115 protein-coding genes, 1 other RNA gene and 1 riboswitch (1 of these 117 running past the window's edge) are annotated in these 111,852 nt (G+C 58.1%); of the genes, 51 read left to right on the top strand and 65 right to left on the bottom strand.

Annotation, left to right across the window (positions count from 1 at the left end):
* On the bottom strand, window positions 1-841 hold the 5' portion of the coding sequence (ccoN, locus tag DK510_RS02265) for a cytochrome-c oxidase, cbb3-type subunit I (protein WP_108861216.1). It extends 767 nt beyond the left edge of the window; only the first 841 of its 1,608 coding nucleotides appear in the window; the start codon lies at window positions 839-841; its stop codon lies beyond the left edge, outside the window.
* A 195-nt stretch (window positions 842-1,036) separates the two neighbouring features.
* Between ccoN and DK510_RS02260 the strand changes: the two genes are divergently transcribed.
* Entirely contained in the window at window positions 1,037-1,876 is an 840-nt protein-coding gene (locus tag DK510_RS02260; RefSeq protein WP_109310722.1) for a universal stress protein, read from the top strand.
* A 46-nt stretch (window positions 1,877-1,922) separates the two neighbouring features.
* Here the strand turns inward: DK510_RS02260 and DK510_RS02255 are convergent, their stop codons facing one another.
* Complete coding sequence (locus DK510_RS02255; protein ID WP_058272498.1) at window positions 1,923-2,177, bottom strand: GlsB/YeaQ/YmgE family stress response membrane protein; 255 nt, start codon at window positions 2,175-2,177, stop codon at window positions 1,923-1,925.
* Window positions 2,178-2,241: 64 nt separating this feature from the next.
* A complete protein-coding gene (fnrL, locus tag DK510_RS02250) occupies window positions 2,242-2,982 on the bottom strand; it encodes a transcriptional regulator FnrL (RefSeq protein WP_109310721.1) in 741 nt (246 codons plus the stop codon).
* A gap of 64 nt (window positions 2,983-3,046) precedes the next feature.
* Between fnrL and hemN the strand changes: the two genes are divergently transcribed.
* Both hemN and DK510_RS02240 read left to right on the top strand, forming a co-directional pair.
* On the top strand, window positions 3,047-4,402 hold the full coding sequence (gene hemN / locus DK510_RS02245) for an oxygen-independent coproporphyrinogen III oxidase (RefSeq protein WP_109310720.1): 1,356 nt from the start codon (window positions 3,047-3,049) through the stop codon (window positions 4,400-4,402).
* Between the two features lie 177 nt (window positions 4,403-4,579).
* On the top strand, window positions 4,580-6,508 hold the full coding sequence (locus tag DK510_RS02240; protein ID WP_109310719.1) for an elongation factor G: 1,929 nt from the start codon (window positions 4,580-4,582) through the stop codon (window positions 6,506-6,508).
* 20 nt (window positions 6,509-6,528) lie between these two features.
* Here the strand turns inward: DK510_RS02240 and DK510_RS02235 are convergent, their stop codons facing one another.
* The 5 genes from DK510_RS02235 to DK510_RS02215 all read right to left on the bottom strand — a co-directional run bounded on the left by DK510_RS02235 (window position 6,529) and on the right by DK510_RS02215 (window position 12,890).
* Window positions 6,529-8,106, bottom strand: coding sequence for an ABC transporter ATP-binding protein (locus DK510_RS02235; RefSeq protein ID WP_109310718.1), 1,578 nt, complete (start codon window positions 8,104-8,106; stop codon window positions 6,529-6,531).
* Window positions 8,103-9,209, bottom strand: coding sequence for an ABC transporter permease (locus DK510_RS02230; protein ID WP_108861177.1), 1,107 nt, complete (start codon window positions 9,207-9,209; stop codon window positions 8,103-8,105). The genes DK510_RS02235 and DK510_RS02230 overlap by 4 nt, the downstream gene beginning before the upstream one ends.
* Window positions 9,210-10,295 (bottom strand): microcin C ABC transporter permease YejB, encoded by a 1,086-nt coding sequence (locus DK510_RS02225; RefSeq protein WP_109310717.1) that lies wholly within the window; start codon window positions 10,293-10,295, stop codon window positions 9,210-9,212.
* A gap of 9 nt (window positions 10,296-10,304) precedes the next feature.
* A complete protein-coding gene (locus DK510_RS02220; RefSeq protein ID WP_109310752.1) occupies window positions 10,305-12,209 on the bottom strand; it encodes an extracellular solute-binding protein in 1,905 nt (634 codons plus the stop codon).
* A gap of 174 nt (window positions 12,210-12,383) precedes the next feature.
* Entirely contained in the window at window positions 12,384-12,890 is a 507-nt protein-coding gene (locus DK510_RS02215; protein WP_058272647.1) for a cytochrome c family protein, read from the bottom strand.
* 119 nt (window positions 12,891-13,009) lie between these two features.
* Here DK510_RS02215 and DK510_RS02210 point away from each other — a divergent pair, with 119 nt between their 5' ends.
* Window positions 13,010-13,843, top strand: a complete 834-nt coding sequence (locus DK510_RS02210) for a prephenate dehydratase (RefSeq protein ID WP_109310716.1) — start codon at window positions 13,010-13,012, stop codon at window positions 13,841-13,843.
* A 12-nt stretch (window positions 13,844-13,855) separates the two neighbouring features.
* On the opposite strand, the gene DK510_RS02205 is transcribed toward DK510_RS02210, so the two are convergent.
* Genes DK510_RS02205 through nudC form a run of 3 tightly spaced genes read right to left on the bottom strand, consistent with a single transcriptional unit; the run spans window position 13,856 to window position 15,838 of the window.
* Complete coding sequence (locus tag DK510_RS02205) at window positions 13,856-14,323, bottom strand: GNAT family N-acetyltransferase (RefSeq protein WP_109310715.1); 468 nt, start codon at window positions 14,321-14,323, stop codon at window positions 13,856-13,858.
* Between the two features lie 26 nt (window positions 14,324-14,349).
* A complete protein-coding gene (locus DK510_RS02200) occupies window positions 14,350-14,817 on the bottom strand; it encodes an SRPBCC family protein (protein WP_058272507.1) in 468 nt (155 codons plus the stop codon).
* Window positions 14,818-14,857: 40 nt separating this feature from the next.
* Window positions 14,858-15,838 (bottom strand): NAD(+) diphosphatase, encoded by a 981-nt coding sequence (nudC, locus tag DK510_RS02195; RefSeq protein WP_109310714.1) that lies wholly within the window; start codon window positions 15,836-15,838, stop codon window positions 14,858-14,860.
* Window positions 15,839-16,045: 207 nt separating this feature from the next.
* Here nudC and DK510_RS02190 point away from each other — a divergent pair, with 207 nt between their 5' ends.
* The 3 genes from DK510_RS02190 (at window position 16,046) to rsgA (ending at window position 19,200) form a co-directional block, all read left to right on the top strand.
* A complete protein-coding gene (locus tag DK510_RS02190) occupies window positions 16,046-17,875 on the top strand; it encodes a bifunctional 2',3'-cyclic-nucleotide 2'-phosphodiesterase/3'-nucleotidase (protein WP_255414846.1) in 1,830 nt (609 codons plus the stop codon).
* A gap of 39 nt (window positions 17,876-17,914) precedes the next feature.
* Window positions 17,915-18,013, top strand: an RNA gene (ffs, locus tag DK510_RS02185) — signal recognition particle sRNA small type.
* A gap of 158 nt (window positions 18,014-18,171) precedes the next feature.
* Window positions 18,172-19,200, top strand: coding sequence for a ribosome small subunit-dependent GTPase A (gene rsgA / locus DK510_RS02180; RefSeq protein ID WP_109310750.1), 1,029 nt, complete (start codon window positions 18,172-18,174; stop codon window positions 19,198-19,200).
* 8 nt (window positions 19,201-19,208) lie between these two features.
* Here rsgA and DK510_RS02175 read toward each other — a convergent pair whose 3' ends face one another.
* The gene (locus DK510_RS02175; protein WP_109310713.1) at window positions 19,209-20,066 is read right to left on the bottom strand and encodes a serine aminopeptidase domain-containing protein; all 858 of its coding nucleotides are present in this window, start codon (window positions 20,064-20,066) and stop codon (window positions 19,209-19,211) included.
* A 144-nt stretch (window positions 20,067-20,210) separates the two neighbouring features.
* Window positions 20,211-20,431, top strand: a riboswitch (cobalamin riboswitch).
* An 83-nt stretch (window positions 20,432-20,514) separates the two neighbouring features.
* On the opposite strand from DK510_RS02175, the gene DK510_RS02170 reads away from it, so the two are divergent.
* The gene (locus DK510_RS02170; protein WP_058272511.1) at window positions 20,515-20,922 is read left to right on the top strand and encodes a hypothetical protein; all 408 of its coding nucleotides are present in this window, start codon (window positions 20,515-20,517) and stop codon (window positions 20,920-20,922) included.
* Between the two features lie 7 nt (window positions 20,923-20,929).
* Here the strand turns inward: DK510_RS02170 and DK510_RS02165 are convergent, their stop codons facing one another.
* On the bottom strand, window positions 20,930-21,427 hold the full coding sequence (locus tag DK510_RS02165; protein WP_109310712.1) for a dual specificity protein phosphatase family protein: 498 nt from the start codon (window positions 21,425-21,427) through the stop codon (window positions 20,930-20,932).
* Between the two features lie 157 nt (window positions 21,428-21,584).
* Here DK510_RS02165 and DK510_RS02160 point away from each other — a divergent pair, with 157 nt between their 5' ends.
* The 3 genes from DK510_RS02160 to recR all read left to right on the top strand — a co-directional run bounded on the left by DK510_RS02160 (window position 21,585) and on the right by recR (window position 24,496).
* Window positions 21,585-23,336: a DNA polymerase III subunit gamma/tau gene (locus DK510_RS02160; protein ID WP_109310711.1), complete on the top strand. Its 1,752-nt coding sequence runs from the start codon at window positions 21,585-21,587 to the stop codon at window positions 23,334-23,336.
* A gap of 157 nt (window positions 23,337-23,493) precedes the next feature.
* A complete protein-coding gene (locus DK510_RS02155) occupies window positions 23,494-23,838 on the top strand; it encodes a YbaB/EbfC family nucleoid-associated protein (RefSeq protein WP_108861168.1) in 345 nt (114 codons plus the stop codon).
* Window positions 23,839-23,902: 64 nt separating this feature from the next.
* Window positions 23,903-24,496, top strand: coding sequence for a recombination mediator RecR (recR, locus tag DK510_RS02150; RefSeq protein ID WP_109310710.1), 594 nt, complete (start codon window positions 23,903-23,905; stop codon window positions 24,494-24,496).
* 53 nt (window positions 24,497-24,549) lie between these two features.
* Here recR and DK510_RS02145 read toward each other — a convergent pair whose 3' ends face one another.
* Complete coding sequence (locus DK510_RS02145; RefSeq protein WP_109310709.1) at window positions 24,550-25,395, bottom strand: FkbM family methyltransferase; 846 nt, start codon at window positions 25,393-25,395, stop codon at window positions 24,550-24,552.
* Between the two features lie 180 nt (window positions 25,396-25,575).
* Between DK510_RS02145 and DK510_RS02140 the strand changes: the two genes are divergently transcribed.
* On the top strand, window positions 25,576-26,064 hold the full coding sequence (locus tag DK510_RS02140; protein ID WP_109310708.1) for a hypothetical protein: 489 nt from the start codon (window positions 25,576-25,578) through the stop codon (window positions 26,062-26,064).
* On the opposite strand, the gene DK510_RS02135 is transcribed toward DK510_RS02140, so the two are convergent.
* Window positions 26,061-26,702, bottom strand: a complete 642-nt coding sequence (locus DK510_RS02135) for a ribonuclease T2 (protein WP_109310707.1) — start codon at window positions 26,700-26,702, stop codon at window positions 26,061-26,063. The two genes, DK510_RS02140 and DK510_RS02135, sit on opposite strands and share 4 nt — an antisense overlap.
* 128 nt (window positions 26,703-26,830) lie before the next feature.
* On the opposite strand from DK510_RS02135, the gene DK510_RS02130 reads away from it, so the two are divergent.
* Entirely contained in the window at window positions 26,831-27,592 is a 762-nt protein-coding gene (locus DK510_RS02130; protein ID WP_109310706.1) for a DUF1013 domain-containing protein, read from the top strand.
* Window positions 27,593-27,643: 51 nt separating this feature from the next.
* Window positions 27,644-28,033 (top strand): hypothetical protein, encoded by a 390-nt coding sequence (locus tag DK510_RS02125; RefSeq protein WP_109310705.1) that lies wholly within the window; start codon window positions 27,644-27,646, stop codon window positions 28,031-28,033.
* A 39-nt stretch (window positions 28,034-28,072) separates the two neighbouring features.
* On the opposite strand, the gene DK510_RS02120 is transcribed toward DK510_RS02125, so the two are convergent.
* Both DK510_RS02120 and DK510_RS02115 read right to left on the bottom strand, forming a co-directional pair.
* Window positions 28,073-29,101 carry a permease gene (locus tag DK510_RS02120; RefSeq protein ID WP_109310704.1) on the bottom strand — a complete coding sequence of 343 codons (1,029 nt, stop codon included), beginning with the start codon at window positions 29,099-29,101 and terminating at the stop codon, window positions 28,073-28,075.
* Entirely contained in the window at window positions 29,094-29,402 is a 309-nt protein-coding gene (locus DK510_RS02115) for a helix-turn-helix transcriptional regulator (RefSeq protein WP_058272522.1), read from the bottom strand. The genes DK510_RS02120 and DK510_RS02115 overlap by 8 nt, the downstream gene beginning before the upstream one ends.
* A 134-nt stretch (window positions 29,403-29,536) precedes the next feature.
* Here DK510_RS02115 and DK510_RS02110 point away from each other — a divergent pair, with 134 nt between their 5' ends.
* The 6 genes from DK510_RS02110 to DK510_RS02085 all read left to right on the top strand — a co-directional run bounded on the left by DK510_RS02110 (window position 29,537) and on the right by DK510_RS02085 (window position 38,529).
* Entirely contained in the window at window positions 29,537-30,997 is a 1,461-nt protein-coding gene (locus DK510_RS02110) for a PLP-dependent aminotransferase family protein (RefSeq protein ID WP_108861159.1), read from the top strand.
* Window positions 30,998-31,121: 124 nt separating this feature from the next.
* On the top strand, window positions 31,122-32,897 hold the full coding sequence (gene xsc / locus DK510_RS02105) for a sulfoacetaldehyde acetyltransferase (RefSeq protein WP_058272524.1): 1,776 nt from the start codon (window positions 31,122-31,124) through the stop codon (window positions 32,895-32,897).
* A gap of 4 nt (window positions 32,898-32,901) precedes the next feature.
* Window positions 32,902-33,924, top strand: a complete 1,023-nt coding sequence (pta, locus tag DK510_RS02100) for a phosphate acetyltransferase (RefSeq protein WP_109310703.1) — start codon at window positions 32,902-32,904, stop codon at window positions 33,922-33,924.
* Window positions 33,925-34,002: 78 nt separating this feature from the next.
* A complete protein-coding gene (locus DK510_RS02095; RefSeq protein ID WP_109310702.1) occupies window positions 34,003-36,816 on the top strand; it encodes a molybdopterin oxidoreductase family protein in 2,814 nt (937 codons plus the stop codon).
* Window positions 36,817-36,907: 91 nt separating this feature from the next.
* A complete protein-coding gene (locus tag DK510_RS02090; protein WP_109310701.1) occupies window positions 36,908-37,657 on the top strand; it encodes a 4Fe-4S dicluster domain-containing protein in 750 nt (249 codons plus the stop codon).
* Window positions 37,657-38,529, top strand: a complete 873-nt coding sequence (locus DK510_RS02085; RefSeq protein ID WP_109310700.1) for a DmsC/YnfH family molybdoenzyme membrane anchor subunit — start codon at window positions 37,657-37,659, stop codon at window positions 38,527-38,529. The genes DK510_RS02090 and DK510_RS02085 overlap by 1 nt, the downstream gene beginning before the upstream one ends.
* Before the next feature lie 130 nt (window positions 38,530-38,659).
* On the opposite strand, the gene dapA is transcribed toward DK510_RS02085, so the two are convergent.
* Window positions 38,660-39,532, bottom strand: a complete 873-nt coding sequence (gene dapA / locus DK510_RS02080) for a 4-hydroxy-tetrahydrodipicolinate synthase (RefSeq protein ID WP_109310699.1) — start codon at window positions 39,530-39,532, stop codon at window positions 38,660-38,662.
* A 133-nt stretch (window positions 39,533-39,665) separates the two neighbouring features.
* Between dapA and DK510_RS02075 the strand changes: the two genes are divergently transcribed.
* Window positions 39,666-41,630 (top strand): lytic transglycosylase domain-containing protein, encoded by a 1,965-nt coding sequence (locus tag DK510_RS02075; RefSeq protein ID WP_109310749.1) that lies wholly within the window; start codon window positions 39,666-39,668, stop codon window positions 41,628-41,630.
* Here the strand turns inward: DK510_RS02075 and DK510_RS02070 are convergent.
* Complete coding sequence (locus DK510_RS02070) at window positions 41,604-42,473, bottom strand: DMT family transporter (RefSeq protein ID WP_109310698.1); 870 nt, start codon at window positions 42,471-42,473, stop codon at window positions 41,604-41,606. The genes DK510_RS02075 and DK510_RS02070 overlap by 27 nt on opposite strands.
* A complete protein-coding gene (mnmD, locus tag DK510_RS02065; protein WP_109310697.1) occupies window positions 42,470-43,135 on the bottom strand; it encodes a tRNA (5-methylaminomethyl-2-thiouridine)(34)-methyltransferase MnmD in 666 nt (221 codons plus the stop codon). Before mnmD ends, DK510_RS02070 begins: the two co-directional genes overlap by 4 nt.
* A gap of 49 nt (window positions 43,136-43,184) precedes the next feature.
* Between mnmD and DK510_RS02060 the strand changes: the two genes are divergently transcribed.
* A complete protein-coding gene (locus tag DK510_RS02060) occupies window positions 43,185-44,225 on the top strand; it encodes an FAD-binding oxidoreductase (protein ID WP_200833190.1) in 1,041 nt (346 codons plus the stop codon).
* Here the strand turns inward: DK510_RS02060 and DK510_RS02055 are convergent.
* From DK510_RS02055 to DK510_RS02040, 4 genes are all read right to left on the bottom strand, one after another.
* Complete coding sequence (locus DK510_RS02055) at window positions 44,217-45,017, bottom strand: MaoC family dehydratase N-terminal domain-containing protein (protein WP_109310696.1); 801 nt, start codon at window positions 45,015-45,017, stop codon at window positions 44,217-44,219. The genes DK510_RS02060 and DK510_RS02055 overlap by 9 nt on opposite strands.
* A gap of 49 nt (window positions 45,018-45,066) precedes the next feature.
* Window positions 45,067-45,609, bottom strand: coding sequence for an NADPH-dependent FMN reductase (locus tag DK510_RS02050; protein ID WP_108861149.1), 543 nt, complete (start codon window positions 45,607-45,609; stop codon window positions 45,067-45,069).
* A 115-nt stretch (window positions 45,610-45,724) separates the two neighbouring features.
* Window positions 45,725-46,396, bottom strand: coding sequence for an OmpA family protein (locus tag DK510_RS02045; protein ID WP_058272535.1), 672 nt, complete (start codon window positions 46,394-46,396; stop codon window positions 45,725-45,727).
* 108 nt (window positions 46,397-46,504) lie between these two features.
* A complete protein-coding gene (locus DK510_RS02040; protein ID WP_109310695.1) occupies window positions 46,505-47,194 on the bottom strand; it encodes a YafY family protein in 690 nt (229 codons plus the stop codon).
* 103 nt (window positions 47,195-47,297) lie between these two features.
* Between DK510_RS02040 and DK510_RS02035 the strand changes: the two genes are divergently transcribed.
* Window positions 47,298-47,483, top strand: coding sequence for a hypothetical protein (locus DK510_RS02035; protein WP_109310694.1), 186 nt, complete (start codon window positions 47,298-47,300; stop codon window positions 47,481-47,483).
* Window positions 47,484-47,485: 2 nt separating this feature from the next.
* Here the strand turns inward: DK510_RS02035 and DK510_RS02030 are convergent, their stop codons facing one another.
* Window positions 47,486-48,133, bottom strand: a complete 648-nt coding sequence (locus DK510_RS02030) for an RluA family pseudouridine synthase (protein ID WP_109310693.1) — start codon at window positions 48,131-48,133, stop codon at window positions 47,486-47,488.
* A 97-nt stretch (window positions 48,134-48,230) separates the two neighbouring features.
* On the opposite strand from DK510_RS02030, the gene DK510_RS02025 reads away from it, so the two are divergent.
* Both DK510_RS02025 and DK510_RS02020 read left to right on the top strand, forming a co-directional pair.
* A complete protein-coding gene (locus tag DK510_RS02025) occupies window positions 48,231-48,641 on the top strand; it encodes a nuclear transport factor 2 family protein (RefSeq protein WP_108861144.1) in 411 nt (136 codons plus the stop codon).
* Window positions 48,642-48,643: 2 nt separating this feature from the next.
* A complete protein-coding gene (locus DK510_RS02020) occupies window positions 48,644-49,354 on the top strand; it encodes an SGNH/GDSL hydrolase family protein (protein ID WP_109310692.1) in 711 nt (236 codons plus the stop codon).
* On the opposite strand, the gene rarD is transcribed toward DK510_RS02020, so the two are convergent.
* The 10 genes from rarD to DK510_RS01970 all read right to left on the bottom strand — a co-directional run bounded on the left by rarD (window position 49,345) and on the right by DK510_RS01970 (window position 60,423).
* Window positions 49,345-50,250 (bottom strand): EamA family transporter RarD, encoded by a 906-nt coding sequence (gene rarD / locus DK510_RS02015; protein WP_109310691.1) that lies wholly within the window; start codon window positions 50,248-50,250, stop codon window positions 49,345-49,347. The genes DK510_RS02020 and rarD overlap by 10 nt on opposite strands.
* Before the next feature lie 145 nt (window positions 50,251-50,395).
* Window positions 50,396-52,849: an FAD-dependent oxidoreductase gene (locus DK510_RS02010; RefSeq protein ID WP_109310690.1), complete on the bottom strand. Its 2,454-nt coding sequence runs from the start codon at window positions 52,847-52,849 to the stop codon at window positions 50,396-50,398.
* Between the two features lie 89 nt (window positions 52,850-52,938).
* Complete coding sequence (locus tag DK510_RS02005) at window positions 52,939-53,913, bottom strand: GlxA family transcriptional regulator (RefSeq protein ID WP_109310689.1); 975 nt, start codon at window positions 53,911-53,913, stop codon at window positions 52,939-52,941.
* Window positions 53,914-53,923: 10 nt separating this feature from the next.
* The gene (locus DK510_RS02000) at window positions 53,924-54,817 is read right to left on the bottom strand and encodes a homocysteine S-methyltransferase family protein (protein WP_109310688.1); all 894 of its coding nucleotides are present in this window, start codon (window positions 54,815-54,817) and stop codon (window positions 53,924-53,926) included.
* Window positions 54,818-54,829: 12 nt separating this feature from the next.
* Entirely contained in the window at window positions 54,830-55,882 is a 1,053-nt protein-coding gene (locus DK510_RS01995; protein WP_109310687.1) for a zinc-binding dehydrogenase, read from the bottom strand.
* 2 nt (window positions 55,883-55,884) lie between these two features.
* Window positions 55,885-56,361 (bottom strand): cupin domain-containing protein, encoded by a 477-nt coding sequence (locus DK510_RS01990; RefSeq protein WP_109310686.1) that lies wholly within the window; start codon window positions 56,359-56,361, stop codon window positions 55,885-55,887.
* A gap of 18 nt (window positions 56,362-56,379) precedes the next feature.
* The gene (locus DK510_RS01985) at window positions 56,380-58,830 is read right to left on the bottom strand and encodes an FAD-dependent oxidoreductase (RefSeq protein WP_109310685.1); all 2,451 of its coding nucleotides are present in this window, start codon (window positions 58,828-58,830) and stop codon (window positions 56,380-56,382) included.
* Window positions 58,831-58,845: 15 nt separating this feature from the next.
* The gene (locus DK510_RS01980) at window positions 58,846-59,226 is read right to left on the bottom strand and encodes a GFA family protein (protein ID WP_109310684.1); all 381 of its coding nucleotides are present in this window, start codon (window positions 59,224-59,226) and stop codon (window positions 58,846-58,848) included.
* 4 nt (window positions 59,227-59,230) lie between these two features.
* On the bottom strand, window positions 59,231-59,854 hold the full coding sequence (locus DK510_RS01975) for a LysE family translocator (protein WP_109310683.1): 624 nt from the start codon (window positions 59,852-59,854) through the stop codon (window positions 59,231-59,233).
* A complete protein-coding gene (locus tag DK510_RS01970) occupies window positions 59,854-60,423 on the bottom strand; it encodes a helix-turn-helix domain-containing protein (protein WP_109310682.1) in 570 nt (189 codons plus the stop codon). Before DK510_RS01970 ends, DK510_RS01975 begins: the two co-directional genes overlap by 1 nt.
* A 117-nt stretch (window positions 60,424-60,540) precedes the next feature.
* Here DK510_RS01970 and DK510_RS01965 point away from each other — a divergent pair, with 117 nt between their 5' ends.
* Together DK510_RS01965 and DK510_RS01960 are read left to right on the top strand one after the other, a co-directional pair.
* Window positions 60,541-60,822 (top strand): DUF1294 domain-containing protein, encoded by a 282-nt coding sequence (locus tag DK510_RS01965; protein ID WP_109310681.1) that lies wholly within the window; start codon window positions 60,541-60,543, stop codon window positions 60,820-60,822.
* A gap of 112 nt (window positions 60,823-60,934) precedes the next feature.
* Window positions 60,935-61,324 carry an SHOCT domain-containing protein gene (locus DK510_RS01960; protein WP_058279764.1) on the top strand — a complete coding sequence of 130 codons (390 nt, stop codon included), beginning with the start codon at window positions 60,935-60,937 and terminating at the stop codon, window positions 61,322-61,324.
* A gap of 17 nt (window positions 61,325-61,341) precedes the next feature.
* Here the strand turns inward: DK510_RS01960 and DK510_RS01955 are convergent, their stop codons facing one another.
* On the bottom strand, window positions 61,342-61,827 hold the full coding sequence (locus DK510_RS01955) for a GAF domain-containing protein (RefSeq protein ID WP_109310680.1): 486 nt from the start codon (window positions 61,825-61,827) through the stop codon (window positions 61,342-61,344).
* A gap of 53 nt (window positions 61,828-61,880) precedes the next feature.
* The gene (locus tag DK510_RS01950; protein ID WP_109310679.1) at window positions 61,881-63,053 is read right to left on the bottom strand and encodes an acetyl-CoA C-acyltransferase; all 1,173 of its coding nucleotides are present in this window, start codon (window positions 63,051-63,053) and stop codon (window positions 61,881-61,883) included.
* A gap of 102 nt (window positions 63,054-63,155) precedes the next feature.
* On the opposite strand from DK510_RS01950, the gene DK510_RS01945 reads away from it, so the two are divergent.
* From DK510_RS01945 to DK510_RS01930, 3 genes are all read left to right on the top strand, one after another.
* On the top strand, window positions 63,156-63,494 hold the full coding sequence (locus DK510_RS01945; RefSeq protein ID WP_109310678.1) for an STAS domain-containing protein: 339 nt from the start codon (window positions 63,156-63,158) through the stop codon (window positions 63,492-63,494).
* A 28-nt stretch (window positions 63,495-63,522) separates the two neighbouring features.
* The gene (locus tag DK510_RS01940) at window positions 63,523-63,966 is read left to right on the top strand and encodes an ATP-binding protein (RefSeq protein WP_234998855.1); all 444 of its coding nucleotides are present in this window, start codon (window positions 63,523-63,525) and stop codon (window positions 63,964-63,966) included.
* A gap of 210 nt (window positions 63,967-64,176) precedes the next feature.
* A complete protein-coding gene (locus tag DK510_RS01930; protein ID WP_109310675.1) occupies window positions 64,177-65,754 on the top strand; it encodes a gamma-glutamyltransferase family protein in 1,578 nt (525 codons plus the stop codon).
* Window positions 65,755-65,787: 33 nt separating this feature from the next.
* On the opposite strand, the gene hspQ is transcribed toward DK510_RS01930, so the two are convergent.
* Window positions 65,788-66,114, bottom strand: coding sequence for a heat shock protein HspQ (gene hspQ, locus DK510_RS01925; protein WP_108861127.1), 327 nt, complete (start codon window positions 66,112-66,114; stop codon window positions 65,788-65,790).
* Between the two features lie 80 nt (window positions 66,115-66,194).
* Here hspQ and DK510_RS01920 point away from each other — a divergent pair, with 80 nt between their 5' ends.
* The gene (locus tag DK510_RS01920) at window positions 66,195-67,076 is read left to right on the top strand and encodes an AEC family transporter (protein WP_109310674.1); all 882 of its coding nucleotides are present in this window, start codon (window positions 66,195-66,197) and stop codon (window positions 67,074-67,076) included.
* Between the two features lie 60 nt (window positions 67,077-67,136).
* Complete coding sequence (locus DK510_RS01915) at window positions 67,137-67,718, top strand: hypothetical protein (RefSeq protein WP_058272557.1); 582 nt, start codon at window positions 67,137-67,139, stop codon at window positions 67,716-67,718.
* 12 nt (window positions 67,719-67,730) lie between these two features.
* On the opposite strand, the gene DK510_RS01910 is transcribed toward DK510_RS01915, so the two are convergent.
* From DK510_RS01910 to DK510_RS01895, 4 genes are all read right to left on the bottom strand, one after another.
* On the bottom strand, window positions 67,731-68,327 hold the full coding sequence (locus DK510_RS01910) for an outer membrane lipoprotein carrier protein LolA (RefSeq protein WP_109310673.1): 597 nt from the start codon (window positions 68,325-68,327) through the stop codon (window positions 67,731-67,733).
* Window positions 68,328-68,367: 40 nt separating this feature from the next.
* Window positions 68,368-71,259, bottom strand: coding sequence for a DNA translocase FtsK (locus DK510_RS01905; RefSeq protein WP_109310672.1), 2,892 nt, complete (start codon window positions 71,257-71,259; stop codon window positions 68,368-68,370).
* 14 nt (window positions 71,260-71,273) lie between these two features.
* Window positions 71,274-72,455, bottom strand: coding sequence for an aminotransferase class I/II-fold pyridoxal phosphate-dependent enzyme (locus DK510_RS01900; RefSeq protein WP_109310671.1), 1,182 nt, complete (start codon window positions 72,453-72,455; stop codon window positions 71,274-71,276).
* A gap of 108 nt (window positions 72,456-72,563) precedes the next feature.
* On the bottom strand, window positions 72,564-73,892 hold the full coding sequence (locus DK510_RS01895) for an amidase (protein ID WP_109310670.1): 1,329 nt from the start codon (window positions 73,890-73,892) through the stop codon (window positions 72,564-72,566).
* A gap of 54 nt (window positions 73,893-73,946) precedes the next feature.
* On the opposite strand from DK510_RS01895, the gene DK510_RS01890 reads away from it, so the two are divergent.
* Window positions 73,947-75,209 (top strand): FAD-dependent monooxygenase, encoded by a 1,263-nt coding sequence (locus DK510_RS01890; protein WP_234998854.1) that lies wholly within the window; start codon window positions 73,947-73,949, stop codon window positions 75,207-75,209.
* Here DK510_RS01890 and DK510_RS01885 read toward each other — a convergent pair.
* The 4 genes from DK510_RS01885 to DK510_RS01870 all read right to left on the bottom strand — a co-directional run bounded on the left by DK510_RS01885 (window position 75,206) and on the right by DK510_RS01870 (window position 77,839).
* Complete coding sequence (locus DK510_RS01885; RefSeq protein WP_109310669.1) at window positions 75,206-75,391, bottom strand: Trm112 family protein; 186 nt, start codon at window positions 75,389-75,391, stop codon at window positions 75,206-75,208. The two genes, DK510_RS01890 and DK510_RS01885, sit on opposite strands and share 4 nt — an antisense overlap.
* On the bottom strand, window positions 75,388-76,029 hold the full coding sequence (locus DK510_RS01880; RefSeq protein WP_109310668.1) for an LON peptidase substrate-binding domain-containing protein: 642 nt from the start codon (window positions 76,027-76,029) through the stop codon (window positions 75,388-75,390). Before DK510_RS01880 ends, DK510_RS01885 begins: the two co-directional genes overlap by 4 nt.
* Window positions 76,030-76,056: 27 nt before the next feature.
* Window positions 76,057-76,974, bottom strand: a complete 918-nt coding sequence (trxA, locus tag DK510_RS01875; protein ID WP_109310667.1) for a thioredoxin — start codon at window positions 76,972-76,974, stop codon at window positions 76,057-76,059.
* Between the two features lie 76 nt (window positions 76,975-77,050).
* Window positions 77,051-77,839, bottom strand: coding sequence for an exodeoxyribonuclease III (locus tag DK510_RS01870; RefSeq protein WP_109310666.1), 789 nt, complete (start codon window positions 77,837-77,839; stop codon window positions 77,051-77,053).
* 437 nt (window positions 77,840-78,276) lie between these two features.
* Between DK510_RS01870 and DK510_RS23105 the strand changes: the two genes are divergently transcribed.
* Window positions 78,277-78,414, top strand: a complete 138-nt coding sequence (locus DK510_RS23105) for a hypothetical protein (protein ID WP_234998853.1) — start codon at window positions 78,277-78,279, stop codon at window positions 78,412-78,414.
* A 282-nt stretch (window positions 78,415-78,696) separates the two neighbouring features.
* Here DK510_RS23105 and DK510_RS01860 read toward each other — a convergent pair whose 3' ends face one another.
* Window positions 78,697-79,383, bottom strand: a complete 687-nt coding sequence (locus tag DK510_RS01860; RefSeq protein WP_058272567.1) for a response regulator transcription factor — start codon at window positions 79,381-79,383, stop codon at window positions 78,697-78,699.
* A 161-nt stretch (window positions 79,384-79,544) separates the two neighbouring features.
* Between DK510_RS01860 and ribA the strand changes: the two genes are divergently transcribed.
* Together ribA and DK510_RS01850 are read left to right on the top strand one after the other, a co-directional pair.
* Window positions 79,545-80,639, top strand: a complete 1,095-nt coding sequence (ribA, locus tag DK510_RS01855; RefSeq protein ID WP_058272568.1) for a GTP cyclohydrolase II — start codon at window positions 79,545-79,547, stop codon at window positions 80,637-80,639.
* A complete protein-coding gene (locus tag DK510_RS01850; RefSeq protein ID WP_109310664.1) occupies window positions 80,636-81,136 on the top strand; it encodes a L,D-transpeptidase in 501 nt (166 codons plus the stop codon). The genes ribA and DK510_RS01850 overlap by 4 nt, the downstream gene beginning before the upstream one ends.
* Here the strand turns inward: DK510_RS01850 and DK510_RS01845 are convergent.
* Both DK510_RS01845 and DK510_RS01840 read right to left on the bottom strand, forming a co-directional pair.
* The gene (locus tag DK510_RS01845; RefSeq protein ID WP_109310663.1) at window positions 81,120-81,779 is read right to left on the bottom strand and encodes a YggS family pyridoxal phosphate-dependent enzyme; all 660 of its coding nucleotides are present in this window, start codon (window positions 81,777-81,779) and stop codon (window positions 81,120-81,122) included. The genes DK510_RS01850 and DK510_RS01845 overlap by 17 nt on opposite strands.
* A 101-nt stretch (window positions 81,780-81,880) precedes the next feature.
* Window positions 81,881-82,909, bottom strand: coding sequence for a porin (locus DK510_RS01840; protein ID WP_109310662.1), 1,029 nt, complete (start codon window positions 82,907-82,909; stop codon window positions 81,881-81,883).
* A gap of 283 nt (window positions 82,910-83,192) precedes the next feature.
* On the opposite strand from DK510_RS01840, the gene DK510_RS01835 reads away from it, so the two are divergent.
* From DK510_RS01835 to holA, 4 genes are all read left to right on the top strand, one after another.
* Entirely contained in the window at window positions 83,193-83,681 is a 489-nt protein-coding gene (locus tag DK510_RS01835) for a DUF3576 domain-containing protein (protein WP_108861114.1), read from the top strand.
* Window positions 83,682-83,753: 72 nt separating this feature from the next.
* Entirely contained in the window at window positions 83,754-86,306 is a 2,553-nt protein-coding gene (gene leuS, locus DK510_RS01830; protein ID WP_109310661.1) for a leucine--tRNA ligase, read from the top strand.
* A complete protein-coding gene (gene lptE / locus DK510_RS01825) occupies window positions 86,293-86,784 on the top strand; it encodes an LPS assembly lipoprotein LptE (protein ID WP_109310660.1) in 492 nt (163 codons plus the stop codon). Before leuS ends, lptE begins: the two co-directional genes overlap by 14 nt.
* Entirely contained in the window at window positions 86,781-87,809 is a 1,029-nt protein-coding gene (gene holA / locus DK510_RS01820) for a DNA polymerase III subunit delta (protein WP_109310659.1), read from the top strand. The genes lptE and holA overlap by 4 nt, the downstream gene beginning before the upstream one ends.
* Here the strand turns inward: holA and DK510_RS01815 are convergent.
* Window positions 87,806-88,990 (bottom strand): TIGR03862 family flavoprotein, encoded by a 1,185-nt coding sequence (locus tag DK510_RS01815; protein ID WP_109310658.1) that lies wholly within the window; start codon window positions 88,988-88,990, stop codon window positions 87,806-87,808. The two genes, holA and DK510_RS01815, sit on opposite strands and share 4 nt — an antisense overlap.
* A 48-nt stretch (window positions 88,991-89,038) precedes the next feature.
* Here DK510_RS01815 and DK510_RS01810 point away from each other — a divergent pair, with 48 nt between their 5' ends.
* Window positions 89,039-89,335: a hypothetical protein gene (locus tag DK510_RS01810; protein WP_058272576.1), complete on the top strand. Its 297-nt coding sequence runs from the start codon at window positions 89,039-89,041 to the stop codon at window positions 89,333-89,335.
* Here the strand turns inward: DK510_RS01810 and DK510_RS01805 are convergent, their stop codons facing one another.
* Genes DK510_RS01805 through DK510_RS01795 form a run of 3 tightly spaced genes read right to left on the bottom strand, consistent with a single transcriptional unit; the run spans window position 89,336 to window position 91,418 of the window.
* Window positions 89,336-90,073 (bottom strand): VOC family protein, encoded by a 738-nt coding sequence (locus DK510_RS01805; RefSeq protein WP_109310657.1) that lies wholly within the window; start codon window positions 90,071-90,073, stop codon window positions 89,336-89,338.
* Window positions 90,070-90,678: an enoyl-CoA hydratase/isomerase family protein gene (locus tag DK510_RS01800; protein ID WP_109310656.1), complete on the bottom strand. Its 609-nt coding sequence runs from the start codon at window positions 90,676-90,678 to the stop codon at window positions 90,070-90,072. The genes DK510_RS01805 and DK510_RS01800 overlap by 4 nt, the downstream gene beginning before the upstream one ends.
* Window positions 90,675-91,418: an SDR family oxidoreductase gene (locus DK510_RS01795; protein ID WP_109310655.1), complete on the bottom strand. Its 744-nt coding sequence runs from the start codon at window positions 91,416-91,418 to the stop codon at window positions 90,675-90,677. Before DK510_RS01795 ends, DK510_RS01800 begins: the two co-directional genes overlap by 4 nt.
* Before the next feature lie 138 nt (window positions 91,419-91,556).
* Between DK510_RS01795 and DK510_RS01790 the strand changes: the two genes are divergently transcribed.
* The 5 genes from DK510_RS01790 to lpxK all read left to right on the top strand — a co-directional run bounded on the left by DK510_RS01790 (window position 91,557) and on the right by lpxK (window position 97,606).
* A complete protein-coding gene (locus DK510_RS01790) occupies window positions 91,557-93,080 on the top strand; it encodes a DUF2125 domain-containing protein (protein ID WP_109310654.1) in 1,524 nt (507 codons plus the stop codon).
* A gap of 175 nt (window positions 93,081-93,255) precedes the next feature.
* Window positions 93,256-94,602 (top strand): TldD/PmbA family protein, encoded by a 1,347-nt coding sequence (locus DK510_RS01785; RefSeq protein WP_109310653.1) that lies wholly within the window; start codon window positions 93,256-93,258, stop codon window positions 94,600-94,602.
* Entirely contained in the window at window positions 94,589-95,389 is an 801-nt protein-coding gene (locus tag DK510_RS01780) for a 3'(2'),5'-bisphosphate nucleotidase CysQ (protein ID WP_109310652.1), read from the top strand. The genes DK510_RS01785 and DK510_RS01780 overlap by 14 nt, the downstream gene beginning before the upstream one ends.
* Window positions 95,386-96,621, top strand: a complete 1,236-nt coding sequence (locus tag DK510_RS01775; protein ID WP_109310651.1) for a 3-deoxy-D-manno-octulosonic acid transferase — start codon at window positions 95,386-95,388, stop codon at window positions 96,619-96,621. The genes DK510_RS01780 and DK510_RS01775 overlap by 4 nt, the downstream gene beginning before the upstream one ends.
* A complete protein-coding gene (gene lpxK, locus DK510_RS01770; protein WP_109310650.1) occupies window positions 96,608-97,606 on the top strand; it encodes a tetraacyldisaccharide 4'-kinase in 999 nt (332 codons plus the stop codon). Before DK510_RS01775 ends, lpxK begins: the two co-directional genes overlap by 14 nt.
* Window positions 97,607-97,644: 38 nt before the next feature.
* Here the strand turns inward: lpxK and DK510_RS01765 are convergent, their stop codons facing one another.
* Entirely contained in the window at window positions 97,645-98,307 is a 663-nt protein-coding gene (locus tag DK510_RS01765; RefSeq protein WP_108861100.1) for a DsbA family protein, read from the bottom strand.
* A gap of 14 nt (window positions 98,308-98,321) precedes the next feature.
* The gene (locus DK510_RS01760) at window positions 98,322-98,828 is read right to left on the bottom strand and encodes a DUF721 domain-containing protein (RefSeq protein ID WP_108861099.1); all 507 of its coding nucleotides are present in this window, start codon (window positions 98,826-98,828) and stop codon (window positions 98,322-98,324) included.
* Between the two features lie 81 nt (window positions 98,829-98,909).
* Here DK510_RS01760 and mutY point away from each other — a divergent pair, with 81 nt between their 5' ends.
* Window positions 98,910-99,965 (top strand): A/G-specific adenine glycosylase, encoded by a 1,056-nt coding sequence (gene mutY / locus DK510_RS01755; RefSeq protein WP_109310649.1) that lies wholly within the window; start codon window positions 98,910-98,912, stop codon window positions 99,963-99,965.
* A gap of 59 nt (window positions 99,966-100,024) precedes the next feature.
* Complete coding sequence (locus DK510_RS01750) at window positions 100,025-101,161, top strand: alkane 1-monooxygenase (RefSeq protein WP_109310648.1); 1,137 nt, start codon at window positions 100,025-100,027, stop codon at window positions 101,159-101,161.
* Window positions 101,162-101,245: 84 nt separating this feature from the next.
* On the opposite strand, the gene DK510_RS01745 is transcribed toward DK510_RS01750, so the two are convergent.
* The 4 genes from DK510_RS01745 to DK510_RS01730 form a co-directional block, all read right to left on the bottom strand.
* Window positions 101,246-102,628, bottom strand: a complete 1,383-nt coding sequence (locus tag DK510_RS01745) for an adenylate/guanylate cyclase domain-containing protein (RefSeq protein WP_109310746.1) — start codon at window positions 102,626-102,628, stop codon at window positions 101,246-101,248.
* Window positions 102,629-102,772: 144 nt separating this feature from the next.
* Window positions 102,773-103,876: a site-specific DNA-methyltransferase gene (locus DK510_RS01740; RefSeq protein ID WP_058272589.1), complete on the bottom strand. Its 1,104-nt coding sequence runs from the start codon at window positions 103,874-103,876 to the stop codon at window positions 102,773-102,775.
* Window positions 103,877-103,983: 107 nt separating this feature from the next.
* Window positions 103,984-104,601 (bottom strand): ribonuclease HII, encoded by a 618-nt coding sequence (locus DK510_RS01735; RefSeq protein WP_109310745.1) that lies wholly within the window; start codon window positions 104,599-104,601, stop codon window positions 103,984-103,986.
* A 110-nt stretch (window positions 104,602-104,711) separates the two neighbouring features.
* Window positions 104,712-105,179 (bottom strand): hypothetical protein, encoded by a 468-nt coding sequence (locus DK510_RS01730; RefSeq protein WP_058279727.1) that lies wholly within the window; start codon window positions 105,177-105,179, stop codon window positions 104,712-104,714.
* A gap of 177 nt (window positions 105,180-105,356) precedes the next feature.
* Here DK510_RS01730 and DK510_RS01725 point away from each other — a divergent pair, with 177 nt between their 5' ends.
* The 3 genes from DK510_RS01725 (at window position 105,357) to DK510_RS01715 (ending at window position 107,992) form a co-directional block, all read left to right on the top strand.
* Complete coding sequence (locus DK510_RS01725; protein ID WP_109310647.1) at window positions 105,357-105,641, top strand: hypothetical protein; 285 nt, start codon at window positions 105,357-105,359, stop codon at window positions 105,639-105,641.
* Window positions 105,613-106,314, top strand: a complete 702-nt coding sequence (locus tag DK510_RS01720; RefSeq protein ID WP_109310646.1) for a helix-turn-helix domain-containing protein — start codon at window positions 105,613-105,615, stop codon at window positions 106,312-106,314. The genes DK510_RS01725 and DK510_RS01720 overlap by 29 nt, the downstream gene beginning before the upstream one ends.
* A gap of 106 nt (window positions 106,315-106,420) precedes the next feature.
* Complete coding sequence (locus DK510_RS01715) at window positions 106,421-107,992, top strand: DUF427 domain-containing protein (protein WP_109310645.1); 1,572 nt, start codon at window positions 106,421-106,423, stop codon at window positions 107,990-107,992.
* 87 nt (window positions 107,993-108,079) lie between these two features.
* On the opposite strand, the gene DK510_RS01710 is transcribed toward DK510_RS01715, so the two are convergent.
* The 6 genes from DK510_RS01710 to DK510_RS01685 all read right to left on the bottom strand — a co-directional run bounded on the left by DK510_RS01710 (window position 108,080) and on the right by DK510_RS01685 (window position 111,768).
* A complete protein-coding gene (locus DK510_RS01710; protein WP_109310644.1) occupies window positions 108,080-108,871 on the bottom strand; it encodes a DUF1217 domain-containing protein in 792 nt (263 codons plus the stop codon).
* Window positions 108,871-109,269 carry a flagellar biosynthesis repressor FlbT gene (gene flbT / locus DK510_RS01705; RefSeq protein ID WP_109310643.1) on the bottom strand — a complete coding sequence of 133 codons (399 nt, stop codon included), beginning with the start codon at window positions 109,267-109,269 and terminating at the stop codon, window positions 108,871-108,873. The genes DK510_RS01710 and flbT overlap by 1 nt, the downstream gene beginning before the upstream one ends.
* Window positions 109,269-109,643: a flagellar biosynthesis regulator FlaF gene (flaF, locus tag DK510_RS01700; protein ID WP_109310642.1), complete on the bottom strand. Its 375-nt coding sequence runs from the start codon at window positions 109,641-109,643 to the stop codon at window positions 109,269-109,271. Before flaF ends, flbT begins: the two co-directional genes overlap by 1 nt.
* 77 nt (window positions 109,644-109,720) lie before the next feature.
* Complete coding sequence (locus tag DK510_RS01695) at window positions 109,721-110,932, bottom strand: flagellin (RefSeq protein WP_109310744.1); 1,212 nt, start codon at window positions 110,930-110,932, stop codon at window positions 109,721-109,723.
* A gap of 211 nt (window positions 110,933-111,143) precedes the next feature.
* Window positions 111,144-111,503: a flagellar biosynthesis protein FlgN gene (locus DK510_RS01690; protein WP_109310641.1), complete on the bottom strand. Its 360-nt coding sequence runs from the start codon at window positions 111,501-111,503 to the stop codon at window positions 111,144-111,146.
* Entirely contained in the window at window positions 111,487-111,768 is a 282-nt protein-coding gene (locus DK510_RS01685; protein ID WP_109310640.1) for a rod-binding protein, read from the bottom strand. The genes DK510_RS01690 and DK510_RS01685 overlap by 17 nt, the downstream gene beginning before the upstream one ends.
* Window positions 111,769-111,852 lie beyond the last annotated feature (84 nt).

The following is a 111,852-nucleotide window of genomic DNA, read 5'->3' as shown; positions in this document are numbered from 1 at the left end:
TCATGCCCAGGAAGCCTGCAGTCAGGAAGAAGCCCACGGCGTTGTGGCCGTACCACCACTGGATCATGGCGTCTTGTACACCCGACCAGACGATGACCGATTTAGAACCCCAGATGCTGACGGGGACGGTCATGTTATTAACCAGGTGCAGCATGGCGACTGTGACGATAAAAGCCAGATAGAACCAGTTTGCCACGTAGATGTGGGGTTCTTTCCGTTTGACGATCGTCCCCAGATAGACGGCCAGATAGGCCACCCAAACGATGGTCAGCCACAGGTCAACATACCATTCGGGTTCAGCGTATTCCTTGGACTGGGTCCCGCCCAGAACGTAGCCGGTTGCGGCGAGCACGATGAACAGCTGATAGCCCCAAAATACAAACCATGCCAGATTTCCGCCCCACAGGCGCGCGGCGCTGGTACGCTGCACGACGTAGAACGATGTCGCGATCAGCGCGTTGCCGCCAAAGGCAAAAATCACCGCCGAAGTGTGCAGCGGGCGCAAACGGCCAAAGTTCAGATAACCTTGGGCCCACTCAAAGTTCAGCACCGGAAAGGCGAGCTGAAAGGCGATAAAGGTCCCCGCAAGGAACCCGACCACCCCCCAGAAGGCAGTTGCGATCACGCCATAGCGGATCACGTCATCCATGTACTCGGCCGAACGGTCGACGAGGATATCTGGCTCATCCGTATTTCTCAGCGTCCAGATGAACAAACCACCGGCGATCAGCATCACCAGAATTGCGTGCACCTGATACGCCAAATCGCGTGCATAATTGGTTCCGATCGCCGCGAATATCGCGATCAGACCAAGCACGATCAGCTTGATGTAATTTGACATATTGCGTCCCTTTGCCATGCCCCGCGCGATTCTTATTTGTCGCGGAACCCTTTTGACTGGCCGTTGTTTTGTCCGACAGCGGCCAATCTTGCTTTGATCTGTATCAAAACATTAACCTGAAATCTGTGACAATCCTAAGCCTTAGACTGAGCTGCGTAGCCGCAGGTGTCTCAGCCCCGAAGACAAGAGGTCAAAATGGCGTACAAATCTCTTCTCACAGTCGTAACCGACTCGGAACAATCACAATCAGCCTTGGCGCAAATGGTTGCGCTGGCAAATGCACAGGATGCGCATGCCGAAGCGCTATGCCTTGGCGTAGATCGCAGCCAAGCGGGCTATTATTACGCAGGTGCAAATGCTCTGGTCCTGCAAGAAACGCTGAGCCGGGCCAACGCAGACGCCGACGAACTGCTGACGCAAACTCAGGATTACATGGGTAAATCCGGTATTCGCTGGTCTGCTGAAAGCGGGGTCGCTCAGATCGCTGATATTGGTCGCCACGTGGCGCATCGTGCCCGGTTCTCGGATCTGGTTGTCCTGCCTAAACCTTATGGCAAAGACCGCAGCGCCGAGGCCGAACCAATTGTCGAAGCCGCCATGTTCGAGGGTCACGCGCCAATTCTGGTCACACCCGACAATGCAGCGCCCTTTGAGCGCCCCGGTACTGTGCTGATCGGGTGGAATGAAAGTGTCGAAGCCATGCGCGCCATCCGATGCGCCCTGCCTTTCCTGACGCAAGCCGATCTGGTCCGGATTGTCGTCATCGACCCGCCGCGCCACGGCCCCGACCGCTCTGATCCCGGCGGGCTGTTGTCTCAGATGCTGGCCCGGCACGGGACCAAGTGTGAGATCGACGTGCTCAGCAAAACTATGACCCGTGTATCAGACATCCTGAACAGGCACGCCGCCGACAGCGAAGCGGACATGATCGTCATGGGCGCTTACGGCCATTCAAGGTTCCGCGAAGCCATCCTGGGCGGGGCAACCCGAAACATGCTGGAACAAGCCTCGGTCCCAGTGTTTCTGGCACACTGACTGTAAGTGTTTCCGATTCGGGGGGCCATCCGTTCGAACGGATGGCCTAAACGCGTTTTATGAGACCAATCACAAACAACAGAATGACCGCTCCGATGGTTGCGAAGAGTATCGCCGAAAACACACCACCACCGACCGAAAAACCCAGCGCCGGGAAAATCAAGCCTGCAAGAAAGGCGCCCACGATTCCGACTATGATATTTCCGATCAGGCCGAATCCTCGACCTTCCATGATTTTGCCCGATAGCCATCCGGCGATTGCACCGATGACCAGCATTGCCAAAATGCTACTGAATTCCATGCCTTACTCCTGCGCGGTTCATTCACGTATTCAGTAAATCACGGCTGCAGGCAGCAGGATAGGCTTAAATCAGAAAGCCGCCATCGGAGTCGTCGCCGGCCTCGTCCATCAGGCGCCGCATGTCGGGGATTGTCACGTGCCGTTTGCCTTCCAACTCGATAACCCCCTCTTTCTTCAGGGCCGAAATCTGGCGACTTACGGTTTCAAGCGTCAATCCCAGATAATCTGCCATAGCCTCACGCGTCAGCGGCAGGTCAAAGACAATCGGGCCAGGTTTTTGCTTGGGCGTAATTGAAGCGTCCCGCCGGGCAATTATTGACAACAGGCTTGCAATCTTTTCGCGCGCGGTCTTGCGCCCCAGAACCAACATCCATTCACGCGCCGCGTCCAGCTCATCCAGTGTCATCTGCAGAAGACGATGCGCGATATGTGGCGTGCTGCTCATCAAGGCTTCGAACGGTTTCTTGCGAAAACAGCACATGACCAAATCAGTTGTGGCCAGGACGTCATAAGGCGCTGATTCCCGTCCGGGCCTGCCGACAAAGTCACTGGGCAAAAGCAGGCCGACCATTTGCGTTCGACCATCTTCCATCGTTTGGGTCAACGAGGCGATGCCCGACACGACAGAGCCCACAAAGTTCATCTGATCCCCCGACCAGATGACCGTTTGGCCCGCCTCAAAAGTCCGATAATACTTAATGCCTTCAAGCTCTTCCAATTCATCGACATCACAATGTGCACAGACGGCTCGGTGCCGAATGGGGCAGTCCGAACAGTTGGTATGGTCAAATTGCGCTTTTAACATCGTTCGCGGTTCCACTTGATCTCAGTCAAGGTTTCGTAGACGGCCGTGCCTTAACGGTATCGCTATGATAGTGAAACCGCAATTAACAAAGCTTGGACTATTTGACGCGAAAGTCCCGCGTTACACAAGCTATCCCACCGCCCCACATTTCAGCAACGATGTGGGGCCAAGTCTTTTTGGTGATTGGATTTCCGGGATCAAGCCCGGCAGTTCCGTGTCGCTGTACGTCCACGTCCCGTTCTGCCGCAGGCTGTGCTGGTTTTGCGCCTGCCGGACGCAAGGCACTCAGACCGACAACCCGGTGATCGCCTATGTGGATGTCCTCAAGGCCGAGCTGGACCTACTGGCCGCCCACCTTCCTGCGGGGGTAACCCTTTCGCGCCTGCATTGGGGCGGTGGTACACCCACCCTGCTGAACCCCGATCTGATGCGCGATCTGGCCGCCCGGATTCTTGAGATTGTTCCGTTGGGGCCGGATGCAGAGTTCTCGGTCGAAATCGACCCGAACGAGATTGACGAGGGTCGGCTCGATGCATTGGCCGAGGCTGGCATGAACCGTGCGTCTATCGGCGTGCAGGATTTCGACGACGAAATCCAGAAAACCATCGGACGCATCCAAAGTTACGACACCACCCGCAAGGCCATAGAAATGATCCGCGCGCGCGGCATCGCCAGCCTGAATGCCGATATTCTGTATGGTCTGCCGCACCAGACCAAGGCGCGGATGACTGAAAGCGTGCAGAAATTGCTGTCGCTCAGCCCGGACCGGGTGGCGTTGTACGGGTATGCGCATGTGCCGTGGATGGCAAAGCGGCAGCAGCTGATCCCAACGGATGCCCTGCCAACGCCCGAAGACCGCCTGGATCTGTTCGATACGGCCCGGCGCCTGTTCCTGTGGGACAAGTATGCCGAAATCGGCATTGACCACTTTGCCACGCAGGATGACGGGCTGACGCACGCACTGAACACGGGAAGGCTAAAGCGCAACTTTCAGGGCTACACCGACGATCAGTCCGACATTTTGATCGGGATTGGTGCAAGCTCAATCTCACGATTCCCGCAAGGATACGCCCAGAACGCACCCGCGACGTCAGCACATACCAAAGCGATCCGCGAGGGCGGGTTCTCAATATCCCGTGGGCATTTGTTCAAAGGCCAAGACATCTTGCGCGCCCGATTGATTGAAGCGTTGATGTGCGATTTCCGGATAGATACCGCCGAGATACTGCGCGACCACGACATCACCGCCGCGGAATTGCAGGAGATGTATCAGACTGCAAACGCAACCTTCGACGGGTTGCTAAGCATCTCTGAAGACGGCCTGTTCATCCCGCCCGAGGCGCGCGCGCTGACCCGAATGGTCGCCCGCACCTTTGATGCCTATGATCTGAGCAAGGCGGGACACAGCTCGGCGATCTGATACCAACGCAGGACAGGACTTGACGCGGAGGGTGGGTTTTCCCCACACTTGTAGGGCGGGTGGAAATCCGCCCCGTGCCTGAGGCAGGCAGAGTACCAGACAGTATGTGCCGACGCGTTCGCGCTCGACCGCCTTTTTCGTGCAGCCGTTCTGCAACTTGAAAGAGGGACTGCATTCATGCGCGTTTTTTCTGTCCTCGGCCCCAGCCACTCGGGCAAAACAACACTGGTCGAGGCCATCAGCCGCCTTGATGGCCGGCCAACCACATTCGACGTTTCCGGAACCGTGCATTTGCACGGTTTTTCTTACTTGGACGAACCCTGGTGTGCCATCGACGTGAATGGTGGCAGCGACACCATGGCTTATGTAGGCCCTGCCATGGCGATCTCGGATGCTGCTGTCGTCGTCGTACCGCCCGACCCGGACGCCGCCGTGCTTTGCGCCCCTTATCTGCGGCTGGTCGAAGAGGCGGGTATTCCCTGCTTTCTGTTCATCAATCGCATGGACACCCCAAACGGACGTATCCGCGATATCATCGCCGCTCTGCAAACCTACTGCACACACCACATCGCATTGCGGCAGGTTCCAATCCGCGATGGCGAGGCGATCATCGGCGCGGTCGACCTGATCTCGGAGCGGGCATGGAAGTATCAGGAAGGGCAACCCTCGGCCCTGATCGAACTTCCGCAGTCCGTCGAAGACCGGGAACAGGAAGCCCGAACCGAATTGTTGGAGACGCTTTCAGATTTCGATGATCATCTGCTGGAACAACTGATCGAGGACAAACAGCCGCCCAGCGCAGAAATCTATGATCTGGCCGCGCAGGTTCTGCAAAGCCACCAGTTGATCCCGGCCTGCCTGGGGTCTGCCAGCCACGGCAACGGGCTGACCCGTTTGATGAAAGCGCTTCGTCACGAAGCCCCTGAATTCAATATCGCCGCCGGGCGGGACGAAGCAGCCGAAGACGCGCGCGCAATTGCCGGGTTCGCGGATGTCAAAAAGCACATCGGAAAAATCATCGTGCTGCGCGGTCTGGGCAAGGGCGTCAAAGCGCATGAAGCTTTAGGCGGCGAATCGGTTGGCAACCTGACGACACTGGATGCCAAAACACAAATTTCGGAATTGGAAGCTGGTCAGATCGGGCTGGCTGTGAAATCCGACCACCTCAACCCCGGCAACCTGTATGACAGTACCGGAGCCACACCGTTACCGGAGTGGGCCGAGGCCCATCCGGCCGCCCACCGGCAAATTGTGTCACCGGCACATGAGCGTGACGATGTACGCCTGTCCAACGCGTTATCCCGACTGGTCGAGATTGACCCCGGACTGCACCTGCAGCACGATGAACTGAGTGGTCATGCCGTTCTGGGATCGCAAGGGCCTCAGCATATGCGCCGGGTCAGCGCCAAGCTGGCTGAAGACTTCGGTATCGAGATTGAGACCCAGACGGTTGAGACGGCCTATCGCGAGACCATCCGCGCACCGATCGAACATCGCCATCGCCACCGCAAACAATCCGGCGGCGCAGGACAATTTGCCGATGTGGTGATCTCGATCGCACCGACCCCACGTGGGGCCGGGTTCGAATTCGAAGAGATCGTCAAAGGGGGCGCCGTGCCCAGAAACTATATCCCATCGGTCGAACACGGGGCCAAGGATGCGCTGGTTCAAGGGCCTGAAGGGTTCCCGGTTGTGGATGTCAAAGTCACGCTCAGCGATGGCAAGCATCACAACGTCGACAGTTCCGACTATGCGTTCCGCACTGCGGGCAAGAACGCGGTGCGAGAGGCTTTGCCGCAAGCGAAACCGGTGGTCCTGCAACCCATCCTGAACGCCGAAATCCACTTACCCTCGGATTTCGTGGGCGACCTGGTGCCTACGATCAGTTCGCTGCAGGGTCAGGTTCTGGGCTTTGAAGGCAATCCCAACGCGTCTGGATGGGAGATTTTCAATGCCCAACTGCCTGCTGTGGCCGAAGACGAGTTACACCGCACCCTCGCCAGCGCGACACGCGGCACCGGGTGGGTAAAACTGCAATTCGACCATTACGAAGAGCTTCGCGGCCCGGTTCCAAAATCCGCGGCACGCGAAACAGCGAATGCCTGAAAGCCCCGGGCGGGCTGGTTTCAGCCCGCCGCCGCAATCAGTTCGCGGGTATAGTCTGTCTGGGCGTTTTCGAACAGATCTTCGGCTGACCCCATTTCGATCACGTCACCGTTTCGCATGACAATCACATTGTGGGACATCGCACGCACGACTTTCAGATCGTGGCTGATAAATAGGTAGGCCAGTCCGTACTTACGCTGCAAATCGCGCAACAGGTCGACGATCTGAACCTGCACAGTCATGTCCAGGGCGCTGGTCGGTTCATCCAGAACCAGCAATTTGGGCCTGAGGACCATGGCTCGTGCAATGGCAATACGCTGACGCTGCCCGCCCGAGAATTCGTGCGGATAGCGGTCCATCGCAGCCGGGTCCAAGCCCACTTCGGTCATCACTTCGGTGACCAGTTCCCGTGGCGAGCGGTGCGGGTCGACCTTGTGGATTGCCAGCCCTTCGGCAATGATCTGCTGGCAGGTCATCCGGGGACTGAGGCTTCCGAATGGGTCCTGAAACACAATCTGCATGTCCTTGCGCAGGCGCCGCAACTCTCGCGTCGACCAACGGCGTACATCCTGATCGCGGAAGGTTATCGCCCCTTCGGACGCAATCAACCGCATGATCGCCAGCGCCAGCGTTGTCTTACCCGAGCCGCTTTCGCCCACAATCCCTAAGGTTTCACCGGCGCGTACGCTGAGCGTTGCATCGTTCACCGCCTTCACATGTCCAACTGTGCGTTTCAGGAACCCGCGCTGGATCGGGAACCAGACCTTAAGATGATCGGTGCGCGCTACTTCTTCGGCGTCGGGGGCCACAGGATCGGGATGACCGGATGGTTCCGCCGCCAACAGCTTGCGGGTGTAAGGGTGTTGGGGGTTGTCGAATATCTCCTGGGTCGCGCCGGTCTCGACAATCTCACCATCCTTCATCACGCAAACCCGATCGGCGATGCGGCGCACGATCCCAAGGTCGTGGGTGATAAACAGCATCCCCATATTCTCGGATTTCTGAAGCTCGGCCAGCAGTTCGAGGATCTGTGCCTGAATGGTCACGTCCAGGGCCGTTGTCGGCTCATCCGCGATCAGAATATCGGGCTTGTTGGCAAGTGCCAAAGCGATCATGACACGCTGGCGCTGGCCTCCTGACAATTGATGCGGATAGCTGTCCAGACGTTCCTCGGGGTCGCGAATGCCGACCTTCGTCAGCAATTCGACAATCCGGGCCCGTGCAGCATCACCTGTCAGGCCCTGGTGCAATGCCAGTGACTCGGCCATTTGTTTCTGGATCGTGTGCAGAGGGTTGAGCGAGGTCATCGGCTCCTGAAAGATGAAGCTGATATCGTTACCGCGCACATCCATCAGGCGCTGGTCAGACGCGCCGATCATCTCGTGCCCTTCATAGGTGACCGAACCTTCGACAATCGCACTGTCACCCAGCAAAGATACTGTCGACAGCGCAGTGACTGATTTGCCGGATCCAGATTCGCCCACCAGCGCAACCGTTTCACCCCGATCCACAGTAAAGGACACGCCCTTGACTGCTGCGCTCACCTGCCCGTCCTGACGGAACGAGACCTTAAGGTTGTTCACATCCAGCAGGCTCATGAAAAGGTCTTTCTGGGATCAAATGCATCGCGTACGCCTTCGAAGATGAAGACCAGTAGCGACAGCATAATGGCAAAGGTGAAAAAGGCGGTGAAGGCCAGCCACGGTGCCTGCAGGTTCTGCTTGGCCTGCAAGGTCAACTCACCCAAAGACGGGGCGGAAGACGGCAGGCCGAAGCCCAGAAAATCCAGTGAAGCCAGGCCGCCGATGGTGCCCGTCACGATAAAGGGCATGAAGGTCAGCGTAGCGACCATCGCGTTGGGCAGCATGTGGCGGAACATGATTGTCATATTGCCCACACCCAGTGCCCGCGCAGCGCGCACATATTCCAGATTTCTCGCCCGCAGGAACTCAGCCCGGACAACACCCACAAGCCCGGTCCAGCTGAACAGGATCATCAGCGCGACAAGCAGCCAGAAACTTCGACCCAGAATGGCGAACATGATGATGATGACGTAAAGCGAAGGAGTCGCTGACCAGATTTCGATGATCCGTTGGAAGATCAGGTCCAGCCAGCCGCCAAAAAAGCCTTGAATAGCCCCGGCAAAAATTCCCACAAGACTGGCCACACCCGTGACCATAAGCGTGAACAAAATCGACAGTCGGAAGCCATAAATTACACGGGCCAACACGTCGCGCTTGGTGTCATCCGTGCCCAGCAGGTTTTGCCCGTTGGGTGGCAGCGGCGCTGCACCGGGGCGATCAACGCTGGTGTTGAAGGAATACGGGATCAACGGCCAGACGGCCCAGCCACGCTCGTACCCTTCTGCTTGGAATGTACCGGCCTTGATTTCGTCGATAATCCCCTCGGGGTCGTCAAAACAGTCTTCGATGCCACCGCTGTCGATCAGGCACTGCACCTCGGGGTCGCGATAGATTGCCTCGGTCTGGAAATCACCGCCGAATTCGGTTTCCGCGTAGAAATTGAAAATCGGCGTGTAAAACTCACCGCGGTATTTCACGAGGATCGGTTTGTCGTTGGCGATGAATTCGGCGAACAACGACAAACCAAATAGCACGGAAAACACCATCAGCGACCAGAATGCACGTCCATTACGGCGAAAATTGCGCCAGCGACGCTGGTTGAGTGGGGAAAGTGCCATTTACCCCTCCCGCTTTTCGAAATCGATGCGCGGGTCGACCAGCACATACATCAGGTCACTGATGATGCCAACTACCAGCCCCATCAGGCCAAAGATGAAAAGTGTGCCGAAAATCACTGGATAGTCCCGTGCAACGGCTGCCTCGAAACCCAGACGGCCCAGACCGTCAAGCGAGAAGATCGTCTCGATGATGATCGACCCCCCGAAGAACACACCGATGAAAACCGCAGGGAATCCGGCGATTACGATCAGCATCGCGTTGCGGAAAACATGGCCGTATAGAACCTGGCTTTCGCTCAGACCCTTGGCGCGGGCGGTCATGACATATTGTTTTTTGATCTCGTCCAGGAACGAGTTCTTGGTCAGCAGAGTCAGCGTCGCAAAGGCCGAAATCGTCAGCGCGATAATCGGCAGGGCAATGTGCCAGAAGTAGTCAACGATCTTACTAAACAGGCTGAGGCTGTCCCAGTTATCCGAGGTCAGCCCCCGAAGCGGGAATATCTGCCAATATGATCCCCCGGCAAACAGAACCAACAGCAGGATCGCAAACAAGAAGCCGGGAATAGCATAGGCTACGATGATCGCGCCACTGGTCCAGGTATCAAACTGTGACCCGTCCTTAATCGCCTTGCGAATGCCCAGCGGGATCGACACCAGATACGCGATCAGCGTGGACCACAGACCCAGCGAGATCGACACCGGCATCTTTTCTAACACCAGATCGGTTACGCTGATCGACCGAAAATAGCTTTCGCCAAAGTCCAGCGTCAGGTAATTGCCCATCATGTCGAAGAACCGCTCAACCGGCGGTTTGTCGAACCCGAACTCCTTTTCCAGCTCCTCGATAAACTCGGGCGGAAGGCCACGCGCACCAATGTAGCGGTCATTCGTGCCGCCGGTTTGTTGCTCGATGTCACTGCCGCCGCCGGCGATTCCTTCGAACACATCACCGCCACCTTCCAACTGGGCGATGATCTGTTCAATCGGACCGCCAGGAACGAACTGAACCAGCGTGAAGTTGACGATCATGATCCCAAGCAGGGTTGGGATGACCAGCAACAGTCGTCTAAGAATATATGCTCCCATGGGGGCGGATTACCTCAAGGCGCCGGAGGATTTCAACTCGGCTTCTTTCTCTTCGTTGATCCACCAGAGGTCTTCAACACCCAATGCGTAAGGCGGCAGATTTTCCGGGTATTCATACATGTCCCAGTAGGCAACCCAGTGCTTGCCCAGATACCACGTGGGAACCATGATCCGCTTCGCGCGCAGGACGCGGTCCAGCGCCCGAACGTTGGCGAACAGCTCTTCGCTGTCTTCGGCGGATGCGATGTTGTCGATCAGCGGTTCGATGTCCGGGCCATGCACACCCGACGGGTTGAAGACCGAGTAAGAGGCCGCTTCGGTTCCGAACTGCTGATACAACCCTGTCGACGGCTGCAACGATCGCGGGTACCCGCCAACAATCATGTCGAAATCACGGTCCCGGCGGCGCAAGGTGAACTGGGCGTTGTCCACGCGGTTGTAACTGGCATCAATCCCCATTGCCCGCAAATTGGCGACGAAGGGTTGAATGAGCCTGTCCAGCGTTGGCTGGTCGGACAGAAATGCAATAGACAGCACCTCGCCTTTGTCGTTGCGACGAATGCCGTCATCCCCAACAAGCCAGCCAGCTTCGTCCAGCAGTTTCATCGCCTTGCGCAAGTTGCCACGGTCATTTTGGCGGGCGGCCCGGGATTCATGCGCCGAGACGGGTTCCTGGGTCAGGATGGCAGGGTCCAGCGCGTCGCCCAGTTCTTGCAACACCTCAAGCTCGCGCCCTTCAGGCAGACCGGTCGCCTCAAGATGCGTTCCTTCCCAGAAGGAGCTGCGCTGCTGGAACAATCCATATTGCAGGCTCTCATTTGTCCATTCGAAGTTATACGCCAGCTGAATAGCTTCGCGAACACGAGGGTCCTGAAACTTTGGACGGTCAAGGTTCATGATGAAGCCTGACGCCGTCGGCACATTTCCGTCTGCCAGTTCGGCCCGCACGACAGAGCCATTCGCAATTGCCGGGAAATCATAGGCTGTTGCCCAGCTTTTTGAGTTGTTTTCCTGCCGAAGGGTAAATGTGCCCGCCTTGAACCCCTCCATCGCAGCAATGGAATCGGCGAAATACTCAACGCGGATGGTGTCAAAGTTGTTGCGGCCCACGTTAACGTTGACATCGTTGCCCCAATAATCGGGGTTGCGCTTGTAGACGATGCGCCGGTTGATGTCATAATCATCCAGAACATACGGCCCCGAGCCGATACCCGGATCCAGCCGCGACTTGTCCAACCGGCGGTTTTCAGGGTCTTCCTCGAACCATTTCTTAGAGAAAATCGACGTGGCCCCAACTTGAGAAATCCGGCCTCGGCGGGGGAAATCTGGCGAGAAGTAGAACTTTACACGATGGGTATCCAGCGCCTCGGCCTTGGGGATCCGCTGGCGAATTGCGTCGGCATAAGATTTCAGCCCTTGATCCAGCAGCAGATTATGGGAAAACACCACATCTTCGGCCGTCACCGGTGTGCCGTCGGAAAACCGCGCCTCGGGGCGGATGTTGAAGATCACCCAATCATAGCTTTCGGGGTACTCCAGGCTTTCGGCTAGCAGGCCATAATAGGCCGCCGGTTCGTCATAGGATGGAACCAGCAGGCTTTCGTAGTGATCTGCCGACCTCGCACCAGCCCGGCCCTGCCTGGTATAGGGATTAAAGCTGTCGAACGTGCCTTGCGCCGCATAGGAGAGTTCTCCACCACGTGGCGCATCCGGGTTCACATAGTCGAAATGCGCAAAGCCGTCCGGATACTTCAAATCACCGAATTCCGAGAACCCGTGTGATTTGATGATCTTTTCCTCAGCAAAAAGCTGAGTTGCAGCGGCTGCACAGAGCAATGCCCCCAAAGCTAGAATGTGAACTAAGCGTCCGAAATCCCTTGTTCGCGCTAAAGCGGTAACTCGATTGGATTTCATGTGGTTCATCCCCTGCTCGTTGACGTCTTTAATATTGTTTGCGCCAGCTAAAAGACCAGCACTGCCAGTTTCAAGTTTAGAGTGCGTGAACACTTTGTGAAGATTTACTTAGACAAAAAATAAAGCCGCTGCACGGGGCAGCGGCTTTTGAATGCGTCAAAACTGAGCGAAAGATCAGTTGATGGTCTGCAGGTAGGCAATCAGGTCGGCCCGTTCCTGCGGTTTTTTCAGACCCGCAAAGCTCATGGATGTACCTGAGATATAGGCACTGGGGCGGGTCAGGAACGCATCCAGCGCTTCGGGTGTCCAATTGCCGCCATGGGCTTGCATCGAAGCTGAGTAGCCAGTGAAACCTTTGGCTGAAGCAACCGGGCGATCCACGATTGCAAACAGGTAGGGGCCAGTGCCGTTGGCGCCGTCTTCCAGCTTGTGGCAGGCAGTACATTTACGGAAAACCCGCGCGCCCTTATCTGGGTCTGCGGCGGCCAGCATGTCTTCGAACACCACTTCTTCGCCGTCAGCGCTTTCACCGGAGCTTTCGGTTTCGATAATATACGAGGCCGTCTCACCATGCCCATCCGCATGGTAAAGCACTTCGGCACCCCATTTGGCCAAAAGCAGCACCAGGAAGGTGCCAAACAGGCCTGCTGCGGCCTTGGTAACTGTCATCGTGTCGAACATTGATCGCGAGTCCATTTCAGCTGTCTGCGGGGTGTCTAAGGCTTCCCCTTACAAGAGGCAAGGTATAGACACCGCGACTAAACGCCCAATTATCGAACTTGTTGCACGGAATCGACCAAATGACCAAACGTATTGCATTTCAGGGAGAACCCGGCGCCTACAGCCACGAGGCCTGCCGTAATGCCCGCCCCGATATGGAGGCCCTGCCCTGCCGGACTTTCGAAGATGTGATCGAATCGGTGCGCGCAGGTGAGGCTGAATTGGCAATGCTGCCGGTCGAAAACACCACGTATGGCCGGGTCGCCGATATCCACCGTTTGCTTCCCCACAGCGGGCTGCACATCATCGAAGAAGCGTTCGTGCGCGTTCACATCAACCTTCTTGCCGTTCCAGGGGCCAAAATCGAGGATGTCACCGAGGCACACTCGCACCTGGTTCTGCTACCGCAATGCGCCGGGTTTTTGAAAGAACACAACATCAAGGGACGTGTCAGCCCCGACAACGCGCGTGCGGCCCGCGAGGTCTCGGAACAAGGCGAGGTGCATTCAGCAGCATTGGCCAGCGAGTTGGCCGGCGAAATCTACGGCTTGAACGTTCTTGCCCGGCACATTGAAGACCGCGACAACAACACCACGCGCTTTCTGGTGATGTCACAGCAGGCCGACATGTCACGCCGCGGAGAACATGGCATGATCACCAGTTTTGTTTTTCAGGTGCGCAACATTCCGGCTGCGCTTTACAAGGCGATGGGTGGGTTTGCGACCAACAGCATCAACATGACCAAGCTGGAAAGCTACATGGTCGATGGGTCGTTCACTGCGACCCAGTTTTATGCCGATATCGTGGGCCACCCGGACGATCGAAACGTACAGTTGGCGATGGAAGAACTGGAACACTTCACCACGAATGTCGAGATTTTGGGCGTCTACCCAGCGGCTCAACCGCGCGGCTGAAGCGACCTCGGTTCAAATCACGGAAAAGCTTTTGCACTGGGCGCCCTCGTGCTTCCGATAATCCACAAAGCCCATCGCCGAATAATAGGCCAATCCTTCGGCGTTTGTGGCCGAAATGGTCGCATCAATGGCCGGTAGGCCACTTTCCCGTGCCGCCAAGAGCGTCGCACGAAACAGGGCACGCCCGACACCGCGCCGTGCGGCAGACGGGCGAATATGCGTTCCAATGACGCCCCACCCGACCGGAGCACCATATGGGTTGTTTTCGACCGCCCATTTCAGTGATTGAAACCCCAGGATCTGTTCCCCTTGAACAGCGACAGAACATCTGATCCGGTCGGGGTCGGCCACATAATGATCGCGGGCAAAATCAACGTCGCAGCGCTTGTTACGCTTTCCGGCCGCTGCGATGTCCCACAGTACCTCTGAGATACTTTGCGCATCCGTCAACACCACCTCACGAACACTAAAGCTATCCATCTCGTTCCCACCACAGCTTTGGGCAATCAACCACCATGAATGTGACGTTGTTCCATTTCCCGTGCAAACTCGGTCAGGCGCAACTGAAACTGTCGCCGAAACCGGGATTGCCCAAGCCTTAGTGATTGTAACAGCAGCCGCGCAGGGAGGGATTTGGCTGACAGGGACATATCAACGCTTAGACGCGTGCGGCGCTGCGACAGGGCCAAAAGCTCCACCGTCGTGACCCCGTTCATCCCCTTGCTTGCCGCTTCGAACCGCATCAGCAAAGGTGGGTCGCATTCGGCCATCTGCACAGAAATCTGACGTGGCTTTCCGCGTAACCTGAATTCTGTCTCCCAACTGGTGCCCGGAACAACGCCCAATTCGCCCGAAATCCGCCGGACGTCGATCCCGCGCCGCATTGCGATCCGTTCGAATCGGTCGAAGTCGGCCACCATTTCAAACACCGAGTTGATGGGAGCTTCGATATCTTCGCGCACTGTAAACTGCATTGTGGTTCGGGGTTCTCTCGTTTTTCAGAACAGTATTTTGTCAGTCCAATGTATCCGCAAGCCAGTTTTGCAAAAGAAAATGCGCAATCGCTCCCTTGCGGGCTGGCAGCAAAACAGGGTGTTCGCCGGCAAAGGCTTGCATCATCTCGGATTTGGTAACCCACATCGCATCTTCGATTTCGACCGGGTCGATGGTGATGTCGCGCGACAACGCCTCACCCGCGCAGCCGAACATCAACGAGGCCGGAAACGGCCAGGGTTGGCTGGACAGGTAACGGACCTCACCCACGGGCACTCCGGCCTCTTCCATCACTTCCCGACGGACTGCTGCCTCAAGCGTTTCACCCGGTTCAACAAACCCTGCCAACAGCGAATACATCCCTTCTGGCCAGCCCGGTGAACGTCCCATTAGCACTGAATCACCTTGCGTAATCAACATGATGACGACCGGATCAGTACGCGGAAAGTGCTGCCCACCGCAGGACGGGCAACTGCGCTGCCACCCCGCCTGCGCAAGTTCGCTGGCTACGCCGCATCGGGCGCAAAACCGATGTGTTTCGTGCCATGCGGTCACCGCCTTGGCCGAAGCCGCCAGTTCGGCGTCACGCGTCGACAAACGGGTCATAATCCGGCGCAGTTCGGCAAAGACATGGCCGTGGGGCAAGTCCGGGTGCTGTTGCTCTGACTTGTCGATAAAACCTCCGACACCGGACACGTCCAACCCATCGGCCTTCCAGTCCGAAATATCAAAGGCAAACACCGGCGCATCGTCCGACAGCCCCAAGAATACAGGCTGCTCGACAGAACCTCCCGGCCCGGTTTCGACCAGATTATGTGACATCGCGATCAGCCCCAACTGATCCAGCGCCTCACCCTGAACCAAAACCTTACCGCGCCACAAGAGCAGGCATTTTGCATTGGGATGCCCCCGCGCCCCCGCGACCGCATCAGCATCCCCGCGAATATGCGCCGCACGATCCAGCCCCGAGCTACCAAACGTCACATATTCCGCATTTTTCATAAGTTATCCTTAGACTTGTCCGCACAGGGCTGCCATGTCGGCCAATCAGTTGCAACGGTATTTCACCCCCAAAACCACAGGTCGCCATCGAATGAACACAGCTAAACCTTGCAATTCACTGTGATTAATCTTTTTGTTGAAAATGACTAAGTTAAAACTGCCAAAAGTAGAAATTTGAAAACTTCCCCTTCTCTGCCTCCGCAGACCGTGCAGATCCGAATACTGGCCACCACGGATCTTCATATGAACTTGAGGAGTTTTGATTACTATTCTGACACCCCTGAACCCACAATCGGCCTGACTCGAACCGCCAGCCTGATCCGTGAAGCCCGAACTGAGGCGCAGGCGGAAGACTCGGTCGCGTTACTTTTTGACAACGGCGATTCGCTGCAGGGCACACCGGTTGGGGAGCTGGCCGCAGAGCAGGCCGATAAGCCTCATGCGCTGATGCAGGCCTTTGGCGCGTTAGAGTATGATGCGATCGGGTTGGGAAATCATGATTTCGGGTTCGGTCAAGATATACTGGACAGCATCCTTTCACAGGCCCCCTGTCCAGTGGTTTGCAGCAATGTTTATCGCCCGGGCGCCAACGAGGTCTGGCAGGATCAGGCAGTTCTAACCCGCCGGGTTGAGGTCGCGGGGCACCAAGCCTCGCTAACCGTCGGCGTCTTCTCGGTCGTTCCGCCGCAGACCCGGAATTGGGAATCTCATCGGCTGGGTGATGACGTCCGGATAGACGACATCCTGACCTGCGCGCGCACTAAAGTGTCTGAGCTTCGATCTCACGGCTGCGACGTGATCATCGCGCTAGCCCATACAGGGTTGAAGTCCGTCGACCCCGCGCCCGATCTTGAAAACGCGATTATCCCTCTTGCCGCGATTGAGGGCATTGACGCCATCATCGCCGGGCACACACATCTTACGCTGCCGGGGAAATCGCACGCTGGGCTGGAACACGTCGATGCCACTGGCGGTATGGTGCATGGCACACCTGTTGTCATGCCGGGATCCGCCGGATCTCATCTTGGCCTGATTGATCTAACGTTGACTGCCACGACAGAAAAGGGCTGGTCGGTCACGGCGCATCGCGTTGAACTGCGCCCGGTATCAGGTGCTGACCCGGCACCCGAGGACCCGTCATTGGTGGCGCTATTTTCGGATGTGCATTCCGCAACACGAAAACAGGCCGAGGAAGCAATTGGGCATACGGATCAGCACCTGCACAGCTATTTCAGCTTTTGCGCCAAGGATCGCGGGCTTGCGATGGTGGCCGCATCACAGGCTTCGACCGTACGCCAGAACCTGAAGGGTACACCCCATGAAGTGATGCCTTTGCTGTCCGCCGTAGCACCTTCGAAGTTCGGTGGTCGCGCCGGGCCTCGTTTTTACTCGGACATTCCTGCGGGCGTGATGCGCATGCGACACGCGGCTGATCTGAACATCTTTCCAAACGAACTTCGTGCGGTCGCGGTGTCAGGAGAGAACGTCAGAGATTGGCTTGAAATGTCTGCGGGCGTTTTCAATCAGGTGAAACCTGGCGCGCAAACTGAATTGGTCAATCCTGATCGAGCCGGACACAATTTCGATGTTCTGTTCGGGCTAAGCTACGTTATCGACCTGAGCGTTCCGCCTCGGTTCGATGCGGATGGACACCTGGCAAATCCGGCATACCAGCGCATCTCAGATCTTCGTTTCGACGGCCACGCGGTGACGGTCGAACAACGCTTTGTTGTTGCACTGAACAATTATCGGGCCAGCGGCGGCGGGCATTTTCCGATCATACGGGGCGCCGAAATCATCAACGTTCCGGCTTTGCCGATCCAACACGCGCTAAAGGATTACCTGACCGGTGCAATGCCCGCTGAATCGCTGGAACAGGGCCCCTGCCCATTCCGTTTTGCGCCCATGCCGGGGTCCTCTGTCCTGTTGAAGACCGGCCAACAGGCACAACGTCACCTCGCAGACATCGCAGAGTTCAGCCCAACGCTGGCTGGAACGGATGCCGAAGGGTTTTTGAGCATTCAACTCTCACTGTGACGGGTTGTCATTTCTACGTGTCTTCCCTATATCGATTTTCGAGAGGTTGGCGCGGGCGAGCGCCTCGCCAACCTGGTCAGGTCCGGAAGGAAGCAGCCACAACGAGCCCCGCTTGGGTCGATGTCCAACCTCTCACTTACTTGAACCGTTAGCCGCAGGAGGGCTTTTATGATTGTAGCAAAAACCCTTTGGGCAGAGCGTTTCTGAGGCCGCCCCTCAAACCTGCCTGAACACATCACCGCTGGATGCGCCACCGCCATCCAGACGGATTGCTGTACCTGAACACAGGCAGAACAATGTCTTTTACACTTTCGGACCTGGGATGGTCCTCTCACTTTGCCGCCCAACATGCGGCCAATCCTACATGCGCTCCCTTTCGCATCACAGCCGTTCACCGTGATCGCCTGATCGGCGCAAACATCAACGGTGAAACACCTCTGCTCACCCTAAACCAGCCGACGGGCGACTTTGCCGTCGGCGACTGGGTATTGGCGGATGATCAAAACCGCGTTCAACAACTGCTGGAACGCCGCAGCCTTTTGAAACGCCGCGCCGCCGGAACTGGGGCCGAGGCCCAGTTGATCGCCGCCAATGTGGATGTGCTGTTCATCGTCAGTTCCTGCAATGCCGACTTCAATCTGGCCCGGCTGGAACGATATTTGGCTTTGGCTCATCAGGCCGGGTGCTATCCGGTCGTCATACTAACCAAGGCCGATACCTGCACCGGTCCTGACAAATACTCCAAAGCGGCCGTGTCGCTGTCTCCGTTTCTGACCGTGCTGGCAATCAATGCTTTGGATGCCATGGACGTTCAGCAAGTACTGTCCTGGTGCCCTGCTGGACAGACCGCTGCATTGGTTGGCTCATCCGGTGTCGGCAAGACAACATTGGTCAACGCCATGACTGGTCTGGATGAGGCAACGTCTGGCATTCGCGAGGGCGACGCGCGCGGGCGGCACACGACAACTGCCCGCGCGTTGCATCCGATGCAGAACGGAGGCTGGCTGGTCGATACACCCGGCATGCGGGCTTTGCGGTTGCTGGATGCACAAGATGGCGTCGATGAGGTCTTTTCCGACATTCTGGAATTGGCCCAAACCTGCCGCTTTTCCGATTGTCAGCATCAGGCCGAGCCGGGATGCGCTGTGCAGGATGCGATTTCCACCGGATCCCTTGACACAGAGCGGCTAGAGCGTTGGCGAAAACTGCGGCGCGAGGATGAGAGGAACTCGGAAACCGTGGCGCAGTCTCGTGCGCGCGACAAGGCCTTTGGTAAGATGGTACGATCGGTGATGCAGGACAAGAAATCCCGAAAAAAGCTGTAAGTACCGGCTCAGGCGATCAACCGGGGCCATATGGCCGCATTTCGGCGCGCAAATGCGCCGATGTGACCGACCTCGGCCAATCCAAAGTCTTTCGGCGACAACTGATGCCGGCGGGCTTTGGGACCGTAAAGATCGGCCAAGCGCCAAACCGCGTTCGGGGGCACCACCTGATCATCGTCCATTGTGAACAGATCGACGGGTGTTTCCGACGCAGCCCAACGGGCGTCTGGAAGGCTTTTGCCGATTTCCGGCACGTAGCTCAGCGCAGCGGTGCACCATTTGCGCCACTGCCAGTAGACACGTGCCGGAAGGTCCGAGCCGAACCCAAGTGCCTTGCCCGGCAGGTATCCCAATGCCTTAACCAGCAATGGCGGGTGGGCATACCAGAACATTGTCGCCAGTGCGCGATACGGCCAGGGGTGGTCGGATACCGTCACCAAACCTGAACAGACACAGATCATCCGGTCGATTTGTTCGATATCCGGCTGAATTGGCCCCAGCATTCCACCCACCGAATGGCCAATGCTCCACTGCTGGGCGGCGGGAAATCTGCGCCGCATTTCGGCGCGAGCAGCGGGCATGTCGATCAACGCCCAGTCAGCCATCGTGGCCTGCGAATCGCGCAGGCGCCCGCGTAGAGAGTGGCCAAAATCGCGATAGTCATAGGTCAGACAGGCCATACCCTGTTCTTCCACCAACCACCGCGCAAAATGCTGGTAATAGTCGCGCGGTACGCCTGTGGCTGCATGGACTACAACCGCCACATCAGGTGCCGAGGCAGGCATATACAGCCGTGCCGACAGTTCGGCCTCTCCGGCAGAAAACGTGAAATCTTCGGTCAAAACGACCGGAGTGTTGTCCAACATGGTGCCCTCGCAAGCATCTGAACTATTCGGTTCACATATGGCATATCGGCGCTTTTGCGCGACTAGAGTCAACAGATTTTCAAAGTGACCAAGCGTCCACTTGAACGATGGGAAACAGCCCGCTTGACTCAAGCCACCTACAACCGCTAGCGATGAGGTGATGGTTCTCGTCCTTATTTTGGGGCGGGATGAAAAGGGAACTCGGTGCGGTCCAGCCCGGCAAAGCCGGAACAGACCAAGGCCGCGACTGCCCCCGCAACTGTAAGCGGTAAGCAATGCCGAAATACCACTGGCCGAAAGGCTGGGAAGGTCGGCAAAGCAATGACCCGCAAGTCAGGAGACCTGCCATCAAAGTAAAAACCGAAATTCGGGCGGGGTGTCCGGGCAGGCCTTCAGTACGCTGAGTTCCCTGTTCCACGTCCCCCGCTCTCCGCGCGGAGGGCGCATTATGATCTGGAAGACAACGACCCACGAGTTCACCGCCACCCTGTGCCAGAAAACGGGGAAAACCTGCCCCGCATTGGCACAAATGGCTCGGGCCTTGGCCGAGGCGATGGCAACAGCACAACCAATGACGACCAGCGAATTTGAGGTGGACGGCTCCAGCGAACTGACCCATTGCGATGAGGGGTGCACCGCAAGGTTTCGCGCCAGCCCGGCCCGGATCAGGGTCTATTGCGGGGCAAACACAGGCGACTCAGCCGACACGTTGGACGAATACGCCGATATGATGTTCGGCCCTGACTTTTCCACTCTGCCTGCTGGTGTTTTGGCGGCCTTGCCTTGCGCCATGCTTCAGGCATCGGCCCTTGCACCGCGTCCATCGCATCAGGTTGTTCAACAAGCCACGGCCTGATCCTAGTTCACTGATCGCTCTGGGCCGGTTTCATGGCCCAAGCCATCTGCTCATCCGTTTCCACCGCGCATGGTCGGGCCAAGCGCAGCCGGTTTAGCGCGTGGTTTGGATCTTCGCCGCTTTCCACCATGAGCCTCAGCGCGACCATCCCCGACCGCCCACAACCGCCCCGGCAATGCACCAGCACGCGTCCACCGTCGGACAGCACCTGCCGGGCGGCTGCGCTGGCTTGGGGCCAAAGAGTTTCGATTGGCAGGGGCGGCGTGCCAAAATCCTCGACCGGAAGATGCATCCAGGTAGCGGGTCTGCTTTGAACGTCTCGACCAAAACCGCCTGCACCGACCTGCCGCATCTCGGCCTCGGTGGTCATTGAAATCACCAGATCGGGGTTCCAGTCCTGTATCACCCTCAGATCGTCCACATACCCACCGCCGCCGCCAGGCAAGGGGGACAGCGCCAAGGTGCCTGAGCCAACAGGCAGCGCGTAGATTGCAAATTTTGCCAAAGCTTAAGCTCCTACTGCCACCAGCCCACCAAATTTTGACAGCCGGTTTATCCCGCTTACAGACGCGGTCCAAACCGAAATTCCACAAAGCCTGCTGTGGACGCGGGCGGCCCGGGTCTCTACGCTGCATTTCTGACACGAATCTGACAGAGCAGACATGACCGAAACGCCCAGCCCCGCCTATCAGGTTCTTGCCCGCAAGTACCGCCCTGAAACCTTTGCAGATCTGGTTGGACAGGACGCAATGGTGCGCACGCTGAAAAACGCGTTCGAAGCGGATCGGATCGCGCAGGCCTTTATCATGACCGGTATTCGCGGCACCGGCAAAACCACCACTGCCCGGATTATCGCCAAAGGTATGAACTGCATCGGTCCCGATGGTGAAGGCAAACCAACGACCGAACCTTGTGGCCAGTGCGAGCATTGCATCGCCATCATGGAAGGACGCCATGTCGACGTGATGGAGATGGACGCCGCCAGCCGAACCGGCGTGAACGACATCCGCGAGATCATCGACAGTGTCCGCTACCGCGCCGCCAGCGCGCGCTACAAGATCTATATCATCGACGAAGTTCACATGCTGTCGACCAGCGCCTTCAATGCACTGCTCAAAACACTCGAGGAACCGCCCGAGCATGTGAAGTTCATCTTTGCGACGACCGAAATTCGCAAGGTGCCGGTGACTGTGCTGTCCCGCTGCCAGCGGTTCGACCTGCGCCGAATCGAACCCGAAGACATGATCGGTTTGCTCAACAAAATCGCCGCAGCTGAAAACGCACAGATCGCAGAAGACGCGCTTGCTTTGATCACACGCGCGGCCGAAGGCTCTGCGCGCGATGCGACCTCGCTGTTGGATCAAGCGATCTCACATGGTGCAGGGGAAACAAGCGCCGATCAGGTTCGGGCAATGTTGGGCCTTGCAGATCGCGGGCGCGTTCTGGATCTGATGGACATGATTTTGCGTGGCGATGCGGCTGGGGCATTGACTGAGTTGAGCGGCCAGTATGCCGAAGGGGCCGATCCGCTGGCCGTGCTGCGCGATCTGGCCGAGATCACCCATTGGGTTTCCGTGGTCAAAATCACGCCCGATGCCGCCGATGACCCCACCGTCTCACCGGATGAACGTGCACGCGGTCAACAGATGGCCGAGGCGCTGCCGATGCGGGTGTTGACGCGGATGTGGCAGATGTTGCTGAAAGCGCTGGAGGAGGTCTCTGCAGCACCCAACGCGATGATGGCCGCCGAAATGGCAATCATTCGTCTGACCCATGTGGCCGATTTGCCTAGCCCCGAAGAACTTATCAAACGACTACAGGATGCGCCTCCCCCCCCACCAAGCGGGGGACCTGGCGGTGGTGCGGCTGTGCCAACTCATGCACCTGCACAGGCGACGTCCTCTACGCATCTCTCGGCGCAACGCGGGCCTGCGGGGGCGCCCACCGCAGCGCTTGCCCAGGACGTCCAGACCGCGCTGGCACACTATCCAACCTTCGAATACGTGGTCGAACTGATCCGCACCAACCGGGACGTAAAACTGTTGGTTGAGGTCGAAAACGGCGTGCGTCTCGTCTCGTATTCCCCGGGACGGATCGAGTTCACGCCCACAGACAAAGCGCCGACCGATCTGGCGCAAAGGCTTGGTTCGGCCTTGCAACGCTGGACCGGAAACCGATGGGCCGTGTCAATCGTGGCCGACGGGGACGCAGCAACAATCGCCGAGGTTCGAGACGCGGCTGATCTGGCGTTGAAAGCGCAGGCCGAACAACACCCACTGGTTCAAGCTGTTCTGATGCAGTTTCCAAAAGCGCGCATCAAGCGGATCGAAACCCCGGAAGAGCGCGCCGCCAAGGTCGAAACCGAAGCCTTGCCTGAGGTTGAAGACGAATGGGATCCGTTCGAGGAGGATTGATCCGAGCGGCCAAAGCGGAAACACTCCCGCGCTGCCGGGCCCAACGGGAGGAAAGGTCTTTCCAAAGACCTTGACGACGGGCGGGAGAAGCTCTCCCCTTGTACCCTACCGGCAGCATCCGTATTTAGGCGACAAACCGATTTGCAGGAGAAAAGCAATGCTCAAAGGACTCGGCGGTCTGGGCGATATGGCCAAGATGATGAAATCCGCACAGGATTTGCAGACCAAGATGACGGACATGCAGGAAGAGCTGAACAACCTGATGGTTGTAGGCGAATCCGGTGCAGGGCTGGTGAAGGCCACCGCCACAGCAAAAGGCGAGCTGAAGGGTCTGGACATCGATCCGTCGATTTTCAATGGCGACGATAAGGAAGTTGTCGAAGATCTGATTCTGGCCGCTATCAAGGACGCGCAGACCAAAGCGGCCGAACGCTCTCAGGCAGAGATGGCGAGGCTGACCGAAAGCATGGGTCTGCCCGCAGACATCAAGCTGCCGTTCTGATAGACACTCCTGACGACCCAAAGGCCGGGCACAACTGCCCGGCCCTTTTGCAGGAGCGCACGCCGTGATTTCGAACAGCGATATCGACAATCTGATCGATCTGATGGCCAAACTGCCGGGCCTCGGCCCCCGTTCGGCTCGCCGCGCGGTGCTGCACCTGATCCGAAAACGCACTCTGCTGCTGACGCCCCTGTCGGACGTAATGCAGCAGGTGGCCGCCACCGCCCGGGAATGCTTGAATTGCGGCAACGTGGGCACCACTGATATCTGCGACATCTGCGATAGCGAGAATCGCGCGACCGGAGAGTTGTGCGTGGTCGAAGACGTCGCCGACCTCTGGGCGATGGAACGCGCTGCAGTTTTCAAGGGTCGCTATCACGTTCTGGGCGGCACGCTGTCTGCTTTGGACGGCGTCGGCCCGGACGAACTGCGCATTCCCCGGCTCAAGGATCGCGTAATGGCCGAAGGGATTTCTGAGGTCATTCTGGCCCTGAACGCCACCGTCGATGGGCAAACCACCGCCCACTACATCGCGGATCAATTGGAGGGACAGGTCCGTCTGACTTCACTGGCGCAGGGTGTGCCGATTGGGGGCGAGTTGGACTATCTGGATGATGGGACGATTGCGGCGGCGTTGCGGGCAAGGAAAGAACTGTAGGTAACCAGGCTACGGTCAGAGCGCACAGAGGTTTAACCTGAGCAAAGCTACTTTTAGTGCAATTCCACCCGAGACAGATAGAAGTCTGCCCATTTGCGGTCTCTTCCGGACAAGTAACTAATACACCTTGCGCTGCCAATGCGCCGCAGCCTTTTGTTGCGCGAACCAATAATATACACATATTCAAAGCTGTTTAGGACGTTTCGAAAGGCCTGTTCGTCATGAGACGGCTTGTCTATCCTCCATCCTTCAAAACAAGCCAGATCAACGCGCTGCCAGAAGCTTTCGGGCAGTTCACTCATCAATGCCTCGTCCAGCCCCTGTGTGTCGGACTTCCAAATCAGGCGTCGATCACTGGCCTCGTCCCCCATGCATTTATCTAACAGCCCTTCAGTTATTCTTCTGATTTTGGCGACGATGACCTGATGCGCACGGCCGGCCACGGCGTCTCGATTGAAGGAAAAATTCCCACCATTCACGCTGTCTTTGTAAAATGCCAGTTCACCGTCTGATTGCCCCAAGCCAAAGTCGAAAACCGACACCATGGGCATCGCTTTGAGGTTGCGCTTCAGATGCTCCGTATTATCCCGGCTAGGTTCAAAACATGATGCTGAAATTACCTGAGGGTAGTTGATCAAGACCTGCCGGGAAAAAAGACCGACATTCGCACCGATATCGATTAGGTGATAGGGTCCAGTCGGACAGGCTTGCCCGATAAACCTGGTTTCGTTGAAGCTCCATTCTTCATGCTGGGCGACATGTGGAAATATCGAGCCATCGGTAAGAAGAGAAATCTCATTGCCCCCTTCGAATTCACCGCGCAGGGGGCTGTTTTCTGACAGTAAAAATTGAATTGAAACGCATCTCTTGCGCAACAGTTTGGTCATTTCACGATTCATGAAATCGGTCTCCCGTCAGACACAACTACAGCTTAGGTCGCCAAACTAGACAAAAAACCTGTACCACCAAGTGCACTCCGCTTGTCACACAAAACCTTTTGGTGTGATAAGATCTTGTAGGTATCTCAGACCTAATAACCTTCCTCACCGGGAATTGCCCTGTTTTGTCCGGAGCTTTCAATGACCCGTATTCTCGCCCTCACCTTCGCCGCCTTCACCGCGACCGCCGCATGGTCACAGCAACTCATCGACAAGGGATTTGTCGAAGGTTGGAACATCATGATGGACCCCGCGCTTGGCAACGGGTGCTTGATCCAGACGATCTATCAGGACCTCTCGGTCGTGCGGCTGGGCTATGACGCGCTGGACAATCGCGGGTATTTCGCCGTCTACAACAAGGCGTGGGGCGATATCAAACAGGGCGAGAGTTATCCGATCCGGTTCGATCTGGACGGCAAAAGCTATGACGCCACTGCCATCGGCTTCAATCAGCGCGACGTGCCGGGCGCAACCGTGTTTTTCACCGACCGCAGCTTCGTGAATGCGATTGCCCAGAACAAGACCATGACGGTCTATAACCCAGCGGGTGAGACGGTCATGGCGATTGATCTGAAAGGCACTGCCAAGGCGCTGGAATACGCCCGGGACTGCCAGAACAAGAAACTCTAACGAATCGGATCAAACAGGGCGTCTTTGGCCGTACAATCGCGGATCACGTCGCGACCGCAGGGTACGGGTTCAAGGTCGCGCGACAGGCACAGGCGGACCTCTTCGATATAGCCTTGCTTGCAGGTCACAGTGATCATGTCGCGCTCAAGGCCGGGGTCGGCTTTCAGAAATGCTTCTTCCACGACCGATGCAGGCAATTTGACCGAGGCGTCCAGCTTGCGGAATACCTGAGGACGCTCAACCGCCTCATACGCCTGCCGGGACAGCGCATAATAGTCGGACGCGCTGAGGCCCGAGCAGGTCCCGTGCTTTTTCCACTGATGCCACGCCAGACCGGAACTGCCCTGAATATCCGTCATTTTGCGTGACATAGCGCGCGATGGCGGTGCCTCGGGCGTGCGGCAGAAGGCGGGCCAGCCCTGATGGTACTGAGGCCACAGACCATGCAGGATCCAGCCATGGTCATGCCGGGTGTCGCATTGATCCGATCCGCGCGCATCGCCTTCGCGGGCGCACCAGTTTGGCGACCAGCTAAGCGACAAGACGTAGTAGTCAAACTCGCCCGCTTTTTCGCCATCGCCCAGCGCCGCCATTGCACCGAAAATCCACGAAACCAGCCCCAAAACAACCCAGCGCATTCGCCTCTTCCCTTCTTGCCTTGGCGCGACTATATACGGACCAAGTTCCCCGACAACGGAAACCTGCCCCAAAAAAGGGGCCGCCGAATTCCGGCGACGGGAAAGATGTATTTATAGGAGACGGGCTGATGGCAAAACCGCTTATGGCCAAGGCAACAGCCGTATGGCTGGTGGACAACACCACGATCAGCTTCAAGCAGATCGCGGATTTCGTAGGCATGCACGAGCTTGAGGTGCAGGGCATCGCAGACGGCGATGTGGCCGCTGGCGTGAAAGGCTTTGACCCCATCGCCAACAACCAGCTGACCCAGGACGAGATCGATACCGCGCAGAACAACCCGCTGCACAAACTGAAGCTCAAGTTCAACCCTGCCGCAAGCGGCGAAGAAAAGCGCCGCGGTCCGCGCTATACCCCGCTGTCCAAGCGTCAGGACCGTCCGAACTCGATCCTGTGGCTGGTCAAGTTCCACCCTGAACTCAGCGACGGTCAGATCGCCAAGCTGGTGGGCACCACCAAACCGACCATCCAGTCGATCCGTGAACGGACCCACTGGAACATTTCCAACATGCAGCCGATTGACCCCGTTGCCCTGGGCCTGTGCAAACAGTCCGAGTTGGACGCGATCGTGCAGAAGGCCGCAGCCAAGAAAGCTGCCGAAGGTGGCGTCATGAGCGATGACGAGCGCCGCAAACTGGTCTCGACCGAACAGTCGCTGGAAATGGACGCCGCGCCGAAGATTCCGACCGCCATCGAAGGTCTGGAAACCTTCTCTCTGTCGGATGATCCTGCGGAAGAAAAAGAAGAAGAACCGATCATCGATGCGGACAGCTTCTTCAACCTGCCCAAAGGCGGTGCTGACGACGACGAAGAAGACGATCCGCGCCCCTAAAGCACAGACAGCCCCGGCCTGAACGGACCGGGGCTTTTTTACGAGAAAACCATGCTGAACGTTCTTTCCAAACTATTTGGACCGCATCGCGCCGTTTCGATCTATGCCTTCCTGAAGACCTGGGGGTTGCCCGTGGCAGGCGGTGTTGGTCTTGTTGCCGTCGCTGCTGGTTTGCTGATCTTCAACGACAGCGGCGAGCACGAGCATGAGGCATTCATGACCGTCAACGTCTTGTCAGCGACACCCATCAACGGGGACCTCAAGAACGGCGTCATTGCTTCGGTCCGACTGCCAGACGGGTCTGCGACCTCGGTCACTTCGACCGACGCTCCGGTCTCACAAACCGTTGGCACCACGGCCTGCATCGAAAAACGAGTGTATGTTGATAGTGGTGAAGCGCGGTATCGGTTCAAACTGCCGCGCCACTGCGAAACCGGATAAAAAAAACCCGCCCGGCAAGTGCACCGGGCGGGTTTGATTTTAGATCATCTGGAACAGAATGCCAGCGGTGATGGCCCCAGTGATCCCCAGCCCAAGATAGGTCGCAAAGACCCGTGGTTTGACCAATGACCAGACCGCGGCCATTGCCGGGATCGAACTGACGGCACCCGCGACCATGAAGGACATCGCGGCCCCTGCGCTCATCCCTTGTTCCATCAGGCCAGCCAGCAGCGGCGGTGCGACGTAAGAGTTCAGGTAAGCGGGCATCCCGACCAACGCGGCAATGACAATGGGTACAACACCGTCACCGCCGACAACGCGCGCGATCAGATCGGCGGGCACATAGCTGACCAACAGCGCCTCGAGCACATAGGCCAGAGCCAACCATTTCAACAGAAACAGGCTGTTGTGAATGAACTCGGACCGGAAGCGCTGACGACGCTCGGGTACCTGCCAGAACTTCCAGACAGGTTTGTCCTCTGTTTTAGGTCCGCATCCGCAGCCAGCCGGTTTGTATTCGCGCAGAGGCTGGGCAAACGCACCACCTCGCATCAGGGCACGGACGGCAAAGCCTCCAAACAGACCCAATGCGACTGCTGCAATGGCCTTGCCGATTGCAAATGGCCAACCCAATGCGCCTGCCGTGATCAACAAGGTCGGTGGGTCAATCAGTGGTGAGCTGAGCCAGAACGCCATGACAGCCGACAATGGCGCACCAAGCGCCAGCAGACCAGCAATGAACGGAATGACTTCGCAAGAACAGAACGGTGCGAGGCCGCCGAAGACCGCGGCCAGAAAGATCATCCGCGTCTCGCGCCCCTCAAAGGCGCGCGCAACCATCACTTCGGCACCTGTCGCCTTGAGGTAAGACAGCAGCAAGACGGCGAACAGAATATACTGGCCGGTATGGGCAAGGGCTTTGCCCGCAAAAGTTACAACCTCTCCCCAATTGCCGGGGTCAAGGACAGCCACAAGCGCCAGAATGGCTACGATCACTGCCCATGGGGTTTTGATCAGATCAACGGCCACCTTTGCCGGTGCCTTTGGGTTTTGTGTCAGCTCAGCCATCGTTCGCAGCCTTTCCCACTTCGTCCGCGCAGCATTCGCTAAGTATGAACTGCGCGAGGCCTCTCAATTCTTCGTAGTTTGCGCGGTTGATGGTGGCGCGCCCGATTTTCTCTTGCTCGACAACACCGCCGGCCGCGAGGAACCGCAGGTGATGGGCCAATGTCGAAGGCGCAATGCCTGTGCGGTTCTGGATTTCCCCAACGGTCAACCCAGCCTCACCAGCCCGAACCAATGTCTTGAGAACCTTCAGTCGCGCTTCAGAGCCCATGGCCGAGAATCCTGCTGCAGCTGTTTCCCACATCTGATTTCTCCATTAAACTAGATTTCTAGTTATTTAGGTGAGTCGTTCTTTTTCGTCAAGCGCCTTGTTCACGAATTCTCGAGACGAGATTAAGTCCAGATTGCCCTCACCTTAAGTCCACCCTATAAGGCGCTATGGGAATATCGGTCGACACATTCTTTCTGGAATTGAACGGACAGGGCACACTGCAGGCGCAGATCCAACAGATGATTGCCGAAGGCATCTTGTCTGGCCGGTTTCACGTTGGGGAAAAGCTGCCCTCGTCTCGTAAACTGGCGGCGCATCTGGGTGTTAGCCGGATCACGGTGACACTGGCGTATACTGAACTACTGGCCAATGACTACCTGACTGCCAAAGGCCGGTCGGGGTATTTCGTGTCGCAAAACGCGCCCGTGCCACCCAAGTATTCGCCCGTGCAAAAACGCGATGAAAATGTCGACTGGGACACGGCCCTCGCACGCAGGTTCTCGGACGGGGACGTGCTGCCCAAGCCCAGTAATTGGCGCGATTACAAATACCCTTTCATCTATGGTCAGGCAGATCGGAAATTGTTCGACCACGCCAATTGGCGTCTCTGCGCGGTCCGTGCGTTGGGTCACAAGGATTTTGCCTCCCTGACCGGGGACTACATGGATCAGGATGATCCGCTGCTGATCGAATTCATCGCCCGTCACACGTTGCCGCGCCGTGGAATCGCCGCCCGCCCCGAAGAGATCTTGATCACTATGGGCGCGCAAAACGCCCTGTGGCTGGCCTCACGCATCCTGTTGAACCGCAACCGCACGGCCGTGATTGAAGACCCTTGCTATTATGCACTGCGGGATTTGCTAAATCACTCCGACTGCAAAGTTTCACCACTGGCTGTTGACCGTGACGGACTGACTCCGGATGCGTTGCCGGATGAAACGGATGTAATTTTCACCACCCCCAGCCACCAAAGCCCGACGACCGCAACCATGCCCGTCGATCGCCGCCACGAGTTGCTGAAACGCGCCCGCGAACTGGACGCCATGGTCGTCGAGGACGATTACGAGTTTGAAATGGCCTTTCTGGGATCTCCCTCCCCTGCCCTCAAGTCAATGGATCGCGACGGACGGGTGATCTATGTAGGCAGCTTCTCGAAATCGCTGTTTCCCGGATTGCGCCTTGGCTACATTGTCGGGTCCGAGCCCTTTATCCGCGAGGCTCGCGCCTTGCGTTCTTTGGTGCTGCGCCACCCGCCGGGCCATATCCAGCGTACTGCGGCCTATTTCCTGTCCCTGGGCCATTATGATGCTCAGATTCGGCGTATGTCGAAGACCCTTGCCCGGCGACGCGAAGCGTTGGACAGCGCGGTCGAACAGTACGGGCTTACCGTTGCCGGACGCGGAATCATGGGCGGGTCGTCGCTTTGGATGTCGGCCCCCGATCGTGTGGACACGACCAAACTTGCCAAAAAGCTGCAGAGCCAAGGGGTGCACATCGAACCAGGCGCCTCGTTCTTCAATGGGTTGCACCGACCGCGCAACTTCTATCGCCTTGGATACTCGTCCATTGGCCGGGACCGCATCGGGCCGGGCGTGAAACTGATCGCGGATGCCATCCGTTCCGCCTAGCACGACTCTGGACATATCCCGCCTAACGTTCTGGCCCTAACGCCGCTTCGCCCCTTGCGCCAAAACCGTATCAAAGGCGGGTGCTGTGCCCGAACCTTTCTTCAATTGTGCGGAGAACACTCAGATGAAAATGACCACTGAAGAGGCCTTTGTTAAGGTTCTGCAAATGCACGGTATCGAACATGCGTTCGGTATCATCGGCTCGGCGATGATGCCGATCTCGGATATCTTCCCGGCTGCAGGCATCAATTTCTGGGACTGCGCCCACGAAGGTTCCGGCGGCATGATGGCGGACGGCTACACCCGTGCCACCGGCAAGATGTCGATGATGATCGCGCAGAACGGCCCCGGCATCACCAACTTCGTCACCGCCGTCAAAACCGCATACTGGAACCACACCCCTGTTCTGCTGATCACTCCGCAGGCTGCCAACAAGACCATCGGTCAGGGTGGCTTCCAGGAAATGGAACAGATGCGCATGTTTGCGGACTGTGTTGCCTACCAGGAAGAACTGCGTGACCCCAGCCGTGTCGCCGAAGTTCTGAACCGCGTCATCCTGCAAGCCAAGCGTGCTTCAGCACCTGCTCAGATGAACATCCCGCGCGACATGTGGACTCAGGTCATCGACGTCGAACTGCCCAAGATCGTCGAATTCGCAGCGACCGCTGGTGGCAACGAAGCACTGGACGAAGCCGCAGCCCTGTTGTCCGACGCCAAATTCCCAGTCATCCTGAACGGTGCTGGCGTTGTTCTGTCCGGCGCGATCCCTGCGTCCGCCGATCTGGCCGAACGTCTGACCGCACCGGTCTGCGTTGGCTATCAGCACAACGACGCTTTCCCCGGCTCGCACCCGCTGTTTGCTGGCCCGTTGGGCTATAACGGCTCGAAAGCCGGTATGGAACTGATCGCCAAAGCGGACGTTGTTCTGGCTCTGGGCACTCGTCTGAACCCGTTCTCGACCTTGCCTGGCTACGGCATCAACTACTGGCCGACCGATGCCAAAATCATTCAGGTTGACCTGAACCCTGATCGTATCGGCCTGACCAAAGATGTGACCGTTGGCATCGTCGGCGACGCCAAGAAAGTGGCCGAAGGTCTGCTGGAACGTCTGGGCGACAACGCCGGTGAAGCAGGTCGCGAAGACCGCAAGAACCTGATCGCCACCACCAAATCGGCTTGGGCGCAAGAACTGAGCTCGCTGACCCACGAGAACGACGATCCGGGCACCACCTGGAACGAGCGTGCACGTGCCGCCAAGCCCGACTGGATGAGCCCCCGCATGGCATGGCGCGCAATTCAAGCGGCGCTGCCGACCGAGGCAATCATCTCGTCCGATATCGGCAACAACTGCGCCATCGGTAACGCGTATCCGTCCTTCGAAGAAGGCCGCAAGTACCTGGCACCTGGCCTGTTTGGCCCCTGTGGTTACGGCCTGCCTGCCGTTGTTGGCGCGAAAATTGGTTGCCCGGACGTTCCGGTTGTCGGTTTCTCTGGTGACGGCGCATTTGGTATCGCTGTGAACGAATTGACCGCGATTGGCCGCGAAGAATGGCCCGCCGTGACCCAGATCGTTTTCCGCAACTACCAGTGGGGCGCTGAAAAGCGTAACTCGACCCTGTGGTTCGACGACAACTTTGTTGGCACCGAACTGGACCAACAGGTCTCTTATGCCGGTATCGCAACCGCATGTGGTCTGAAAGGCGTCGTTGCACGCACTCAGGACGAGCTGACCGCGGCCCTGAACCAGGCGATCATCGACCAGAAAAATGGCATCACCACTCTGATCGAAGCCATGATCAACCAGGAACTGGGCGATCCTTTCCGTCGCGACGCCATGAAAAAGCCGGTCCGTGTTGCCGGTATCGACGCGGCTGACATGAATACGTCGGCCGGGGCATAATCGCGTGAAGCCATTGCGCACAATTCTCGGAGCTGCCAGCAGCTCCGACAAGATCATCGCCCTCGCTGAGGGCGATGATCCACGTGTTGTTGAAGGTGCTTTAAAGGCCCGCAAGGAAGGTGTCGCGCGCATCATTCTGGTTGGTGACAAAGCCAAAGTAACTGCACTGCTGGCCAAACAGGCTGGTCAGGATGTCGACGGCATCGAAATCCACGATCCATCGGACTCTCCCCATGCCGAAACGTTTGCAGCTGAGCTTTTCGAGCGGCGCAAGCACAAGGGCATGACGCCTGAAAAGGCCGCTGAAGAAATCAAACACCGCCTGAACTATGCCGCGATGCTGGTTCATACCGGTAATGCCGACGGAACCGTCGGCGGAGCTGTTGAGACCACGTCGGCCACAGTGCGCGCCGCTTTGCAGATCATCGGCAAAGCGCCCGACGCGGCCATGGTTTCCAGCTTTTTCCTGATGCTCTACTGCCGCGATCACCACACGGTCCGCGGAGCGCACATCTTTGCCGATTGCGGCCTGGTCGTTGATCCGAACGAACAGGAACTGGCCGAAATCGCCCGGGCATCTGCCGCGTCTTTCAAGGCACTGACGCATGGGACACCCCGCGTTGCGATGCTGTCCTTTTCCACCGGCGGCAGCGCCGATCATCCGAAAGTCACGAAGGTCAGTGAGGCCACGCAGATTGCAAAGTCGGCTGACCCCGATCTGTTGATCGACGGCGAGCTGCAATTTGACGCTGCGTTCGTACCCGAGGTGGCTGCAAAGAAAGCCAAGGATTCGCCCCTGCGCGGCGAGGCAAATGTCTTTGTGTTCCCGAACCTCGACGCAGGCAACCTTGGCTACAAGATCGCGCAGCGTATTGGGGGTGCCGAAGCAATCGGCCCGGTCCTTCAGGGACTGGCGAAACCGGCCAACGACCTTTCACGCGGATGCTCCGCTGAGGACGTTCTGCACATGATCGCGGTTACGGCCGTGCAAGCAGAAACATCCAAAACCCGGACAGACGCCTCGTAAATCCGGCTAAAGCGAAATACTGTTCCGATTGATCTCTGCTCATGAGAATAATCGGATCAAAAGCCACAGGGACCAGAAATGAACCAGCCAATCATTAATACCTCTCCCAAGGTCTCTGACGAGGTCAGAAAAACAACGTGCTACATGTGCGCCTGCCGCTGCGGCATCAACGTACACATGAAGGACGGCAAGGTTGCCTATATCGAAGGCAACCGCGATCACCCGGTTAACAAGGGCGTCCTGTGCGCCAAGGGCTCGGCAGGGATCATGCAGGTCAATGCACCCTCGCGACTGCGCGCGCCACTGAAACGTGTCGGTCCCCGTGGTTCGGGCAAGTTCGAAGAGATCAGTTGGGACGAGGCCCTGGACATCGCCGTTGGCTGGCTCAAGCCGATCCGCGAGGACAACCCCGAGAAGCTGGCCTTCTTCACTGGTCGGGACCAAAGCCAAAGCTTTACCAGCTTTTGGGCGCAAAATTTCGGCACCTGTAACTATGCAGCACACGGTGGCTTCTGTTCCGTCAACATGGCTGCGGGCGGCATCTATACGATGGGCGGCGCGTTCTGGGAATTCGGCCAACCTGACTGGGATCACACCAAACTGTTCATGCTGTTCGGTGTTGCCGAAGACCACGACAGCAACCCGATCAAGATGGGCATCGGCAAGATCAAAGCCCGTGGCGCACGGGTGATCGGCGTCAACCCGATCCGCTCAGGCTATAACGCGGTGGCTGATGATTGGGTCGGGATCACTCCTGGCACTGATGGGTTGTTCATCCTGTCGATGATCCACGTGCTGATGAAGGCCGGCAAGATTGATCTGGACTATCTCAGCCGTTACACCAACGCGCCGGTTCTGGTCGACGCATCCGAAGGCCCCACCAAGGGTCTGTTCCTGCGCGATGGGAATGGCAAGCCACTGGTTGTTGATCGCAACACGGGCGAACTGACGGCGTTTGACAAACCGGGCGTCCGCCCCGACCTGTCGGCAACCTTTGAGAAGGATGGCGTCACCCATCGCCCCGTGTTCCATCTGATGGCGGAACGCTACCTCAGCGACGAATACGCGCCCGAGAACATCGCCGAGCAGTGCGGCATCCCCGCCACCCGTATCCGCGCCATCGCGGGCGAGTTGGCCCGCGTTGCTTTTGACGAGGCGTTCGAGCTGGAGCGCGAATGGACCGATTTCCGCGGCGAAAAACACACCAAGATGATCGGCCGCCCGGTTGCCATGCACTCGATGCGCGGTGTCTCGGCTCATGCCAATGGCTTCCAGACTTGCCGCGCACTGCACGTGTTGCAGATTATCCTTGGCACAGTCGAAGTCCCCGGTGGCTTCCGCTTCAAACCGCCCTATCCCAAACCGGTCGAGGCGCACCCGAGACCGCACTGCAAGGTGACCCCGAATACGCCGCTCGACGGCCCGCATCTAGGCTTCGTTCAAGGGCCAGAGGATCTGGCGCTGAAGGCGGACGGTAGCCCGGCGCGGATCGACAAGGCATTTACGTGGGACAACCCGATGTCCAGCCACGGGCTGATGCATATGGTAATCTCGAACGCACATGCGGGCGATCCCTACAAGATCGACACGCTGTTCATGTACATGGCCAACATGTCCTGGAACTCATCCATGAACACCAAAGGTGTCATGGAAATGCTGACGGACAAGGATGAGAACGGCGATTATGTAATCCCTCATATCATCTACTCCGACGCCTATTCGTCGGAAATGGTGGCCTATGCCGACTTGATCCTGCCGGATACCACCTATCTGGAACGCCACGACTGTATCTCGCTGCTTGATCGCCCGATCTGCGAAGCAGACGCGGCAGCCGACGCAATCCGCTGGCCTGTGATTGAACCCGACCGGGACGTCAAAGGCTTTCAGTCAGCGCTGGTCGAACTGGCCAACCGCTTGGGCCTGCCGGGGTTCACCAATGAAGACGGCAGCGCCAAATGGCAGGACTACTCCGACTACATTGTCAACCACGAGCGCAAGCCCGGCATCGGCCCGCTTGCCGGTTTCCGTGGTGAAAACGGCGATAAGGAAGGCCGCGGCGAGGTCAACCCTGACCAGTTGAACCGCTATATTGAAAACGGCGGCTTCTACGTGGCCCACATCCCCGAAGGCGCGGATTACTACAAACCATGGAACGCAGCCTATCAGGATTGGGCTGTCGGCATGGGCATCTATGACAGCCCGCAGCCATACCTGTTTCAGCTCTATTCCGAGCCGATGCGCAAGTTCCAGCTTGCCGCCGAAGGCCATGGCGAACGTCAGCCCCCGCAACACCTGCGGGAACGCATCAAAGAGACATTGGACCCGATGCCCATCTGGTACGAAACAGACCAGACCGGCAGCGAAGGCTTCACCGTCAACGCGCTGACCCAGCGCCCCATGGCGATGTATCACAGCTGGGGCACCCAGAACGCATGGCTGCGCCAGTTGCACGGCCGCAACCCACTTTATGTTCCGACCAAGCTGATGCGCGAGAATGGCCTGAGCGACGGTGATTGGGCCAAGGTGACCTCGCCGCATGGCGAGATCACAGTGCCGGTCATGGAAATGGCGGCCCTGAACGAGAACACCGTCTGGACCTGGAACGCCATTGGCAAACGCAAAGGCGCATGGGCGCTGCAAGACGACGCGCCCGAGGCCACCAAGGGCTTCCTGCTGAACCACCTGATCCACGAACTGCTGCCGCCCAAGGGCGATGGTCTGCGGTGGGCCAACTCTGACCCCATCACCGGTCAGGCCGCATGGTTCGACCTGAAAGTGAAGATCGAAAAAGCTGACCCACCAACGGATGCGGAAAGCCAACCGGAATTCCCACCGATTGAATCTCCGGTCGGAACTGGACCGAAGGATTTGGCATGGAAGGTAGGCAAATGACCCGATCCCTGCGTCATCTGGCCAAAAATATCGCGGGGTCTGGGGCAGCGCCCCAGTCCGCCCTCACCAAAAAAGCGGAGGCAAGGTAGTCATGACCCAGCTCCCCACATCCACCGACCGCAAGATGGGTCTGGTCATCGACCTGGACACCTGCGTTGGCTGCCACGCCTGCGTCATCTCATGCAAAGGCTGGAACACGGAAAACTACGGCGCGCCGCTATCCGATCAGGACGCTTATGGTGCCAACCCATCCGGCACATTCCTGAACCGGGTGCATTCCTATGAGGTGCAACCGGCGGAAGGTCACGCCCAGCTGATCCACTTCCCCAAATCCTGCCTGCACTGCGAGGACGCGCCTTGCGTCACCGTTTGCCCCACAGGGGCCAGCTACAAGCGGGTCGAGGACGGCATCGTTCTGGTCAATGAAAGCGACTGCATCGGCTGCGGCCTGTGCGCGTGGTCCTGCCCCTACGGCGCACGTGAACTGGATCAGGCCGAAGGGGTGATGAAGAAATGCACCCTCTGCGTTGACCGTATCTACAACGAAAACCTGCCGGAAGAAGACCGTGTTCCGTCATGCGTTCGCACCTGTCCCGCAGGCGCGCGCCACTTCGGTGATCTGGGCGATGCGGACAGCGATGTCAGCAAACTGGTCGCCGAACGCGGTGGCATGGACCTGATGCCCGAAATGGGCACCAAACCCGTCAACAAATACCTGCCGCCACGGCCAAAGGACAACGTCGAAGATCAGATCGACATCCTGGCCCCGTTGCTGGCCCCGGTCGCTGAAGAGCCCAAAGGGTTCCTTAGTTGGCTGGACAAGACCTTGGAGAAGCTCTGATGCATCCAGCACCTTCCGTCATCATTTTCACCACCCTGTCGGGTCTTGGCTTTGGACTGTTGTTCTTTTTGAGCCTCGGTCTGCCAGACGTCTCTGGCTGGGTCGCTTTTGTCTTTTTCGCCATCGCCTACGCCCTGTCCGTTGGCGGCCTGATGGCGTCCACCTTTCACCTTGGCCACCCCGAGCGGGCCTGGAAAGCGTTTACACAATGGAAGACCAGCTGGCTCAGTCGCGAAGGCTGGTGCGCGGTCATCGCTCTGATCGTCATGGGGCTTTATGCGATTGGCGTGATCTTCCTGGGCCAACGCTGGAGCCTTCTTGGCTGGATCGGTGCGCTGTTCTCGCTACTGACCGTGTTCACCACGTCGATGATCTACACGCAGCTCAAAACTATTCCCAGATGGAATATGAACCTGACTCCGGCCATGTTCCTCAGCTTCAGCCTTGCAGGCGGTGCCCTGCTGGCCGGGCAGGTCCGGGTAGCGCTGCCGCTGCTGCTGATCGCGGCGCTGGTGCAGATATTGTATTGGAAAAAGGGCGACACAGCGCTGGAGGAGTCCGGCACGGACCTGGGCACGGCAACCGGATTGGGCGATCGCGGCACCGTGCGTGCATTCGAGCCGCCTCATACCGGCACCAACTATTTGCTGCGTGAATTCGTTCACGTCGTTGGCCGTAAGCATGCTGAAAAGCTGCGCATCATCTCGTTTGTGTTGGCGTTTGTCCTGCCGGTTATCCTGCTGCTACTGCCGTTCGGCCACTTCTTTGCACTGCTGGCCGTGGCGTCGCACCTTGCCGGCGTTGCCACATCGCGCTGGCTTTTCTTTGCGCAGGCCGAGCATGTCGTTGGACTGTATTACGGAAAACGATAGGTGCTCTGCCCCCGTCGCGGCAAGCCGCGACGCCCCCGGGATATTTTGGGCCAGATGAAGTCTGGAACCGGAACAAAAAAAGGCGGCGCTCGAGGTTCGAGGCCGCCTGTTTTTCTTTTTTGAATTCGCCTTAGATAAGGCCGGCGTGTTGGAGCGCCGCGTCAATCGCGGATTTGGTGCTGCTTTCCAGCCCGGACAGGGGCGAGCGGACTTCTTCGCTGCACAGACCCAATTTGCTGAGCGCGTATTTGGCACCCACGAGGCCGGGCTCGATAAAGATCGCTTCGTGCAGGGGCATCAGGCGGTCCTGATACTCTAACGCCTTGGCGTAATCGCCGTTCAGCGTCGCCTGCTGGAATTCGGCGCACAGTTTGGGTGCGACGTTCGCGGTGACCGAAATACAGCCAACGCCACCATGCGCATTGAAACCAAGCGCTGTCGCGTCCTCGCCGGACAGCTGGCAAAAGTTCGGGCCGCAGGAAGCGCGCTGTTGGCTGACGCGGGCCAGATCTCCGGTTGCGTCCTTCACACCGACGATGCGCGGCAGTTTCGCCAACTCACCCATGGTTTCAGGGGTCATGTCGATTATAGACCGACCGGGAATGTTGTAGATGATGATCGGAATATCCGCGCAATCATGCAGCGCGCGGAAATGCATCAGCAGACCCTTTTGCGTGGGCTTGTTGTAATAAGGCGTCACGACCAGAGCTGCAGCGGCACCTACTTTCTGCGCGAATCGCACAAACCGGATGGCCTCAACAGTGTTGTTTGACCCAGCACCTGCGATCACAGGAACACGACCAGCCGAGGCTTTGACAACCTCGTCGACAACAGTTTCATGCTCTTCGTGGCTCAGCGTGGGGCTTTCGCCGGTGGTGCCAACGGGAACCAACCCGGTGGAGCCTTCCTGAATCTGCCATTCCACCAAGTGTTTGAGCGTCTTCAGGTCCAACTCGCCGTTGCTAAACGGTGTGACGAGGGCTGGCATAGAGCCTTTGAACATGACACGCTCCTTAGGTGCAGTTTGTAATTTTTACGCCTCGGTTTGCCAGAAATCTGTCTTTCTTGAGTTGAACCCGACGGCGCAAGCTTTATCCTGAATGGCTGTATCCTTGGTTGGTTGGGAAATGCAAGGGATGACACGCTTTCTGGCGTTTTTGACGGTCGTAATTCTGATTTCGGGCACACAAGTGCGGGCCGACGCCGCAGGTGATCTGCGGGCCGGTATGAATGAAATGCGCAAGGGGGACTGGAATGAAGCCCTGCGTGTTTCTGGTGCGCGGGGCTCAGTGTCTCGGGACATCATCGTCTGGCACTGGCTGCGCGAAGGGTTTGGCAGTTCGGGTGACGTTCTGGTGTTTTTGGATCGTCGTCCAGACTGGCCTGGTCTGGCTTGGTTGCGGCGCAAAAGTGAGCCCGCCTTCACTGGCGCCGACCCGGACCGCGTTCTTAAATTCTATGCCGAACAGCCGCCGCAAACCGCAGAGGGTGCATTGAACTATGCAGTCGCATTGAAGGCAAAGGGGCGTCAGGGAGATGCTGAAGCCGATATCGTCGCGGCCTGGCGGACGATGCCAATGGGCTCGGGTCTGCAAAAAGATTATCTTGAGAATTTTGGCAAGCTGCTGAAACCCCATCACGCCGCCCGTCTGGACCGGATGCTATGGGACAACCACCTTGTCAGCGCAAGTCAGATGCTACCGCTGGTCAGCGCTGATCAGCGTAAACTGGCTGAGGCGCGGATCGGCCTTCAGAAACGGCAACCCGGCGTCGACGGCAAGGTGGCGGCAGTTCCGAAATCGCTGAGTGATTCTCCGGGCCTGGCTTTTGACAGGTTCGTCTGGCGTGACAAGAAAGAGTTGGACGACAGCGCGATTGACTTGATGCTGGCGCGTTCTTCCGGCCCTGATGCGTTGGGAGAACCTGACAAATGGGCCGAAGGCCGCCGCCGGTTGGCCCGACTTGAGATGCGGAATGGGGACCAGAACCGCGCTTACCAGATTGCTGCCAATCACCACATGACGCCGGAAATGGGCTATGGCTATGCGGATCTGGAGTGGCTTTCCGGGTTTCTGGCCTTGCGGAAGCTGAATGATCCTGCGACCGCGATCCGGCATTTCCAGAACTTCTCGGACGCGGTGAAATCGCCGATTTCGAAAGGACGCGCCGGGTATTGGTTGGGTCGTGCCTATGCGGCCCATGGTGACGCCGAAAAAGCCTATGACGCCTATGCGATGGGTGCAGATTATCAATCCTCTTTCTACGGTTTGCTGGCGGCGGAGCAGATCGGGCGTCCTTTCGATAGTGAACTGGCCACCCCCCGCCGAGCGCCACACTGGAAGCAAGCTGAGTTCTCCAATTCAAGTGTGCTGGAGGCGGGGCTACTGCTGCTGAAGGCTGACGAAGACACCCTGTCTGAACGGTTCCTGACCCATCTGGTTGAAGGGTTGGACCCGGTTCAGGCCAATCAGTTGGGCGATTTGGTGATCGAGTTAAAGCAGCCGCATCTGGCCGTGATGATCGCCAAACGCGCTGCAACAGTCGGCCTGGTTTTGCCAGCCGCCTATTACCCGGTGCATCCGGTGGCCGACATGGGTTTGCCCATGGCCAAGGAAATGACGCTGGCCATTGCCCGTCGGGAAAGCGAGTTTGACCCCGTTGTGATCAGTGGAGCCGGCGCGCGCGGGCTGATGCAGGTCATGCCGGCCACGGCAAAGCTTGTTGCCAAGGAATTGGGTATCCTAAGCGGCCACAAGACGATCAAGCTGACTTCGGATTGGCAATATAATGCCAAGCTGGGTGCCAATTACCTGTCCGGTCTGGCCGCTGATTTTAACGGAAACGTCGTGATGATGGCGGCCGGGTATAACGCAGGTCCGCGTCGGCCGATGTCGTGGATGGATCGCTATGGCGACCCGCGCGCAGGTGAAATCGACGTGGTCGACTGGATTGAGGCGATCCCGTTCAGCGAGACACGCAACTACGTGATGCGTGTTTCGGAAAGCCTACCGGTCTATCGCGCCCGTCTTGGCCAACCTGCCTTGCCGATCCCGTTCTCGCAGGAACTGGTCGGGTCAACGCTGGCGTCTTTCGCGCCATAGGGTGAACAGCCCGGCCGCGACAACCAGCGCTGCGCCTATGACCACTTCGGGGCGCAGCGTTTCACCAAAGACCGAGATTCCCAGGATCGCGCTCCAGACCAGGTGGAAATAGGCGAAGGGTTGCACCGCGCTGGCCTCGGCCATCTCATAGCATTTGATCAGCAACCAGTGTCCCAGAACGCCGCTCACGCATAGCAGCGCCATCCAGGCCCAATCCGTCTGGGCCATCGGCTCCCAGAACCACATTCCCACTAGCGTCATGGCGACGGCACCACTGACGCCTGTCCAGAAAAAGCTGGTGGCGGAATTGTCCCGGCGGGACACGTAACGGGTTAACAGACCATAGACTGCAAACATGAATGCCGAGATCAGCGGTACAATGGCCCAAGGGTTAAAGACACCCACGCCGGGCTGGAGGATGATCAGAACACCGATGCACCCAACGCCGATTGCGGCCCAGCGTCGCCAGCCGACCTGTTCGCCCAATACCGGCCCGCTAAGCGCGGCGATCAACAACGGGTAGCAGATGAAGACAGCCATCGTGTCGATCAGGCCCAGCACAGTGAAACTGAACACCGCGACGCAGATCTCGGCCGCCAACAGCAGGCCACGAAATATCTGCAGCTTGAGCTGGCTCGTCTGGGTGGTGGCCTTCAATCCGCTGGGCGCACGTGCGGCCAAAGCGATGACAAAGGCGGCGAAGAACCAATAGCGGATCATCACGACCATATATGTGTTGTATGTTCCCGCTAGATGGCGCGAAATACCGTCCTGCAGTGCAAAGACGATGGTCGCCCCGACCATCAACGCAATCCCGGCGCGCGTATTGTTCTGCTGCGTCATGATTTGACCGCCCGGGTCATGTGGCGCTTGCGGCCATAACCGGGTGTGCGCGTAACAGTGAAACCGGCATCCTCAAGCCCCCGTCGCACGAACCCAGCGGCGGTATACGTCGCCGCCGTCCCACCAGTGGCCGTGTGGTCGGCGACCTGCTGCATCAGGTCTGCACCCCATAATTCGGGGTTTTTAGCCGGAGAGAACCCATCCAAAAACCACGCATCGGCGGCACCTTCCCACGTTTGTAGGGTTTGACGCGCATCGCCTTCAACAACCTCAAGCCGCAGGGTGGCCAAATCACATGTGCCGCCCTCCCATTGCGCAAGGAACCGTTCAGACCAAGGCGCAAGTTCAGGAAAGGCCGCCAGCGCTCGGTACATGTCCGCGGGCGCCATCGGATAGGCCTCAAAGCTGGTAAAGGACAGGGGCGTGGTCTGGCCGGAATTCTCCCACTCTGACCAGACAGTCAGCATGTTCAAGCCGGTTCCAAAGCCCAATTCAACAATGTGGAAGCCAGGTGCGAACCGCGCAGGCAGCTCATTGCCCGCCAGAAACACATGCCGCGTCTCTTCCAGCCCGTTCTGCAACGAGTAATACGGATCGTCGAAACGATCCGAGACCGGGATGTGATCCTCAGTCCATGTCAGTTCGGCGCGCTGGTCTGCCATCGGGGAATCCTGTAGCTAAGCGGCGCGACACTGAACAAGGTAAAGGGGAATGGCAATGGTCGATGTGACGGTGCGCGGTGCAGGGATTTTCGGCCTGTCAATTGCCTGGACCTGCGCACGGCGAGGCGCAAAGGTGCAGATCGTCGACCCTTTTGGTCCCGGAGCCGGATCCAGCCATGGCCTGGTTGGCGCACTGGCACCGCATGTGCCCGAAAACTGGAATGCCAAGAAGGCGTTTCAGTTCGACAGCCTGATCATGGCCGAACCATTCTGGAAACAAGTCGAGGCCACAGGCGGCGTCTCACCCGGATATGCGCGGCTGGGACGGCTGCAACCCATCGCCGACACCCGCACACTGGATCTTGCCCATGCGCGCGCGGAAACGGCGGCCGAGCTGTGGCAGGGTCGGGCTGAATGGCGGGTCGTCGAAACTGCAGCAGTCGGCGCATGGTGCCCGCCCAGCCCCACAGGGTTTGTTATCCATGATACACTTAGCGCACGCATGCATCCCCGCCGGGCCTGTGCGGCGTTGGTTGCGGCATTGACTGTGATGGGCGTCGAGGTCGTAGCCGACGCACCGGACCGCGGGCAGGTTGTCCATGCCACCGGCCTTGCCGGCCTGCAGGAACTGACCAAGGCGGTTGGCAAAACAGTTGGCAACGGCGTCAAGGGTCAAGCCGCATTGCTGCGGTTTGATGCGGGTAAGGTTCCACAGCTGTTTGCGGACGCGATCCATTTCATACCCCATGCGGACGGGACATTGGCGATTGGATCGACCTCTGAGCGTGACTATGACGACCCGACCAGCACGGATGCAGCTCTGGATGACGTTCTGGACCGGGCGATGCGGGCCATTCCCGTCCTGCACGGCGCAGAGGTCATCGAACGATGGGCGGGTGTACGGCCGCGCAGCAAAAGCCGCGCACCGATGCTGGGCGCGCACCCGGTACACAAGGGTCAATTCATTGCCAATGGTGGTTTCAAGATCGGCTTTGGCATGGCCCCGAAAGTAGCTGAGGTCATGGCGGATCTGGTTCTTGAGAACCGGGACGCGATCCCGAGTGATTTCAGACCCGAAGCATCACTCTGATCGCGGGACAAACTCGGAGGACATGCATTGCCGCCCATCTGGTCCGCGCACCCACATCCCTTGGCCATTCCGGCACAAGGTCGCCGTCTCAGAGTGCATTAGCGGCGATGACGCGCGAAATGAGAACTGAGCCAAGGGACCTGCCAGATCCTTGGCAAACAGCATCAATAATTGTGCCAGCAAAGGGCCATGAACGACCAGACCGTCATAGCCTTCGACATCCCGCGCGTAGTCCAGATCGTAATGGATACGGTGCCCATTGAAGGTCAGCGCCGAGTATCGGAACAGCAATGTGCTGTCGAAGGTGACGTCTCGCCTGTAGGTTTCATCGGTACGGGCCACGGGTGCCTTGGGCTTGATGTCAGTATCCGAAGGGTCAGGCCGATAGACCAGATCCTGCCATTCGCTCAGACACAATTGACCGTCCTGAGAAATCTCGTGTCGCAGGGTAACAAACCCCAGCGGTCCCGTCCGTCCGGTTTTTGTCGCCGCACTTTCAAGAACAGACCGGCGCACGGCTTTTGAGCCCGCGACCAGCGGCGCGTGAAACTGCAACCGTCCCCCGGCCCACATCCGACGTTGCAAGCCCATATCGGGGATCAGACCGCCCCCAACCTTTGGATGCCCGTCCCGCCCCAAACTGGCAGGCAACTGAGGGGACCAGAAATACAGCTGGTGAAAGAACGGCGGCAGGTGATCGCCCGCATCGAATTTCTTATGGGAACCAAGCGCAGCCAGCAGCGCGGAGGCGCGGGCCGGGTCCATCACATCTGTCTTTATATCCTCAGTCATGATGAGAGGTTATGTAGACGGATCTGCCCCGGCAAGCGGCGTCTTGATCTCAGAACCCGGCCTCCGCCCGCAGTTTCTGCATGAGTGTCCGCAGAGAACTTTCGTAACGGTCGCTCAACAATTTCCCCTGCTCATCAAACTCGTTCGAGCTGCTGGCCAGATGAATTTCTGGCCCCTGCAGGATACGAGGCTGGAACGGAACCATATAGCCGCGCAGAACCATCTGCGCCCGCTCGCCACCTGCGCGTCCTGCGGCAGCTGACATCACGGCAACCGGTTTGTCGGCCCAGGGGCGGCCATCGGTTCGACTGACCCAGTCCAAAGCGTTTTTCAGAACACCCGACGGGCCTTTGTTATATTCCGGGGTCGAAATGATCACTGCATCAGCCTGCGCGATCTGATCGGACAAAGTTTGCACTGCGGCAGGAATGCCCTCGCCATCCTCAAGATCACCATCATAAAGCGGCAGGTTCAGATCGGCTTCGATATGTGTCCCCGGCTCGAACAGCCGGGCCGCTTCGCGCAGCAATTTGCGGTTGGTCGCGCTTTGGCGCAATGAGCCGGACAGGCTCAGAAGTATGGGGTCAGACATTGGGAAACTCCGGTTCGGGTGTTTCCCAATAGCTAGCGTAACTTTCGCGCGCACCAAAGACCGGATGACGCGCAGTCAATGTGCGAAAAATGGGCACCCGAAAGTGCCCATTTCATTATGTGTTTCCGTTCGGAATGATCTCGATGTCGACCCGGCGGTTCTGGGCCTTCCCCTCGGGCGTCAGGTTAGAGGCAATCGGGCGGTTTTCGCCCTGGCCGATGGTTGAGATGCGTGCACCACTTACGCCATTGGCTTGAAGAATATCGGCGACAGACCGCGCGCGGCGTTCAGACAGACCCTGATTATATGCGGCGTCGCCGTCGCTGTCGGTATTGCCGATGACCTGCACGTTCGAGTTGGGGTAATTCACCAGATTCTGCCCCACCCGGACCAGATCGGCCCGCAGTGCCGGGCGCACGGTCGCGCTGTCGGTGTCAAAGGTGATATCATTCGGGACGGTCACAATCAGTCGGTCGCCAGCGTTGGTAACGATGATGCCCTGATTGGCCAGTTGCTGACGCAGTTCTGCTGCTTGTTTGTCCAGTTGATTGCCGATCAGGCCACCCCCTGCCGCACCGATCGCACCGCCTGCCACCGCGCCCAAAAGCGGATCAGATCCATTGGCAATCGCGCCGACACCCGCGCCGATCAGACCGCCGAGGAGTGCACCCTGCTTGGCGTTCTGGTTCGGGTCCGAGGGCAGGTTCAATGTGCCGGGGTCCGTACAGGCCCCCAAAAACATGGCCGAACACAGCCCTGCGGCAAGAACACTCTTGGAAATCGTCATGAAATCACCTTCTGCTCTGGGGCCCGTTCACCGAACCCGCTTTGTTTGGCGCAGTATATCGCGTTACCTTATCTTAGGCTCAAGCAACAATCGGGTGAAGTCGGCAAATTACCGCCGTTCAACAGGATCCAATTGTTTCTGGTCTTGCCAGATCGCTCGCAGAGGCTCCCCCTGCCCGCAGAAATGATCGTCTGTCACGTCGCAGGCCCAGATGCGATCCGTACGAAAATGGCGAAACCCATTCCTCAGCTCGCACCACGCCGCCAACATCGTGCATTCGATGTGGTAGATCAGGGCGACGGGTCTGACGACCCGCTCGGTTCGCTCACCTTCGGCGTTCACATAGGTGATGCGAATTTTGCGTTCAGAGCGGATGGCCTCGCGATAGTTTACGACAGGCACGCACCCCTTGGCCGGATCGTCCATCGGCGCACCCCATGGGGCGACTTGCAGCCAATCCGCAGGCGCGCGCAAAGCGTCGATCTTGCGGCAAACACGGTCCGCAGCTTGTTGCAGGGTGCTATCCCCGGTGCGCGCCAGCATCGACAACCCGACCCACAGCGCCTCGACCTCTTCAGCGTCGAAATTCAAGGGTGGCAGGTCATATCCCCGCCGCATCAAGTATCCCACGCCGGCTTCACCCTCGATCGGGGTTCGCTGTGCCTGCAAAGCGGCGATATCGCGATAGACGGTACGCGCTGACACTTCCAGCTTTTCTGCCAGTGCCTCCGCCGTCACAGGCATTTCGGCCGAACGCAGGATCTGGATGATTTCAAAAAGGCGGGTTGAGCGGCGCATAAGGTTCTCCGGACGGTCTGCTGACATCCTAGCACACCCCACTGACAGGGTGGTGTCAGGAGTGATCTGCGATCTTTGGAAAACAAACCAAAGGAGGTCGACCATGCCATACCTCGACAATCACGTGATGATGACATTGAAACTGGACCGCTGGGCGCAGGATCACACTTTGCGCGCGTTCGAGATCGAACGTGAAATTATGACTGCCCGTCAGCCCTGCGCACCGCGCAAACGGACCAAACGGTTCTCGCTAGGCAACCTCAAGATGCTGTGGACAAGCACGGCCTGAGGTCAGAAATCAGCCGGGGCGCGGAATTTCATCGAAACTCCGCCCTCCGGGCTTTTCAGGCGCAGTTCCTCAGAATGCAGCATCAGACGCGGGAAATCGCGCGCTTCGCCCTCGGCGTAGAATGGATCGCCCAGAATCGGGTGGCCCAGCGCCAGCATATGCACGCGCAGCTGATGCGACCGGCCCGTTTTTGGGAACAATCGGACGCGCGTTGTCTCACCTTCGAATTTCACAAACCGCCAGTCAGTGACGGCGGGTTTGCCAGTCTCGTGACATACCATCTGGCGCGGGCGGTTGGGCCAATCCACGATCAACGGCAGATCGACGGTTCCTGACTTTTGCTCGATGCGCCCCCAAACGCGCGCAACATAGGTTTTTCGGGTCTGGCGCTTTTCAAACTGCATGCTCAGATGCCGCTGTGCGTGCGGTGACTGGGCAAACACCATGACACCCGAGGTATCCCGATCCAACCGATGCACCAGCAAAGCCTGAGGAAACGCCGCCTGCACGCGGGTCAACAGGCAATCGGCCAGATGCGCGCCACGCCCCGGCACAGACAACAACCCCGAGGGCTTATTCACCACGATCAGCTGTGCATCCTCATGCAGCACATCCAACGGCGTATTCGGGGGATCATAGGTCTCGCTCATGCGCGCCTGCCTATCGCACGGCGTAGGTTCCCGCAACGTCGGGCTTGCCTGAACGGATCGGTTCAGCAACTCTCAGACCCAAAGCGGAGGAGAACCCATGCACCCCACAATCGAGCGCATGCAAGACGTTGTCGCCAAGGGCGATGAAACCCTGATCCACGAATTGCTGGCCGAAGACGTACGGTTTTCCCCGCCGACTTACTACAGCACCTGGACCGGACGCGAACCGGTGGCGGCTGTTCTGGGTCACGTGGGACAGGTGTTTTCCGACTTCCGCTATCGCCGAATTATGGGTGAAGGCAAGGATTGGGCGCTGGAGTTTCAATGCAAGGTCGGGGATCTGGACGCGGTCGGCGTCGATCTGATCACGTTGAACGATGAGGGTTTGATCCAAAACTTCGAAGTGGTCATGCGTCCCTACAAAACCATTGGCGCCCTGCGCGAGGCGATGATGGCTCGGGTTATGACGGACGCCCGCTTCCTCGAATACAAAAACGCGCTCAGCTAACCATGACTGCCCCGATTGCCGCCGATCAGATATTGCGTGTCCCACTGTTGCCGGTTCTGGCAGCACAGGCGATTTCCGTGCGTCGTAACGCTCAGCTGCTGCCCGAACCGTCCGGCCCGCGCCAAGGGCGCGAAGGGCGCGGCCCCCGGTTGCGGCTGCTCATCGCTGGTGACAGCTCGGCCGCGGGTGTGGGGGCTGGGCGACAGCAACAGGCACTATCGGGGTTTCTCGTGGCGCGGTTGGCCCGCCATTACAGCGTGGAGTGGCGACTGGAAGCGACGACGGGCCACACAACACAGGATACGCTGGAACGATTGAACCACCTTGAAGGCAGCTATGACGCCGCCGTGACAGCCTTGGGTGTAAACGACGTCACGCGTGGAGTATCCCGGCAAAAGTTCACGGCTTTGCAGACCCAACTTCTGGATCATCTGACGAGCAACCTGGGTGTTCGACGTGTCGTGGTTACTGCCGTGCCACAAATGAACCGTTTTCCGGCCCTGCCCCAGCCGCTGGCCTGGGCACTGGGGCGACAGGCGGCCCGGTTGGATCGGGGTTTGCAAAAGGCCGCTGCGACATTCCCGCAAGCCCGGCACCTGTCATTGGAGTTTCCGGATGACCCGGCACTGGCTGCTCCGGACGGATATCACCCAAGCCCCAAAGCCTATCGCTTGTGGGCAGAGGCCGCGGCCGACTTATTGCATCAGCGCTGACCCCGCATCTGACGGATCATCGGGATCGTATAGACCACCAAAGCCGCCCAGATCAGCGGGAAGGCGATCATACGGCCCCGATCGATCTGTTCCCCAAACACGGTAATCGCAGTGATAAAGATCATCGTCGGCGCGATGTACTGCAGGATTCCCATTGTGGACAACCGCACCAATTTGGCCCCGTTGGCATAGACCAGCAGCGGAACAGCGGTGACAATGCCGGCACAGGCCAGCAGCATGGTGTCCCCAGCGGCAGCGCCAAAGTGGCCGGTTCCTTTTGCCCCCAACCAGGTGATGTAGACCAAGGCTGGGATCAGCAGGATCAGAACCTCAAGCAGAAAGCCCTGATTGGGGCCGATGGGCAGCGAGCGTTTGAAGAAAGCATAAAACCCCCAACTGACCGTCAGGGCCAGCGCAGCCCACGGCAGCCGACCCGCTTCGACGATCAATACCAGCACACCCAAAGCAGCTAACCCCACCGCCGCCAATTGCGTACGATTCAAAGGCTCACGTAACAGGATTGCCCCTAGCGCAATGCTGAACAGCGGGTTGATGTAATAGCCCAACGCTGCGTCCAATGCGTTACCGCTGGCAATCGCCCAGACGTAAATGGCCCAATTCACCGAGATCAAAGCCGCAGTCAGACAGGCCATGCCCAGCATTTTCGGGTTTTGTAAGGCAGCCTTCAAATCCCCGGTTCGCCCTAGCGCCACCAGCAACAGTCCGGCCACAGGCACCGACCATACAATCCGATGCGCCACGATCTCGACCGGCCCGATATGCGCCAGAGCTTTCATGTAAAGCGGCAGGAAACCCCATAGAACGTAGGCGGTCACCGCCAGAGCCAATCCTTTTGGCGTGTCCTCATTCTGGGGTGATGTTGCGGCGTCCGCCATCATGGATCTCCGGATGATACCGTTTGTCTATACGGCTGTTCCGGAGGGTTTGGAAACTGCGAAAACCGTGAACGGTCGCATCAAGAAAATTGATATGTACCAAGAAAACGGGGCGCCACAGCGCCCCGTGTGTCGAACCTTGGCGCTAAACTTTAACGCGCTCGGATTTTGGGTCGTACATCGGCTTGAGCGACGCCTCGGCTTTGACTTTGACGCCGCAAACATCGATCTCGTAGGTCGAGGCCAAAACGTCAGCGGCCTTTTCGCCTTCACAGGGCACATAACCCAGACCGATCGCACCGCCCAGCGTGTGGCCATAGTTGCCCGAGGACAGATAGCCAACATACTCGCCATCCCGGATGATCGGTTCGTTATGGAACAACAGCGGTTCCGGATCGGTCAGCTTGAACTGAACCAGGCGGTTATGTGGTCCGCTTTCCTTGCGCGCGATCACCGCCTCACGCCCGATGAAATCGCTGACCTTGTCGACCTTGACCGCAAAACCAAGCCCAGCGTCGACCACATGGTCCTCACAAGTGATGTCGTGGCCGAAGTGGCGGAAGCCTTTTTCGATCCGGGCGCTGTCCATCATATGCATGCCGCACAGTTTTAGCCCCATGTCCTGTCCGGCCTCGTGCAGGGTTTCGAACACATGTCCCGCCATGTCGGACGAGACATAGATTTCCCAACCAAGCTCACCGACATAGGTCACACGGTGGGCACGGGCCAGGCCCATGCCGATCTCGATTTCTTGTGCGGTGCCGAACGGGTTGGTCGCGTTGGTGAAGTCGTTGGGCGAGACCTTTCCAAGCAGCGTACGCGCATTTGGACCCATAATGGCCAGAACACCCTCACCCGCTGTAACATCGGTGACGACGACGTTGAAGTTGCCCGCATGGCGCTGCATCCAGGTCTGGTCAGCCAAACGGGTCGCTGCCGGGGTCACCACCAGATAAGCGGTCTCGGTCAGGCGGGTGACGGTCACGTCCGCCTCAATCCCGCCTGCGCGGTTAAGGAACTGAGTATAGACGATCTTGCCATTCGGGACCGAGTAATCGCCGCCACCGATATAGTTCATGAATGCTTCGGCATCGGGGCCGTCAACGCGGATTTTGCCAAAGGACGACATGTCATACATGCCGACATTCTCGCGCACGGCTTTATGCTCGGCAGACGAGTTCTCGAACCAGTTCTGGCGTTTCCAGCTGTACTGATACTCGCGCTCCTGCCCTTCATTCGCGAACCAGTTGGCACGTTCCCAACCCGCCAACTCGCCCATGACCGCGCCCTGTTCTAGCAGGTGGTGGTGGAATGGGGTCCGACGCACGCCGCGCGCAGTGGCCTTTTGGCGATAGGGGTAATGGTCGGCATAGAGCAAACCCAGAGTCTCTTTCGAGCGCTCAAACAGGTACTGCTTATTGCCCTGGAACGGCTGCATCCGGCTGATGTCCACGTCTCCCAGATCGAACGGTTTTTCACCGCTATCCATCCATTCGGCCAGCGCCATGCCAGCGCCACCGGCGGACTGGATGCCGATCGAGTTGAAGCCCGCCGCGACCCAGACATTGTCCATCTCAGGCGCGAGGCCCAGATGATAGGCGTCATCGGGGGTAAACGACTCGGGCCCGTTGAAGAAGGTGTGAATACCCGCTTCGGCCAGCATCGGCATACGTTCACACGCAGCTTCGAGGATCGGTTCGAAATGGTCGAAATCCTCGGGCAACTGGTCGAATTCAAAGGTGTCAGGAATACCGTCCATCGCCCAGGGCTTGGCATTCGGTTCAAATGCACCCAACAGGATTTTGCCTGCGTCCTCTTTGTAATACGCGCATTCATCGGGAACGCGCAGAACCGGCAACTGGGTCAAACCGTCGATATTTTCGGTAACGATGTAGAAGTGTTCGCAGGCGTGCAACGGCACGTTCACGCCAGCCATCTGGCCGACCTGATGCCCCCACATACCGGCGCAGTTCACCACCATGTCGCATTCGATATGACCCGAAGCGCTGCCGTCATCTGCGACCCAGTCAACGCCGGTTACCTTGCGGCCCTGCTTGACGATGTCGGTGACTTTCACACGTTCTTTGACGATACCGCCACGCTGACGGGCGCCCTTGGCCAATGCCAAGGCGATGTTGGCCGGGTCACCCTGACCATCCAGCGGTAAGTAAACAGCACCCTTCACGCCTTCGAGGTTGATGTGGGGATACAGCTCCTGAACACGTTCATTCTCGATTTCTTCGACCTCGACGCCGAAAGCGCGCGCCATGGCCGCCTGACGGTAGATCTCTTCTTTGCGCTCTTCGGTTAGCGCAACAGTGATTGATCCACAGCGTTTAAAGCCTGTGGCCACACCGGTTTCTTCTTCGAGCGAGCCATAGAGTTCCTGGCTGTATTTCGCCAGCTTTGTCATGTTCGCCGTTGCGCGCAGCTGAGCGATCAGACCCGCCGCATGCCAGGTCGTGCCGCTGGTCAGCTGCTTACGCTCCAGCAGGACAACGTCTTTCCAGCCTTTCTTGGTCAGGTGATACGCCACCGAACATCCGATGACACCGCCACCGATAATGACAACACGGGCCTTGTTTGGAAGATCAGCCATTCTCATGATTCCGCTTTATGAGTTTCCACCCAAAATGACACGAAAGAGCGACACAGAATGCACGAAAAACGTCAGCCCATTTGCAAAAATCAACGTTGTTTGACTTGCCGTTTTTCACGCCTCAGCACAAAGGGTGTCACGCCGAAAAAGCTTTTGTAGACCGACGAGAAACCGTTGGGAAACCCGCAGGCCAGTCCGATTTCGCGCACGCTCATCGTAGTGTTCAGCAGAAGGTTATTGGCCTTGGCCAGCCTCATCTCGCGGTAAAAGCCGTTTGGTGTGGTTCCGAAATAGTTCTTAAACTTCCGTTCCAGCGATCGGTTCGAAAGCTTTAGCGCTTCGACGATTTCGTTAATCGGCAGCGGGTCTTCGATATTGGCCTGCATCACCTTGATGCATTGGTCCAGCTTGGCGTCACCTGTAGCGGTGGTCTTTGATCCGGAAAATGGCTGGAGAGACGAGAAATCCCGGATGTTCTCGTGCAGCATGATGTCGGCCACCGTCATTCTGGTTGGCCCGGAAATATGACGTCCGATCACGGCCAGCGCGACATCGGTAGTGGCCTCCATCCCGGCGCAAGTCACCACGGCGCCCTGTTCTGTTGCAATCGACAGTTTGGCTTCGAACTGGGCGCGGCGCTCACGCAGGAAGGACGCGTTTTCCCAGTGGGTCGACATGTCCTCGGTCCCCTGCTCGTCGATATAGCGGCTTGCAGCTTCGGACAGCAAAAAGACCTGTGCACCGCGGAAAGTATAATCCGACACAACACGCCCCAGCGACAGATCAGGATGATCGGGGTCGGAATTTCCGATGACGAACAAATAGTCCGCGTTGGGTTGCGACGGAATGCGGTCGGTCTGGATCGTCGCCTCGCTGCTGCTGGCGACCGGGCCACCCCTCAGAGAGCGATAGGCATAGGTGAATGGCGGGCTCGGACAAACGCGGTTGGCCAACCGCAGCACCTCAACCAATGACGCCAGTTCCAGCAGCACATAGCCCGGCGCGACAACGATGTCGAAATGTCGCTGCGCGTTAGAAGCCGGGAGGTTCGACGGCGATGGCATCACTTTCCTCTCAGACAATCCGGTGCCCGGCGGACCGCAATCGATCGGCAAGGACCTCTATGTGATCCGGCCCGACTTCGCAGCATCCGCCAACAATCGTTGCCCCCTGCGCTACCCATTCCATGGCATGATCGGCATAAGCCTCGGGTCCAAGATCGTGGCGCTGTGTCAACACGTCGACAGTCGGCGCGTCTTTCAGGAAATCCTGTGCAATCCCGGTGAACCCATTTGCATAGGCCCCAAATGGCCGCCCCATCGTGGCTATAACCTTGAGCCCGGCAGGAATGGCCTCGGGGCGGGAACAGTTTATCAGAACAGCGTCAGGGTTAAACCGATCCACAAGAGGCGCAATATCGGCAAGCATTTCACCAGATCGCAGCCGTGTTCCGTCATCATCCATCACAGAAAGCGCCAGCCAGACCGGTTTGCCTGCCTCAGCCGTACCACGCAGGGCCCCTTCGGCCTCTTGCACCGAGGAAACGGTTTCGATCAGGAAAAGGTCGACGTCATCGGACATGAGGGTAACTAACTCGGCAAACTTTTCGGCGGCGTCTTCCACATCAGGATTCAGATCGGGGCGATAAGACGCCAGCAAAGGACCCAGCGCCCCGGCGATGCGCCCGGAACCGCCAGCGCGCGCACGGTTCGCCTGAGCAACCGCAGCATGGACCAGGTCGGGCAATTGATCCTCCATATCCAGACGCTCCAACCGAGAACGATGGACCGCGTAGGTATTGGTCGTCGCAACCGTCGCGCCACGGCGGAAATATTCGGCGTGTACCTCTTCCACCAGTTCCGGGTGGTCGATCATCACGCGCGTCGACCACAGCGGCGTGGGCTTGTCCCCGCTGCGTTTGACCAGTTCTTGCCCAATCGAGCCATCCAGAAGCGTGATATCCGCCAATTGCCAACCTCCCTACGGAATTAGAACGAGTTTTCCCGGCAACGCCTTGGACTGAAAGTCCTCCTGCGCCTTGGCGATGTCTCTTAGTGAATAGGTCTTGGAAACCAAAGGCTTGATGCGGCCCGCATTCATCATCTCGACAAGGCGGCCAAAGACTTCAAATGCCTGATGTGTGCAGCCGTGAATCGTGATGTCGCGCAGGTAGATCTCACGCAGGTCAGCCGAAACGATTGGTCCTGCGATTGCCCCGGAAACGGCATAATGACCGCCGGGTTTCAGAGCTACGATCAGGCCGGGCCAAGCCGGGCCTCCGACAACGTCGATCACGACGTCGAACATGTCCTTGGGCGGCGGCGCGTTGCGGTCAAAGGTGTCCACGGCCCCCTGCGCTTTGACCACCTCGGTCTTGGTTGATCCCGTAACGCCCCAAACCGTCGCCCCGCGTAGAGACGCCAGTTGCACGGCGGCAAGGCCCACGCCGCCTGAGGCACCGGTAATCAGCACCTTATGCCCAGCGGTCACGCCAGCACGGGTTAACAGGTTCTCGGCCGTGCCAAATGCACAGGGGATGGCGGCGATTTCGACATCTGACAGGGGTGAGGCCGTCACGTCATACAGGTCGCCGGCCTGAACCAGACAGTATTGCGCAAACGCGCCGTCGATTTCAGAGCCTAATGCGATAAAGCCAGTCGGATTGCCGGGACGCGGGCGTGGCAAGTTGATCGGGCAGGTCACCCGTTGCCCGGCTTGAAACCCGGTCTCTTGCCCTGCCAATTCGACTATCCCACACAGATCGCCACCCTGAATGCGCGGAAACGCCAACGCACCTCCCCAGCCTCCGGCATCAACATCCTGATCAACGGCGTCCGTTGCCCCGGTCACGTCCGAGGAATACCAACCGACCCGTGTATTGATGTCGGTGTTGTTTACCCCTGCGGCCGCGACCCGAATCAGAACCTGCCCCGAACCAGGCGTTGGGACCGGAATATCCTCGCACCATTCCAGCGCTTCGGGACCGCCGTGGCGCGTCAGGTAAACGCCGGACATTTTCGTGGGCGTGGTCATCTTCAGGCCCTGTCTTCCGGATGGGCTGGAACCGGCCCCATCGACACAATGTCGAAACGCGCGTTCAGCTCGGCCATTTTCGCCTCATCTGCAAAGTCAGCCTCGGTCATCGTCGCCAGTTCGGCCAGAAACCCATCGAACCCCGAGGGCTGAAAGATCATCAGCATTCTGGCGGGCGCGCCATCGGCGACACGACACGCATGGGGTACTCCGGGCGGGACATGCATGGTTGTGCCCGGAGTACAGCGATGCCAGTCGCCATCAACGTAGAAATCCACCGCACCTTCCAGAAAGTAAAAAGTCTCAGCGTGGGTGTCATGGCGATGAAGGCCAAGCGCGAAGCTGGCCTTCAGATTGTCTTCCATGAGCGTGTATGCGCCATCGGTGTCCTGACCAGACACTTTCACAAAGGTGTGGTCATTTTCCCAGTCATAGTTGGGACCCTCACCGGGTCTCAGTTTGGCGTATCGTTTGCTCATAGCGGTCTCCGTGAGAAGTTAAGCGCGCAACCGCTCGTTCTCAGGATCCCAGAGCGGCTGATCCTGCTCTACCACGGCGCGGCACTTTTGGCCGTAGATTTCGACTTCAAGCTCGGTGCCGGGGTTGGCAAGCTCGGCCTTGACCATGCCCAGCGCGATGGACTTGCCGACGCGGTAACCCCATGCGCCCGAAGTGGTCTCGCCCACGATCTCGCCGTTCTGCCAGATGCAGGACATGTAGGGCGCGTCGCAGTCTCCTGCATCCACTGTAATGGTCACAAAGGCCTTTTTTACGCCCTGCTGCTTTTCGTTCAGGATCGCGGCCTTGCCGGGGAAGTCCTGCGGCTTGTCGAGTTTGACGAACCGCTCCAGCCCACCTTCCAGCAGAGAGTAGTCGGTCGACAGGTCACCCTTCCATGCCCGATAGCCTTTTTCGATACGCAGTGAGTTCAGGGCATACATCCCGAACGGCGTGGCACCGGCGCCGATGATCGCGTCATAGATCGCAGGCATATGCTCGTTCAGGGCATGCACTTCCCAGCCCAGTTCACCGGCAAAAGAGACGCGGATCAGGTAGGCGGGCTGGCCAGCTACGGTGGCGGACTGGTGGGTCAGCCAACCAGTGGTCAGATCGGCGTCCGTCAGGTTCGACAGGATCTCGCGCGATTTCGGGCCCGTGACGATCAGAGTGTCACGCGAGGTTGTCACGTCCTCGATCGACACACTGGCAGGCATTGCGTTCATCAGGATGTCACGGTCATGCCATTGCGCAGTGGCGGCGGTGATCATGACGAATTCGTCCTCGCCCAGACGGATACAGGACATCTCGGTCAGAATGCGGCCACGATCATCAGAGACATAGATGAGGTTCATCCGGCCAACCTTTGGCAGCCCTCCGGTTGCGAGACCGCGCAACGCCTCAGCGGCGCCCTCTCCCTTGACCATGAAGCGCGAGAAGCCTGGCAGATCCAGCACTCCACAATCATCTCGCACGGCCTCGCATTCTTCTTGGATCCGCTGCTCCCACGGGCCGGACCTACCCCAGGTATGGGTGGCATCAAGCGACGTGTCGTCGCCCGGCTTTGCGAACCAGTTGGCGCGCTCCCATCCGTTATAGGCACCCATCACGCCGCCCAGCGCTTTGACCTTGTCATGCACCGGCGACAGTTTCTTGTCGCGTGCGGCAGGCCATTCGTGATGAGGGAAGTGCATGGCGTATTCGTTGCCATAAACTTCCAGACCTTTCTGGTTGCAGTAGTCCTGATCTGTGTAGTCGGTGTAGCGGCGCGGATCGACGGCCCACATGTCCCATTCGGTCGCGCCATCGACGATCCATTCGGCCAGCACTTTGCCCGCGCCACCGCCCTGCGCGATGCCGAAAGTAAAGGTGTGCGCTTCGAACGCGTTTCTAACTCCCGGCATCGGGCCGATCAGCGGCAGGCCATCCGGTGCATAGGGGATCGGGCCGTTGATGACACGGCCAACGCCCGAGGTTGCCATCAGCGGAACCCGCTCCATCGCGTCAGTGACGATATCCTCGATGCGGTCCAGATCATCGTTCCACAGCTGGAACGAGAAATCCTCGGGCATAGCATCGTCTTCAGTCATCCAGTGGCCCTTGCAGTTAGGCTCATACGGACCAAGGTTGAAACCATTCTTTTCCTGCCGCAGGTAGTACGAGATATCCACGTCGCGCAGCAGTGGCAGTTTCTTACCACCGTTCGCTTTGGACCATTCTTCAATTTCTGGAACTTCGTCCGTCAGCAGGTACTGGTGGCTCATCACCATCGCGGGAACTGTGCGGCCGCCAAAGGGCTTGAACCACTCTCCCACGCGCTGCGCGTAATACCCAGCGGCGTTCACAACATAGTCGCAGGCTATATCGCCTTTGTCGGTGTGTACGGTCCAGGTGCCGTCGTCGTGCTGAATTACGCCAGTTGCCGGGCAAAAGCGGATGATCTTCTGGCCCATGTCACGGGCACCCTTGGCCAGTGCCTGTGTCAGCTGCGCCGGATCAATATCACCATCGGTGGGATCGTACAGAACGCCTTCAAGATCGTGCGTCTCCAGGAAAGGATAGCGCTCTTTAGCTTCTTCCGGGGTCCACATCTCCATCGGGATGCCTTGATAGCGTCCCATCGCCATGGCGTGTTCGAACTCTTGCATCCGCTCCTTGCTGTGCGCAAGACGGATCGAGCCTGAAACGTGGTAGTTCATCGGATAGTCGACCTCTTCGCCCAAACGCGAATACAGCTCGGTTGAGTACCGCTGCATGTTCATGATCGCCCATGAATTCGAGAAGGTCGGAACGTTACCCGCCGCGTGCCAAGTCGAGCCAGCGGTCAGTTCGTTCTTTTCCAGCAGAACACAATCAGTCCAGCCCTTCTTGGCCAGATGGTACAGCGAGGAGGCCCCCACCACACCGCCACCGATAACAACCACGCGGGCTTTTGTCGGAAAATCGCTCATTGGTCTTGATCCTTGTTACTGTGCCCGTTGGGGCAGATCGTCTGTGATGTCGTAGTAATCGCCCTTGTCGGCGACAAAGATATGCTTCGAGAGCGTTAGACCCGTGGGCTCGCTGAGCGCACCCATGGAAATTGAAATCGTGTCCTCGTCATTGTGCTGCCAGAAGAGGAACGAGCCGCAGGAACGGCAGAAACCGCGGCGGGCGGTGTCCGAAGCGCGGAACCAAGTCAGCGTATCGCTGGCGGTGAAGCTCAAGTTATCCTGATGTGTCCAGGTCGAAGACCAAACATGGCCGGACTGCTTGCGGCATTGACCGCAATGGCAGGCCGAAGGCTGTGAAAGCTCTCCGGCAATCGTGAACGCGACTGCGCCGCAGAGGCAAGAACCGTTTTGCATCTGATTACCCCCTAGCTGCGGGCGTGGAGCTGGCACCCAGCAACACGCCATAGATGATGAAACAGGCGGCCATGACACGACGCACCCAAGTGTTGAAAACCGCTCCCAGCGCCGCTTTGCCCATCAATGTGCCCATCAGGGTGAACCCGGTATAGCTGAGCGTGGTAACGACCAGCGCCGTGGGCATGATGACGACCATCTGCTGCCAGATCGGCACATCCGGTTGCACAAATTGCGAAAAGGCGGCGAGATACCCTGCCACGCTTTTAGGATTGATCGTCGCAACCGCCAGTGCGTGTAGATACACGTGACGCGCAGGGCGTTCGGTAACTGGTGCCGGACGCGTGGCATTCATCCAACCGCGAACCCCAACCCAAATCAGGAACCCTGCACCAACCAGTTTGGCGATGAAAAACCCGGTTGGGGAGGCTGCGATCAACGCGGTCACACCTAGTGCTGACAGAATCAAAAACGTGCTGGCCTGCGTCAGAATCGCCAAAACACCTAGCATCGCCTTGGGAAACGGCAGGCTCATTCCGTTCGAGATGCAGTTTACCGCATTCGGACCCGGAGTGGTGACGAACACCACCCAAAACAGCGCGAATATGGTCCAGGCTTCAAAGCTCATCAGTACACCGGCGGAGCGATAACCCAGATGGCCACTGCGGGCTCATCATAGGGGTTCGACCATTGATAGGGTTCATGTTTGATCCGAAAGCTGTCGCCGGGGCCGACCGAAAACTGGCGCCCACTGATCGTCAGTGCCAACCGCCCTGACACCATGTACCCTACCTCCTGCGTTGGTCGGTTGGCCGGGGTTTGCATTTTCGATCGGGGCTTGAATGTGGAATGCACCATTTCGAAATCATCGGTCAGATCGGGCGAAAGCAGTTCTTCGATCAACCCTTCCTCACCGGACCCCATCGGGCGGCGCGTTCCGGCGCGCACCACATACCCCTGCTCATCTGCCGGAGCGGAGGAATGCGCGAACAGCATCGACATCGGCACGCCCAGACATTCGGCAATCTGGCGCAGGTCGGAAATTGAGGGGTCGGATTTGTCGCGCTCGACTTGGCTAAGCCAACCTACAGAACGACCCAGACGTGCAGCGATCTCGGTCAGCGTCAACCCACGCGCCTTACGCAAAGCCCGAAGATCGGCTCCGAGTGTGGCGCTGTGCGGGGCTTGGCTGTTCACTGAACGCTCCGAAGTTTGGTGAAATTTTCTCCTCGTTTTTCACGATGCATTGATTCCGTGAAAAATCCAAGATTTTTTTCACTTGGGTCCACGACATTGTTTGGATATCCGTCAACCATGTGGATTGCGGTGATTTATCTGTGGGTCGTCAACACCCTGACTTTGCTTGCCTTTGGCTGGGATAAGCTGCGGGCAAGACGGCGGAAAGGGCGTATCCCGGAACGAAAACTATTGTGGCTGGCGGCGCTGGGCGGCAGTCCAGGCGCATTGCTGGGGCGGTGGATTTTCAGACACAAAACCCGCAAGCGGCTGTTTTCATACTACATCTTTGGGATTTTCGGCGCTCAGGCTGTCCTGGCCTATCTTCTGGCGGTCTTGGAATTGCCCAGTCTGGTCTAGCGCGAGATTTCCATCAGGGATTAGGTGCTAACCATTTGGGAAACTGTCTGCTACACTCCCATTCTATCTGAATATGATTATTCTTACGCATTCGCAAAGGGTTGAATGACAAATGGACAACGGCATCGGTTTCTTCGACATAGTCTGGTCAATCTTCTGGCTGTTTCTGATGGTGGCCTGGTTCTGGGTGATGATTTCGGTTGTGGCCGATGTCTTCCGCTCCAAGGACCTAAGCGGCGGTGGAAAGGCAGTCTGGATCGCCTTTGTCATCCTGATTCCATGGATGGGTGTTCTGGCCTACCTGATTGTCCGCGGCGACAAGATGCACCAACACAATGCCGAGGCTATGAGCCAGATCGAACAGGCGCAAAAGGACTATATCCGCTCAGTCGCGACCGTATCTGCTGCGGATGAGCTGGAACGGCTTGCTGCGCTAAAGGAAAAAGGCGTTCTGACGGATGAGGAGTTTGCGGCGCAGAAAGCCAAGCTTCTGAGCACCTGATAGGAAGCACACACTAATCAATATGGCCGGGGGTACGCCCCCGGCCATTTTTTCTTGGCGAATACGCTGGACAGAATTCCGCTCAGTTGCCTTGCGTCTTGTTCATTAAACGCGTTGGGTTGATCACTGTCGATATCGAACACCGCAATGACGTCACCGGCGGCGTTGTGCACTGGCAGCACCACCTCGGATCTGGTCGAAGATGCGCAGGCGATATGGCCCGGAAACGCATCCACATCCGGCACCAACTGTACCTCGCCCGTACGGGCGGCAGCGCCACAAACACCGCGGTCGAACGGGATAACCAGACAGCCGTGCCCACCTTGATAAGGTCCAATCTTCAAAAGCCCCGGCTCGGTGACACGGTAGAAGCCTGTCCAGTCAAAACGATCATCGGAATGATGCACCTCGCACGCGACCGTGGCCATCAGGGCCACATTGTCGGTTTCACCCTCGGTCAGTGCGGCGATGGTCTTGGCAAGTGTATCGTAATCAGCTGTCATGTCGGAACTCGTGGCAGGGGTTTGCGCCGGGGTATTTGGAAAAAGGTGAAGCGTCAAACGCGTTCGATGGCTATCGCCGTGCCTTCGCCGCCGCCGATGCAGATCGCCGCCACCCCGCGTTTCAGGTTTCGCTTTTCCAACGCGTTCAGCAGCGTGACCATAATCCGCGCACCCGACGCACCGATCGGATGCCCAAGTGCGCAAGCCCCGCCGTTCACGTTGACGATATCGCGGGGCAGCCTCATCTCGTGCATGAAGGCCATCGGCACGACCGCAAAGGCTTCGTTAACCTCCCACAGATCGACATCTTCTTTCGACCAGCCGATGTTTGTCAGAAGTTTCTGCGCGGCCGGAACAGGTGCCGTCGTAAACAGCCCCGGTGCCTGCGCATGGCTAGCGTGGCCGACGATACGGGCACGAACGGTCAGACCCTGCGCTTGGGCTGCGTCCTCGGATGCCAGAACCAATGCAGCCGCGCCATCCGATATCGAAGAGGAGTTTGCTGCGGTGACAGTACCGTCCTTACGAAACGCCGGCTTGAGCGTCGGGATCTTCTCGGGCCGTGCCGAAAGCGGCTGTTCATCCGTGGCCTGCGTGACCTCACCCTTGCGGGTGCGGACCGTAACCGGCGTGATTTCATCCGCGAATGCGCCGTTTTTCTGTGCGGCCAGCGCATTTGACAATGAACGCAGCGCATATTCGTCCTGCGCTTCGCGCGTGAACTGATAGGCCTCGGCACTGTCTTCGGCGAATGTGCCCATCAGGCGACCTTTGTCGTAAGCGTCCTCGAGCCCGTCCAAGAACATATGATCCATTGCCTGCGTATGACCCAATCGCGCGCCTTCGCGCATTTTGGGTAAAAGGTATGGCGCGTTCGTCATGCTCTCCATCCCGCCCGCGATCATTGTATCGGCATGCCCTAAAGCGATCTGGTCATAGGCCATCATGGCCGCTTTCATGCCCGATCCGCACATTTTGTTCAGCGTTGTGGCGGGAACGTCTTCGCCCAACCCTGCCGCAAAACCGGCCTGGCGCGCGGGCGCCTGCCCCTGCCCGGCCGGCAAAACACATCCCATAAGGACTTCGTCAACGGTTTCAGTACCGGCCCCTTGCAACGCTGCCCTGATGGCGTCGCCGCCCAGATCGGCCGCTGTCACGGTATCGAACATCCCCTGAAACCCACCCATCGGGGTCCGCGCCGCGCCGGCGATAACGACTTGCTTCATCTGGATGCTCCTTCGCTTTTCTACTGAGATGGATACCGAATGTTAAGAATTGCCGTCTAGCGTATTTCTACGAGTGATTTTCAGTTTAGAGAACCCGCGCGCATGGCCCTGACCAGTAAGATAACAGACACAACGCAGATCATTACCGTGCATTCGGACCGGATTGATGCCGCAATAGCTATTCAGCTCAAGGAAGACATGCGCAATGAGGCCGAAGGCGGCGCGCCGCGTGTGGTCCTGGATCTGACGGGGGTCGAATTCATCGACTCAAGTGGCCTTGGGGCTATCGTCGCGTCGATGAAACAACTGGGCAGTGACCGCAGGTTGGATTTGGCCGGGTTGCACCCGTTTGTCGAAAAGGTGTTTCGGCTGACCCGCATGGATACGGTTTTCAACCTCTATCCTACCCTGGACGACGCTCTGGCACCGCCAGCGGAATGATTTCACGGATTGAATAGGCGCGATGTCGATGGGGAACGGGAACTGCTTGGATCTGAGCTTTACTGCAACCGAAGCCGAAGCCAGTGTTGGTATCGCCCAGCTAAGCAAAGGGCTGGAGGCGCAGGGCCTACCGCCACACAAGGCGAGCGACGTGAAAATCGCTCTGGCCGAGGCGATCAACAACGTTGTCGAGCATGCCTATTCGGACGTCACCCCGGCCAAGGTCCGGGTGCATTGTCGGCTGCACCAAAATTGGCTGGATATTTTGATCTCTGACACCGGGACTCCTTTGCCTGGATTTCGCGTGCCCGATGGTGTGCCCGCGCCTTTGGGATCGGCACTCGACGAGTTGCCCGAAGGCGGGTTTGGCTGGTTCCTGATCCACGAACTGACCAGCGACATTCGCTATGAACATCGCAATGGCTGCAACCGGTTGTCGCGGCGGTTTGACTTTCCAAACCCGACCACCTGACCCAAAATCGTCACATAAAGGCCCTGATCGCACCATTGCCGCGCCGCAAACAAAGGGCAAAAAGGTATCCGTAGCTCAGATAGCTTCCCTCGGCGCCTCGTGTCACAGCCCCCACCCAGTGAACGGCGCCGAGGATCTTCTCCTTGATGTGACTAGACACTCTCTGACCACGCTTTACCTTCGGCGCGTTCAAAGGGAGAAGGCAAAGCTATGCGGGATTTTCACACTCCGGGTCGGTCCGAAGTTTTGGCAACCGAAGGAATGTGCGCCACATCACATCCTCTGGCCGCGCAGGCTGCGGTGAGTATTCTGCAGCAAGGCGGCAATGCCATGGATGCCGCTATCGCAGGCGCCGTGCTACTGGGCATTTGTGAACCACAGATGACCGGGATCGGCGGTGATTGCTTTGTTCTGTTCAATCGCGCGGGCGAAGATCAAATTCGGGCTCTGAACGGGTCTGGCCGTGCGCCAGCAGCCGCGGATGCCGATCGGTTGCGGACCGAGGGGCTAGACTCAGTTCCATTGAACACGCCCGATGCTGTGACCATTCCCGGTGCAATTGATGCGTTTTGCCATTTGGCGATATCCGAAGGAAAGCTTGGGCTGGACGCAATTCTACAGCCAGCCATACACTACGCCGAGGTGGGTGTCCCGGTCGCACCCCGGGTCGCCTATGATTGGAAAACGGGGGCTGACACGCTGCAGGGGGCTGCACGCAAGCATTACCTGACTGACGGCGAAGCGCCGAAAACAGGTCAGGTCTTTCGCGCGCCAGGGCAAGCCGAGGTTCTGCGCCAGATTGCTCGCAATGGTCGTGACGCCTTCTATTCCGGTGAAATTGCACAGGATATGATTGACGCCCTAACAGCATTGGGTGGTGTTCACACGGCCGAGGATTTTCTGGCCACGCAATGCACAAAATCCCAGCCTGTCAGCGGAAACTACAACGGCATCGATCTTGTCGAACACCCGCCCAACGGCCAGGGTGCGACTGCAATCCTGCTTTTGAATATCCTGAAGAACTTTGACCTGGCGGGCCTTAACCCGTTTGGCCCTGAACTCATCCATCTTGAGGCCGAGGCCTCGAAACTCGCCTATGACGCGCGCAATCGGTTCATTGCGGACCCCGATCACACAACCCACGCTGAACGATTCCTCGACCAGAGCGTGGCGGACAAGCTGGCCGCGTTGATTGACCCCAAGCGCGCCATGCCAGCGGCGGCCCCACTAACCGAGTCCATTCATAAGGACACGGTCTATGTCACGGTTGTTGACCGGGATCGGATGGCCGTTTCGCTGATCTATTCCATATTTCACAGCTTCGGGTCTGGCATCGCATCGGAAAAATACGGGATTTTGCTGCAAAACCGCGGCTCAGGCTTCAACCTGAGCGCCGGTCACCCAAACGAGCTTGGCCCGGGCAAACGCCCGATGCACACGATCATTCCCGGTATGCTCAAACAGGATGGCCGTGTGCTCATGCCATTCGGCGTGATGGGCGGAGCTTTTCAACCAACAGGCCATGCGCGCCTATTGTCCAATCTCACGGATCATGGGTTGGGTTTGCAGGCCTCTGTGGACGCCCCACGCGCCTTTGCAGACGGCGGCGTTCTGAAACTTGAGCGCGGGATTCCGCCCAGCACATCTCAACAATTGAGCGATTTTGGGCACAACGTTCAGGTTCCAGAAACGCCACTTGGCGGAGCGCAAGCAATCCGAATCCGCACAGATGGTGTTCTGGAGGGCGCAAGCGACCCCAGAAAAGACGGTTGTGCGTTAGGTTATTGACCACCGGGGCGCGCAATCTGGCGCACCAATTACTTAGTTCAAATTAAAGTGCAGCGGGTACGCGCCATTCTCGAAAGGACCGAACATGTCAGGAATATCAGGATGCTCAACCGGTTCCCCCGATTGGTCCGCAACCAGATTTTGTTCTGAAACATAAGCCACATAGAAGGATTGGTCGTTTTCTGCGAGCAGATGATAAAACGGCTGATCCTTGATGGGGCGGCTGTCCTCGGGAATGGCCTGATACCACTCTTCTGTGTTGGAAAATTCCGGGTCCACGTCAAAAATCACCCCTCGGAAGGGATGCTTTTTATGGCGGACCACCTGTCCCAGGCGGTACTTGGCATTTGTCTTCAGCATTATCTCAGCCCCCAGAGATCTTACTACCTCTTTCCGGGCCGGAATGCCAATCATTGATCGGAAATTAAAGGAAACAGTCTGTGAACATCTTACTGACAGTGTTCGAAATTGTGGCGCCGGTTTTCCTGCTGGCGGGCATTGGATTCACCTGGGTCAAACTTGGTTTTGAGTACCGTTTGGAGTTTGTGACGCGCCTTGCCGTGACGCTGGCCGTGCCCAGCCTGATCTTTGTAGCGCTAATGCAGACCGAAATCCCGGCAGGAGAGTTGACCCGCTTCACACTGGCCGCAATTGCGGGTCATGTTGGCCTTGCCGTGGCCTTTGGCGTTTTCGTTCGACTTTCAAACCTGGACCGTCGGACTTACCTGTCGCCATTGATTTTTGGCAATACCGGAAATCTGGGCCTGCCGCTGTGCATTTTTGCGTTTGGCCAGGCAGGCCTTGGTTTTGCAGTCATTTTCCTGGCCATTACCGCCCTGTTTTCCTTCACCTATGGAATTTACCTCGTCGCTGGAAAGGGTGCATTCGGCAAAGTCGCGCGCGAACCGATGGTTTGGGCAACCCTGCTTGGGGCCTTATTCCTATGGCAAGACTGGGAAACGCCACTGTTCCTGACCAATACGCTAGAGCTGCTAGGCCAAATGGCCATTCCTATGATGTTGATTACAGTCGGCGTGGCAATTGCAAGGCTGACGACACGCAAATTGGGTCAGGCGATCTGGCTGTCCGTCCTGAAGCTGCTGGTCTGCTTCGCGCTCGGCTGGGCAATAGCCCGGTTCTTTGATCTGGACTCAACCGCCTTTGGAGTATTGGTCCTGCAGATGTGCACACCGGTCGCGGTTACATCGTACCTGCTGGCCGAGCGGTTTGACGCGGATTCGGACGCGGTTGCAGGGATGGTCATGGTATCAACTGTGCTTAGCGTGGGCGCTTTGCCTATAATTCTAGCCATTGTTCTATGACGATTGTGATTTCCTAAACGCTCAATTTGCGCTAGAATAAAGAAAAAAGGCACGAGGCACATGAGCAGAATTCTTTTCGTACTCTTCGGGGTGCTGCTTTTGGCATCCTGCGGTGGCGGGTCCAAACAGCCACCGAGCAGATTGAATGACGCGTGCAGCATTGCGCGCGAACGGCCTGATTTTATCAAGGCGTTCAAAAGCACCGAACGGAAATGGGGCGTCCCAATTCACGTTCAGATGGCGACGATCTATCAGGAAAGCCGCTATAAGCACGACGCACGTACGCCGCACCAATACGTTCTGGGTGTGATCCCGATGGGCCGTCAAAGCAGCGCCTACGGTTTCAGCCAGGCCCTGGACGGCACTTGGGATGAATACCGCAAAGAGACCGGCAAACGCCGCGCCAAGCGGGACCGTATCCGCGATGCGTCAGATTTCATCGGCTGGTACATGAACAAAAGCCATCAGCGGAACGGTATTCACCCTACAGATACGCGCAACCAGTATCTGGCGTATCACGAGGGGCACACCGGCTTTGCCCGAGGCAGCCATAACAGCAAATCCTGGCTGTTGAACGTCGCCAATGACGTCGACGCACGCGCCAAACTTTATCAGGCGCAGCTGGCCAATTGCCGCTACTGACAGGAGTGCGGGTCAGCGATTGCCTGACCCGCTTCTTTTTGATCTGGAAAACAAATCATTGCTGAGGTCGCCACCAGTGGTCAACTGACCCAGCAACACGGTCGTCTGACTGCCAGCATTGTCGTGAATGACCCATTTGCGCAGCTCGATCGGGTCCCCCGTGAACATCAGCTCAATCCGTCCGGATTCGGGGTTCTTTGGATCCCGAGCAGTAACAACCGTGGCCGTCCCGTCAAAATCATGGGCCACCACCATATTCGCCTGTCCCAGATTGACGTTGCGCGCCAGGACCAGCGATAACGGTGTACGTTTCAGCGGATACTGTTCCGGCGGCTGGTTCGATTTAGGGTCAAAGATCTGTACCGTACCTGCGCGCGCCAGAACCACAGCGCTGTTGGGCGGATCATATTCAAACCGCATTTTACCGGGGCGCTCTAGCCACAGCTTACCGGTACTCAGGGAACCGTCATCGTTGACTTGTGTAAACGTGGTCTCGACGGTTTTGAGGCCATTGAGGTAGTTTGAGATTTGGGACAACGGCAGCTTATCAGCCGCCCAGGCCGCAGGCGCGGCGAGTGTCAAAGCAAGGGCAAAGGCAATCTGTTTCATAAGTCCCCAGATAAGCGCTCTGCCCTTGTTATTAAATATCCTATTGTTCAGGGACGAGGATTTCGCGTTTCCCGACGTGATTTGCCGACGAAACAACACCTTCATCCTCCATTTGCTCAACAAGTCGCGCAGCTTTGTTATAGCCAATGGCAAGTTTTCGCTGAATGTATGAGGTCGAGCATTTGCGATCCTTGATCACAATCCCTACCGCCTGATCGTACAAAGCATCCTCACCATTCGTATTGCCGCCCGTGTTCAGGCCCAGAACCGCGTCGATGTTGTCGGCTTTATCCTCAGATGGACCGTCCAGCACGGTGTTCACATAGTCCGGTGGGCCGAACTGTTTCAGGTGGTTGACGATTTCCTCGACCTCCTCGTCCGAAACAAACGGGCCGTGGCAACGAGTGATCTTGGCGCCACCTGCCATATAAAGCATGTCGCCCTGCCCCAGCAGTTGCTCGGCCCCCATTTCGCCCAGAATAGTGCGGCTGTCGACTTTCGAGGTCACCTGGAACGAAATCCGGGTTGGGAAGTTCGCCTTGATCGTACCGGTAATCACATCGACCGAGGGGCGCTGCGTGGCCATGATCAGGTGAATACCCGAGGCCCTTGCCATCTGCGCCAGTCGCTGGATACAGGCCTCGATCTCTTTGCCCGCGACCATCATCAGGTCGGCCATCTCATCAACAATCACGACGATGTATGGCATCGCTTCTGGCGCGAACTCTTCTGTCTCGAACGTTGGCTCGCCGGTTTCATCGTCGAACCCGGTCTGCACGGTGCGGCTGAACATCTCGCCCTTGGCCAACGCGTCCTTCACGCGACCATTGTAACCCGCGATGTTGCGCACGCCCATCTTGGACATCTTGCGATAGCGGTCTTCCATCTCGCCCACGACCCATTTCAGGGCGACAACCGCCTTTTTCGGGTCGGTCACAACGGGCGACAGCAGATGCGGAATGCCATCATAGACGGACAGTTCCAGCATCTTGGGGTCGATCATGATCAGGCGACATTCGTCCGGTGTCAGCTTATATAGCAGCGATAGGATCATGGTGTTGATCGCGACCGACTTACCGGAACCGGTTGTCCCCGCAATCAACAAGTGGGGCATCTTTGCCAAGTTTGCGACCATGGATTCGCCGCCGATATCCTTGCCCAGCGCCAGTGGCAGCGCGTGGTTACCATCACCAAAATCACGGCTGGCAAGGATTTCGCGCAACACTACCATCTCGCGGTTTTCATTGGGCAGTTCGATCCCGATCACCGAACGACCCGGCAGGGTCGAAACACGTGCCGACAGTGCCGACATCGAGCGCGCGATATCGTCGGCCAGACCGATAACCCGGCTCGCTTTCAGGCCCGGAGCAGGCTCTAGTTCGTACATGGTAACAACCGGGCCGGGCCGGACACTGGTGATCTCACCCTTGACGCCATAGTCGTCCAGCACGTTTTCCAACATGCGCGCGTTTTCTTCCAATGCCTCATCGCTGAGGTGATGGCGCTGAATGCTGGAAGGGTTGGACAGCAAGCTCAGAGGCGGCAGCTCAAAGTCCGAATGCCGGTCTTCAAAGGACAGCCCAGGCTGTGCTTCGGCCTGTGCACGACGCGACGGCGCAGGGGTGCGGCGCACGGGCTGTGCCACTACGGGTTTGCGCGGTTCGGCCACTGGAATTTTCATCGCAGGAAGCGGGGCCGGTTCGGGTGCGTCTTCAAATACGGCCTCATCCTCAAAGACGGGCTCGGCCGCAAAATCATGATGCAGGGGTTCCTGCTGCCACTCGGGTTCTGGCTCTGCTGTCAGCATCGGCTCAGGCGGCAGACCGTCCAATGTCATCGGCGGCTCGGGCGGAAGCTCCTCTCCGCCTCTGGCGTTCAAAATCAACGGGTCCGGCCCCCGGCCACGCCCTTTGGTCAAAGGCAGGGTTGGATCGACCTCTGGCGCCACTTCACCCGCGGCCACTTTGCGATTGCGTACGGCTGCGGAAATCTTGGACTTAATACGATCTTCACCCGGCATTTCATCGAATCCGGCAACCGGTTCGCGAGCGACCAGTTCGGGTTCCGGCATGGGATCGGCGCGGCGGATCAGGCTTGGCATCCGCGCCAGCAGACCGGGTTTTGCGGGTTCGGGCTCTTCGAAATCCGGCTCTTCGAACATCGGATCGGCATACGCCATATCATCGTCAAACACCGCGTCGTTGGCCTCTGCGCGGATGGCCTTACGCTCTTCCCACTGTGCCCGGCGATCTCGTGCCGCCTGTGCGGTCACCGACGCACTGCGACCCAAGAGGTTCATCAACATGTCATAGGACATCACAAGGCCCAACAAGAAGGCACGCGTGCCTTTGCGCACGTCGGCTTTTGTGAACCCAAGGACAAATGTACCCAGCACCAGCATGCCAGCTGCCATCGCCAGCGACATCAGTTTGACCATGAAATGTGACGATATAGGCAGCAGTGTCAGCAACGCACCCATGACGGTATCACCAAACAAGCCCCCCAGACCAAAGCTGTGGGTCGTGCGCCATGCCTCACCCGGCACCAAAGTCGCGGCATAAACGGAAACGATGGCAATCCAGATCGGAGCAAAGATCAGGCGGGCCACCGCGCGGTCCTCGCCAAAATGTCCGGCAAAGCGTATGCCCCAACCGATCAGCACCAGCGCGATACTCCAACTGCCCCACCCAACGATCATGAACAGCGGCGCAGCGATCGACGCCCCGATCCGCCCCATCCAGTTCTGCACCGGCGCGTCTGTCGAAACCATCCAGTTCGGATCATCCGGCGTGTAGGACCAGATCATCGCGGCTGAAGCCAGCCCTAGCAGGATCAGGGCGATCCCGATCAGTTCCTTGCTACGCCTTTCGATGGCGGCCTGGGTCGTACTGTCCAGCAATGGATCGCGGTTGCGCGCGTTATATGATGCCATTTTGCCCTCGTACCTCACGAATAGATGCAGTCACGGAGCGTAATCAGCCCCTGCCGCAACTCTGTTTTTGGGGCCACCATTGCGACCCGGATAAATTGTTCGCCCGGGTTTTGCCCCGGATCACCTTGAGAAAGATATGCACCAGGCAGCACCCGGACACCGGTTTCCTGCCACAGCCTTAATGTGGTTTCCTCGCCATTTTCGACTGGCAGCCATAGGAAAAACCCGGCTTCAGGCGCCATATAGCCCTGCACGCCCGCGAAAACCTCATCCGCGATCGTGTATTTTTCCTGATACAGCGCGCGGTTCTCTACAACATGCGCCTCATCTGCCCAAACTTTTGCGGCGGCAGCCTGCAAAGGCAACGGCAAAGGCGCACCTGCGTAGTTGCGTAACTGCTTGACCTTCTTGATGGTCTCGGGACCACCGGCGATCAGGCCCGAGCGCAGACCAGCCAGATTGGACCGCTTCGACAGTGAATTGAACAAGGTGATCCGCTCCGGATCGACCCCAAGTTCCTGCGCGACGGTCAGTACACCGGTTGGTGCCGTGTCGCGGTAAATCTCGGAATAACATTCATCCGCGAAGATGCGGAAATCATAGGTTTCGGCCAGTTGGATCAGTTCGACCCAATAGTCGCGCGAGGCGATTGCGCCCTGCGGGTTCGCGGGAGAACAGATATAGGCCGCCACGGTGCGGTTCAGAACATCCTTTGGTAGCCCCGAATAGTTCGGCAAGTGACCTGTGGCGGCAGTTGCGGATACGAATACAGGCTCGGCACGAACCGACAGCGAGGCCACCATATACACCTGGTAGAATGGATTCGGGCACAGAATGGCGGGCTTTTCACCGTTTTTCTGCTCGGGGCACAGCGCCATCGCGGCGTTGTACAATCCTTCGCGCGTGCCATTCAACGCCATCACGTTGGTGTCAGGGTCCATCGAAACGCCATAGCGGCGATCAATCCAGTCAGTAATCGCCGACCGCAACTCGGGCGACCCTTCGTTTGGAGGGTATCCCTTAAACCCGGCCGCGTTTTCTGTGATCACATCGGTGACCCACGCCGGAAAATCATGCATCGGTGCACCAATGGTCATGTGAATCACTTCACCACCCGGCTGGTGATGATCCAACAGGGTGCGCAAACGCGGGAATGCATATTCCGGTAGGTCCGAAAACCGTTCGGGGAAATTCATAACTACTGCCTCAATACCGGGATCATTTCGCCCCGTTTTACAGGCAGACTACAGATCGCGCCCGGTTTCGTCCAGACAAAGAGGCGGCGAATCAGGGGATTGTGGCATTCAGGCCAACGCCGCCTCGGCGGCTGATCCCAGCCTTAGCAGGGCCTCTTCTGACCCCGGATATCCCATCATCATCACGCCACACCCGGGTATTCCGGTCGGCAGTGTCAGTGCAGCAAGTCCCATCAGATTGCCAATACGGGTGTTGCGCAGCGCCAACAGATTTTCCGTGACATAGTAGTCATGGTCATTCATCAACCGATCCAGATTCGGCGGCAAAATGGGCGCTGTCGGCGCAAGCACCGCATCAAACCCGGATGTGGCGGCATCCCATGCAGCCCGGCAGGCTTTCAGCCTGGACCAGGCCGCGATGTATTCGGCACCGGTCGCGTTTTGACCCGACCGAAACCGCTCCAGAATCTCGGGGTACATGGCGTTAGGGTTGGCTTCGATCACATCGCGCCACAACCCATAAGCTTCGGTCGTGTACAGAATGCCGGACAGCACCATGGCGTCGTGCAGCTCAGGGACGTCCAGCGGTACGATCTCGGCGCCTGCCTCGGTGAGTTTTTGCAACCCATCCTCAAAGGCCTTACGCGGTTCATCCCTCAGGTCGTCCTGCGCCACAGTCTGAAGATTGGCAAAGCGGCGGCCTTTCAGGCTGGCACCGCGAAGATCCGGTGGAGAGCGCCCCTCGAGCAAGGCCAGCATCTGAGCCGCGTCCTCGACTGAGCGGGTCAGTGGACCAACAGTGTCGAACCGCAGACACAAGGGCACTGTACCTTCAAGGCTGACGCGCCCGGCGGTGGTTTTCAGCCCGACCAGATTGTTCCATGCCGCTGGAATGCGCACTGACCCGCCCGTATCCGAACCGATCCCACAGGCGGCAAGGCCCCAGGCCACCGATGCGGCCGCGCCGGAAGAAGAGCCTCCGGATACGGCGTCTTCATCGTCAATGCATGGGGGCGTGCCAGTGATCGGGTTCAGGCCAAGGCCTGAGAAGGCCAGCTCGCTCATATGCGTCTTGCCCAGACAGACCGTGCCCATGGCGGTGGCGTTACGCACAACGACTGCGTCCATTTCGGGAACCCGGCCTTTCAGCAAGGCCGAGCCTGCCTCAGTCGCTATGTCGGCGGTGTCGAAAAGATCTTTCCAGCTGATCGGCACACCATCCAGCAGGGACCGCCGCAGGCCCAGATTGGCGCGCTCCTGCGCAGCCTGCGCCTCGGCCCTAGCACGATCATGCGTAACGCGGGCATAGATCCTGTCGCGGTGCGGATGCGCGTCGATGGCGGCCAGATAAGTCTCGGTCAATTCAACCGGATCGATCTGTCCCATGCCGATACCCCGACCCAGATCACACGCCGTCATGGTCAGCCAGTCCTGCATCCCTGCCCCCTTGCAAAAAAAGCACTTTGAGGGACGGTAGCGACAGGACCGCACATGGACAATCCCGAAAGGGCGCGCATATTGCAAGCCATGGAACACAACTCGGATATCCTGATCGTAGGCGGCGGCCTGAACGGGCCGGCCCTGGCACTGGCACTGGCCCAGACAGGGCATTCTGTCACCGTCATCGACGCATTGGCCGAAACAGCCCGAAAGAACGCGGCCTTTGACGGGCGCGCTTATGCGTTGGCGCTGGCCTCGCAGCGGCTTTTGGATGCGATCGGTGTTTGGGACAGGGTAGCGGAACATGCCCAGCCGATGCTTGAAATCAAGGTCACCGATGGCCATTCCGGAGTTGGCCCCTCGCCGTTTTTCTTGCATTTCGACCATGCCGAGATCGAAGAAGGCCCAATGGGCTACATGGTCGAGGATCGTCACCTGCGCCGCGCCTTTCTGGATGCCATGGCCGAGCAGGACAGCATCACGCAGATCAGCGGCAAAACCGTTGTCGCGCAGGCGTCTGATGATACCGGTGTAACGCTGACGCTGGATGATGGCACAATCCTGACTGGGGGATTTCTGGTGGGCTGCGACGGGCGCCGCAGCGGCACGGCCACGCGCGCCGGAATCAAGCGCACAGGTTGGGACTATGGGCAAACAGCGCTAGTCTGCGCCATCGAGCATGACCTGCCCCACAACGGTATCGCGCATCAATTCTTCATGCCACCGGGGCCTTTGGCAATTCTGCCGCTGACCGAAAACCGCAGTTCGATTGTATGGAGCGAACGCTCTGAGATGGCCAAACGCATCAACGCCATGCCCGAGGCGGATTACCTGCAGGTATTGCGCCCGCGATTTGGTGATTTTCTGGGGGACATCCGTCTGCAGGGTGACCGGTTCACCTATCCGTTGAACCTGACCATCGCCAATTCCTTTATTGGTGACCGCATGGCGCTTGTAGGCGACGCGGCCCACGGCATGCATCCAATCGCAGGTCAGGGTTTGAATGCAGGTCTTCGCGACGTAGGCGCTTTGGCGGAAGTTCTGACACTGGCTGGACGGCGCGGCGAGGATATCGCATCAGTTCTGGTGCTGGAGCGCTATCAGGAATGGAGACGGTTCGACACGGCGGCGCTGGCTATGGCGACAGATGTGTTCAACAAGCTGTTTTCCAACGACAACCCCATCCTGCGCTTCGGGCGCGACATCGGGATGGAGATCGTTGGTTCAATGCCAGGCCTGCGCCGCGGCTTTGTACGCGAGGCCGCCGGGCTAACCGGAGACCTTCCGAAACTGCTACAAGGGCGCGCGATTTAATCAAGCTCGCGCGCCTCATCCACCAACATGACCGGAATGCCATTGCGGATCGGAAAAGCCAGATTGGCGGCCTTTGATACCAGTTCTTGCTTTTCGGCATCATAATGCAGCGTGGTGTGCGTTTGCGGGCAGATCAGCGCCTCAAGCATATGGCGGTCAAAAGGGTGTTCGGCTTCGGTCATTGCATTTTTTCCTCGCTCGATCCGCCGCGCATGGCGAATTCAATCAACGTCACCAATGTCTCGCGGCGCGTGCGAAGGCAAGGCGCCTCAAGCAGCGCCTGTTTCTCTTCGGGATCGAAATCCAGCAGCATCGACAGAGAATTCACCAAAAGCTCGTCATCGGCGTCCTTCAACGTGTCCCAGTCGGTCGAAAGCTGGCGCGAAGAAAAAAACCGTTCAAGCAGATCTAAAAATCGCGAGCGGTCGAACGCATTGTCTGCTTCGGCCTTGCCAAGATCGCGGTCAAACCCGTCCCATGAAACAGCACAACGGCGATAAGGCGTAAACGCATCCAACTCGGACTTGATCCGAAAACGCGAGACGCCGGACAGTGTGATCAGATACCGACCGTCTTCGGTTTCAGAGAACTGCGTCACACGCCCGGCACAGCCGATTTGATGCAGTTTGCTTTCGTTGGTCTGACACGGATTCGGCTGGATCATGCCGATCAGCCGTTCAGGTGTTTTCAGCGCGTCGTCCAGCATTTGCAGGTAGCGCGGCTCAAAAATATGTAGCGGCAAGCGAGACCGGGGCAACAAAAGCGCCCCGGGCAATGGGAAAACGGATACCGTCTCCGGCAGGTCAGCGGGATGCATCATGTACCCGAGTGTAGCCCTGATCAGGAATTAGGCAAATATCATCGAGCTGAGCTTGCGCCGTCCGTTCAGAACAATCGGATCATTGGGCTTCAGCGCGTCGAAAATGGTGAACAGTTGCGCCTTTGCGGCGCCGTCATCCCACTCGCGGTCGCGGCGGAACAGTTCCAACAATTGCGTAACAGCCTCTTCAACTTCACCATTGGCGTGCAGCGCCTGCGCAAGATCGAACCGCGCCTGATGATTGTCGGCATCCGCCTCGACCGCTGCTTTCAGCTCACCCACTGGGCCTGCATCGGCCGCTTGCTTCGCCAGCTCAAGCTGGGCATGGGCTGCTTCAACCTCAGCCGAGGTTGAAATCTCTGCGGGTGCGCCGTTCAAAATGGCCTCGGCCTGCTCCAGATCGCCTGCTGCAATTTGGGCGCGCACCAGACCGCCATAAGCGGCGGCGTGGTTTGGGTCTTCCCCCAGAATGGCGGAAAAGGTCTGCGCGGCATCCACAGCTGCGCCGTCGGCCAGCATTTCTTCGGCAGCCAGGACAGCGTCATCCAGCTGACCCCCTAGGCTTTCACCACCGGCGGCCTCAATCACTCGGTCCACAAACGCCTTGATCTCGGACCCTGGAACGGCACCCTGAAACCCGTCGACCGGTTGACCTTTGTAGAACGCGTATACGGTCGGGATCGACTGAACGCGCATTTGCGAGGCGATCATCTGTGCCTCATCCACATTGATCTTGACCATCTTCACCGCCCCTTTGGCGGCGGTCACAGCCTCTTCCAACAGCGGCCCAAGCGTTTTGCACGGACCACACCATGGTGCCCAGAAATCCACGATCACAGGGATTTCCTGCGAGGCCTCGACGACATCGGCCATAAAGGTGGCCTCGGATCCGTCCTTGATCAGATCGGCAGTATCAGGTCCGGCTGCGGTGTTCAGAAGGTCCATGGCATTCACTCTTTCGTTCGAATTTGGCCCCTATATGCAACTGCAATGGGCAGAAACCAAGGGGAGAGTTGCAGGGTCAAAGGTCGAATGTCGCAAAGACCGGTGCGTGGTCGCTGGGTTTTTCCCACCCGCGCGCATCACGCAGAACGCGGCTGGAGTGCCCTGCGTTCGAGATATCCTGCGTGGCCCAGACATGGTCCAGACGCCGCCCCTTGTCGGCAGCGTCCCAATCGCGGGCGCGATAGGACCACCAGCTGTATAGCTGCCCCTCGGGGATGTCCTGACGGGTTATGTCCACCCATCCGCCTGCGTCCTGCGTTTCGGCCAGCGCCTCAACCTCGATCGGCGTGTGTGATACGACCTTGAGAAGTTGCTTATGCGACCAGACGTCATCCTCGCGCGGGGCGATGTTCAAATCGCCAACCAGAATGGATTTTTCGGGCTTTTCGGCATGGAACCAGTCGCGCATATCCGTGAGATAGTCGAGCTTCTGCCCGAACTTCTCGTTCTTTTCACGGTCCGGGATGTCGCCACCGGCCGGGACGTAGAAATTGTGAATGGTGACACCATTTTCCAACCGCCCAGCGATGTGGCGGGCGTGACCGAGACCGGCGAAATCCTTATCGCCGACCTCTTCCATCGGCAGGCGCGACAGGATGGCGACGCCATTATACCCCTTCTGGCCCCTTGCAACCATGTGGGTGTACCCCAGTTCGGCAAATCCGTCGGTTGGGATCTTCTCAACCGGCGACTTGCACTCCTGCAAACACAATACATCGGGAGCTTCTTCCTGCAGTAATTTCAGCACGATAGGTTCGCGCAGGCGGACCGAGTTGATGTTCCAGGTGGCAAGAGTAAAGGGCATGGGGGATTCCTCTGTCGCGGTTGGGCGGAGGTTAGCGTGGTGAGGGATGGGGTGCCATAGGAAACGATCGAGGAAGAGCAGCTAAGCGGACAAAGCCGCCCTTGAATGCAGAACACTGATTGCTACTCTAAGGCTGAAAGATATTCGGTTCATAAACTTAGGCTGTGATACTCCATGGTATTTTCATTCCAAACTTTGAATGCAGACTTCGCGGAAGTATGGCTCTCGCTCAGATTGGAGGGCGTGTGTGGATTCCCTTTAGGTTTTTTGATTACTGAGGAAGAGGCGCTACGAACAAGTATAGACCGCGCCAGGAATATTTTAAGGACGGGTACTATGCGCGGAGTATTCGACGGAGAAAAGTTAATTGGTTTCTGCGTTACCGCCCCGAAACGCTAGAACAAACGCGCCATCGCGCCGAACTTGGACCCTTCTATGTGAGCCCTCTTTACCATAGCAGTGGCGCTGCAGACGCACTTGTCAGTGGGGTGATAGGCGAGGCTCTCTTGTCAAAGGTCGAGCAACTGGAACTATTTGTTGATACTGAAAACTACCGAGCAATTGGTTTTTTTTGAGCGACACGGATTTGAAAAAATAGCGACCCATCTCGACGGCGTTCGGATAGATGGCAAGTCACGCAATGATTACTTTTTTCGGCTGCGCCTCGCCCAATAGTGACGCACACAAAAGGCTCGAACCGGACATTCATTCACACCAGCCCGTCCCAAAAAAAGCCGGGCCATAAGGCCCGGCAGTCCAACAGGGAGGTGCATGTCATAACCCGGACATGCGCGGGTTGGGAGTACTCTAATTACACATCCAGAGTATCACTTTGATCCACGTCAATCCACCCGGAGTTACGAGACTAAGCGATATCCGCCCGATTCTGTGACCAAAAGGCGCGCGTTCGATGGATCGGGTTCGATCTTTTGGCGCAGACGATAGATGTGGGTTTCCAGCGTATGTGTGGTGACACCGGCGTTATAGCCCCAGACCTCGTGCAGCAGGACGTCGCGGGCGACCACGCCATCTGCCGAGCGGTACAGGAACTTGAGAATGTTGGTTTCTTTCTCGGTCAGACGGATCTTGCGATCCTCTTCGGTGATCAACATCTTCATCGCAGGCTTGAAGGTATACGGCCCCAGCACAAAGACCGCGTCCTCGGATTGCTCATGCTGACGTAGCTGCGCGCGGATGCGGGCCAGTAGGACCGGAAATTTGAACGGCTTAGAGACGTAATCATTGGCGCCGGCATCCAGACCCAGAATCGTATCTGCGTCGCTATCATGGCCGGTCAGCATCAGGATCGGGCTTTTGACGCCTTGCTTGCGCATCAGACGGCACAGCTCACGACCGTCCGTATCCGGCAGACCAACGTCCAGAATGACCAGATCGTAAATCGCCTCGCGTGCACGCTCCATGGCGGATTGACCGTCTGCCGCTTCGAACACGTCGAAATCCTCGGTCATCACGAGTTGCTCGCTGAGCGCTTCGCGCAGATCTTCATCGTCATCCACCAGCAGGATTTTCTTGAGCTGAGCCATGTCCGGTCCTCCTAAGCCTTTTCCACCATTTGCGTGCGGAAGATGCAATCAACAAGATTTACTGCAATGGTCTCACGCCCTCGTGTCTGACGCAGAGGAATTGTTTCACTTTTTCTTCTGTTCGGGTTAGACGAAGACCAACACGTTATAGGGTAACATAGATGAGTCTTATCCCCGATATCTCGGAATTGCTGGCACGGGCCCGCGCGGATCTGCGTATGGGCGTTCCCGTCGTTTTGACTGATGACAGCGGGTTCAGCGTCATTGCGATAGCGTCTGAGACATTAAGCGCACAACGGCTGGCCGACCTACGGAACTTCGAAGGTCAGCCTGTGGTCGCGATCACCGTAAGACGCGCAGAAACGCTGAAGGCACGCGCCTATGATGGCGACCTCGCACGGGTAATCATCCCATCAGACACCGACATCGCATGGGTTCAGGCGGTCGCCGATCCCTCGGATGATCTGAATACCCCAATGAAAGGCCCCCTGATGTCCGAGCGTCAGGGTAGTGCCAACCTGCACCGTATTGCCATCGCTTTGACGAAGTCCGCACGCCTCTTGCCCGCCGCCGTGGTGGTTCCAATTGATGACGGTCGCGATTTTGCGGTGGCACATGGCCTGACCTGCATTGACCACACCCGTGCCGCGCCGCATCTGGCGGACCGCAGTGCGCTGCACGCCATTGCCGCCGCACGCCTACCGATGGAAGTGTCCGAGGCCGGTCGGCTGCACGTTTTCCGCCCCGAAGATGGCGGAGAAGAGCATTATGCCGTGGAAATTGGGCGGCCGGACCGAAGCAAACCTGTGCTGGCCCGTTTGCATTCGGCCTGTTTCACGGGCGACTTGATGGGCAGCTTGAAATGCGATTGCGGGCCGCAGCTGCGTGGTGCGCTTGCCCAGATGGGGTCCGAGGGCGCAGGCGTGTTGCTGTACCTCAATCAAGAAGGGCGCGGCATCGGCCTTGCCAACAAGATGCGGGCCTATTTCCTGCAGGATCAGGGTTTTGATACGGTCGAGGCCAATCACCGATTGGGGTTCGAAGACGATGAACGTGATTTCCGACTGGGATCGGACATTCTGAAAGAACTTGGGTTTTCGTCGGTTCGATTGCTGACAAACAACCCGGCGAAAATCGCGATGATGGAAAAGACAGGCATCGCGGTGACCGAAAGAGTACCGCTGAAAGTGGGCGAAACAGCCCATAATCGGGGATACCTGGCAACCAAGGCCGCAAAGTCGGGCCATTTGCTGTGACCCCGGACGATCTGGTTCTTACTCCGCGGGGCATCCGGTTTGCCGGGCGCCTCTTTACTTGTTCGATCGGAAAAGGCGGCCTGACGGATGACAAGCACGAAGGCGATGGGGCAACGCCAATCGGTGTGCATCACATAGTCAGTATGCTGTTTCGACCAGATAGAATAGCAGCTCCGTCCTCATGGGCCATCCCAATAGGCCCCGGCGATCTTTGGTCTGATGACAGCGCGGACAGCCAGTACAATCAGATGGTCAGCGCGCCCTATGCCCCCAGCCACGAAAAGCTGCGGCGCGCGGACCCCCTGTACGATCTTGTTCTGATCACCGACTGGAACTGGCCGAACTCTGTGTCAGGCCGGGGATCAGCCATTTTCCTTCACCAGTGGAGACGCCCCGGCTACCCGACCGAAGGCTGTGTCGCTTTTCGCCGCGACCATCTGCATTGGATCGCGCGTAGAATTTCCCCCGGAACGCGTCTGATTATCCCGCAGGTTTGACCCTCTCGCCAAAGATGGCGGACCCCACGCGCACATGGGTGGCCCCCAACGCGATCGCCTGCTCGAAGTCACCGCTCATCCCCATCGAGAGCCCTTCTAAACCGTTGCGTTCGGCGATCTTGGCCAGCAACGCAAAATGCAGCGAGGGTTCCTCTTCAACCGGCGGGATTGCCATCAGACCCTGAACCGGCAAATCCAGTTCGCGGCACTCGGCGATGAAGGCGTCCGCATCAACCGGCATGATCCCTGCTTTTTGCTCTTCTTCTCCGGTATTGACCTGAATGAACAGATCCGGGCAGTGGCCAACCTCTTGCGCCAACCGTGCCAGCGTTTTGGCAAGCTTGGGCCGATCCACCGAGTGAATCGCGTTGAACAGTTCAATTGCCTGCCGGGCCTTGTTGGTTTGCAGCGGTCCGATCAGATGCAGGTCTATCCCTGAGAATTGCTCCTTAAAGCCCGGCCACTTTTCGGCCGCTTCCTGCACGCGGTTTTCCCCAAAACAGCGGTGGCCTTGGCTCAGCACAGCCTCAACACGTTCATTCGGCTGGACCTTTGAAACCGCGATCAGCTTTGTCGATCCCGCAAGTCGTCCGGCGGCGGATTCGGCCTTGGCGATGCGGGCAGTGATGTCGTGCAGCGACATGGATTTCCTCTCTCTGCTTTGGGGCAGGAAAACACCAAGTCCGCGCAAAAGAAAAGGGCAGGTCCGAAGACCCGCCCTTAAACTTTGTGGTTTAGCTCAACTTAGAAGTTGAACTGAGCACCGAAGTCGGCACGTACACGGCTGTCGCCGTCGCCGCGCTTCTCTTGGCCGAGACCACCGCGCAGCGATGCACCGCCGCCCAGGTCGTACTTAACGCCGATACCATATTGCTGCAGGTCGTCATCCGCCGAACCGTCACCGTAAGCAGCGGTCAGAGTGGTTGCCGCGCCCAGGTTGTAGGCCAGCGACAGACCGTATGCGGTGCCGTTGCGATCAGCGTTTACAACGTCATCGTCAGCTACAAACAGAGTACCCGAGAAGTCACCGAATTCTGCACCCAGGGTCAGAACGGTCAGCGACTGCTTTTCGCTTGCGCTGTTCACGTTCGCCTTGGTTTGACCATAGGCCAGTGCGGCGGTAACGTTGGCGAAGCTGTAGGTTGCGCTGATGTCCCAGCGGTCTGCGTCCTGCGGAACACCGTCCAGAGCAACAGTTGCCTGGTCATATGACGCGCCGAAGGCGAAATCGCCAACTGCATACTGGAAGAACACTGCGTTCGAACCCGAACCGGTCGACGAGTAGCCCAGGAAGCTATAGTCAACGCCCGAATACTGGCCGATGAAGCTTTCCAGACCAGGCTCGTTACCGTAGTAGTTTGCCAGGTTGTCGAAGGAACCCGCAACGTTGCCGGCGTCAACACGCAGACCACCGTAGATGACCGAGAAACGTGCGCCGTTCAGGCCAGCCGAGTTGGCTTCGCCATTGTCAGCGTTTTCATCAGCCTGCAGACGAACACGAGCCGAGAACTCAACGCCGCCATCGGTTTCTGCAGTGCCGTCGATGTTCAGACGGAAGCGCGAGACCAGGATAGTGTTGTCGGTGTCGACTTCTGCGTCGCCGTCACGAGTGACTTCGCCAGTTGCCTGATCAACGGTGAAGTTCGGAACGTCACCGGTACGGTCTTCGTAGTAGCCAATACCAAAACGGCCATAGCCGCTGAATTTAACGTCGGCCGCTGCAACACTTGCGGTTGCGATCAGAGCGGTCGATGCGAAGAGAACTTTTTTCATCTTGTTTCCCTCGGTTTCAAAAGTTTTTCTACTCGACACATGCCTCAGCACATGTCTCAGCACGGGAACCGTTTCGCTCGAATTACCCCCTTCACGCAAGCTTGCCTTAAATGTGAAGGGTGCATTGGCCCCAAATTGGTGCAAGGATGCCACAGTCGATATTCGGGGGCTAATCTGCCGTCCACACTGACATGTGTAACAAGAATAGGGTTGTTGCTGAACTGGACCTTGTCTAGGAGTAACACGTAATAAAGTAGACCAAGTGAAACAGGACCAGTCGACAATGCGCCTGCAGACGATTTTCGGTTTGATCATAATGACTGCTGCCGTGTCGGCCTGCGGACAGAATCAGAGTGCAGCTCCGAATCCCGCGTTGCTGTATACAGATAGCACACGTACAGAAGAACGAGAGCTGAACGATCCAGAACGCACAACAATCTGGGACGTGTTCAACCGCGGGAATGCCGAACAGATCGTCAATGTGAACCGGTATTTGTGGGCGGCCTCACTGGATGTTCTGAATTTCCTCCCAATTCAGGAAGTTGATCCATTTACCGGCGTGATCGTAACAGGTTACGGCACGCCTCCTGGTGGCGGACGTTCTTATCGCGCGACTGTGCATATAAGTGACCCGGCCCTGGCGGCGCGGTCGCTTTCGGTAGCACTGCAAAGCAGCGGAGGCGCTCCGGTCAGCGCTGCAACGGCCCGGGCGGTCGAGGATGCGATCCTGAATCGCGCACGCCAGTTGCGCATTGCGGACAACAAACTCTAGCCACCCGCTGAAAATCACAATATTACCACGCCGGGTTCACGCCCGGCGTTTTCATTCACGAAGGACCGCACAATGTCGCGCTACTTGGCCACCGAAATCGAAGCAAAATGGCAAAAGGCCTGGGACAAGGCCGGGATCTTCACCGCCGACCATAAGGCGGACAAGCCGAAATATTATGTGCTTGAGATGTTCCCCTACCCGTCAGGGCGAATCCATATGGGGCATGTGCGCAACTATACGATGGGCGACGTCATTGCGCGTCACAAGCTGGCCACAGGGCATAACGTGCTGCACCCGATGGGCTGGGATGCCTTTGGGATGCCCGCGGAAAATGCCGCCATGGCCATTGGCGGCCACCCGAAAGACTGGACCTATAGCAACATCTCCGACATGCGCGGTCAGATGAAGCCACTGGGCCTGTCGATAGACTGGTCCCGCGAATTCGCCACCTGTGACCCCGAATATTATGGCCAGCAGCAGGCTCTGTTCCTCGATATGCTCGATACTGGGTTGGTTTACCGCAAGAACGCCGTGGTGAACTGGGACCCGGTCGACATGACCGTTCTGGCCAATGAACAGGTGGAAAATGGACGTGGCTGGCGCTCGGGCGCGCTGGTGGAACGGCGCGAGCTGACTCAGTGGTTCTTCAAAATCTCGGACTATTCCGAAGAATTGCTGGATGCGCTTGATACGCTGGAAAACTGGCCCGCCAAAGTGCGGCTGATGCAGGAAAACTGGATCGGCAAGTCGCGCGGGCTGCAATTCGGGTTCGAACGCACCGATGATGAAGAGCCGATCACCGTCTATACGACTCGGCCCGATACGCTGCTGGGCGCATCCTTTGTTGGTATTTCGCCGGATCACCCGATTGCCAAGCAGCTTGAGGTCGAAAACCCCGAAGTTGCTGAATTTGTTGCCGAATGCCGCAAGGGCGGCACCACGGAAGAGGCCATCGAGACGGCCGAAAAGCTGGGTTACGACACCGGCATTCGCGTGCGTCACCCGCTGGACCCGAACTGGGAACTGCCGGTCTGGATCGCCAACTTCATCCTGATGGATTACGGAACTGGCGCGATCTTTGCCTGCCCCGCGCATGACCAGCGTGATCTTGATTTCTGCCGCAAGTATGGCCTGCCGGTCATCGACACCTTCTTTGCACCGGATGACGATACGCCGGTCGACAAGATCGCCTTTGTGCCGCCGAAAACTGAAAAAGTCCGCTGGGTGGACCATTTCGCAGGCCTGACCGAGGCCACTGGGGATGAGGCGATCAACGCCACCGTCGATTTCGCGGAAAAAGCAGGTTGGGGTGAAGGCGTCACCAAATATCGCCTGCGCGATTGGGGGCTCAGCCGTCAACGCTATTGGGGCTGCCCGATTCCGGTCGTGCATTGCGACGAATGTGGCACCGTGCCCGAGAAGAAAGAGAATCTGCCGATCGAATTGCCTTACGACGATGGCAACGGCAAACCCATCGACTTCTCGATCCCCGGCAACCCGCTGGACCGCCATGCCAATTGGCGTGACACCCCTTGCCCGTCTTGCGGCGCGCCTGCCAAACGCGAAACCGACACGATGGACACCTTCGTCGATTCGTCGTGGTATTTTGCCCGTTTCACCGCGCCACGCGCTGACACACCCACCGATCTGGCCGAGGCCGAATACTGGATGAATGTCGACCAGTATATCGGCGGTATCGAGCACGCGATTCTGCACCTGCTCTATTCGCGCTTCTTCGCGCGGGCGATGAACATCACGGGTCACCTGCCTAAGAAAGCCATCGAGCCGTTCAATGCGTTGTTCACGCAAGGCATGGTCACGCATGAGATCTATCAGACACGCGACGCCAATGGCCGTCCGGTTTATCACCTGCCCGAAGATGTGACCGACGGAAAACTGGCCGACGGCACCGACGTTGAGATTATCCCCTCGGCCAAGATGTCGAAATCAAAGAAAAACGTGGTCGACCCGGTCAGCATCATCTCGGCCTTCGGCGCGGATACCGCGCGTTGGTTCGTCCTGTCCGATTCGCCGCCTGAACGGGATGTGGAATGGACCGCATCCGGGGCCGAGGCTGCGTTCAAGCACCTCAGCCGTGTGCATCGGATCGCGACGGAAATCGCCGAATCGGATGTTCCGGCCAATGCCGAGGATGAAACCCTGCTGCGCGAGATGCACAAAGCCATCCATGACGTCACTGGCGGCGTCGAATCTTTCGGCTTCAACGCCTCAATCGCCAAGCTTTATGCTTTCACCAACACGCTGGCCAAATCCAAGGCGGGCACCGCGGCCAAACGCGAGGCCGCCAAAACGCTGGCACAGCTGATGTCGCCGATGACCCCACACCTGTCCGAGGAGCTTTGGCAGCTGCTGGGTGGCGAAGGACTGGTTGCCACGGCACCATGGCCTGTTGCGGATGCAGCTATGCTGGTGGACGACACCGTCACCCTGCCGATCCAGATCAACGGCAAGCGCCGCGCGGAAATCAGCGTGGCCAAAGATATGCCCAAGGACGAGGTTGAAAAAGTCGCGCTGAGCACCGAAGCTGTGCAAAAGGCGCTGGATGGCGCTACACCCAAGAAAGTAATCGTTGTACCGGGCCGGATCGTGAATGTCGTCGTTTAACCGCAGAACCTTGTTGCTGATGCCCTTGGCGCTTGCCGCCTGCGGGTTTGAACCTGTGTACGCTCCGGGCGGATCGGGCTCGGCGCTTTTTGGTCGCGTAGAAGTGTCGGCACCAAACACGGTCACCAGCTTTCTTCTGGTAGAAGATCTGGAACAAAAGCTGGGCCGTAGCGCAACATCCGGCAGTGAATACAGTCTGGACGTTTCCGTCGTGACCCAGACGGTGGCGGCATCGATTACCTCAACGAACGAAACCAACCGTCTTATCATCAACGGGACTGCCAACTATTCGCTTAGATCGAATGCGACGGGGCAAGTTCTTGCCTCGGGCTCGGTGACGGACTTCGTGGGGTATTCGGCTGCCGGTTCCACCGTATCCACCCTGGCTGATGAGCGGGATGCAACGCAGCGCCTGATGGTGATTCTGTCCGATCAGATCATCAGTCGGCTGTACGCCACGCCGGACCTGTCCGCATGAAGCTGAGCCCGCGCGAGGCCGAGGGATATTTCTCGAGACCCGACGCGGATAAGACCGGGCTGTTGATCTACGGTGCGGATGCGATGCGCGTGGCGCTAAAGCGGCAACAGGTTTTGGCCGCTCTGCTGGGCGCCAATGCCGAAGAAGAGATGCGGCTGACCCGCCTGCCCGGAAGCGATCTGCGTGGCGATCCGGCCTTGTTGCTGGACGCGGTCAAGGCGGTCGGGTTCTTTCCCGGGCCACGCGCTGTATTCGTCGAAGACACAACCGACACGGCCGCCCCAGCAATCCTTGCCGCGCTGGAAGATTGGGTGGCTGGCGATGCCCAGATCATCGTCACCGCCGGACAGCTAAAGGCCAGTTCCAAGATTCGCAAAGCGTTCGAATCGCACCGCTCGGCCTATGCGGTAGGTATCTATGACGACCCACCATCCCGGGCCGAAGTCGAACGAATACTTTCTGAGGCCGGTTTGCAGAACATCCCGCGCGATTCGATGGCCGCGATTGCTGAGCTGGCAACCGGTATAAGCCCCGGTGACTTTACCCAAACGATTGAGAAACTGTCGCTTTACAAGCGCGGTGACAGTTCCGAGCTGAACATTGAAGACGTCGAAGCCTGCGCGCCCCGCTCGACCGAGGCCGCCCTGGATGATGTGCTGAACGTGGTTGCCGATGGTCGCGCGGGTGAAATCGGCCCGCTGATCCGACGTTTGCAATCACAGGGAACCAATGCGGTCAGCCTGTGCATCGGCGCGACAAGGCACTTCCGCACTTTGTACGCCTGCGCATCCGATCCGGGCGGAGCAGCACAGGGCATCGGAAAGCTGCGCCCCCCGGTTTATGGGAAACGGCGCGACCGCATTCTGCGTCAGGCCCAAGGGTGGGGTGCGCCAAAATTGCAAACTGCGTTGACGGTTCTGACAGATACGGACCTGTCGCTGCGCTCGGCCGGGCAAACGGCACCGGCCATGGCATTGGTCGAACGTGCCATGATCCGTTTGGCGATGCTGGCGCGGACCCGCTAACCGCTTTGATCCAACCAATATGCCGCCGAACGCCCAGCCCAACGGCCGGTCGCCAGGCAGGCTGTCAGAAGGTACCCCCCGGTCGGGGCCTCCCAATCCAGCATCTCGCCCGCGCAAAACACTCCGGGACATGCAGTCAGCATGAGCCCCTCATTAAGCGCCGCACGTGGCACGCCTCCTGCCGTGGAGATGGCCTCGTCCATCGGACGCAGGCCGGAGTGTTTGATCTGCAGATGCTTGATCACGCTCACGTCTAGCGATTGGGTCTGGCCGTCGCGCTTGGACATTTCATGAAACAGGGCAACCTTTTGCGGAGACAGGTGAAGAGATTTCTTCAGCCATTGTGAGAGGGTTGTTTTTGATTTCTTTGACGCAAAACGGCTGCGCAACGTATCGGCATCCAAATCCGGAACCAAGTCGACAAAAAGTGGTGCTCTGTCACGCAAGGCCGGGGTCAGTGAGTACAATCCGCCCCCTTCCAACCCTTTCGCCGACACCGTAGCCTCGCCCCGGCTTTCAATTTCTCCAGCCCTCCACCGCACAGATTTCAATGCCGCGCCAAAATGCGGCTGCATACGGGGGCTCCATTCCACGGAAATGGCTGAGTTTGCGGGTGCGAAAGGTGTGAGGGGCACGCCGTTACCCGTCAGCACCGATGCCCAAGCTCCGTCTGATCCCAACCGCGACCAGCTTGCCCCACCCAGCGCAAGAACAGTCACATCGGGGTACAGGTTCTTCCTGCCATCATCCGTGTCGAATACGGCTTGGGCCCCGTCCCAACCAACCCACCGCCAACGTGTTCTGATCTGCACGCCAACCTCTGCGAACCGTGCCAGCCACGCCCGCAACAGCGGAGAGGCCTTCATCGACGTCGGAAACACTCGCCCGGTCGAGCCCGTGAACAACTCTTGCCCCAACCCTTGCGCCCATGTTTGCACGTCCGACGCATCGAATTCGGCAATCATCGGTCCCAACCAGGTCGCGGCCTCACCATAGGATCCCAGCAAAGTCTCAAGCGGCTCGTCCTTGGTCAGATTCAGCCCGGACTTCCCGGCCATCAGGAATTTTCGCGCCACCGAAGGCTTGGCCTCGGCCACCACAACGGAATGCCCGGCTTTGGCCATTTCCTCGGCCGCCATCAGGCCTGCGGGTCCGCCGCCGATCACCAGTGCCTGTGCCATCCCTGCCCTCTTGCCTTTCGCGCCACCTGACGCAACCTTACCCTCGTCATGACGAACAGCGATCCGATCTGCCCGCTCTGCAACCGCCCGATCCCGGATGGGGGCGGAAGCCTGCACCATCTGATCCCAAAACTCAAAGGGGGCAAGGGCGGACCCACCGTCCTGCTGCACCAGATCTGCCATAAAGAGGTGCATGCGACCCTGACCGAGGCGGAATTGGCCCGTGAATTCAACAGCGTCGAGGCCCTGCGCGCCCATCCGAGGCTGGAGAAATTCCTGAATTGGGTTCGCAAACGCCCGCCCGGCTTTCGCTCGAAAGTTCCGGGCAAGCGTCGAGGTCGTTGATCAGCCGGGATTAACCGGGTCGCCAAACGCGTCCCGCGTCGGCGCGGCAAGCCCCTGAAACTCCAACCCGCGATAATCGGGTACATTGGCAAACCTAACGCCTTTGACGTGTTGGAACTCCAACGTTGTGTAGGGGCGTTTCCACAGCCATTCGCGATTTTCTACTGACCAAGGGTCTGGATTTGGCGGAGCCTCGTCGGTGAACGCGTAAAAATGCAGATCAAAGCCGTATTGCCCAATGTCCTGCATCGAAAGCAGGCGCATGCCCTTGCCCCGGCAGAATTCATCCTCGGCTTCTATATTTCCGGTGCGCAGGGTGATCTGGCCGATACAAGCCTGTGCAAACGGATCGCCCGGGTCTGCAGCGTTTGGCGGCCGGTTGCCTTCGAAATCATGCTGAAGCAGCTCAATCACAAAGCCTTCGGGGTCTTTGAGGTGACACATGTACCCGATGTCCAGAAACTGTTTCGGGTCAGAAGCCTCAACTCCCTTTTCGCGCAGGAATGCGGCCGCCAAATCGACATCCGGTACGGTTATGCCGATTTTCCAATAACGTTGCCCTGTGTCATGAGTGTAGCCCCCGCCGCCAGGCATCAGCAACAAATCGGCGTCTTGCCCCGGATAGCCGATGCGCAGGCTCACCCCCTGGGCCTGAACCGACATCCCAAGGACATCCGTATAGAATTTGCCCAGTTGTTCAGGATCGGCGACGCGTAGTCGCAGGCCAGACAGCCTCATCCGCACAGCCCGGCAATACCGGCAGCGATCTTGGGGTCGGCGGCGGTGATATCAGCGACCAGTTCACGCGCTGTCTGCATCAGCGCATCCGGTGCCACCACCCGATCCACCAAACCAAAGGCATAGGCCTCGTCCGCGGTGATCTTTTGCCCGGCCATCAGGACCAACTTGGTGCGTGACGGCCCTATCAGCGCCGACATGCGCACAGGATCGGACGGTTGCGGCAGAAAGCCCAGCTTCATCACAGGATAAAAAAACTTGGCGGACGGGACCGCTATTCGAATGTCACAGGCGAGCACCATCCCGTTCGCGCCGCCGGCCAAAGTGCCATTCAAAGCGGCAACGGTCAGGCAGGGCAGGGCAGCGATCGCACCCGACAAACGCTCCCATACGTCCGAGGTTGCAAGCCCGGCGCGCGCCTCGTCCAGATCGGCGCCGGCGCTGAACACGCTGCCCGCTCCGGTCAGGATCAACGCGCGTGCCTCGGCGGCGGCTTCGGCAATTTCGGCCAATTCGGTCAACATCGCCCCGGTCAACGCGTTGGCTTTGCCGGGATTGTTCAGAGTGACGATCCACAACCCGTCTTCTTTGTTCAGTTCGATCACGTCAGCCCAACCCTTTGTCGAATATCTTCGCGCCGCAAGGAGATTTCGGTCCCCAAGAATTCATCCGCATCGGACGTGCACATCCACAGCAGCGCCTTCGCTGGCCAGTCGGCAGGGATATGATCGCTCCAGTCCAACTGGCTGACGGCGTTGATACCGCTTGTCTTGATGACCCGCTGCATATCCGTCGCCACGGTCCCCGGCGACAGACCCATGGCGCGGATACCGTGCAACGATTCCTCAAGATGGAGGCATTCCGTCAGCATTTTTGCACCGGCCTTGGAGGCACAATAGTGGCTCCATGCCTCAACCGGGTTCGAGGCCGCGCCTGATGATACGGTCAGCACGGTGCCTCCACCGGCTGCGCGCATGATGGGCAGGGCAGCGCGCATTCCGTAGAACACACCCTTGAGGTTTATGTCGATCGCCTTGTCCCAGGCCGCAACATCCGCGTTCGAAAGATGAAAGATCGGATCAATGACGCCGGCGTTCCCGATAAGAACATCCAAACCGCCAAAGCGGTCGACGCAATCTGCCACGGCCTGTTCGACCAGCGCAAAATCACTGACGTCACATTCCAGTGCGATTGCGTTTTCGCCCAGCGCAGATGCCAATGCGGCGATCTGATCGCGGCTACGCGCGACTAGCGCCACGTTCGCACCTGCTGCGGCAAAAAGGCGCCCTGCCTCTGCTCCGATGCCGCGGCTTGCCCCGGTTATCAGTACGGTTTTCCCCTGCATTTGGTTCCTATACCTCCAACGGTTTGAATTTGTGTGAATGCTTACCGCGCGAAGGGGGAAAGGGTCCAGCCCTTGCCCCTTGACGCCCGACGTCACAAGCACGACGATGCCGGCAAAATTATCTAGAAGGGTACTGTAATGTCCGTTTTCCTTCGCCGCAGTTGCGGTGCTGTATTGGCATATGCCGTTATCACACAAGGCGCACTTGCCGACCTGACCTCGCAGGATGTCTGGAATGATTGGAAAACCTATCTGGGTCAGATGGGGTACACCGTTTCGGGCGACGAAACCGTTTCAGGCAATGTAACTACGATTGCCGACATGGCTGTTTCGATGGACCTGCCGGAAGAGGATGCAACCTTCCAGATGGTCGTTCCGGAAATGAGCCTGACGGAAAACGGCGACGGCACGGTCAGCATCGATTTCCCTGACACCTATGTGATGACCGTGTCCGGCCAGGGAGATGGCGAGGAATTCTCGGTCGATATCAACTATTCTGAGACCGGAATGAACCTGGTCGTTTCAGGCTCGCCCGACGAAATGACCTACGACTATTCGGCCGACACGATAGGTATCAAGCTGGATGGTCTGAATGTGGACGGCGAAAAGATGCCCGCTGATGCGCTCGCGCTCAGCTTAAACATGACAGATCTGGCTGGCAGCTCGGTCATGAAAATCGGCGAAAACCGTGACATTGATCAGAAGTTTACCGCGGGTGGGATGACCTATGATATGGCGTTCCAGGACCCGGACAGCGGCGACACGGCTAGGGTTGACGGCTCGATGAGCCAGCTGGCGTTTGAGGGCACAAACGTTATCCCATCCGAATTCGACATCTCGGACCCGCAGGCCTTCTATAAGGCGGGCTTCTCGTTCTCGGGGCTGTTCACCTACGGATCCGGCCAGAACGCGATTGCAGGCACCAGCGAAGGCGAGGCATTCTCGGTCGGAAGCGAGTCTCAGGGTGGCAAATTTGGCGCCAGCATCGACGCAGAGCGTCTTGCCTATGACATCGAGCAGAACAGCGCGAAAGTCGCAGTGACGACGGCCGACCTGCCTTTCCCGATCGAAATCGCGATGGAGAATGCCGGGTTCAAGTTTGAAATTCCGGTGCAGAAATCCGAGGAAATCCAACCGTTTGGGTTCGCCATGAACCTGACCGACTTCACCATGTCGGATATTCTGTGGAGCATGTTCGACCCAGCAGGCGCCCTGCCGCGCGACCCGGCGACCATTGCGCTGGATACGACCGGGACCGCCAAGGTTCTGTTGAACATCTTTGATCCTACCGCAGTCGAAAACCTGGATACATCTGACGCCGCACCGGGCGAGTTGCACTCGCTGAAGATCAACGAACTGCTGGTGTCTCTGGTCGGAGCCAAGCTGACAGGTGAAGGCGATTTCACCTTCGACAACTCCAACGTCTCAGAGTTCGACGGAATGCCCACGCCGACCGGCGTTGCCAAGCTGAAACTGAATGGTGCCAACGCCCTGATCGACAAGTTGATCGAGATGGGGCTGGTGTCAGACAGCGATGCAATGGGCGCGCGGATGATGATGGGTCTGATGGCCGTACCGGGTGACGAGCCTGACACGCTGAATTCGGAAATCGAATTCACTGCGGATGGTCAGATTCTGGCGAATGGCCAACGTATCAAGTAACACTTCGGGAAGGCGGCACTGCTGCCTTCCCAATCCTTCGCCCGTGGTGCGAACTCCGGCACCGGGCGCATCGTGGCGAATTCCATTTCAATAGTTTGCTCAACCTAAAATAGCCGCAGGCCTTGCGAGACCGGCGGTCCAAGGCTAGGTCGAATGCACACAGACCGGAGGCCTCATGACCCGCACACCCGAAGAAATCAGCCATAATCTGCTGGACGCGGCCCGCAAAGCCGGGGCCGAAGCGGCGGATGCCATCGTTCTGGATGGCTCATCGGTATCGGTTGAAGTCCGCAGTGGCGCGCTGGAGCACGCGGAACGGTCCGAAGGCACCGACCTGGGACTGCGTGTGTTTCTAGGCAAGCGGCAGGCGATCGTCTCAAGTTCGGACAGTCGCCCCGAAACGCTGACGGCGATGGCGCAACGTGCAGTGGCCATGGCAAACGAAGCTCCGGAAGATCCTTTTACAGGGTTGGCCACGCCCGACCAGCTTGCAAAAGACTGGGATATCGCGGCGCTGGAACAATTCGACCCGACGCCGGAACCATCGGCGGATACGCTTTTGCAGGATGCACTGGCTGCCGAAGCTGCCGCTTTGGCCATAGAAGGCGTGTCCCAAGTATCAGACGCCGCGGCCGCTTATGGCACCCACCGCGTGCATCTGGCTGCCACAAATGGCTTTTCCGGCGGGTATTCCCGCAGCAGCCGCTCGACCTCTTGCGTTGCTATCTCGGGCCAAGGCACAGGGATGGAACGCGACTACGACGGCGACAGCCGCACATTCCAGAGTGACCTGCGCAGCCCTGATGAGATTGGCCGCTCGGCAGGTGAACGCGCCGTTGCGCTGATTGGGGCACAAAAACCCGCGACAGGCACATTCCCTGTCCTGTTCGACGAGCGGATTTCGTCTTCGCTGATCGGTCATCTTTTGGCCGCCAGCAACGGCGCCGCCATTGCCCGTGGTGCGTCATGGCTGAAGGACAACCTGGGAGAGCAGGTCCTGCCTGAACACCTGTCACTGATCGAAGACCCGCATCGCCCGCGTATCTCGGGCTCTCGCCCCTTTGACGCCGAAGGTTTGCCAACACAGCGAAGGGCCGTTGTTGAAAACGGAGTACTGACCGGGTGGACCCTGGATTTGGCCAGCGCACGAAAACTGGGCATGGCCTCGACCGGGAATGCGGCGCGTGGCGTGTCCGGCCCCCCGTCGCCCAGCAACTGGAACCTGAGCCTGACCCAAGGCACGCACAGCCGGGACGATCTGCTGCGTGACATGGGAACCGGCCTGTTGGTGACCTCGATGATCGGATCGACGATCAACCCCAATACCGGCGACTACTCACGTGGGGCATCAGGCTTTTGGGTCGAAAACGGGGAAATCACCCACCCCGTCAACGAATGCACGATCGCTGGCAATCTGCGTGACATGCTGAAACGGATTATTCCGGCAAATGACGCACGTACGTACTTGTCCCGCGTGGTGCCATCGATCCTAATCGAAGGAATGACACTTGCCGGCACCTGACCTGCAACTGCTGATTGACGCCGCATTGGAAGCCGGAAAGATCGCCACTCGGTTTTCGGGGACCACGGCGCAACGATGGGATAAACCCGACGGAGCCGGCCCGGTGACCGAAGCAGATCTGGCCGTCAACGCGATGCTTGAGCAAATGCTGCCCGCAGCGCGTCCGGGGTATGGCTGGTTGAGCGAAGAGACCGAGGATTCAGCTGACAGGCTGTCGAAAGACCGTGTTTTCATCATTGATCCCATCGACGGCACCCGCAGCTTTGCCGAAGGCTCGCGGACCTGGGCCCATTCCTTGGCCATCGCCGAACAGGGCGAAGTGACGGCCGCTGTGATCTACCTGCCTTTGCGAAACCTGCTTTATGCCGCAGCAAAAGGTCAGGGTGCCACGCTCAACACCAAAAAGATCCGGGTCAGCGAACTCGGTGTGTTGGAAAGCGCCGAGGTGTTGGCCGCGAAACCCAACATGCAGCCGCAACACTGGCGTCAGGGGCAGGTACCCGAGTTCAAACGGAACTACAGGCCATCTCTGGCCTATCGCATGGCCCTTGTTGCACAGGGACGATTTGACGGGATGATGACCCTCAGGCCCAGTTGGGAATGGGACATCGCCGCCGGTGATCTGATTATACGCGAAGCCCTCGGCCGGTGTTCGGACCGCGCGGGGCTGCCTCTGCGGTTCAACAATGCAATTCCGTGTCTGAACGGTGTGATCGCTGCGGGTTCAGGTGTTTATGGGCTACTGTCGGAACAACTCGAACCGGAAAGCCCTGGAATCGCACCATGAGCAAGCCACGCTCGTTAAGCCTTGCCGCCTATCGCGTGCTGTCCTGGGGTATGCAAAATACCGCCAGCAACGGCGATATTGCGCGCCCCGAGGGCGAGGTTTTGTGGTTGCACATAAATGCGTGGGAACGTCACCGCGCTATTGTTGATTTTTGCCAGCGGTTGCAGCAGACGCGCCCCAATCTGTCGGTGGTTCTGACCGCGCCACCTGATGCAGATCTGACAAGATGGGCCAGCAGCGGATACCCTTTGGTCAACCTGCCCGCCGAACAAACCGGGGCTGCGCGCGCGTTTCTGGACCATTGGCGTCCGGATATCGGAATATGGGTCGGGGGCGGCCTGATGCCTAACGTGATCACGCGCGCCGAGGAACGCGGGATTCCCCTGATGTTGATCGAAGCACAGGCGGACGTGAAAATCGCACGGGGCGGCCGTTGGTTGCCCGATATCACAAGATACACGATTGACTGTTTTCAAACGATCCTGTGCACGACACCGGAAATCGCCCGTCAAATTCGGCGGCTAGGCGTCGCTTCGAACAAGGTGCAAGAGGCACCGCCCCTTCATATCAGCCCAAATCCGCGCCCATGGCCCGAGGACGAACTGATCGAAGTGAACCATGCACTATCTGGCCGACCGGTCTGGTTAGCGGCGTGGGTCCAGGACAAAGAATTCATCTCGGTCCTCAGCGCCCATAGACAGGCAATGCGCATGCTGCCGCGTTTGGCGTTGGTATTGCAAGTGGCCGATGTTACCGAAGCCGGACCGCTGCACCGGCGGCTTGAAGCGATGGATCTGCGCTGTACCAACTGGGATGAAAGCGGGACGATCGAGGATATGACTCAGGTGATCCTCTCCGCCGTGCCCGAGGATCTGGGTCTTTGGCAGCGGGTATCGCCCGTTACCTTCATGGGCAGCTCTCTGGAACGCGGCGCCGGGGGCGCGGATCCGCTGATCGCCACGGCGCTGGGATCAGCTGTGATCCACGGTCCGTTTGTGCACAGCCAACAACAGCTTTACGATCAGCTTGACCGGGCCGGGGCCGCGCGCACGGTCAGGTCCGCCACCGAACTGGGCGATGCAGTGGTGGAACTGTTGGCACCGGATCATGCCGCCAATATGGCGTTGGCCGGGTGGCAGATCGTTACCGAGGGTGCGCCGCAAGCGGATCACCTAATCGACATGATTCAGGACTACCTGGACCAGCGGAGTGCAGACGATGCGAGCACCTGATTTCTGGAATACCGCGCCAGATCGGCTCGACCTGCGCGCACGGCTACTGGCACCGCTTGGGCGGCTCTATGCTGGCGCTACGGCGCGTCGGGTCGCCTCGGAACCCGGCATTAACCCGGGTGTTCCTGTCATTTGCATTGGCAACCTGAACGCGGGTGGCACCGGCAAGACCCCGACTGTGATCTGGATGATCGAGCAATTGCGCGATGCCTGGCATGAGACACATGTGGTCACGCGCGGCCATGGCGGCTCGCTCGAAGGGCCGGTGCGCGTGGACCCCGGCAAGCATACCGCGGCGCAGGTCGGGGATGAGCCCCTGTTGCTAGCGGCATTTGCCGATGTCTGGGTCGCCAAAGACCGCGCCGCTGGAGCAAAGGCAGCCGCCGCGGCGGGTGCCACAGTCATCGTGCTGGACGACGGGTTTCAAAACCCCTCGGTGGCCAAGGACTTCTCGGTCATTGTGGTGGACGCATCGCGCGGATTTGGAAATGGACTATGCCTCCCGGCTGGCCCCCTGAGGGAACCGGTGGAAGACGGGTTGCAGCGCGCTGATCTTGTGCTGTCTCTTGGCGAAGCTAATGCCCAAATCGAGTTTGCCGAACGCTGGGGGAAAAAACTGTCCGTCCCACATGCGACCGGCGCGGTTGAGCCGCTGCAAACCGGCATGGATTGGAGCGATACGCCTGTTCTTGCCTTTGCGGGCATCGGACACCCCGAGAAGTTCTTTGCCACTTTGCGCCAACAAGGCGCGACCTTGCTGCGGGCCGAAGCGCTGGATGACCACCAGCCGCTGACGCCCGCACTGATGACTCGTCTTGAAAACGAAGCCCGCTTGTTGCGCGCGCAAATGGTCACCACGGAAAAAGACGCCGTTCGCCTGCCGGCTGCGTTTCGCAGCAAGGTCATCACGCTTCCGGTTCGTCTAAAGGTCGATGAGGCGGACAAGATCAGGCAGATGCTTTTGCAGATCGCCCCGTCGCCCTGAAGGACGACCGGCCCGGATTGAGCCGGTCGTAAAAGCAATTAGCTGCCCAGTTCGTCTTCGATCAACTTTTTGAAGCCGTCATAGGACTGATTCTCGACCGGCTTGCCATTCACGATGAAGGACGGGGTCGCCTGAATACCGTCGCGCTCGGCGTTTTCCTGATACCAAGCGACCAGCGTCTGCGCGCGGGTTCCGTCCTGCAGACAGGCTTCAAGCTGATCATTGTCGATACCAGCCAGACGCCCGATTTTGCGCAGCTCGTCCACGATTTCAGCGGGACCACCGGCTTTGGTCCACTCGGACTGGCCTTCGTAGATCAGGTCGGAGATGCCAAAGAACTTTTCGGGCCCGCCGCAGCGTGCAACCATCGACGCCCACAGGCCATAGCGGTCAAAGTAGACCTCGCGATAGATGAACTTCACCTTACCTGTGTCGATGAAATCCTTCTTGAGCTGCTTGTACGCTCCCGAGTGGAAATTCGCACAATGCGGGCAGGTATAGGACGCATATTCGATGATCTCGACTGGTGCGTCTTCGGCGCCCAGAGTCATCTCGACGATGGTCGAGGTGTCCAGATCGGCCTCTTGCGCCTCGGCGCTGCTAATCAGCGGATAGGCGGGGTTGGAATTTGACAGCGACAGCCAATAACCGCCAGCGGCCACGGCGACGGCCGCACAAATTCCGGTTGCAATACGGCTCATTTCTCAGCCCTTTCTCAGCGTTTTTGCTTGGATAAAACGTTACGGCCCAGACGTTCAAGGGCTGCGCGCAGATCACCATCGTGAACTTCCTGCGCAGCGCGGTCTGCCTCGGCTTCTATTTCTGGTTCGATCTTGGGTTTCGCTTGTTTCGGCTTGTGGTCGAAACTGGCCTGCCCCTCGGCAAATCCTGTCGGAGCGGTCTGGGTGATGCGCACCCGGCTGATGGCATTATAGCCATAAACCGCGTTCACCTTGCCACGCAATTGTTCCTTCTGCATCTCCAGCATCGGGGCCTGCGGTCCAGTGGTCAGAACCGTCAGCGTGGCACCAATACCACCCTTCCCGTAACCCACTTTTACCGGTCGCGCGATAGCGGCCATATCCTGTCCAACGATCTCGGACCAATGGGTCAGCAGGCGTGATACGGCAAAGCCCCGGCTTTCACCGGCGCGCCTGATCTGGTCGTTCAGCAATGTCGCGGTGCGTTTGAACCCGCGGGTCGAAGAACGTCTGCGCTGCATCTGGTTTCCAACTCCTGCGCCGCTATTGTAAAGGGCAGGACAACAGGCGCCAGCGAAACCCGACAGGGAGATAGATAAAACTTGCGTGACTCCGGTGAATTTGACGTGAGCAGTGCGCTGCTGGATTGGTACGACCGCCATGCCCGCGAGATGCCTTGGCGCGTAGCTCCCGCCGATAGGGCTGCGGGTGTGATGCCCGACCCCTACCGCATATGGTTGTCCGAGGTCATGCTGCAGCAGACCACTGTTGCAGCCGTACGCGACTATTTCGTGCGGTTCACAACCCGTTGGCCGACAGTTCAGGCACTGGCCGCCGCCCCGGATGATCAGGTCATGGGGGAATGGGCAGGACTTGGCTATTACGCGCGTGCTCGGAACCTTCTGAAATGCGCCCGGGTCGTTGCCGAACAACATGGTGGAACGTTCCCCGATACCTATGACGCGCTCCTCAATTTGCCGGGGATCGGTCCCTACACCGCCGCTGCAATTTCCGCCATCGCCTTCGACCGACCCGAAACCGTGTTGGACGGCAACGTAGAACGGGTCATGGCCCGACTTTTCGACATTCACGACCCTTTGCCCGGTTCAAAACCGCAACTGAAAAAGCATGCGGCTGCACTTACGCCTGCCGCGCGACCGGGAGACTATGCGCAGGCGGTCATGGACCTGGGGGCAACAATCTGTACACCAAAATCTCCGGCCTGCGGTATCTGCCCGGTGCAAGCCCGCTGCGCCGCTCGCGCCGCTGGAACGCAATCCGATTTGCCACGCAAGACTCCAAAAAAACCCAAACCCATGCGATACGGCCATGTCTATATAGCCCAAGGCGATAACGGAGCCTTTCTGATGGAACGTCGTCCCGACAAGGGGCTGCTGGGTGGTATGCTGGGCTGGCCGGGGTCAGAATGGTCAGACGGCCCGGCCGAGGCACCGCCCTTTCCGTGCGAATGGCAGGTGCTGCCGGGTGAGGTACGCCATACATTTACCCACTTCCACCTGATCCTGCGGATCTGGACGACCACGCTGCCGGTCGGCTGGTCGCATGACGATCTGATTGTCATGGAAAAACACGCTTTCCGCCCCAGTGACCTACCAACTGTTATGCGCAAAGTGTATGACCTCTGGCGCTCTATGTAACCCATTGTGTGGCATTGCCGGGTAGGGCTAGTCTGCCCACAGTTTCTCGGAGCGAAGCGATGATCGCATCAGACAGTCTGTCACGCTGGCAAGCGGTATTGCCCTTCTGGGTGTCCTTCCTGCTGATCCCCGTCATCTGGCTTGCCGCCGTTGCCGGAGGCTGGTGGGTCTTGCTTGTGCCTCTTTCGACTTGGTGGGCGTTTGCAGTTCTGGATCGGTTAACGGGGCTGAACCTTGAAAATGCCGATCCGGCCACGCCGGACGGCGGTCTCAAATGGTACATTCTGCTGACCAAGGCATGGGCCCCGGTTCAGTTTCTTACGCTGTTTGGGTTGCTCTGGTACGCCACTCATACCGATCACCTGTCTGTTTTTAGCAAGATTGGATTGTTCTTCGGGATGGGTGTGATCTCGGGCACCATCGGGATCAACTACAGCCATGAACTGATGCACCAGAAAGGGCGGTCGGAACGTTGGCTGGGTGATATTCTACTGGCCATGGTGTTATATTCTCACTTCCGGTCAGAGCACTTGCTGGTTCACCATCGCTATGTCGGAACACCACGCGATCCGGTCACTGCACGGTACAATGAAGGGTTTCACCGCTTCTATCCGCGCGTTCTGTGGCAGTGCCTTGCATCCGCCTTCCACGCAGAAAGGGACAAGCTGGCGCGCAAGCAACGTCCGTGGACCGACCCGGCGAACCCGTTCTGGCGCTATTTGGCGCTTCAGGCAGGCATGCTGATTTTGGCTTTCGTGGTCGGGGGATGGTCAGGTGTGGCCCTGTTCCTGGTGCAAGCGGGCGTCGCCATATGGCAGCTGGAACTGGTGAACTACGTCGAACATTACGGCCTGACCCGCAAACACCTTGGCGATGGCAAGTACGAGCATGTCCAGCCGCGCCATTCGTGGAACGCCTCGCAAAAAGCGTCGAACTGGCTGCTGATCAACCTGCAGCGTCACTCGGACCATCACTACAAACCCAACCGACGCTTTCCGCTGCTGCAGCATCATTCAGAAGATGCGGCTCCGCAACTGCCCTATGGCTATCCGGTTATGACCGTCGCTGCGATGGTCCCACCGCTTTGGCGGCGCGTCATGAACCCCCGCGTTCGGGCCTGGCGGCGTCAATATTATCCCGAAGTCACCGATTGGAAGCCGTACAACAGATCTCTCAACCCGTTGCCGCGTTCGTGACCGCAGCGCGCGCCCGCGCGCTGCCTGGCCCAACGGAATGGCGCGCATCTCTGATGCGTGGCAGATCGGCGGGAGCTGCCCGTTCTACTGCGCCCAGATATCCATAGTGCCCTGCACCCCGCGCACCGGCTGGTTTTCATGCTTTACAAAACCTGCTGTCAGATAGGCGGCGTTATTGCCCTCCTGCATCACCTGTGCCCGGACCGCGTCACTCAGCACCACGTGAACACCAAGGTCACGCGTCATCGCTTCGAGCTTGGCGGAGACATTCACCGCATCCCCGATAACCGCAAATTCCAGTCGGTTCGCTCCGATATCTCCCAATACCACCGAGCCATAGTGAACCCCAATTCCTACACGAATTTCCGGCTCACCTGCCCGTCGCCGCTCCAGGTTCCAGCGATCGATCACATCCACCATATCGCGCGCGCAAGCCACCGCGTTACTGGCATCCAATGGGGTCGTCACCGGCGTACCGAATGTGGCCATCAGACCATCCCCAAGATATTTGTCCAACGTGCCATGATGGCGAAACACTTCGGTTTCCATTCGGGCGTGAAAGCCGCGCAAAACTTCAATGACTTCATACGGGTCGCGCCCGGCAGCGAATTTGGTAAACCCCACGATGTCGATGAACAAAACGGCGATGTCTTCTTTGCGAACCTGCTTGAGCGGCTCATCATTCTGGCTGAGTTCGTCCACGACGTTCGGAGAGAAATATCGCGACAGGTTTGCACGCTCCCTCTCAAGCCCGGCATTTGTCATCAACAATCGATTGAGCCGCCGCATCGAGATACCAAGCGTAACCGCGACCATCAGGAATACGATCACCTGCTGAATACGCTGAGGGACCATGAAACTATTGGGATCCAGCAGTTCCGCAACATCCGGATATCCGGCCAATGCCTCGTACACGAGCTCACTGATGCCCGGGATTGGCGTAGCCACCCACCAGGCGATGATCCAGCCTACTGTCCACATCGCCGCCGTCCACGTGCCGATAGCCACGACTGTGCGCCACGAATAGGCCAGAGTTCCCGCTGCCAGAATGATGAAGAAATACTGGAAGTTGTCGAACCGGTATTGCATTGCCAGCGGTCGAACATCATCGCTGAACGGGTTCGGCACGATCATCCCCAAAGTCATGATCAGCAAGTCGACGAAGATCAGTAAAAGCTCGACCCGTGACTGGCCCACGCTGCCAGCCCGCCGGATCAACCAACCATTGGCGCAAATCAATAACAGGATGAAGTGATACCACAGAACGTCCCAATGGGGGTTCAGGTAGATCAACAAAATGCCGGTAAGGCCCATCGCCACCCAGCGGGCGCGGACGGCAAGTTCCAACCCTTCACGCTTGTGCCGTTCCAGCGCTGCCTCGGTGTACTTGTTGTCCAGATCATACTTGTCTGGCTGTGTTACAAAAAACCGCCCAAATCGGGATTCGCTGGCTGTTATATCCGACATTGCCAAGGTTCCTTCCGTAAGCAGCAGGACAAGGAATCTCATATCGGAACTGAATGAGGAATAAAACAAAAGACCCCGCCGAGATCGGCGGGGCAAGGCGTAGTGCCTTGTGTCAGGCCACAGGCACCGGCGGTATTCTTGAAATCAGTTGTGTAACTCGGCCCGGATCTGCTGACGCAAAACGTCGATCGGCACCGTTTTCCCATCGCGTTTAAAGCACCAGTAAGTCCAGCCATTGCAAGAGGGCGCGTTTTCCAGATGCGCGCCGACCTGGTGGATCGAACCTTTGACGTTATCGCCCACCAGCGTTCCGTCAGCCCGAACCTTGGCCTTGTGACGTTGATTCATCGAATAAAGCTCTTCACCCGGGCGCAGCATGCCACGTTCGACCAGCTGACCGAAGGGCACGCGCGGCTCAGCGCGCTTGCTTGCGCTGACTTCCAGCGCCTCACGGTCGAACTTGCGGACTTTGGAAATCCGTTTCTCAGCGACCTTGCGATAGCTTTCCTCGCGTTCGATCCCGATGAATTCGCGGCCCAGCATCTTGGCGACAGCACCAGTGGTACCCGTGCCAAAGAACGGATCCAAAATAACATCACCGGGGTTGGTCGAACCGATCAGGACACGGTGCAACAGGGATTCCGGCTTTTGCGTCGGATGCGCCTTGTCGCCGTTTTCATCCTTGAGGCGCTCATGCCCGGTGCAGATCGGCAGAACCCAATCGCTGCGCATCTGCACGCCTTCGTTCAGTGCTTTCAGGGCTTCGTAGTTGAACGTGTATTTCGCGCCTTCGCGCTTAGAGGCCCAGATCATCGTCTCATGCGCATTGGTGAACCGCTTGCCGCGGAAATTCGGCATCGGGTTCGATTTGCGCCAGACAACGTCGTTCAGAATCCAGTACCCGGCGTCCTGCAGGGCTGTGCCGACGCGGAAGATGTTGTGGTAGGAACCGATTACCCAAATCGCGCCATTGGGCTTGAGCAGACGATGCGCCGCTTTTAGCCATTCGCGGGTGAACTGGTCATAAACACCAAAGCTTGAAAACTGATCCCAGTGATCGTCAACCGCGTCTACCTGGCTGTTATCGGGGCGATGCAGCTGGCCTTTGAGTTGAAGATTATACGGCGGATCCGCGAAAATCAGGTCAACCGACTCCGCAGGTAGACTGTTCATCACATCGATGCAGTCGCCAGATAGAATCGTGTTTAAAGGGAGCGCTTTTGCGCCCTTTTTAGTGGTTGTTGTCATTCTACTGCCTCAAGTATCCACGGCGCTTTTGCGCTCATTTGGTTGAGACAAGGATGAGTCAAAGTCGATTCGCCGTCAATTTCTTTTTTGAATCAGCGGTTTACGATTTACTCTTGATACAAGATATTGTGTACCGGCTTGAACGAACGCCTATGATGTGGGGTCACACCTAGTTTTTGCAGCGCTTCCCTGTGTTGTTTTGACGGATAGCCTGCATTCTTCTCCCATCCATAGCCTGGATGCTGTTGCGCCAAATCCACCATCAGTTGATCGCGCCAGTTTTTGGCAATGATCGAAGCCGCTGCAATCGACACGGAATGCGCATCCCCTTTGACCACCGCCTGCGCCGGGATCGTCAAATCCTGCGGGATCATGTTTCCGTCGATCAGCAGATAGTCAGGCGGCGGATCCAAGGCCGCAACCGCACGTTCCATCGCCAGATGCGAGGCACGCAAGATGTTGTGTTCGTCAATCTCGGCAACCGAGGCTTCAGCTATCGCAAATTCAGCCCGGTCACGTACCGCAATTCCCAAAACAGCCCGTCGTTTCGCCGTCAGTTTCTTGGAATCGTTCAGCCCCTCGGGAATATCTTCGGGGTTCAGTATCACGGCGGCTGCAACCACAGGCCCGGCCAATGGCCCACGGCCCACCTCATCCACACCGGCAATGCGCAGATATCCTTGCGCCACTGCCGCCTGTTCAATCGAATAATCTGGCGTTGTCATACCAACCGAAAACCGCGTTTCGCGCCCCACCGCAAGGCAAAAAGAGAGGGCGGCTTGTGCCACCCTCTCTTGCGCGGCGCTTCTGTGGCACCGCTCCTGCTCGAAAGTGATTACTTGTAAACGACGCGGTATCCCTTCTGGCGCAGGCATGCGGGTTCATATGCCCGGTTCACCTTATTGCCGTTCCAGAAACCGACCTTGCACTCTTGCGGCAGGCTATTGGCATGTTTGTAGTGCTTCTTGAGGCATTTCGGAGCCAGAAGCGGGTGATTGTTCGAATAGGCGCTATACTTGCGCAGGCATTTCTGAGGCAGATCATACCGCGCGACGTGTTGCGGCAAGGGGCGCACTGGGTAACTGGGCTGGGCCACATAAGGCTGAGGCGTATAGGTCTGATGACGCGTCGTCCGGTCCTTGCGTTTTTCCTTGTTGTAGTAGTGGACCCCGGCACCGATGATCGCGATGGCAGCAAGCCCGCCAAGGATGTCCTTGGCATCCGCCGCCCGCGCCTGCGAGGCTGAGACGCCGGTGATGGTGATAGCGGTGGCAACGATAAAAGCGATGAACTTCCGGTGCATAGTGCGTGTCCTTCCTGGTGTTTCGGGGCGATCCGGCACAGACCGCAAACGTGATGCCCCAACACTGGGTCCGCACCCTTCAGACAAGCAATAACGGGCGGTTGTTATCCGATATCACGCCCCTCAAACCCCTTAGGTTATTGAATATCGTGCAAACCCATGCGCAGGATGCAGCCTATGAAACCGATCCTCTCTTCTCTGGCCGTTGCGGCCCTGATATCGCTTGGTACTGCTGCGTCGGCAGAGTGTTATGCGGATTATAAGGCCAAGCAGGACAATCCACTGCGGCTGCATTACGGCGTGATGCAGGTTTCGGCCTGTGACAGGGGCCAGGCTCAGCAAGAAGCCTCAAAACGCCTCAGCGCGTCGGGCTGGACATTGTTGAATGTCATGTCTGTCTTTGGGCCGGAAGGATTGGAAAAAAGGAAGGCCAATGCCGGACAATTCTATCTCCGTTACTGAGGCCAGGCGGTCAGGCACACGATTGGTCGGCGCAGGTATAGCGGCAATCGTCCTGATCCTGATAACCGCCGCCGTCTTCCTGTTCTGGACCCTGCCAGACGCCAACGCCTTCAACGCGCGAGTGGAGCGGTTGTTTGTCGAAAGCGACCTGACGTCGCAGACGGAAATCCGGCTGCTTGAGATTCTGGCCCAGTCCGGCACCGCCTTTGCCGATACCCTGTCCAGCTATCGTATGGTGATTTTCGTATTGCTGGTCTTTGCCAGCGCCATGCTTGTGACGGCGATGGTTTTTCTGGTGATGCTGGTGATGCTGAACCGCCGGATGGCGCAGATCGAGCGCACGGGTATTCAGGTCACGTCGCTGCTGATCAGTCGCGAGGAAAACACCGTATATCTGAATAATATGGACTTCAAACTGACCCCAGCTGCGATGGAGACCCTGTCGGTCCTTGCCGAATCCCGACTGGATGACGAGGTCCTGTCCGGCGTTCAGATCGAAGCAGTGATTTCGGGCAAAAGCGCCGCCGATTGTGACGAAGCCGCTGGCGCTACGCGGATAAAACGGCTGCGTGACGCCTTGGGCAATCAGATGGTCAGCGAATTGCTGGTCAAGAACATCGCCAAGAAAGGTTATATGTTGTCCATCGAAAAGGACGTGATCCAGATGGTCTGATCCACTAGGACCGCACAGCTATCGTGCAGAAAATGCCGAGGCTGCCCCTTGGAAAACCTCTTCACAAGGCCCATCCTATGGGGACCCCGCGCCAGGGAGGATGAAGATGAACGTCCACGCCACAGCAAGACCAAAAGGCTATGGAATCTCGGTCGAACGGTTAGATGGTAAGATTGCGATTTACCGGGACCAGACCCTTTTAGCCGAAAGCAGCAACGCCAAAGTCATGTACGAAACACGGCTGCCGCCGACGATCTACCTTCCGCGCGAAGACGTGCTGGTGGATCTCAGCGACGAAACCGAGTTGCAGACTTTTTGCCCCTTCAAGGGCACCGCAACCTATCACGACGTCATTCTTGGCGGCGAACGGCTCGCCAATTCTGTTTGGGCCTACGAAGAAGCTCTCCCCGAAAGCGCTGCCATTCAGGGGCATATCGGGTTTTTACCCAATGCTTATTCCCGGATCGATTTGGGCGACAACCAACTGCGGGAACCCCAAGACGGCAATATCAGCGGCCCTTTGATCGATTGGCTGATGCGTGGGGCGTCCGCAAACAACACGCCTGAGGCGTTCACCAAAGCGCTGGCCGAGAAAATGCTGGAACACGGGATTGCCATTCAACGCCTCAGCATTCTGACATGGTCCCTGCACCCTTTGATCGCGGGCAAACACTATATCTGGGAAAAGGGCGAGGCTGAGATCTCGACCAATGTTCCGACCTATGAAATTCACGACCACCCGGCATACATCAACAGCCCGTTGCGGCATGTGTCGAACGGGCTGGGCGGTGTGCGTCAGCGGTTGAACGCCGAAAACCCCCACAACAGCTTTCCGATCATGGAAGACCTGCGGGAAAAAGGGGCAACCGACTATGTCGCCATGCCTTTGCCGTTCTCGGATGGGCGGACCAACGTCCTGACCCTGACCTGTGATCACCCGGACGGTTTCACGACCGAAAACCTTGGGCTGGTGTTCGAATGTTCGCTGGTCATCGCCCGGTTCTATGAGGTTTTCATGCAGCGCGAAAACGCGCAGGTCCTGCTGGAAACCTATGTCGGAAAACGTTCGGGCGCGCGCGTTCTTGGGGGTGAAATTCGGCGCGGTGACGGCGATGAAATTGATGCTGCCATCATGTTCTGCGACCTCCGCAATTCGACCAGCCTTGAGGAACAGCTTGGGCGCGAGGCGTATATCAACCTGTTGAACGACTTTTTCGAAACCGTTTCTGGCATCGTGCATGAAAACGGCGGCGAGGTCCTGAAGTTCATAGGCGACGCTGTCCTTGCCGTGTTTCCGGCAGGCGAGGATGCGAAAGCCGCCCGCGATAATGCCCAGCGCAGCGCCATCGATATCGTCGAAAGACTGGGAGAGCTGCGCCAATCAGGGTCCGATGTGCATTGCGATTGCTCTATCGGCGTTGCCTATGGGCGCGTGACCTACGGCAATGTCGGCTCGCGCGAACGGCTGGACTTTACCGTGATCGGACAAGCCGCGAATATCGCTGCGCGTCTGGGTGAATACGGAAAAACCAAGAACCACAGGATTGTCGTGTCTGCCGATATTCTGCCTGCTTGCGCCAACGCCTTGCCGCTTGGCGACGTCAAGCTGCATAACGTGTCGCAACCGGTCGAGTCATATGCTCTCAGAACTTCCGCGGATGCCGTTCTGAACGCTTGAATTCCGCAATCGGTTTGCATTTTTCAAAGCGCTGAGTGTTGGGATTTCTGATCAAGGTTCGGGTGCGTGACCAATGGTTTCCATGCCTTACCCGCCCAGTAGGATCAGCGCGGTCTGCGCCGGGGAAATGATGCTTTCAAGCTGGGCGATCTGACTGCGGGCAAGGAATTGATCTGTCAGCCGCCCGACTGCGGCCTCATCCTTGAACTGGGTCAGGTCGTCGGACCCGGTCAGCCCTGACAACCTGTGTTTGAATACTTCCAACTGTCTGTCGATGTTCAACTGGCCAAAGCTGGACGGCAGCCCAAGTGCCGTCTCCATCATGCGCCGCAGCGGTGGCAGGCTCATCAAATCGAACCATTTGGTATCTTTGCTGCCCGCCTTTTGCGCCAGATCACCCAGCGCATGCTGGGCATACAAAGCGATACGCATCGTTTCATCTGACTCGCCCACCGCGATTTCAAAACGCGACACGACATTGTCGTGCGCAATGTCCTCCATGTTGATGATCAGCCCGGTTTTGCGAACCTCGCCCGGCCCCAGCCCAAACGCCTCGGAAAATTGCCGATACCTTTTGTCGGACAGACGGTTGGATAGCGCATCCTGGGCTTTTGTTCCGTCGGACAGGATTTTCTGGATGAAATAGCGATTATCCAGATCGGACTCCAACCCAAAGGCGCCCAGCGCGACTTGCAACAACCGGCGGTCGGACACCAGATCCTCTGCCGTTTGGACCTTTTTGATGCTTTCCAGAAAGTACTCGCTGTCCCTCTTGTTGACGGAGGATGAGGAAAAGCTGTCGATCTGGGCGTCATATGTACGCTGCAGAAACCGCCAACCGACAATGCCGCCCGAAGGTATGACCGGCTGGAACGTCATTACTGGTAGGCCATCAGCCGCTCTTCGCGCGGCAGCAGCGCGCGCAGAGCCTTGAGGCATTTGTAAAATTGCTGGTCCAACAGCGCCTGGGTTGCCTCGGACAGAACTCGGCGACTGTCGGCGTCGGTAAAGACCTGGCTCAGCTCTTCGACGCGGCGCAACAATTGTTGGCGGGCCTGATCAGGTTCCATATCGCCAGACAGGACCAGCTGAGCGGCGTAGCAGACGCGTCGAACCGGCGTATTTACCTGATCCGGGTGAATCGCATCCCGCAGGCGCAATACGTTTGCCTCGGGCGTCATGATCGAAAACCGGCTGCGCCGGTCGCCATTTTCAACGACTACGCCATTGATCAAAACCCGCTCTTTCGGTGCCAATTTCAAAACCAATCCTGCCATCAGGTCGCCCCCATTTGGCGAAGGCCGCGCAGGACTGCCATGTTGATCTCTAACAAAGGTTCAACCGATGCTTTGTTCCCTAGTACCTGACTGCTGTGCTGTTCGGTAAACTCGGCCAGATAGAATATCCGCGCACGCAGATCATTGGGTAAAGCATTGTCAGAGTCGGTGACACCACTGGCCAATACAGTCCACAGGCGCCGATTTTCATGCAGAGCCTGCACAAATGCGCCAAAATCGGACTGCTGACCGGCCGCAGCGGCCTTGAGCCTGCGTGTGATTTTCGAAATCGCTTCGTATTCAGTGTCGCGCGGGGTACGTGTTGGCACGGCGGTCTGTGCATATGCACGTTGTGCAAGGGCTTGCGGTGTCACGTGAAATCCTTCCAGTAATCCGCCATTTGGCGGTTAGTATCGGGGCGCGTCGCCACGCCCCGACCATGGTCCTGAACTTAGCGGAACAGAGACAAAATCGACTGCGGTGCCTGATTGGCAATCGACAGCGACTGGGTGGCCAGCTGTTGCTGAACCTGAAGAGCCTGCAGGCGTGCCGAGGTCTCCTCCATGTCCGCATCGACCAACGCGCCGATCCCGGATTTGAACGAGTCCGCCAAGTTCGAAATGAACTCTTTCTGCGTCTCGATCCGACCTTGCGAAGAACCAAAAGCGGCCGATGCGTCGATCGATGTGTCGATCAGCGTTTCGATTGTGGCCAACGCGGCCGTTGCCCCTGCACCGGTCGAAACGTCAATGCCGGTCAACGCGCCAAGACCACCCGAACCCGCGTTCACGTACTGGGCCGAGAACGAGATGTCTGTGCCGGTCGCATTGGCAACAGACAAGGTGCCTGCCGTGCCCGAGTCGTAGTCGACCGTCAGACCCGAGATACCCAGCTCTTCAATCTTCGCCTTCAGGCCAATGGCAACAATATCACCTGTGGTCGCGGCAGCCGCATCCGTTGCAGAAACCGTGTAAGATACGACCTGATCGTCGATCGCCAGCACAACCTTGTCACCTGCCGCAAACGCACCACTGGATTCATCCGTAATCAGCGCAGTTGCCGAAGTTGTGCCGTTGTCAATCGTCGCACCCACACGGTCGTTGCCGGTGGAAGAACCGGTCGATCCGTCGAACACCTGAGCTGCCGTGTACCCACCGGTCGAAAGGTCCTGACCCGCAACAGTGATGGAAGACGCGGTTACGTTGCCTGCGTTGTCCCGGTCAAGGGACGCGAGGATCGAAGCGGATCCGGCTGAGCCGTTAACCAGGTTGAGACCGTTGAATTGCGCGGCGTTCACCACCGAGTTGATCTGGTCCTTCAACGCGGTGACATCGTCGTTGATCTTGTCGCGATCAACATTGTCTTCCTGTGCCGCAACGATCTTGCTTTTCATCTGAGACAGCAGATCAGTGACCGTTTCGGATGCGTTGCGCGCAACCGCCACGGTGGATTCACCCAGGGCCAGGCTGTCCTTGATCGCGTTAAAGCCTTTGACATCCGATTCCATGACCTTGGAAATCGCCCAGACGGCCGAGTTATCTTTCGCAGTCGCAACGTCCTTACCGGTGGAGATCGCGTTCCGCGTTGCCCCAAGATCCTTATTGACCGACTTGAGAGTTTGCAGCGCAACCATGGCGCCATTGTTTGTCAGAATGCTGGACATTAGCTTTCTTCCTTTTCCGTTCGGGCCCTTTGCGCCCATGCTCATCCCGCCACTGGTGCGGGCTTTGACGTCTTTCTGATCGGTGCGATCCGCCGTCGGGCTGTTCGCGCCACCTGATTTGTCCAGGTGCTCGAACACCTTTGACGTCGATCCCCTAACGGAGTGCTAAAGCGCGAAGGTCAGAAACCTCGGATTTGAATCAAACCCTTATCTATGCCCGTTTTTCCAGCTTGGCTTGATGGCGGACGGCGAATTCGCTGCGCTGCCCGTCCGCACCATAGGTGCTGAATTCCTGCCGCACACGCCGCAACTCGGCCATGCGGTTGGCCACCGCGCGAATCCCTTCGGCGGCGCTGTTTAGTAACGCCTGGTTCCGCTCGACCTTTCTTTGCAGGCGGATCAGTTCATCACTATCAAAGACATCAAGATCATTAATCGCACCGATCAGTTTTTCTTTTTCCGGAGCCGTGTTATGCAGACGATCCAGATCGCCCTGCACCAGCGCGTTTCGCTCAAGCTCAAGAACGTCTTCGAGTGATTTTACAAGGTCGGCTTCAGACGTCTTTGGCATCGGTTTTCTCCATCATGGATTGGAACAGGATTTCGGACAGGCCAACGCCACCGGATCTGGCCAGCGCACGGGCCAGATGCTGAACAAGGAATGAGGCAAACTGATCTTCGCCCGCACCGCCGCCAAAGGATTGGCGCGCGTCGCCCAGCCCGGCCGATTTCAGCATCTCGCTCAGAAACGAAGCCTCTAGTGCTATCGCCGCCTCCCGCAATTTCTGGGAATAGGCGGGGGGTTGAGATGGGGAGAGAGGCGGGGAAACCTTCATTGCTTTCTCCAAAAATTGCATCGAACTTTTTCGATCAAAGGCGAAAGCAGTTAAAATAAACGTAACTTCCTGCAGGCAGGTTTC

Origin of the sequence: Ruegeria sp. AU67, assembly GCF_900312795.1 — a bacterium.
GTDB classification, from domain to species: domain Bacteria; phylum Pseudomonadota; class Alphaproteobacteria; order Rhodobacterales; family Rhodobacteraceae; genus Ruegeria; species Ruegeria atlantica.
Note: the sequence above shows the minus strand (reverse complement) of the source record. Positions and strands in the feature narration are given on the sequence as shown.

What these genes read in the sequence shown, in the direction of transcription:
- DK510_RS02040 (WP_109310695.1), bottom strand. Translation starts at nt 47,194, where the DNA reads ATGCGCCGCTCAACCCGCCTTTTTGAAATCATCCAGATCCTGCGTTCG.
- DK510_RS02085 (WP_109310700.1), top strand. Translation starts at nt 37,657, where the DNA reads ATGCATCCAGCACCTTCCGTCATCATTTTCACCACCCTGTCGGGTCTT.
- DK510_RS01965 (WP_109310681.1), top strand. Translation starts at nt 60,541, where the DNA reads ATGTGGATTGCGGTGATTTATCTGTGGGTCGTCAACACCCTGACTTTG.
- DK510_RS02145 (WP_109310709.1), bottom strand. Translation starts at nt 25,395, where the DNA reads ATGAATCGTGAAATGACCAAACTGTTGCGCAAGAGATGCGTTTCAATT.
- DK510_RS02205 (WP_109310715.1), bottom strand. Translation starts at nt 14,323, where the DNA reads ATGGATAGCTTTAGTGTTCGTGAGGTGGTGTTGACGGATGCGCAAAGT.
- DK510_RS02260 (WP_109310722.1), top strand. Translation starts at nt 1,037, where the DNA reads ATGGCGTACAAATCTCTTCTCACAGTCGTAACCGACTCGGAACAATCA.
- DK510_RS01740 (WP_058272589.1), bottom strand. Translation starts at nt 103,876, where the DNA reads ATGACAACAACCACTAAAAAGGGCGCAAAAGCGCTCCCTTTAAACACG.
- DK510_RS02210 (WP_109310716.1), top strand. Translation starts at nt 13,010, where the DNA reads ATGACCAAACGTATTGCATTTCAGGGAGAACCCGGCGCCTACAGCCAC.
- DK510_RS02235 (WP_109310718.1), bottom strand. Translation starts at nt 8,106, where the DNA reads ATGAGCCTGCTGGATGTGAACAACCTTAAGGTCTCGTTCCGTCAGGAC.
- DK510_RS01805 (WP_109310657.1), bottom strand. Translation starts at nt 90,073, where the DNA reads ATGAGGCTGTCTGGCCTGCGACTACGCGTCGCCGATCCTGAACAACTG.
- lptE (WP_109310660.1), top strand. Translation starts at nt 86,293, where the DNA reads ATGTCGTCGTTTAACCGCAGAACCTTGTTGCTGATGCCCTTGGCGCTT.
- DK510_RS01815 (WP_109310658.1), bottom strand. Translation starts at nt 88,990, where the DNA reads ATGGCACAGGCACTGGTGATCGGCGGCGGACCCGCAGGCCTGATGGCG.
- dapA (WP_109310699.1), bottom strand. Translation starts at nt 39,532, where the DNA reads ATGTTCAAAGGCTCTATGCCAGCCCTCGTCACACCGTTTAGCAACGGC.
- DK510_RS01730 (WP_058279727.1), bottom strand. Translation starts at nt 105,179, where the DNA reads ATGCACCGGAAGTTCATCGCTTTTATCGTTGCCACCGCTATCACCATC.
- DK510_RS01940 (WP_234998855.1), top strand. Translation starts at nt 63,523, where the DNA reads ATGGGGAACGGGAACTGCTTGGATCTGAGCTTTACTGCAACCGAAGCC.
- mnmD (WP_109310697.1), bottom strand. Translation starts at nt 43,135, where the DNA reads ATGGCAGACCAGCGCGCCGAACTGACATGGACTGAGGATCACATCCCG.
- DK510_RS02240 (WP_109310719.1), top strand. Translation starts at nt 4,580, where the DNA reads ATGCGCGTTTTTTCTGTCCTCGGCCCCAGCCACTCGGGCAAAACAACA.
- DK510_RS02045 (WP_058272535.1), bottom strand. Translation starts at nt 46,396, where the DNA reads ATGACGATTTCCAAGAGTGTTCTTGCCGCAGGGCTGTGTTCGGCCATG.
- DK510_RS01915 (WP_058272557.1), top strand. Translation starts at nt 67,137, where the DNA reads ATGAGCAGAATTCTTTTCGTACTCTTCGGGGTGCTGCTTTTGGCATCC.
- DK510_RS02005 (WP_109310689.1), bottom strand. Translation starts at nt 53,913, where the DNA reads ATGCCATCGCCGTCGAACCTCCCGGCTTCTAACGCGCAGCGACATTTC.
- DK510_RS01785 (WP_109310653.1), top strand. Translation starts at nt 93,256, where the DNA reads ATGACCCGCACACCCGAAGAAATCAGCCATAATCTGCTGGACGCGGCC.
- DK510_RS01750 (WP_109310648.1), top strand. Translation starts at nt 100,025, where the DNA reads ATGATCGCATCAGACAGTCTGTCACGCTGGCAAGCGGTATTGCCCTTC.
- fnrL (WP_109310721.1), bottom strand. Translation starts at nt 2,982, where the DNA reads ATGTTAAAAGCGCAATTTGACCATACCAACTGTTCGGACTGCCCCATT.
- DK510_RS01955 (WP_109310680.1), bottom strand. Translation starts at nt 61,827, where the DNA reads ATGACAGCTGATTACGATACACTTGCCAAGACCATCGCCGCACTGACC.
- DK510_RS01960 (WP_058279764.1), top strand. Translation starts at nt 60,935, where the DNA reads ATGGACAACGGCATCGGTTTCTTCGACATAGTCTGGTCAATCTTCTGG.
- DK510_RS02060 (WP_200833190.1), top strand. Translation starts at nt 43,185, where the DNA reads ATGGCAATGGTCGATGTGACGGTGCGCGGTGCAGGGATTTTCGGCCTG.
- DK510_RS01725 (WP_109310647.1), top strand. Translation starts at nt 105,357, where the DNA reads ATGAAACCGATCCTCTCTTCTCTGGCCGTTGCGGCCCTGATATCGCTT.
- DK510_RS01990 (WP_109310686.1), bottom strand. Translation starts at nt 56,361, where the DNA reads ATGAGCAAACGATACGCCAAACTGAGACCCGGTGAGGGTCCCAACTAT.
- DK510_RS02125 (WP_109310705.1), top strand. Translation starts at nt 27,644, where the DNA reads ATGCTGAACGTTCTTTCCAAACTATTTGGACCGCATCGCGCCGTTTCG.
- DK510_RS01835 (WP_108861114.1), top strand. Translation starts at nt 83,193, where the DNA reads ATGCGCCTGCAGACGATTTTCGGTTTGATCATAATGACTGCTGCCGTG.
- DK510_RS02095 (WP_109310702.1), top strand. Translation starts at nt 34,003, where the DNA reads ATGAACCAGCCAATCATTAATACCTCTCCCAAGGTCTCTGACGAGGTC.
- DK510_RS02230 (WP_108861177.1), bottom strand. Translation starts at nt 9,209, where the DNA reads ATGGCACTTTCCCCACTCAACCAGCGTCGCTGGCGCAATTTTCGCCGT.
- DK510_RS02130 (WP_109310706.1), top strand. Translation starts at nt 26,831, where the DNA reads ATGGCAAAACCGCTTATGGCCAAGGCAACAGCCGTATGGCTGGTGGAC.
- DK510_RS02175 (WP_109310713.1), bottom strand. Translation starts at nt 20,066, where the DNA reads ATGTTGGACAACACTCCGGTCGTTTTGACCGAAGATTTCACGTTTTCT.
- DK510_RS01980 (WP_109310684.1), bottom strand. Translation starts at nt 59,226, where the DNA reads ATGCAAAACGGTTCTTGCCTCTGCGGCGCAGTCGCGTTCACGATTGCC.
- DK510_RS01985 (WP_109310685.1), bottom strand. Translation starts at nt 58,830, where the DNA reads ATGAGCGATTTTCCGACAAAAGCCCGCGTGGTTGTTATCGGTGGCGGT.
- DK510_RS01975 (WP_109310683.1), bottom strand. Translation starts at nt 59,854, where the DNA reads ATGAGCTTTGAAGCCTGGACCATATTCGCGCTGTTTTGGGTGGTGTTC.
- DK510_RS02140 (WP_109310708.1), top strand. Translation starts at nt 25,576, where the DNA reads ATGACCCGTATTCTCGCCCTCACCTTCGCCGCCTTCACCGCGACCGCC.
- DK510_RS02090 (WP_109310701.1), top strand. Translation starts at nt 36,908, where the DNA reads ATGACCCAGCTCCCCACATCCACCGACCGCAAGATGGGTCTGGTCATC.
- DK510_RS02075 (WP_109310749.1), top strand. Translation starts at nt 39,666, where the DNA reads ATGACACGCTTTCTGGCGTTTTTGACGGTCGTAATTCTGATTTCGGGC.
- DK510_RS02200 (WP_058272507.1), bottom strand. Translation starts at nt 14,817, where the DNA reads ATGCAGTTTACAGTGCGCGAAGATATCGAAGCTCCCATCAACTCGGTG.
- DK510_RS02120 (WP_109310704.1), bottom strand. Translation starts at nt 29,101, where the DNA reads ATGGCTGAGCTGACACAAAACCCAAAGGCACCGGCAAAGGTGGCCGTT.
- DK510_RS01710 (WP_109310644.1), bottom strand. Translation starts at nt 108,871, where the DNA reads ATGACGTTCCAGCCGGTCATACCTTCGGGCGGCATTGTCGGTTGGCGG.
- DK510_RS01905 (WP_109310672.1), bottom strand. Translation starts at nt 71,259, where the DNA reads ATGGCATCATATAACGCGCGCAACCGCGATCCATTGCTGGACAGTACG.
- DK510_RS02050 (WP_108861149.1), bottom strand. Translation starts at nt 45,609, where the DNA reads ATGTCTGACCCCATACTTCTGAGCCTGTCCGGCTCATTGCGCCAAAGC.
- DK510_RS01745 (WP_109310746.1), bottom strand. Translation starts at nt 102,628, where the DNA reads ATGTCGGATATAACAGCCAGCGAATCCCGATTTGGGCGGTTTTTTGTA.
- DK510_RS01870 (WP_109310666.1), bottom strand. Translation starts at nt 77,839, where the DNA reads ATGCCCTTTACTCTTGCCACCTGGAACATCAACTCGGTCCGCCTGCGC.
- DK510_RS01910 (WP_109310673.1), bottom strand. Translation starts at nt 68,327, where the DNA reads ATGAAACAGATTGCCTTTGCCCTTGCTTTGACACTCGCCGCGCCTGCG.
- DK510_RS01895 (WP_109310670.1), bottom strand. Translation starts at nt 73,892, where the DNA reads ATGCAGGACTGGCTGACCATGACGGCGTGTGATCTGGGTCGGGGTATC.
- xsc (WP_058272524.1), top strand. Translation starts at nt 31,122, where the DNA reads ATGAAAATGACCACTGAAGAGGCCTTTGTTAAGGTTCTGCAAATGCAC.
- nudC (WP_109310714.1), bottom strand. Translation starts at nt 15,838, where the DNA reads ATGAAAAATGCGGAATATGTGACGTTTGGTAGCTCGGGGCTGGATCGT.
- DK510_RS02035 (WP_109310694.1), top strand. Translation starts at nt 47,298, where the DNA reads ATGCCATACCTCGACAATCACGTGATGATGACATTGAAACTGGACCGC.
- DK510_RS02070 (WP_109310698.1), bottom strand. Translation starts at nt 42,473, where the DNA reads ATGACGCAGCAGAACAATACGCGCGCCGGGATTGCGTTGATGGTCGGG.
- DK510_RS02110 (WP_108861159.1), top strand. Translation starts at nt 29,537, where the DNA reads ATGGGAATATCGGTCGACACATTCTTTCTGGAATTGAACGGACAGGGC.
- DK510_RS01930 (WP_109310675.1), top strand. Translation starts at nt 64,177, where the DNA reads ATGCGGGATTTTCACACTCCGGGTCGGTCCGAAGTTTTGGCAACCGAA.
- DK510_RS02170 (WP_058272511.1), top strand. Translation starts at nt 20,515, where the DNA reads ATGATCTGGAAGACAACGACCCACGAGTTCACCGCCACCCTGTGCCAG.
- DK510_RS01880 (WP_109310668.1), bottom strand. Translation starts at nt 76,029, where the DNA reads ATGATGCATCCCGCTGACCTGCCGGAGACGGTATCCGTTTTCCCATTG.
- DK510_RS02160 (WP_109310711.1), top strand. Translation starts at nt 21,585, where the DNA reads ATGACCGAAACGCCCAGCCCCGCCTATCAGGTTCTTGCCCGCAAGTAC.
- DK510_RS01995 (WP_109310687.1), bottom strand. Translation starts at nt 55,882, where the DNA reads ATGACCACGCCCACGAAAATGTCCGGCGTTTACCTGACGCGCCACGGC.
- DK510_RS01890 (WP_234998854.1), top strand. Translation starts at nt 73,947, where the DNA reads ATGGACAATCCCGAAAGGGCGCGCATATTGCAAGCCATGGAACACAAC.
- DK510_RS01945 (WP_109310678.1), top strand. Translation starts at nt 63,156, where the DNA reads ATGGCCCTGACCAGTAAGATAACAGACACAACGCAGATCATTACCGTG.
- DK510_RS02055 (WP_109310696.1), bottom strand. Translation starts at nt 45,017, where the DNA reads ATGACTGAGGATATAAAGACAGATGTGATGGACCCGGCCCGCGCCTCC.
- hspQ (WP_108861127.1), bottom strand. Translation starts at nt 66,114, where the DNA reads ATGCTGAAGACAAATGCCAAGTACCGCCTGGGACAGGTGGTCCGCCAT.
- DK510_RS01715 (WP_109310645.1), top strand. Translation starts at nt 106,421, where the DNA reads ATGAACGTCCACGCCACAGCAAGACCAAAAGGCTATGGAATCTCGGTC.
- DK510_RS02135 (WP_109310707.1), bottom strand. Translation starts at nt 26,702, where the DNA reads ATGCGCTGGGTTGTTTTGGGGCTGGTTTCGTGGATTTTCGGTGCAATG.
- DK510_RS02030 (WP_109310693.1), bottom strand. Translation starts at nt 48,133, where the DNA reads ATGAGCGAGACCTATGATCCCCCGAATACGCCGTTGGATGTGCTGCAT.
- rsgA (WP_109310750.1), top strand. Translation starts at nt 18,172, where the DNA reads ATGTCTTTTACACTTTCGGACCTGGGATGGTCCTCTCACTTTGCCGCC.
- DK510_RS02225 (WP_109310717.1), bottom strand. Translation starts at nt 10,295, where the DNA reads ATGGGAGCATATATTCTTAGACGACTGTTGCTGGTCATCCCAACCCTG.
- DK510_RS02025 (WP_108861144.1), top strand. Translation starts at nt 48,231, where the DNA reads ATGCACCCCACAATCGAGCGCATGCAAGACGTTGTCGCCAAGGGCGAT.
- DK510_RS01790 (WP_109310654.1), top strand. Translation starts at nt 91,557, where the DNA reads ATGTCCGTTTTCCTTCGCCGCAGTTGCGGTGCTGTATTGGCATATGCC.
- DK510_RS02215 (WP_058272647.1), bottom strand. Translation starts at nt 12,890, where the DNA reads ATGTTCGACACGATGACAGTTACCAAGGCCGCAGCAGGCCTGTTTGGC.
- flbT (WP_109310643.1), bottom strand. Translation starts at nt 109,269, where the DNA reads ATGGCAGGATTGGTTTTGAAATTGGCACCGAAAGAGCGGGTTTTGATC.
- DK510_RS02115 (WP_058272522.1), bottom strand. Translation starts at nt 29,402, where the DNA reads ATGTGGGAAACAGCTGCAGCAGGATTCTCGGCCATGGGCTCTGAAGCG.
- leuS (WP_109310661.1), top strand. Translation starts at nt 83,754, where the DNA reads ATGTCGCGCTACTTGGCCACCGAAATCGAAGCAAAATGGCAAAAGGCC.
- ribA (WP_058272568.1), top strand. Translation starts at nt 79,545, where the DNA reads ATGAGTCTTATCCCCGATATCTCGGAATTGCTGGCACGGGCCCGCGCG.
- DK510_RS01695 (WP_109310744.1), bottom strand. Translation starts at nt 110,932, where the DNA reads ATGTCCAGCATTCTGACAAACAATGGCGCCATGGTTGCGCTGCAAACT.
- DK510_RS02220 (WP_109310752.1), bottom strand. Translation starts at nt 12,209, where the DNA reads ATGAAATCCAATCGAGTTACCGCTTTAGCGCGAACAAGGGATTTCGGA.
- DK510_RS01845 (WP_109310663.1), bottom strand. Translation starts at nt 81,779, where the DNA reads ATGTCGCTGCACGACATCACTGCCCGCATCGCCAAGGCCGAATCCGCC.
- DK510_RS01765 (WP_108861100.1), bottom strand. Translation starts at nt 98,307, where the DNA reads ATGAGCCGTATTGCAACCGGAATTTGTGCGGCCGTCGCCGTGGCCGCT.
- DK510_RS01735 (WP_109310745.1), bottom strand. Translation starts at nt 104,601, where the DNA reads ATGACAACGCCAGATTATTCGATTGAACAGGCGGCAGTGGCGCAAGGA.
- DK510_RS01775 (WP_109310651.1), top strand. Translation starts at nt 95,386, where the DNA reads ATGAGCAAGCCACGCTCGTTAAGCCTTGCCGCCTATCGCGTGCTGTCC.
- hemN (WP_109310720.1), top strand. Translation starts at nt 3,047, where the DNA reads ATGATAGTGAAACCGCAATTAACAAAGCTTGGACTATTTGACGCGAAA.
- rarD (WP_109310691.1), bottom strand. Translation starts at nt 50,250, where the DNA reads ATGGCGGACGCCGCAACATCACCCCAGAATGAGGACACGCCAAAAGGA.
- DK510_RS01900 (WP_109310671.1), bottom strand. Translation starts at nt 72,455, where the DNA reads ATGAATTTCCCCGAACGGTTTTCGGACCTACCGGAATATGCATTCCCG.
- DK510_RS01685 (WP_109310640.1), bottom strand. Translation starts at nt 111,768, where the DNA reads ATGAAGGTTTCCCCGCCTCTCTCCCCATCTCAACCCCCCGCCTATTCC.
- trxA (WP_109310667.1), bottom strand. Translation starts at nt 76,974, where the DNA reads ATGGACCTTCTGAACACCGCAGCCGGACCTGATACTGCCGATCTGATC.
- DK510_RS01760 (WP_108861099.1), bottom strand. Translation starts at nt 98,828, where the DNA reads ATGCAGCGCAGACGTTCTTCGACCCGCGGGTTCAAACGCACCGCGACA.
- DK510_RS01810 (WP_058272576.1), top strand. Translation starts at nt 89,039, where the DNA reads ATGACGAACAGCGATCCGATCTGCCCGCTCTGCAACCGCCCGATCCCG.
- DK510_RS02255 (WP_058272498.1), bottom strand. Translation starts at nt 2,177, where the DNA reads ATGGAATTCAGTAGCATTTTGGCAATGCTGGTCATCGGTGCAATCGCC.
- lpxK (WP_109310650.1), top strand. Translation starts at nt 96,608, where the DNA reads ATGCGAGCACCTGATTTCTGGAATACCGCGCCAGATCGGCTCGACCTG.
- DK510_RS02010 (WP_109310690.1), bottom strand. Translation starts at nt 52,849, where the DNA reads ATGGCTGATCTTCCAAACAAGGCCCGTGTTGTCATTATCGGTGGCGGT.
- holA (WP_109310659.1), top strand. Translation starts at nt 86,781, where the DNA reads ATGAAGCTGAGCCCGCGCGAGGCCGAGGGATATTTCTCGAGACCCGAC.
- DK510_RS02155 (WP_108861168.1), top strand. Translation starts at nt 23,494, where the DNA reads ATGCTCAAAGGACTCGGCGGTCTGGGCGATATGGCCAAGATGATGAAA.
- DK510_RS01860 (WP_058272567.1), bottom strand. Translation starts at nt 79,383, where the DNA reads ATGGCTCAGCTCAAGAAAATCCTGCTGGTGGATGACGATGAAGATCTG.
- DK510_RS01885 (WP_109310669.1), bottom strand. Translation starts at nt 75,391, where the DNA reads ATGACCGAAGCCGAACACCCTTTTGACCGCCATATGCTTGAGGCGCTG.
- DK510_RS02020 (WP_109310692.1), top strand. Translation starts at nt 48,644, where the DNA reads ATGACTGCCCCGATTGCCGCCGATCAGATATTGCGTGTCCCACTGTTG.
- DK510_RS01950 (WP_109310679.1), bottom strand. Translation starts at nt 63,053, where the DNA reads ATGAAGCAAGTCGTTATCGCCGGCGCGGCGCGGACCCCGATGGGTGGG.
- DK510_RS01720 (WP_109310646.1), top strand. Translation starts at nt 105,613, where the DNA reads ATGCCGGACAATTCTATCTCCGTTACTGAGGCCAGGCGGTCAGGCACA.
- DK510_RS01840 (WP_109310662.1), bottom strand. Translation starts at nt 82,909, where the DNA reads ATGAAAAAAGTTCTCTTCGCATCGACCGCTCTGATCGCAACCGCAAGT.
- DK510_RS01795 (WP_109310655.1), bottom strand. Translation starts at nt 91,418, where the DNA reads ATGCAGGGGAAAACCGTACTGATAACCGGGGCAAGCCGCGGCATCGGA.
- DK510_RS01690 (WP_109310641.1), bottom strand. Translation starts at nt 111,503, where the DNA reads ATGCCAAAGACGTCTGAAGCCGACCTTGTAAAATCACTCGAAGACGTT.